This is a genomic window from Streptomyces sp. MNU89 (assembly GCF_020982505.1).
Classification (GTDB): domain Bacteria; phylum Actinomycetota; class Actinomycetes; order Streptomycetales; family Streptomycetaceae; genus Streptomyces; species Streptomyces xinghaiensis.
This window is the reverse complement of record NZ_JAJKLL010000001.1, coordinates 1,082,763-1,198,105: the sequence shown is the minus strand read 5'-3', so window position 1 is coordinate 1,198,105 and position 115,343 is coordinate 1,082,763. Positions and strand designations below refer to the sequence as shown.

Below are 115,343 nucleotides of genomic sequence, written 5' to 3'. Positions count from 1 at the left end.
AGCTCAGTGCCTCATAGGGCGTAGAACATTGTTGTGCATCGAGTAGTTATCCTCGGGTATGCCTACAACCAATGGGTCCGACGACGCTGGCATCCGGCTATAGCCGGATGTCGCGGGTCCAGGCTTTAGAGCTGCCCGGCGAACTGGTCTTGCATGCGGTGGCGTAGCACCGCCAGACCCAGGCGTTCTTCCAGCGTCGGATTTCGATCTCTGTTCCCTTACACCGCCCGCACTTCGGGGGCCGGGCGAAAGTCTCCGCGTGTTCGTGTGCGAGTAGTTTGCGGGCGAAGTAGCCGCCGTGCATCGTCAGCATGACTTCGCGTGTGTTGCTTTGTGAGAGTGCGTTGAGGCTGCCGAGCATGACGGTGTGTTCGTCGATCACTGCGATTTTCTGGTGCATGACGTGGATGGGGACAACGGTCTGAGCGACGGTGCGCAAGTCTGCGATGAGTTCCTGACTGGTCTCTCTTCTTTGGAGTTGGTCGGTGTCGTCCCGGATGAACACGGTGATGCGTACACCGCGGTCAGCCGCTGCTTTGAGTTCAGGGAGCAAAGAGCGGATCCGGTTGGCCACCCATGGTGCCCAGAGCCACAGGGATTGTTTTGCCTGCCGGATCTCGGTGGTGAAGGTGAGGTAGAAGTCGCGTTCGTCGTCGATGTCGGTCACTTCGACGTGTCGGCTGAGGACTTCGGCGAGGGCAATTCCGAACTCCCCGCGATGGGCCGGTGGGGTGTGCGGCGGGGTGATGAGGTGTTTGGCAGGCAGTACCCGGACACCGTGGGTGCCGACCAGGGCGTCGAGTTCCGCCAGGGCTGTTCCCGGCCGGGCCCCGCTGACACGTTGCCCGCTGGCGATGACGTAGAGGCGGGTTCTGACGCGGGTAACAGCGACGTTGAAAAGGCGCACGCCGTTGCGTCTCCACTCGTCTGCGCCGGGCTGGCGGTGGGCGAGAGCCATCCACAGTTCGCGGCTGTCTGCGTTGCCTTCCACGGTGTCGAAGATGACGACGTCGAACTCCCGGCCCTGGAACCTGTGTGCCGTTCCGACTTCGGCCAGCGGACGGCCACTAGAACCTTCGACATCTCGTAGTGCTTCCAAGGTGGCTTCGGCTTGGGCCCCGTAAGGGGTGACGATCCCTGCCTCCTCGCCCTGTTCGCGGTGCAGTTCCACCAGAGCCCGCGCGAGGAGAGAGCCGGCGGGCCACCAGCCTTTCCGGCTGCCGGTCAAGTGGGCTCGGGCCAGCTCGTGCAGGCCGTCGGTGTCGATCAGCACGATCTCGGGATCGCTGTCGGGCCGCTCCGCAAGCGTCTGGGAGCCGCCGCGCAGCATTCCCCCGTAGGCGAGACCGTTGGCCAGTTTCATCACGGCAGGGCCGAAGCGATGCTGTTCGGTCAAGGTGACGCAGGCCGGGTGTGCCTGGGCATCCGCGGGTTCGAAGATGCCGCAGTGCTGAAAGACGTCGGGGAGCAGCCAGCGTTTGATGTCGTCGCGTTCCTGCTCCTTGAGCTCGCTCGGGATGACCGGGCCAAGCTGCATGAAATCGCCGAGCAGGACGGCAGCCCTACTGGCTTTGCCGGTGGCCAGGAGCACCTCGGGCAGAGCGGCTGCGCCGGCCTCATCGACCAGGACCACGTCGTAAGGGCCTTCGAAGACGGCCCGATTGGAACGGAACCGGGCCAGTGTGGTGGCGACCAGCTTGGCGCTCTTGATGATCTCGCCCTGGGCGTTGCGGGCCAGCCGCTCGTATTCCTCCTGGGTGTTCTGGTACTGCTGCTCCAGCTGCGGCTTACGGGCGCTGTCGGCGGCCACAAGTGGACGGAGGCGTTCGGCCCGGTCGTGCAGGGTCGGCCAGTTCTTCTTCGCGGCCTGTTCGGTCAGCGTCTGGGCCTGCTGCGCTGCGACAGCCGCCGCAGTGGCCTGGTTCTTTTCCCGCTCGGCCGAGGTACACAGTCTGTGTGCCCGCTTTGTTGCCGCCCGTGTGGCGTCGGCCTCTCTGTCGAGGTGCCGGATCTGTTCCCGGCTGAGCGGGACGGAGTCGGACAGCGCCGTGATTTTGGCATTGAGTGCAGAGATCCGGGCGGCGGCGGTATGGTGCGCGTCCACGGACTGCTGACGCGCTGCCTCCGCCTGCTCTTCGGCGTCAGCCAGTTGCTCCTGGAGTGCGACCAGCTTCTCGCGCGCACGCCAGCGGGCCACCGACCCCTTCGCCTCCCACTGCTTCACCTGGTTCCGCAGGGGCCGGCACTCCTCAGCGGCCAGTAGCGCATCAGCTGCTCGGTGTTCTGCAGCCTGCCGGACCCTGGCCGACTCGTCGCAGAGCCGGTCCACCTCGCGCCATACCTCGCGCGAGGGCTCTGCTGCGGCAGCCCGGTCCGACGCCACCTTCGCCGCCCTCGCAGTTTCGGCCATGCCACGAGCGGCCTGCGCGTACCGGTCGTCGGCCGCGTCGCTGCGGGCCAGTGCGGAGGCCAGGTCCTGACCGGGCGTACGCAACAGTTGCAGTGCAGCGAAGTATGCGGCCGCGTCGAACCCGGCGAGTGCAGCGTCCATGGCGGCAAGTTGACCGGCGCGGTCGCGGATTTCGACCAGCTCAGCCTCCACGGCGCTACGGCGCTGAGCCGTCTGCGCTAATCGGCTTCGGACCATGAGCGGCAGCGACACCGAAGGGTCTTCCGCCACCTCTTTAAGATGCGGCGGGCCCACACGGACGATCTCACCCGGACTGTGGCGCTTCTCCCGCACCACCCCGAGCAGGGCGTTATCCACAGCGACATTGGTTGCAGAGACCAGCAGCACCCGCTCGCCCCGCGCGATCAGGTCACCGATGGCGCGTTTGAGGACCGTGGTCTTACCGGTCCCCGGCGGCCCCCACACCAGATGAACCCCCTCACCTAGGCACGCCCGGTAGGCGTCTGCCTGGGCCGGGTGGAAACCAGGAGGGTCCGGCTCCGCTCCCGGAGTCCCGCCGATACTGCGGGCTGCCAGGGCCGCGGCCAGCGGGTGTTCGCCCAGTTGGGCGATGCCGTCGCGCAGGGCCTCGATGAGGAAGGTGGGCGGCTGCTTCAGCATCCACAGGTGGGCGTCGGTGATGTGGGCGAACTCGGCCACACGCAAGGTGAGCAGGGACCCGTTCTGCACCGTCTCGGAGACGCTGAAGCCGTCCTTCTCGATGGCCCTGTCATCAGGCCCGGCCAGCCGCAGGCTGTCCAACTGGTCCGGCCCGATGTCAGTGCCGCGCAAGTCCACCGCGTACTGGCCGGGTTCACCGGTCCGGGCCGCCCGCCCGATCCGCTGCCAGCGCGCTGTTCTCCCTGCGCCTCCCTCCAAGGCGATCCATTCGCCGAGTGCCGCCGTGATCTCCTCACGCCACCCCACGTACCGTCCCCCAGCCCTGCCCCGCTTCGGACTGGCAGACCTACCCAGTCACACGGTGCAACATGCCCGGCTCGGTTGGTGGCCAACGGGTGGCTCGGTGCTTGTCAGTACTCGGGCCGAGCATCAGGCGACCTATGTGACGTAAAGCCAGGAAGCGCAGACCTTAATTGTCCGCGAGTTCACAATCGCCCGCGTGTACTCCACGACGAGCGGGCTTGCCACTACGCACCGGGAAGTGGTGTAGGTGCGAGGGATGAGCCCAGTGACTCGCGCATACCCGGTCATCACAGCGGAGGTGTCGATGCTGTCGTCCGCGTCATCCAGTGCGTGCAGCAGCTCATGCACGGCTTGGCCATGCAGGCGCGCTGCTGTCGGGCGTGAGATCTGATCGGTCGGCGCTGTGTCACGGTGTCTGATGAGTGCGTCGACGACCTGCCCGGCCTTTGCTATGAAAGCGCTGCCCAAGCTGGAGGCCGAGTTCATCGAGTCCGGTGCGACACCTTCGACCGGCATCGCATTCCAGCCGCGCAGATGTTGGACCGACCCATGCATCAGCAGGCGGCAGCGCTCGTCGGTGCTCCCTTCAGTTGCCGGCTCCACGAACAGGACGAGGTCCTGGTGTGTGTCGCTGAACGTCACGCAGCGCAGCGGCGCTTCGAACTGCACCCACTGGCCAGGTCGTAGCCGGGGCTCCGTGTACCAGCGCAAGAAGCGCGACGTGTTTGTGCACCTCACGTAGGTGCCGTAGTTGACTTTGCTCGGTATCCACAGCTGGCGTGTCCATGTCGACGCCGCCTAAGGGCTGTCCCGTATGGGACTCGGCTGGCAAGGTGCCCGGGTGGTGAGTGCACAGGACTGGGAGTCGACACGTCGCCGACTGCATTTCGGGCAACGCTTCCTTGGAACGGTGGTCCGCGTGCCGAGTCCCGGCGCGATCGGCATCTTCGTGGACATCGGGCTGCCCGTAAACGGCTTCGTTGACGTGCTGGTGCTACCAAGCGAAGCCGAGCGCTGGCCGACGGAGGGCACCGAGTCGGAGTTCGAGGTGTGGTGGGCTGATGAGCGACCCCAGATTCGGCTGAAGCCGGCGGACCCTCGGTTCGTGCGAGAGGACTTCACCGAGTGGCTCACCAGGTGGCGGCCGGGATGGCCGCAGGAGCACGGCCTGCCGGTCACGGTCGCCGACGTTCCACCTTCGGCATCCGAGGCCGCCAGTGGAGATGCTCACAGATAGCCCAAGGCAAGGTTGTGCAGGCGGGCGATGCCGCGCATGGCGTGGTGCACGCCGTCCCCCCTCAGTCGGCAGTCGCGCAGGATCTTCCAGGTCTTCATGCGGGCGAAGCAGTGCTCAACGCGGGCTCGGACCTGCTTGTGGGTCTTGTTGTGGGCCTTCTTCCAGTCGGGTAGTTCCTCGCCGGGGCTGCGGCGGTGCGGCATCACCAGCCCTGTGCCCGGGTAGCCGCCATCGGCGATCACCACCGTCTTGCCGATAGCGGCCTTCGCGCCGGACTCGGCCCAGGCCCGGCAGTCGTTGCGGTTGCCCGGCAGCGGCTTGCCGATCACCACGACACGGCGGGTGTCGGCGTCGATAACCACCTGGTGGTTGGTGGAGTAGCGATAGTTCTTCGACTGCTCGGCGACCTTGTGGTCGCGAGTGGGCACCAGGGTGCCGTCCACGATCAGCACAGCGTCCCTAGCGAACCGCTGGCGGAGCTGCAGGGCGAGCTTCGGCCCGAGGTGGTTGATGACCCGGTCGGCCGTGGACTTCGACACCCCAAACAGCGGGGCCAGTTGCCGTCAGGTTGGTCCGCCAGTACACGGCAATCAGCAGCAGCCGGTCCTCCAGGGGCAGTTTCCACGGCCGGCCCCAACCCGGTACGTTCACGCCCTCACGGCGCAGTTGCGTTACCAACTTGCCGAAGGCACGCGGGCTCAGACCGGTGAACGGGGCTATCCAGGACGGCTCCGAGGCCGTGATCACGCCAGGCACGACCAAGATCATCCATCAGCAAGATCAGTTACGGGACAGCCCTTAGCAGGTGATCCACGAAGGCCATGGAGTCGCGACGCCGTAGCGATGCAGGTATGCGATGGCCTGCGAACGGCAGGATGTGATTGCGAAGGTGACTCTCGTAAGTATTGATCGTATTCGCTCTCGTTTTCTTCTTCCATTTGCGGTCGATCATCTGCGCGCTGAAAAAGGCTACTCGCGCACTGTCTGCTAGTTGGTTCCCTCTCGTCGTGGACGCATCCTCAGCGGTCAGCTCGCTGAGCCGGTCGAGGGCTTCCTGCCATGTATCGAAAGACTCTCTGTGCTCCTTTCCGAGGTGATCGACGTGGCGAGCCTGCCAGCGGAGTCCCCGTCCGTGATCCGCTGATGGGTAAAGGGGACGGTTTCTGGTCCCGCACTTGCATGGGGTATCGCCCCGGTCGGGTTTCGGATATGACTTGTGCCATCGGTCGAATGGCAGGATTGGCCTGGCCATATGTTCTCGCTCGTTGCTTGTGGGCTAGCGACCTGGCTGCCGCGCAGCGGTCTATCCGTTCGTGACGGGCAGGTCGTACGAGTGATTGGGTTTCGTAGCTGCCGGCCTGTTGTGTGTGCTCACGTGCAGGATGTCCAGCTCGCAGCCCGATTATGCACAGCTGTTCATGGTCTACGGGAAGTCGTACCGGTCGAGTCGCTGTGTGCCAGCACGCGAACCACCACCAGACCCCCGACTTCTGTCCCTCGGTATGCAGATCCGGCGACTCCGGGAAGAGCGGGGCTACAGCTTGGAAGAGCTCGCAGAGCGTAGTGGACTGAGCTTTCGCGGCCTCCTCTACATTGAGCACGGGCAGCGCAGCCCCAGTGTGCTCACGCTCCTGGATATTGCTGCTGGACTCGGTGTGGAGCCGGGGGAACTCGTCAACCACATCACCGGGAAAGAATCGGGAAAATCCGAGCTTCGGTAATGCGGGACGGTAATCAAGCGATCGTGCTTTCACCAGGTTGCTCTGGTGGCTCCGTGGGATCTGCTGATCGTCGCGATTGCTCCGGAGGCCCCGCGCAGGCGGTGCGCACGAACCCGTCGAGGCGCCCACTCCGCGCGGCATTGCCCTGCCGTGTGCGTAGGCGGCGCCCTGCTGTCATGCCGATCAGCCGTGAGGGTCCATCTCTTCCTTCCGGCTGCGTCGCCGTGCCGGTCCCGCACTGCTGGTGGAGTGGCGACCTGACGTGTCCATTTCCAGCTCCGGGGGCGGATTCTCCCAACGAAGCACGAGTGTTGCGATGAATTGTATGATGCGTCAGAACCGCGTACGGGTGGGGTACTTGAGGCGGTTGCATTCGCCTGGGCCAGCCAGGGCGCGGGCCTCATCGCTCGGGGGACGTCGGTGTACCTTGCCTGCCTGTATGCGGAGGACTTCAGGATCTTCGGCGCGGCGCCGCAGAAGGACGGCGACCAGGACGCCAGCCTGACCCTGGACTTCGGTCCGGCCACGAACGTGCTCGTCGGCGAGAACGACAGCGGCAAGACGGCCATCATCGATGCGATCCGCCTGTGCCTGCTGACGACCGCGGCTGACTTCTACCGCATCACGCGCGACGACTTCCACGTCGGACCGGACGGCCGCGCGGGCACTTTCAAGATCACCTGCGGGTTCAAGGGCCTCACGACGGAAGAACAGGCCGTCTTCCTTGAGTTGCTGACCACGGACGATGAGGGCAACGTAGCCCTCTACGTCACCGTCAAGGCGGAGTTGATGGACCCGCTGCGTCCCCACCGCGTCGCGATGACCACGCGCACCGGCCGTGATGGGCAGGGGCCGGCCCTGGACGGTGCCGCACGTGAACTGCTGAAGGCCACCTACCTGCGGCCCCTGCGGGACGCCGAGGCGGAGTTGCGCTCCGGCCGCGGATCACGGCTGTCGCAAATCCTGGCCGGCTACCCCGCCATGCGCGCACAAGGTGAGGACGACTTCGACGAGGAGAGCGGCAGCGCCTCCACCCTGGTCGGCATCCTGCGCCGTGCGGAGCGGCACATCAGCGACAACGAGGCCATCAAGACGGCCCGGGACGACATCAACACCCGTTACCTGCAGAAGTTCTCCATCGGTTCCGACGTCCTGCGCGGTGAGATCGGCGTTGCGGGTGATGCCACGCTCGCCCGCGCGCTGGAGCGGCTGGAGCTCACGCTGTTCGCGGGTACGGGGGAGTGGACCAGACACGGTCTGGGTTACAACAACGCCCTGTTCATGGCGGCCGAACTGCTCCTGCTCGGCAACAGCGTCATCGCGCCCCTTCTGCTGATCGAGGAACCCGAAGCCCACCTCCATCCGCAGCTTCAGACCCGCATCATGGACCTCCTGCGGGATCGCGCCGAGACCGCGAACACGGTGGAGACGCCGCCGGTCCAGGTCATCCTCACTACCCACAGCCCGAACCTGGCCTCGGCCATCCCGGTCGAACACCTCACCCTCGTCGCCCGCGGATCCACCTTCCGCCTGGCCCCGGGCCTGACCAAGCTGGATGAGGGCGACTACGCCTTCCTCACCCGCTTCCTCGACGTGACCAAGGCCAACCTGTTCTTCGCCCGCAGCGTCGCCATCGTCGAGGGCGACGCCGAAGCCATCGTCCTGCCCGCCCTCGCACAGGCGGTCGGCCGGTCGTTCAGCGAATGCGGCGTCAGCGTCGTCAATGTCGGCGGCGTCGGCCTCTTCCGCTACAGCCGGATCTTCCAACGCGAGGGCGAGCAGATACCGGTCGCGGTGGCCTGCATCCGGGACCGGGACCTGGTTCCCGCAGGTACCTCCGCGGAGATGCGCAAGAAGCTGAAGTGCTCGGCGGAGATGACCAAGCAAGAGATCGAAAAACACGTCGCAGGGTTGGAAGAGGAGGACAGCGGCCACGTACGCACCTTCGTCTCCAACCACTGGACGCTGGAGTACGACCTGGCCGCCGGCTCCTGGACCATGGCGACCCTGATGCACCAGGCCGTTCGTGCCGCTGTCGCCTCCAAGACCACCTGGCCCACCGCGGACAGACTCGCCGACCTGGACCGACTGGCGCAGGAGGAGGTCAAGAAGTGGCGAGAGAGCAACGTTCCCCTGGAAAAGGCGGCCTTGGACATTTATGAGCCGCTGCGCATGGGCCGGGGCAGTAAGCCGATCGCCGCCCATCACGCGGCCCGGCTGCTGCAGAGCACGCCCGTGACCGATGAAGACCTGCCGCCCTACCTCGTGGCCGCCTTCACGTACCTGTGCAGCGAGGTCTGAGCGATGACATCCCCCTACGCCCCCGACGCCTTCATCAAGGACAAGGTCGAATCCCTCGCCCAGCAACTCGGCCTCGACCTGCCCCACCAGGAACAGTGGAACTTCATCCAGAGCCTGGAATCCATGGACCTCCAGGCAGCTCCCGGCTCGGGAAAGACCAGCCTGATCGGTCTGAAGCTCGCCCTCCTGGGCCAGGCATGGGCTTCGCCCACACGCGGCATCTGCGTCCTGTCCCACACCAACACGGCCAAGGACGAGATCACCCACCGCCTCACCGCCACACCGGCGGGACGCCGCCTGCTTCAGTACCCGCACTTCATCGGCACGATCCAGGCCTTCACCAACACCTTCCTCGCCCTGCCGGCTCTACGGTCCCGGGGCATTGAAGTCCAGACCGTCGACGACCACGCCTACGCGGACGAGGCCCTCCGGCTGCTCGAACGCCACCCCCGGTTTCGGAAACTCAACACCGCACTCGGACACCGCACGAACGGCCCCGCACTCGTCGCTGAGGCCCGCTACGTCTGCGACGGCGGAGACCTGATCGCGACAGGACCTGACGGCACTCCTCCCTTCAAAGCATCCAGTGACAGTGGCCAACAATTCGCCGCGCTCAAGGAAACGCTCACCGAGCGAGGCGTCTTCCGCTACCACGACATGTTCGCCCTCGCCGAGCACCACCTCTTTCATCACCCCCAGCTCGCGCTGGCCGCCGCCCACCGCTTCCCCTTCGTCCTCCTGGACGAAATGCAGGACACCAGCGACCTCCAGCAACGCCTGCTCGACAAGGTCTTCGGCCCGCCGGGCACGGTCGTCCAGCGCGTGGGTGACATCAACCAGCGCATTTTCGCCGACGCACCGGATGCCGCACAGCCCTCGTCGTTCCCCCTGCCGCACGCCGCCCAACTCCCCGTCAGCCGCAGGTTCGGCAGCAAGATCGCAGCACTCGCCAGCGACCTCACGGTCCACCGCCGCCAACGCATCGACGGCGCCGGCCACGACGGGACCGTCGCCCTCCTGCTCTTCGACGACGACACCGTCGCGGAAGTGGTACCGGCCTTCGAACGGATGGCAGCGGCCACGGTCCCCCGCCAGCTGCTGTTGGACAACCCGCCCCGCGTCCTGGGCGCCCGCCTCACGCGGGGACGCGCCAAGGCCACTCCGCAATCCCTCTCCTGCTACGTACCCGGCTTCACCAGCACGCCGGTCCAGACAACCGGCAGTCTCATCACGACAGCACGCGCCGCCCAGGCCCAGCGGCAATCCGGCGACAACCACGCAGCGATCACACTCCTGTGGAACGCGATCCGTGACGTAGCCCGACTCGCCAGTGTCGGCGGTCTGCCCCCGCTGAGGCGACTGGACCGAGACCCTGCCACCGCCGGAGGCAGGGCACGCCTGGTTCTGCACGATCTGCTGACGAGCCCTCTCAACAGCCACGTCGAATGGGCAGTCCTCACCGCCCGGCTTCTGCGGCTGCTGCCGGACCTGACTCAGAGCCCCTTGAAAGGTGTCGCCCGTCTCGCAGATCCTCTTGCCCACATCCCGTACATCGCCCAGCCAGCGCCCGTGCTCGATGCGTCGGCTGATGCGGACCACGTTATAGTGGCGTCGGTTGCAGGATCGATCCAGAGCGCCAAGGGCGAAACCCACGCGGCCACACTCATCCTCGAATGCCTGGAACGCAGCGGCAAGAAGCACGACGTACACGAGGTCCTCGGACTCCTGAGCCGACAACAGGACGCCTCCAAAGCCCTGGTCACGATCCAGCGCGCGGCACAACTCGTCTTCGTGGGCGCCACCCGCCCCACTCACCTGCTCGCCTTCGCCGCGCACCGCACAAGAGCCGAACCGTACGTCGAGGCGATGACGGCCCGCGGCTGGTCTGTCCACGACAGCGGTCTGCGCTAGAGCGGATCTTCGTATCAGTGCGTGGGCCTTGAACGACTTGGGCGAGCATTCCGTATGATCGATCAAGAGTGGGAAGCGTTTGGATTGCATGGCAAGACGACCGTTGTGGAGCGCCGAGGGCTCGCACTAGGGTCATCGCTGTCGCTCCGGCGACGGGGCAGGTGTGACAGCACTAGCCTGACCTGAAGACAGGGGCTCGTGCCCGTGACCCGGGCAGCAGTGCCTCAGTTGTGCCTGGTAGGCGGCGTGGTCGTCGTGGGTAGCGGCAGCCGCAGCCTGCAGTGCTGGCGCCTTCAGACCATTCCGTGAAAGGTTTCCTACCGGTAGGTAAGTAGGCGGTCGTCTGTGAAGGGCGAGCCCCCTTGAGGCGAGGGCAGAGGTAGCAACATGGCTGTGGCGGCGCGAGGTCCGGCGGAAGCGATCTCCGGAGCGGCGGCGCCTGGCACCCTGTTCCCTCAGGGCGCAGACATTGGCGTGTTGAACATGTTCGGTATCGATGCCGTAGTTGCATACAGCGAAAACAAGGACGAGATCGAGCGACGTGTTCGCGTCGGCACGCAGGAGCTCACCAATCCTCGGGCGCTGGACCTGCTGATGAACCTTCCACTGGGCGAGCCTGTACCGGTCACTTCGCTGAGCGACACGGAGCGGCGCGTGCTGAGGCGGATGCCCGCGGGAACGGTTACCCGGCATGACAACGTCGTCGTGCGCGAAGCAACCCACCCCATCCGAGTCGATCTGGCCGTGGTCCCGGGCAAGGGCTGGGCCTCCGCTAAGGAAAAAGCCGAATGGTTCACACCTTTCTGTGCGCGGGCTGTCTTGATCGACCGACCTTTGCGGCGTCGAGATGACGCGGTGATGGAGGCAGAGTTCTACGGCATTGGGCTACTCGTCGCGACCAGCAATGACGTTGAGGTCGTTGTCCCGCCTCGCCCCTTCGTTCGGCGTCGGCACACTGTGGCCGGCTGGAGGTTCGTGGAAGAGGCGTATATGCAGCTCTTGGCTCGGTGAGCCGCCTCAGGGCTTGATTGGCAGCGTTGCCCAGGCCTCCAGCGGGTCGGGGACTACAAAGCCCGCCTTCGAATTTGCCGACAGCCCCAGACGCTGGTTTTCCAGGGCGTAGTGTGCGACGGCTGCGGCACACTTGTCGCGCCACCACGCTTTGCGCTCTAGCCCGGGCTTCCTGCTGGTGATCTCGAGGACCCAGGCGCTCCAGGTGCTGATGTTGTGGTCTTCCGACTCGCGCCGCGCTTCGCCGCCCGGATCGTTGAATCGGTCCAGGCCGCGACCGTCACAGACGTCGCAGCTGCACGTTGCTGGCGGGTGATTGGCGTACAGGCGGGCCAGCGACTGAGTGCCCTTGAAGCACATCAGGTTCGGCATCAGCACTGACGGATATTGGGGTCCACCACCGTTGGGGTTGAACAACGCCCGCTCGCCAGGGGGAATGCTGTGCCGACTGGCGCTGTCGGCACCGATATCGGCAAACAGCCCGCCGTGGGCGAGTACGTCCAGTGCGGCCAGATCAGTCCGCAGGAGGGCGACATCAGGTAGCTCGGCTACGACGCGGCGCAGGTTGGCGGGAACACTCTTGGCCTGCTCCATCGGATCGAACTGCCGGAACAGCGTCAAGGCCTTCGGTTGCGGGATGCGCTTGCAGACTGCGATCAGCTGGCTGAGGAATTCATCGGTGAGCCAGGCGATGTCGATCGGGAGGTTGACAATTGTGTCTGCCCGCTCGATGCGTTCGGCCTGGCGCATGACCGCCTTGAGCGCCCTGGAGGCTCCCGGGGGAATGTACCCAGTCGGTGTGAGAGCGGCGCTGGCACCGCGGGCCTTCTGCAGCTCAAGCGAGGTGTCGACCGTGTCGAACAGTTTGTTGCCATCCAGCAGAAAGGGTTCATCGGCTGTCGCGGTGTGCGTCTTGTAGGCCGCAGTGTCGATCAGCAGGGCGCCTGTGTAGCCGGAGGTCCGGAGCTGGTAGGCGCGTTCACCCGCCTTCTCCCCGCTCATGACGACGCCGCCGAGGTCATCGTCGAGCGGAGTCCGCATCTGCGGTACGAAGCGGGCGTTCTCATGCAGCAGTACACGCCCCTGGAGTAGCGGCGTGGCCGGTACCGACGCATCGAGGACCCGCAGGGCGGGGGTGCGGCCGGGGAACGGCGAGTTTGCCATTGTCACCTACTTGTTGGTGAATCCGGTGGCCGTGTGGTCACCGGGGCGGAGGAAGGACACGAGTAGATCTCGGTGAACTCCTCGAGTTCCAGACCGGCTAGGTGGGCTGCCTGGGACAGGTCGAGGTTGTGCTGCTGCCTCAGTCGGGTCACGACCTCGGCAAGGCGACGCGGGGTCTCGAGCTCGAAGGTAGCGGGTTCGGTGGTTCGGTAGCCCAGGGCGGACATCTCCACCATGAGCGAGCGGTACTGCCACTCGGTGAGGACGCCGAGTGATTTGGCTCGGCGGGCGAGCGCTGCCATCGAGACCCTCCACCGACGCTTCAGTTCCATCAACCGCGCCAAGTCCACGTGCGGCCGAAGTTCGGCCACGATGCTCTCGTGCGGCATGAGGAATTCGGCTGCGAATTCATCGGCTTGCTGTTCCTGCAAGCGTCCGTCCCCAGGCTCAGTGTGCATCACGATGTGCCCGAGTTCGTGCGCCAGGCTGAAACGATAACGGTCCGCAGGGGCAGTCGAGTTGAGCAGGACGAGCGGGCGTTCACCGTGCGGCCACTGGCTTGCGGCATCCAGCTCACGAGTTTGGAGATCGCGGATCACGAGCAGAGCGCCGGCGGCTTCGAGCACCGCTACCACATTGGAGACAGGGCCATGCGGGAGCCCCCACTCCAACCGCAGCGACTCCGCGGCATCAGCCGGCGTATCAAAGTCGTCCACCGCGATGTGCCTGAACGCATGCTTGTCGTCTTCGTGACCCGCGGCGGTCAGGGCATCCACCTGGAGACGGGTAACTGCCAAGGTCGCGTGCACACGCCGCAGTGCCAGCGCGCCCATGGACGCTCGCTTCCGGTGGTGAACGAGACCAACGCCCGTCCCGCCACTGTCAGTGGCGCGGCATAGCATCTGTGGTGTGTACCTGAGAGCTGCGGCGAACAGGGCGAGACGCTCGCCCCTCACTGCCAGGCGACCGGCTTCGGCTCGGCTGACATACCCCTGCGACACCGTGTCATCGGCCGCCCGGCATGTCATCTCCCGTGCCACGTCAGCCTGCGTCCAACCACGCGACTCACGAGCCAGCGTCAACATGGCGGGCTGCGCCACCAAGTCGACAAGGTCATCCACGACCACACCCACCTCCCGCGCTCAGGCTCGCCAGCGTGCCACCATACAACTCAACTCAGTATACGCAGAAACATACCCCAGAATATTCCGCGCGCGATGTGCCCACTTTGCGCCCGGTGCAAAGATCGCCTGACGACCGGGCTCCGCCCCTGTGCACTTCAGGCCAGACATGTGGTCAGGGCTCAGTGGTGAAGGTCCCGGCTCAGTGGCGAAGCCGAGGGTCTGCACCCGGCGCCGGGCCTACCATGGCTCCTCACCTGCTCCGCCAGTCCCGTGACTTGGCATCGCTCCGACGGGCGTGGGGGCGATCTACAAGCCGGAAGGGAACACGAGGGGTGGAGACGGATTGAGCTTCAGGACGCTACGTGCCTGGAACGGCGAGCAGAGTCGGGCATTCGAAGAGCTGTCGTATCAACTGCTCAAGAACCGCGCGCCAACAGGTACTCAGGCCATCCGAACCGGCAACCCCGACGGCGGCGTGGAGTGGTACGCAACGCTGCAGGACGGCACGGAGTGGGGCTGGCAGGCCAAACATGTCGAGGGCATCGATCCGCTGCTGACCGCCATGACGGATTCAGTGAAGCGCGTCGCCAAGGAGCGACCGGAACTCCGCAAGCTGACGTTCGCGATCTCCTGGAACCTTGCCACCGGAACGCGCGGCGGAGAGCGCAAGTCTCAGCGACAGAAGTACGAGGCAAAGGTCGCAACCTGGAAGGAAACGATCTCCGGTGCCGACAGGATTCAGTTCGAACTGGTACAGGAGAGCGACCTGCTGGACGAACTGTCCAAGCCGGAGCACCGCGGTCGGCGCTGGTTCTGGTGGCATCACGTCGTACTCGGGCGCGACTGGCTAGAGCAGCGCTACAAGGAGCAGGCCGACGCTGCCGGCGAGAAGTACCGGCCCGATCTGCAGGTCGACGTTCCCATCCAGGAAGACCTCATCGCCCTCGGCTTCGACCAGGCGGTCCTCACTCATTTCAATCGTCTGCGCCGCGACGTCGTCACCGCCGTAAACGATCTACACGTCCTAGTCAAGGATGAGGATGATCCTGGCGCCTTCGCCTATCAAGCCATCCATGACGCGGCAGCAGCTCTGAAGTCGACCGCGAGCGCCATCGCAGCACAAGCTGGGGATCCTCCAACTACCCTCCTGAATTTCGTAGATCAGCTGTCGGCCACTGCTGAAGCCATTGAATCTGCCAGGGACTACGAGCGCCGGGCGAAGGCCGAGTGGCGAGAGCTGCCGAGTGATGACCCCAAGCGGAACCAGAACCCTTCGGAACGCGCCGAGGGCTATGGCCTGGGTGTGCTGGACAAAGCGATCAACGAACTGCACTCGTGGCTTGAGTCTTCGGCCGGCCGCGCCTTCCGGCAGCGCACCTACTTTCTGATAGGGAAAGCAGGGTCCGGCAAGACACACCTGCTCCTCGACGCCACCCACCGTGCTCTACTTGCTGATCGCCCCGCAGTGTTCTTGGCCGGTGCGCAGTTCGGCAGGGGCGACCTCTGGGTGAGCGTCGCGGACCAACTCGGCCTGGAGCCGGTCGGCAGCGATGTGCTCCTGAGCGCCATGGATGCCGCCGGCGAAGCTGCCACGACGTCTGGTAGCCGTTTCCTGATTTTCATCGATGCGCTCAACGAGACGACACCAGCGGACTTCTGGCGAACGCACCTCCCTAGGCTGCGTGCTGCCGTCGCCCGATATCCGCACGTCGCCCTCGTCGTCTCCTGCCGTGACACCTACCGTGATCTCGTACTGGAGGGCACCGAGGACAAACATTACGTCCACCGCACACATCCGGGGTTCGCCGAACGGGAAGTCGAGGCGACACAGCGCTACTTCGATCACTATGGTCTCGAAGCCCCCAAAATTCCGCTCCTGGCGCCCGAGTTCACGCTGCCGCTCTTCCTCCGCCTGTACTGCGAAAGCCTCTCGGAGGCCGACACTCACTCGCTTCCAACCGGCCACCAGGGCCGTGTCGCCATCTTCGAGCGCTACCTGGGCGCAAAGATCCGCACCGTAGCTCGCCGCCTTCGCCCCGACGCAACCTCAAGTTACGAGCTAGAGGCGGCGCAGACTCATGTCCGCCATGCGCTGAACGCTCTCCTTGACGAGTTGTCCCGGCTTGGCCGCGAGAGCATGAGCGCTGCCAGCGCTCATGAAACCGTCAGCTCGTTGCTCGAGGATCCCCGATTTGACGCCGTGCGGCTTCTGGGCCTTCTGCAGGAGGAGGGAGTGCTCACACGTGAGCGTCTCCACCTGGGAAGCGGAAGGTCTGGGGAAGGCGTTCGGATCGTCTTCCAGGCCTTCGCTGACTTCCTGCTCCTGAGGCGTGGCCTCGCGTTGTCAGACGACCCGCTGAACGACGAAGCGGTCAGGCAGTGGCTGACGGAGAAGAGCAGTTGGGGGATCCACGAGGCAGCGACCATCCTGTTTCCCGAGGTCTACGGTGTGGAGCTGCTGGACTTCTTGAGTATCAAGATGACCGAGGCGCCGGACGGACGCGAAGACCGGGACGCCTGGAACCGGTACCGGCGCGCCCGCCGACTCTATGAGGTACTTGTGGAGACCCTGCCATACCGTGCCTCGGAAGCAATTACTCAGCGGACGATCGATCTGCTGAACGAGGCCCAGCGCTATCTGCGTCGTCCGGAATTCTACGAGGTGCTTTTCGCCCTCGCACCGCAGCCAGACAACCGACTCAACGGCGAGGGACTGCACCGGTATCTCCTGCGGTGGAAGATGCCCGAGCGTGACAGCGACTTCGGTATCGCGATGTACCACGCGCTGTCGGACGCCTCGGGAACGGCGGCCCGCCTCGCCCGCTGGGCAGCAGCGGGACCCTATCCCGCCTACGACTCCAAGGTAGTCGAGCTTGCCTGCATCCCCCTGTGCTGGCTCCTGTCTTCTCCGAACCGATTCATGCGGGACTGGACCACCAAAGCCCTGGTGCAGCTGCTGCGTGGGCATCTGGACGTCATGCGCGCACTCGTCGAACGTTTCTGGGCGGTCGACGATCCTTACGTGGTCCAACGTGTAGTCGCGATCGCCTACGGTGCACTCCTGCGCAGCTCTCCTCAACACGCTGATCAGGCAAAATCTCTCGCGGAGCTGGTTCACAACCTGGTCTTCACCCCATCCGTCCGACCGGACGAGCTGCTCCTCGACGCTGCGCGAGGTGTCGTCCGATGGGCCGTACCGCAGCAGCTGCTGCCTGCCTCGGCGCTTGATACGTCCCGGCGCCCATACGGGCTGGCGGTGCCTGGCCCGCCACCGACGGAGGCGACGATCAAGGCCAGGTACGGTGGGCGCGAGGGGCAGTCGGCTGACGACAGCTATTTGTCGATCTATCTCTCGCTGATGGGCATGGGTGATTTCGCCCGCTACGTCGTCCAGCCTGGCGTTCATCACTTCTCGCGCTACCGCCTCGGGCAGACGTATCCACAACGGCAGCCCCGGGAGCCGCGGTTCATCAAGAGCCGCTGGGAGAAGTTCGTCGCGTCGCTGAGTCAAGAACAGAAAGTGACGCTGGCCGACAAGCTGCGCAGCCCTGAAGAGCAGGCACTGAGCCGGCTCGAGTCCCTTCTGCGCCGAGCCGAGGATCCGCTGAGCGAAGAGCAGCGAAAGCTCTGGGACGCCTCGTTCGTGTATCCCAAGCCGGTGGACCACGACTACCCGGCAGACATCGCGTGCCGCTGGATCTTCCGCCGCACACTCAGTCTCGGCTGGACACCCAAGCTGTTCGGAGACGAAGACCGACGCATCGGCCGTGGGCGCGGTGGAAGAGAAGGGCACAAGGCCGAACGCTGGGGCAAGAAGTACCAGTGGATGGCCTACCACGAGCTGCTGGCCAGGGTTGCGGACAACTACCAGGCATCGCGGCACTTCGGAGATAGCGAGCCCTATGAGGGCTTGCACCAGATCATCGGCGACCGCGAGATCGATCCCAGTCTGCCCCCGATCGCCTACCACGCTTTCAACGAAGAGAGCGGCAACGGCGTAACGGCATGGAGCCCGCCGCTGATCAGTCTCGAAGCGTGGCCACCAGGTCCCCTCGACTTCAGCCGATACCGCGGAGACATCAGACGGTTCCTGGCCGATACCGCCTCCGAACCGACTGTTGCCGACGCCCTGTTCCTGAGTGACCAGGAAGGCCACGACTGGGTGGCACTCGAGAGCTTCGTGAACAAGGTCGATCCGATGGCCGATAAGGGATGGCGTGGCCTGCAGGAGAAGAGCACCATCCACACACTGCTCGTCAAGGCGGATGATGCCAATACCCTCCTGCAGGCCCTGCGAGACGAATCACGTCACGACACCCGTGATCTCCTCGACTCACACGGCCACACCGACTGCTGCTATGTCGGCGAAGTGGGCCGCATCGGACCGAACTGCCCCCACCGGCACGACGCCCTTCGCCGAGTATTGATCGGCGGAAAAGAGGTAGAGGTCGTACCCACCATCGAGCAGTACACCTGGGAAGGCAGCATCCTCGACTGCTCCATCGGCGAAACCGCAAGCGTTGACCTGCCCGCGACCTTCATCCAGCAGGCAGCGGGATTGACCTTCGATATGCGAGGCCCAAGCTGGCTCGACTCTGCCGGCGCGCCCATGTTCACCCACTACGAACAACTTGGGAATGACAGCCGGGCCATTCTGGTGAGGAAGTCCTTCCTCCGGAGCTTCCTGATGGAGCACAACCTTGAGCTGATCGTGTGGCACTGGTACGAACGAATGCAGCTGCGAGACGACTTCCACCAGGGCCAACACCCCTACGTCGAATCGAGTGTCATCGCCCGGCTGGGGGCGGACATGAAGATTCGCCAGGGCACCCCGCAGCGGACTGAACGGGACCTGGAGTGATGGGCAGAGTCCACCCTCACTGTGAAGTACGTTGCCCAGTGTCTTCCGCTATGAGACGGCTGGTTAAAGGTCTTCTGTACCTGGTGGTTTGAGGTCCGGTGGGTAGCCCTTTGCACGGAGCCAGGCGTCAAGGGCGAGAGCGACGATGTCACCGTGAGGGATGTCGGTGTCGGCGTTGCACCGGCGGATCCGGCGCTGGAACTGAAGAACTTCAGGGACGGCATGGTTGAGCTGCCCTCGTTTGGTGTGCCGGTCTTTGATGACGTTCAGGGTGTCGGGGTGCGGCGTAAGAGCGTCGTCGGTGGGCTGGAACTCGGCGTCGAGGGCGTCGGCGATTTCACGAAGTCGGCGGGCGTAGGGGGAGTGATCAGGCACGAGAGCTGCTCCGGTCGGTCCGGTTAGGCACTGTCCGGCGGATCATGTGACTTTCCGACCGGGTGCTCGTTGGTTGGGTCATGGGGCGGAAGGATCTGACGCATCGCGAGTGGTCGCCGCTGGAGCCGCATCTGCCGCCGTCGGGTGGGCGGGGAGGCCGGTGGAGCGATCACCGTACGGGGATCAACGGGATCCTGTTCTGGGTCCGGACCGGTGTCCCGTGGCGTGACCTGCCGGAACGCTACGGGTCCTGGAAGACGGTCTACGAGCGGCATCGCCGCTGGTCGGCGGATGGCACCTGAGACCGGATCCTGCAGGCGGTGCAGGCCGAAGCCGATCTTGCGGGGCGGATCGACGGGGGCATGGTCGGCGTCGACTCCACGTCCTGCCGGGCTCATCAGCACGCGGCTGGCGCCCGCAAGGCCAAGCCGCGGGTCCCGAAAAAGGACGACGCCCCGGCACCACCGCCCCGACGAGGGACTCGGACGGTCCCGGGGCGGCCTGACCTGCAAGATCCACCTCGCCGGTGAGGGCGGCTGCCGCCCCATGGCCCTCCTGCTCACACCGGGCCAGTGGGGCGACGCCCCGCAGATGACCGAGGTCCTGGACCGGATCCGGGTGCCCCGCCCGCTGGGCGGACGGCCCCGGACCCGGCCCGACCACGTCAGCGGCGACAAGGCCTACAGCTCCCGCCGCAACCGTCGCTACCTGCGACGGCGCGACATCAAGCACACCATTCCCGAACCCAGGGGCCAACGGGCCAACCGCCGGCGCAAAGGCAGCGCAGGGGGCAGACCCACCGGCTTCGACCGCGAGCGCTACCGGCGACGCAACGAGGTCGAGCGGCCATCAACCGGCTCAAGAACTCCCGCGCCGTTGCCACCCGTTACGACAAACACGCCTACGTCTTCCACGGCACCATCACCGCAGCAGCCATCCGCTTATGGCTCCGCCCATGATCCGCCGGACAGTCCCTAGGGCTCGCCATAGCAAAACAGCCCATCTCAGACGCAGCAGAGACGTTCGGCGTGGAGTGCGCACCCGCCGGAACGAGCTCGGCAAGAGCCAAGAGCGCCTTGCCGACGACAGCGGCATGCACTGGACGTTCATCGGGCAGGTAGAGCGCGGCCAGCGCAACGTGTCGCTGCACAACATCCTGAAGCTCGCCGAGGCGCTAGGCATGGATGCAGGGGAGCTAGTGAGAGGGCTGAAAGTGCCGCCTGCAGGCTCAGGGAAGACCGAGTGATCCCACAGCTCCCGAGCGATGGATGACGTCCATCACGACGGTTGACGGCTCCTCATTCGGCGTACTGCATGAAACCAGGTGGAACCTGTCATACCTGAGCACTACCGTTGATCCATGACGGACGATCAGCTCTCTCTTGCCAGCAGACACGTGCCGCTTGACCCCTACAGGGCAAGGGCGCCGCACCTGGTCGCCGTCGTGGACACCAACGTCATGCTCAACAGCATTGACAACGACTGCCGCAACGAAGCCGAGGGGTGGCGGTCGCGCTTGCTTCTCATGAGCGACCGCGGCGACGTCGTGCTCTACGCTGCGGACCACGTCCTTGACGAGGTGTACGAGCACCTATCGAAGATCGCGGCTTCAAGTCCGGTGTCTCTTGCGACTCTTCGCGCCCGCTTTGAAGACGAGTATCTTCCCGCACTCAGGTTCGTCAGCGTGTCCAACCTGGACGAGCCTGACCCGCAGGTGCTCGCGATTACCGACCCGGACGACGTACCGACAGGCCGGCTTGCCAAGCTCATTGGGCCGTGCGTCGTCTTCTCGGAGGACAAGCACCTCAAGCGGCCAGGCTTCGCGCCGAAGCGGTGGCTCGATGTAGCGCGGTCGGCAGTCGAGATGTCCGACGGCCACCAGGGCCAGGTTCTCATCTTCAACGCTGCTGCCCTCCCGCTGCGAGGTGCGGTTGGATTGCTGACGTACTCCGGGCGCAAAGCCAGCATCTCACCGTGGATGCTTGGTGGTGCCGTCCTCGGCGCCGGAGCGTTCTTCTTGAGAAAGCCGGAACGGCGGAAGGAAGTGGCCCAGTTCGCGGGCGATGTCGTCAATGTCGTCGGCACTCAGCTTGCCGGAGCGGTGGCGAAGGAACGGCGCGGCATCGAGAAGCTACGCAAGGTCGTTCTCCCCGCCCCGACACGGCCAACGATCCGGCAGAGGGTTGCTATCTCCTTGGCTCGGCAGACGGAGCCCTTGCTTGCCGCCGAGCTGCACGGCTTGATCTCCCGGTATTTCCCTGGCGAGCCAGCTGTCAGCGTCCAAGAGGTGCGGGCTGTGCTGGAAGAAGGCACGGAGTTCGTGCGGGTACAACGCTACCGGTGGCAGTTCGGGCGCGACGTCGCTCCGCGGGCCTGCTGAATGCGCTGGTCGTATGCGGACAGGGCGACAGTGAAGTCATCCGACTAGCAGTGCCGCCGTGCTGCATGGTGTCGGGCAGGACAGAAGTACGGTCGGCTCCGGGCAGGCCGGGGGCGCTCAGCGAGAGCGGTTGGGGGACGAATGAGAGTCTGCTTTCTGATCGACGAAGGTTGGAGCTCGCCGGAGGTTGGAACACGGGGATGGCTCACCATGAGGGAGTCCCTGGCGCGAGCGTTCATGAAATCCGTTCCACGGCATAGGCGCCATGCCCGTTTTTCTACGGGAACTCTCCCACTGTGGCGGCTTGCCCAAGAAGTCGGCGGCACCGAAGCCGCCGCAAACAGCGTTCTCGGCGAGCACTGGGCAGTCTGGAGCACCTTCCTTGGGCCGGACCTTGCTAAGCACATCACGTCATTTGATATCGCAGGTATGGTCGTGGAATCTCTGACTCCGTCGGACGCTCGTGCCATGCACATCCGGCTAAAAGACACCGAATGGTACTTGGGGGTAGTGCAAGTTCGTCCGGAGATTCCGGAGCACTGGGCGGTGTTCCTGAAGAGCATCCCGAGCCGGTTTCGGATCTTCGAGGACTCTCTCTACTTGTTTCATAGGGGGTATGAGTTGGAAGTCGAAGATACCCGAGATTATGTGGAATATCGCGAGTGGGAAGCTTCAGGCCTCTTCCCCTCCATTTATTGGGAGGACTCCGGGGCGCGGGAGACCATCTTTGATCCGTTCGACAACATGCAGCACTTTCGCAGGCTCGGTGAGGCAGATGAACTGCTTCATGGCCAGTTCTCATCCGCGCTGGGTGAAACCCTGATGCGCTGCTCAGACCTGGACCCGAATCTCACTCAACGGCTGCACGCTGCCCTCAAGGCGTTCGATGGGCACGAGACAGCGGAAGAGTTGGCGCATGTGTCGCTGTCCTGCCGACGATTCACGGAAAAGCTTGCTGACTGCCTCTATCTTCCGCGTGAAGAGAAGGTCAACGGTCGAAAGGTCGGTCAGGCTGAGTACCGGAATCGTCTGTGGGCGTACATCGCGGAAAATGTCACCTCTGACACCACGCGAGAACTACTCATCGCGAACGTCGAGGACTTGGGGAAGCGTATCGACAGGCTGGACAGTCTGAGCAACAAGGGCCTTCACTCCGATGTTTCGTCCTCAGACGTGAACCGACTGTTGCTTTCACTTCTCGTCGTGGCACATGATTTGATCTCGTTGCGCCCGCCCAGCGGTGCTTTCTCGTACAAGCCGTACGAGACCGCGATTCGTGTCTTTATGGAGAAGGTACTGCACCAAGAAGAACGTCTGTCTCAGGATGCCGAGGAATAGCACTGAGCGCTCACTGGGCGGGAAGACATGTCTCATGACTGGAAATAGGTGCAGCAACCAGCAACCCTGGGTCCTTTACCGCTGAATCTGCGCTCCTCATATCCTCGGCTAATTCTGGTGGGTGAGCTCTACCTCCGGAGCTTGGAAGCGCGGTGTCATGGATTTGTGAGTCCATGAAAAACTTACCGAGAGCGGTATTCCGCTCTCGGCTGATCCACGGTGTGGTGGTCGCGTCGTAGTCGCGATCATCGAAAGGTCCTACCGTGGTCAATAGCGTTTTTACGGCCTCGCTCTTCCTGGCCGTTATCGGCCCCCTTGTGCTCCTTGGCGCGCGTGCATGTATGGAGCCTGGGCCCGGGCAGCATCGCGCTGTCGGGCGCCGCCGTCCCATGTGGGGAGGGTGGCGATGACACAGGGCCGTGTTGTGCTTCCGCTTCCGTTTGTGGTGTGGCGCTGGACAGACCAGACCCACAATGCTGCAGTTCAGGCCCGTACTGCTCTGGGATGCACGCTCGATCAGCTCGGCTGTGTTGGCGAGGCCGCCAGTGATGTCGTGTGGGCTGTATCCGAACTGGTCGCCAATGCGGTCGAGCACGCTGTCGGGCCGTACGAGATGCGTCTTCGTCCCTGCGAGGAGCGGGGAATCGTCTGTGAAGTGGAGGATCGTGATCCTCGCATTCCTCCACTGCCGAAATCCCCGAAAGGGAATCCCCTTTCGCCGTTGGGGGAGGGGCGCGGTGGTGGTTCCCCTGCTTTGTGGGCAGTATTGTCCGAACGTGGGCGGGGGCTACGCATCGTGCATTACCTCACCAGCGGTCACTGGGGGTTCCTAGGATGGGAAAGTGGAAAGGTTGCCTGGGTGAAGCTCCCGGATCTCGATCAGCGCTGACCACGGTCTGGGGGAGCCCTTGCCCTCTCCCGGGTCGCAGATCCGCGTGACCATCGCGGAGACGTTCCTGCGCAGCAGAGGGCTCTTCGATCAAACGATTGAAGAGCCCTCTGTGCGCGGGTGATCTACGCAGTGCATCCGATCTTCATGCAAGTAAGCGACCCTGAGATTACCCCTCTTGAGGGTGATTGACCGGCGTACCGCGCGAATATTCGTGACCTTCTCCCCTATTTTGGGGCAGCGCCTGTGCTGCACTGGTGATGGGAGACGGGGATGCGGATGGCACGCCATCGGACCGGAGCGATCCTGGCGTTGGTGGGTGTGGCGTTCTCCGGGGCGCTGCTGGCAGGTTGCTCGAAAGCCTCATCGAATGCGGAGTCTCAGTCGGGGAGGGCTGGCGAGACGCCGGACGCCCCCGATGCACGCGCTGTCGAGCACCGGGAAGCCCTTGCGGCCTACCGGGCGATGTGGGGGGACGCCGTCGCCGCTGCGGCTACGTCCGACGCGAAGCACCCGAAGCTGCATGCCCACGCCTCTGCCGGAGCGTTGGAGCTGCTCCGCTACATGATGAGGGAGAACCGCAAGAAGGGGCTCGTCGCGAAAGGGCGGCTTCATCTCGATCCCGTGGTGGAGAGGAGCCAGGCGACGAAGGTGGTAATCCGGGACTGTGCCGATGCCACCGGCTGGCTGCGCTACACCGAGGGCGGAGAGCTCGAGAACGATGTGCCCGGCGGGCATCATCGCGTCGATGCGACCGTGCGGCAGCGAAGTGGGATGTGGCGAGTGGAGGATCTGTACCTCCACGAGGCGGGGACATGCTGAGGTCTCGTCCCGTCCTCCCGGTGGCGGCAGCGGCGGTGTGCAGTGCGGCACTGCTTGTTCCCCACGACGCGGTGGCCGATGACGGGCTCAGTACAGGGGCTGGCGTGATGTGTGTCCCCGGGGCATGCACCGCCGAAGCGAGGAGTACTCGGAGGAAGCCCGCTGGCGTGGCGGGGAAGAGCGGCACGGTGCCTCACCGGAAGTCGGCCAAGACCGGTGGCGGTGGAGTGCCGAAGGGACCGCCGAAGATTGTCGCGGATGGCTGGGAGTTCGATCTGGGCGGCGGCATGGGGATCATGCCTCGCTTTGACGGCGCGGAGCGGAAGAAGCCGGCGCGGGGCGCGCAGCGGCAGGTGCCGGTGGAAGTGGTCGTCCAGCGTGCGGTGGAGCGGCTGGAGTTGCCGCAGCCGGTGATCCGTACGAGTCCGGACGAGAACTTGGTGCAGGTGGTCCACGTGCCGACGTGGATGTGGGTGGACCGCTCCGCCTGGGGACCGGTGTCGGTGTCGGCCGCGGTGGACGGCGTCGAGGTGACGGCCACAGCCAAGCCGTGGAAGACCGTGTGGTCCATGGGGGATGGCCGGACGGTGATCTGCCTGGGGCCGGGGACGCCCTACTCGGCGGCACACAGTCCCAAGGCGTCTTCGCCTGACTGTGGTTATACCTACCGGCGGGCTTCGCTGTCCGCCCCGGGCGGGGCATACACCGTCTCCGTGCAGGTGACGTGGGATGTCGAGTGGCACGGGGCTGGTCAGAGCGGGGTCGTGCCCGGGCTGGTGATATCCGCCGAACGTCCGCTGGTGGTGGACGAGGTGCAGGCCGTCGTCACGGGCTGACGACCTCCCGTACCAGCGCGGCCACGGACCAGCGGGCGGACTCGGTCGACGTCGGAATTCTTCTGTCAGCGAGGTGAGTGGTGGGTACCCCCATGTCTTCTTCGACCCTGAAGGGCGGCGGGTTCAGGGTGCCGGGGACACGCGAGCCCGGCCCGGAGCAGCAGCCAACCGTGACCGGCAGCCGGCGTCGCAAACTCGGCTGGGTGTGGGCCGGGTTGGGAGCGGTGGTTGTCTCGGCGGTTGGATTCGCGCTCGTCGCGCAGGCGGTGGGGGAGCGGGACCAGGTACTGGTGCTGGCCCGGGACGTGCCGGTCGGCCACGTTCTGAAGCCGCGTGACGTGCGTGCGGTGCAGGTGGCCGCGGATGCGGGAGTGGTACCGGCCGCGGAGCGGGGTGCGGTGCTGGGGCGGCGGGCCCGGGTACCGCTCGTGGCCGGCTCGCTGTTGGCACCTGGGCAGCTGGGGCCGAAGGCAGCTTTTCCGCCGAAGGGCTTCTCGCAGGTGGCGCTGGCCGTGGAGCCGGGAGGCGCACCGCCGAGTCTGGCTGCCGGGGAACGTGTTGCGGTCCTCCCCGGACCTGCCGGCACTGGCGCCCTACCGGAGAACGAGGAGAAGAAGGCCGCCGTGGTGGCGGGGACGGTGACCGGGGTGCGGGAGGCCGAGTCGGCGGGCGGGCCGCGGGTGGTGACGGTGCTGGTCGAGACTGCGGCCGCACGGCGGGCGGCACAGCTGGAGCATCCGCGCGTCGTGGTGCTGCCGGCCCAGGGGCGGGAAGCGCCGTGAGGCGGCTGGTCGTGCTCGGGTCGGTTTCCGGTGCGCCAGGAGTGACGACCACCGCCCTGGCGCTGACCGCCGCATGGCCGGTCGAGGCGGACGGCGGGGTGCGGCCGGTCATGGTGGAGGCGGACGGTTCCGGCGGTGACCTGATGATCCGCTTCGGCCTCCCGACGGCGCCCTCGCTGCTGGACGTGGCGGCCACGGCCGGGCAGCTGTATCCGGGCTCCCTGCTGGGAGCGGCGAGCGAGTTGCCCTGCGGCGTGCGGACGGTGGTCGCGGTGCCAGGCCGAGGGCCGTGCGGCCAGGCGGTACGGCTGCTGGCCGGCGAGGCCGGGTTACGGGTGCTGCGCGGCGAGGCCGATGAACGCGGCACGGTTCTGCTCGACCTGGGGCGTCTCGGCGAGGACATCCAGCCGTTCATGGACGCTGCGGACCAGGTGGTCCTGGTGACACGGGGCGGGGCGGAACCTCTGACCCACGTGTCCGCCTACGGGTTGGACGCGGACCGCCATGCCGGGCGGCTGACGCTGGCCGTGGTCGGGCCGAGCCCTTACCCGGCGGAGGAAATCGCCACTTCCCTCGGTATCCGGCACGTGGCCTTCCTGCCCTGGGATGCCAGGACCGTGGCGGCCCTGAACAGCCTGAAGCCGGGCGCGCTGCGCGGTGCCGGGTTCCGCAGACCGCCGCTGATCGCTGCCGTGCGAGCGCTGGCCTGTCGGCTGGCGGAACCGCAGGGCACCGATGCCCAAATGGGAGCCGTCGAGGCGGGGCACCTGGCCGGAAGCCCCGGGGCCCAGTTGGCCGGGCAGCGTCACAGCGGGCTGGTCCAGGCCCCCGGATACGGAGGAGGTGGATCGTGAGCGAGCAACTCATGGCTCCTGGAGCGGCACCTGCGGGCGGTGAGCGGGAGCTGGCCGGGCTGGTGCGGCAGAGAGTGGCTGCCCGGCTGGCCGCATACGCCGGTGAGCGCGAGCTTGCCGGGTTGCCTGCGGAGGACGAGGCGGCCCGACGGACCACCGTGGGGCGGCTGCTGGCCGAGGAACTGGGAGCGCAGCGGCGGCTGTTCCTGGCCCAGGGCGGACAGATCCTCGACCCGGCGGTCGAGCAGCGGATCGCCCAGGCGGTTCAGGACGCTCTCTTCGGCACGGGAAGCCTGGAGCGGCTGCTGGCCGACAGCTCGATCGAGAACATCTGCGTCAACGGCTGCGACGTGGTGTGGGTCAAGGACGCGCAGGGCGCCTGGCGCCGCGAGAGCCCGGTGGCCGGCTCGGACGCGGAATTGGTGGAGACGATCCGTGGCCTGGCGGCGCAGGCGGAGGGGGAGGAGCGGCGCTTCGACCGGGCCGTGCCCCGGCTGAATCTGCAGCTCCCGGACGGCTCGCGGCTGTTCGCCGTCATGGCGGTGACCGGCCGGGTCTCGCTGACGATCCGTCGGCACCGCTTCCCGGCCGCCTCGATGGCCGAGCTGGTGCGGCTGGGTGTGTGCGATGAGCAGCTGGCGATGTTTCTCAGGGCGCTGGTGCGGGCGCGTAAGAACGTCGTCATCGGCGGGGGCACCAACGTTGGCAAGACCACCGTGCTGCGCGCCTTCGCCCACGAGATTCCGCCGCACGAGCGGCTCGTCACCATCGAGGACACCTTCGAACTCGGACTGGACGCCGATCCCGTGGCCCATCCGAACATGGTGGCCATGCAGGCCCGCGAGCCGAACATCGAGGGCGAGGGCGGCATCGACCAGGCCGAACTGGTGCGCTGGGGACTGCGCATGTCCCCGGACCGGGTCATCGTCGGCGAGATCCGCGGAGCCGAGGTCATCCCCATGTGCAATGCCATGAGCCAGGGCAACGACGGCTCGCTGTCCACCATCCACGCCTCCACCTCACGCGGGGTCTTCACCAAGCTCGCCTCCTACGCCGCGCAGTCTCCGGAACGGCTCTCGCTGGAGGCCACGAACCTGATGGTGGCCTCCGCCGTCCACTTCGTCGTCCACTTGGGCTGGGACGCCGCAGGCCGCAGGGTCATCGACTCGGTGCGCGAGGTCGTCGACGCGGACGGGGCCCAGATCGTCTCCAACGAGGTCTACCGGCCCGGCGCCGACGGACGGGCCGTACCCGCGACGCCCGTGCGTGCGGAGACCCTCAACGACTTGGTCGCAGCGGGGCTCGATGTCCGGGCCACGGTCCATCAGGGCTGGGGGCAGCCATGACGAGCACTGCGTTCGGCCCCGGAAGCCTGACTGGAGCCGCGGTGGCGTGCGGGGCGGCGTTCGGCCTCGGGCTGGTTGCCATCGGCTACGGCGCCGTACGGCGCGAGGGGTGGGAGAGCCGCACCGCCCTGTGGCGCACTGTGCTGGCGCGGCTGCCGGGGGAGTGGACCACGCGCCGCGTGCTCATCGCGGTCGTGGTCGGGGTGGTCGTCGGGGCGCTGACGGCGTGGCCGGTGGCGGCGGTGCTGACCACGGTCGCCGTACTCACCCTCCCCGGACTGCTCGGCCCGGACCGGGCCGCCGCCCGGCGCACGGAGCGGATGGAAGCACTGGCCACCTGGACGGAGATGCTGCGCGACACCCTGTCCGCGGCCGCCGGCCTGGAACAGGCGGTGCTGGCGACCGCCGACATCGCCCCCGCCGCACTGGAGCCCGAGATGCGGAAGCTGACGGCCGCCATCCGCTCCGGCCGGCCGCTGCCCGCCGCTCTGGAAGCCTTCGCCGAGGACACGGACGACCCCCTGGCCGATCTCGTCGTCGCCGCCCTCACGACGGCGGCCCGTCAACAGGCCGGCCAACTCGGACCTCTGCTGGGGGAACTCGCGGAATCGGTACGCGAGCAGGTGGCCATGCGGCAGCGCACCGACGCCGGGCGCGCGAGCGTACGCACCGGGGTACGCGTCACCGTGATCACCACCCTCGGTATGGCGACCGGCCTGGTGATCTTCAACCGCCCCTACCTCGACCCCTTCAACTCACTGACCGGACAGGCGGTGCTCGCGGCCGTGGGAGCTCTCTTCGCCGCGAGCTTCGCCTACCTCACCGCGGCCGGACGGATCGAGGAACCCGCCCGGCTCATCGGCCCAGCGGGCTCAGGGGCGGCGGCGGGCATCGAAGCGGGAGGTGCCCGGTGATCGTCATGCTGCTGGGTGCCCTCTTCGGAGCCGGAGCGACGGCCCTCGCCTACGGGCTGCGTCCAGCCCGTCCCGCTCTCGCCGACGTCCTCACCGCCCTCAACGCACCCGTACCGACGACTGCTGCACCACAGGAGACAGAGGAACCGGAATGGGCCACGCGGCTGGGCCGGCGCGCCGTCCCGCTGGTGCGCGCTCTCGGCTTCCCCACCCCCTCCCTCCGCGCGGACCTGGCCGTCTGCGGACGAGACGAGGAACAGCACCTGGCGGGCAAAGCGGTCTGCGCCGCGGCTGGGCTGCTGGCCCCCTGGGCCTCCGCGCTGCTGCTGCGCCTGGGAGCGGGCCTGGCCCCGGGATGGTGGATGCCACTGGCCGGCTCACTCGCCCTGGCCGCCGTGCTGTTCTTCGCCCCGGACCTCAACGTCCGCCACGAGGCCACGCGACGGCGGAGGGAAATGCGCCACACCCTCAGCCTCGTCCTGGACCTGACCGTGATCGCACTCGCGGGCGGCGCCGGAGTCCAGCAGGCCCTCGCCCAAGCCGTCGCCGCACCTCAGGGGTGGGCCGCCGCACGCCTGCGGCACGCCCTGCACGTCGCGCAGGTCACCCGGAGCAGCCCTTGGCCCCACCTGGGCGATCTCGGGCGCCGACTGGACGTCCCCGAACTCACCGAACTCGCCTCCACCCTGACCCTGGCCGGAAGCGAAGGCGCCAAGATCCGCAGCTCACTCGCCGCCAAGGCACGAGCGATGCGACGGCGCAGGATCTCCGAAGCCGACGGCGCCGCCCAAGCGGCGACCGAGCGGATGTCGCTGCCCGTGGTGGGACTGTTCGCCGCCTTCCTGCTGCTCATCGGCTATCCGGCCCTCGGCCACGTCATGTCCGTGAGCTGATCCTCACCGCACCACACCAGACCAAGGAAGAGAGCGATCCCCATGTTCCCACTGGACACGCTGACCCTCCGGGTGCGCGCACACCTCGCGGACCTCCGCCGGCACCTCCGCGAAGACGACGGCTACACCACCGAGACCGTCGTGGTCACCGCACTGCTGGCGATCCTGGCCCTGACCGTGGTGGGCATCATCATCGCCAAGGTCACCGCCAAGGCCAACGGCATCGACCTGGGATAGACCGTGACCGCTCTCCGGCCCAGCCCCGGCGGTGACCGCGGAGCGGCGAGCACGCAGCTGGTGCTCGTCGTCCCGGCACTGCTGCTGCTCGCCCTGCTGGCGGTGCAATTCGCCCTGGCCTGGCACGCGCGGCACATCGCCCAGTACGCGGCCCAACGAGCCCTGGCCGCCGCCCGCGTCGAGGACGGCAGCGCGGCGGACGGCCGGACGCAGGCACGGCGCAGCCTGACCGCACTGGGCAGCCGCGTGCTGACCGCTCCGTCCGTGACCGTCGACCGCACGACCGCCCGCACCACCGTACGGGTGGACGGGGCGGTCCTGGCCGTGGTCCCCGGCCTGAACCTGCGGGCGTCCGGCACAGCCTCCGGACCCACCGAGAGAATCACCACCCCGAGCGGAGACCAATCGTGACCCGGCAAGCCGTCCAACGGCGCGGGAACGGCGAGCAGGGCTCGGCGGCGGTGGAACTGGTCCTCGTCACACCCCTGTTGGTGCTGCTCCTACTCGTCGTGGTCGGGCTGGGACGGCTCACCGACGCCCGCCTGATCGTGGCGGACGCCGCCCACCAAGCCGCCCGTGCCGCCTCGCTGGCCCGCACCGAGAACGACGCCCGCGCCCAGGCCCAGCAGGCGGCGAGCGCGGAACTGCGCGAGGCGGGAGCCTCCTGCACCCGCCCCAGCGTCCGCCTCACCACCGGCGGACTCGCCCCGGGCGCCACCGTGATGGCCACCGTTTCCTGCACGGCCGACCTCAGCGATCTCACCGGATCACGGATGCCCGGCCACGTCTCCCTGACCGGCACTGCCTCCTCCGTCGTCGACTCCTTCCGGAGCGCGTCATGAAGCGCCGCATCCCCGCGTATCCGCCGTGCGCCTGGAGGCCATTGCCGGCCGGAGAGGACCGGGGACAGGTGGCGGTCTTCGTCGTCGGAGTGTTCGCCACGCTGTGGCTGTTCGCCGGAATCGTCGTCGACGGCGGGCTGGCCCTGGCCGGCAAGGCCCGCGCCCTGGACGTGGCCCAAGAGGCCGCCCGCACCGGCGCTCAGCAACTCGACCTCGGCCACCTACGGCGCGCCGGAGACATCCGCCTCGTCCGCGACCGCGCCGCCGCGGCAGCCCGCGCCCACGTCGCCGCCACCGGAGACAGCGGGCGGGCACAGGTGAAAGGCAACGCCGTCACGGTGCACGTCACCCACCGCCAGCCCACCCAGATCCTGCAGCTCATCGGTGTGCGCACCCTGACGGTGACCGCGACCGGCACCGCACACGCCCAACGCACCACCCCGTGACGGGGCCGCCCCGACCCACCACCTCCCGGCCGAGAAAGCGAAGGCAGCGATGAACCACCCAGTTGCGCTGCGCCAGCGCCTCAGCGCAGCCGCCACGGCAGGCGGCACCCTGGCCATCACGCTCGCCCTGCTGGTCGGCATGCCCTGGGTGCTGTGGCGGGCCACCGGCGTCCCGTGGCCCGAGCGGGTCTACTCCTGGCAGGAGTTCACGGACCGGATGGCGCAGCCGGTCAGCGACCCTTTGGCAGTCGACTTGCTCGCGGTGGTGGGCTGGATCTGCTGGGCCGTCTTCGCCTGGACAGCGCTCCGCGAGATCTGCTGGTACGCCGCTCACCTGCCGCAGTTGCTCCGGGACCACCGGGTGCACGACGAGCACATCGCCGAGCTCTCCTTCAGAAACTCACTGGCAGCCCTGTGCATCGGCACGCTGATCGTCGCCCTGCTCAGTCTGTGGCGTCCGCCCCCGGCTGGAGCACAACAGACCATCTCCGGCGGAGAAACACGAGCGCAGTTCACCGCGACGGCCCCTCTCATCCCTGCCCTCGACCGGTGGACTGCTTCTCCACGCTCCACGCCCGGGGCCGCTGGCATGCAGACCGCCACAACAGATCAGGAGAAGGAGCGCGGCACACCCCGTGGAAAGACGGGCGCCGTGCGGCACGTCGAGTACATGGTGGCCGAAGGCGACACCTTGTGGGACATCGCGCACTCGCACCTGGGAGACGCCTGCAAATGGCCCCGGATCTACGCCCTGAACAAGGACCGGCTCCAGGGCGACGGAACCCGGCTCAGTGACCCCGACCGCATCCTGCCCGGCTGGCGGCTGACTATCCCCGTCACCCAGACCGCCACCCCACCGACGCCGCCGCGCTCGAATCCTGATGCCGAAGCAAGCGCTCCTGCAGCATCGCAAGCAGAAGAGCCGACTCTGAACGACACTGACACTGCCCCTGGCGGGGACAGAGGGCCCGGCCAGGAGAGGCGGGAACCGAGTACGTCGGTGGCCCCTGCCCAGCAAGATGACGCCGAAGCGCGGGAAGCGGACACCCAACAGGGGCCCGCGGCCATCAGCCTCGGCGAGGCGAGCCTGCTCGGCATCACCGCGGCGGCCGGCCTCCTGGCCGCACGCCGCTACTGGTACTGGCACCGAAGCCGCCTCCGTAAGGCCGGCACGGAGCCGGATCCGCTACCGGAGACACCCACCCTCAGCCCGCTCGTGGAGAAGGCGGCTCAAGCTGCACACGCCGCCACGCTGCACCGCAAACCGCAAGACCCCGACGCCCTGATCGCCCGTCGTACCCCGCCGCAGGAACCTCGTGACACCGACACCGTCACCATCGGCGTCCAGGACAACACCGAGGTGACCCTCGACGAACTGGCTCGCCCCGGAGGATGCACCTGGTCCGGCCCCGGCGCCGAGAACGCCGCCCGAGCCCTGCTCATCGGCATCCTCACTGCCGCGGAACGTCGTCGTCCCCAACCTCCGCGGGTGCAAGCCGTCGTCCCGGAAGATGTGGCCGAGCAACTGCTTCCCGGACTGCCGCCGCAGTTCACCGCCCTTACCCAGACCGCTTATACCGCACAGGCCATCCAGGCCGCCGAACGGCACTTGATCACCCACGCCCGCGCCCAGGACGAGTGTGAGGCCTTCGCCGAAGCCACCGGGGCGACGGCAACCGACCCCGGAGCCGCTCAGGAGACCGAGCCGGGCACTCTTCTCTTGCTCACCGCTCCCGACGCGGTCCACCTCGGCGAACTGCAGACACTGGCCGCCCGCAGCAACCCCGACACCCTGGTCGTCCTCACCCTCGCCGCCGCACTGCCTGGCGCCGAGCCCTGGCACATCACCGACGACGGAACCACCAACCGACCCGGTACTGAAGAGGGACGGGAGCTCGCAGAGCAACTGCGGCTGTACCACCTCACTCCCGAAGCCGGGCGGGACGTCACTGAGGTCCTCCTCACCGCCCACGGCGAACGCCCCCGACTCCGGGTCCTCCCCGCTCCGAGCACACGACCCCGCGAGAAACACTCAGAAGCCACGACCGACCCCGCACCGGAGGACGCCCCGCCACACCACCCCGCCCGCCGTCGTGCCACGGCCGGCCCAGGCCAAGCCGGTCAGCCTCCACGTCCTCGGGCCGATCACCCTCTACGCCCGCGGCCATCGCGACCCCATCGGCAGCAACCTCCGGCCCGAGGTCCACGAATTCCTGGCCCTCCTCGCCGCCCACCCCGCGGGCCTCCTCGCCACCGACATCGCCGACAAACTCCAGCTCGAACCGGACAGCATCCAGAACGCACTGAAGAACCTGCGCCGCGCGGTCCGCCGCGCCCTGCGTGCCGCGACGGGTGTCACCGGCCAGGAATTCATCCTGCTGCAAGGAGAACTGCACAAGCTGCACCCGGAACTCGTGGAAACGGATATCGCGCAGTTCAGCAGAAAGATGAAGCATGCTTTGTCAGTACAGGTGAAGGACGCGGAAAGCGAAGCCGTTTCCGCTGTTGGTGAGGCCCTGGCTCATTACCGTGGACCATTCGCCCAGGGACGCGACTACCTCTGGGCTGATGCGATCCGCGAGCACTTCGCCACCCAGGCCACCGATGCCGTTCTCCGCCTGGTTCGCAAAGCCGAACAGCCCGGCGCCGCCCCCGGTGTCCAGGAGTCGGTCCTGACGATGCTGGAGCAGTTGAGCACCATCCACCCGGACCACGAGCGGCTTGCTCAGCACGCCATCCGCCTCTACCAGGCAGCAGGACGACACGACGCCGCCCGGCACACCTACACCCGCCTCAAGCGGCACCTCGACGACCTCGGAGTCGAACCAGAGCCGGCGACCCGGGCCCTCATCGCGCCCAGGAGTCACGCCCGCCAGACCCGGTAGCCACACACGCCCGAGACCCTGCGCGCCATGCCGATCTGAGGCCAGGGACGCAGTGGCATTCCACCCGTCGTATTGGGCGTCGTATCCGGCGTCGCCTGCGTGTACGCGCTTGGACACGACACCCCGACCGCGGGCATAAACCCAGGTCGGAGCCCCTGCGAGCCATCGGCGGGCGAGGCCGACTGTATATCGGTGCAGCAACGCATCCCGATCTACGGATGGTCCGGCCGGCACCGCGGACTCCAACCCGGAACTGCCTGCCCTCGAACACCGGCCCGCGTCCGTGCCCCCGCTTCCCCGGCTCACATTTCCTTCCTCTGACAAACCCTCATGCCAACCCACGCTGGCATGGCACGACCCCATGCATCTGAGGTGCGGCTGCGGCGGCACCCAGGCGTAGCCGAAGGTGCCGCCGCGCCGGGGACCGCGCCGGGGACCGCGCCGGGGACCGCGCCGGGGACCGCGCCGGGGACCGCGCCGGGGACCGCGCCGGGGACCGCGCCGGGGACCGCGCCGGGGACCGCGCCGGGGACCGCGCCGGGGACCGCGCCGGGGACCGCGCCGGGGACCGCGCCGGGGACCGCGCCGGGGACCGCGCCGGGGACCGCGCCGGGGACCGCGCCGGGGACCGCGCCGGGGACCGCGCCACACCGGTCACGCGCGGGGCGCGACACGGCACGCGACACGGCGTCGGCGCGCACCGGTGACCTGGACATCGGTCGTGCACGCCGCCGACCACGACACAAGACGTCGTGCCACCGCGAATTCCCCTGAATTCCCGTCGTGAATTCACGAGAATTCCAGCATTTCCGAGCCGGAATCCGACTTCGAGAGGGGTGCGGGGCGAGCTATATTTCAATTGTTCCCGGAAAGGCCGGGAACGAGAAATCCCGCTAAAGGTGTCCGGTCCTAAACGGATGACGGGTGGAGTGCGCCCAAAAAAGGGGATGCGCTTTCAATCCGCATCGCGGATTCCTTTGGCGGCCGGAGAAAAGGAAACGCTCGATGACTGCTGCCGCTGCCCCTCCTCCGCACCCACCCCGACCACCGCGCAGGCGCCCACCCCGACTCCGGCCACCCCGGTCCCCGGGACCGCCGCCCCGACCTCACCGCCGAGCCTCGGAGGAAAGGCGCCCGGGCGAACTGCGCGCGAGGATCGCGCAGGTTCTGGTGGCGAACACGACCGCACAGTTCACCGTGACCGCGCTGGCCCGAATGCTGGGGCATTCCGGCGGGGCCGTCGGTAACGCCTGCGAAACCCTGGTGAACCGGGGCGAGGCGGAACGGGTCGGCTCACAACCGCGCATGTACCGGGCGACCTCGGCCACGGCCGCCGCCGCGCGCCGCGCGACACGGACGACGCCCAACTCCCACGGCGCGCCAACCCCCAACGCCCAGGCGGCCCCTCCGGCACCCGTCACCCCGCCACCGGGCGGACGGCCCGAACCCGTCATCCGCCCCAACGGGCAGCCCTACCACCCCCGCGCGCTGGCGGAACTGCCGGACGTAGAGGCCCTGCGCAAGCTACGGACCGGGCAGGTGCCCGTGTTGCTGTACGGGCCGCCGGGCACGGGCAAGACCTCCCTGATCGAGGCCGCCTTCCCCGACCTCATCACGGTCGCAGGCGACGGCGACACCACGGTCGGCGACCTGATCGGCGAATACACCCAAACGGCGAGCGGCGGTTACGAGTTCATCTACGGGCCCCTGGTCACCGCCATGCAGGAAGGCCGGGCCCTCCTCCTGGACGACGCCACCCTGATCTCCCCGAAGGTGCTGGCAGCCCTGTACCCGGCCATGGACGGACGCAGGCAGATCCAGGTCAAGGCCCACAAAGGCGAGACGATCACCGCCGCCGACGGGTTCTACGTGATCGCCGGTCACAACCCGGGCGTCCACGGCGCGGTCCTCACCGAGGCCCTGGCCAGCCGGTTCTCGGTGCAGATCCAGGTGGGCTCCGACTACGACCTGGCCGCCTCCTTGAAGATCAACCGGACAGCGGTGCGCATCGCCCGGCACCTGGCCGCCAGCCAGCAGGCAGGCGAGACCGGCTGGGCGCCCCAACTGCGCGAACTGATCGCCTTCCAGAAGATCGCCGACGTCCTGGGCACCGAGGCAGCCTTCGCCAACCTAGTCGGCATCGCCCCCCTGGAAGACCGCGACACGGTCGCCGAGGTCGTCACCAAGGCCACCGGCCGCCCCATCACCGCCCTGGCCCTGGGCCGCCAGCTCTGACAACGGCCCCGCCCCCTCACCCCACCCCACCGCCTTCCAGGAAGGACCGCCCCGCCATGCCCGCCCACACCCAGGCCCACATCCAGCCCGCCCCGCCCGCCGTGACCGAGACCGAACTCGACCTGGCCCGCTGGGAGGATGACGGAGGCCCGCCTTCGAACCGCCCTGCCACCCGCACGCGGGGGAGTGGCTGCGCATCGCCGCCGCCCTGAGCGAGCGCCTGCCGGAGCTCGCCGGACGCGAGGACGTCCTCGTCACCTGCGAGATCGGCACCCGCTCCGGCGCCCCGGCCGCCTTCTACCCCACCGCAGCCCAACTGGAGATCGACGCCGCCCTCTTCGCCCCGCTGAGCCCGCCCACCATCAACCCCCTGCGGCCCGGGGACGAGGACCGCTACCCGGCCGCCTGGGGCGCCTTCACCCACGAGGCCGCGCACGCCGCGCACAGCCGGTGGATCACCCCGCCCGCGCTGCGCGGCACGGCCCTGGACGCGGCCGGGGCCGTCCTGGAGGAATCCCGCGCCGAACGCGCCCACCTCGGCCGCCGCCCCGGAGACCGCCGCTACCTGCGAGCCGCCGTCACCACCCTGGTCCTGAAGGACTTCACCAGCCAGCCCCTCGCCGACCGGTGGCAGGCCGCCATGGCAGCCGGGCTCCTCCTCGCCCGCCGGGACGCCGGAATCCTCGACCCGGACGAGACCGCATCCCTGGAGAACACGGTCACCGGCATCCTCGGCGCCGACCTGCTGGAAACCCTCGCAGCCATCTGGACCGCCTCCCACACCACCGGGGACGAGGACGGACAGACGATGCTGGAGCACGCCCGAGCCTGGTGCCAGGCACTCGGCACCGACCCGGCAGGACCGGAACCAGCCCCCGACCCCGACGGCGAAGCATCCACGGAACTGGCCGAGGCGATCGGCAAGACCGTCTCCACGGTGGCCGCGAACGAGGCTATGCAGGCCGCAGCCCAGGCGCGTATCGACGCGGCCCGCGCCGCCCGGAAGCAGGCGAAGGCCGCCCAGGCCGCCCAAGCGCGGCAGGCGGCACAGACAGCCGAGAAGGTCTTCGGCTCCGGCGGACGCCCCACACCCCGGCAAACCCCGCCGACACCAGCGCGGCCCCTCCCCGGTGATCGACACCCGCCCGCCCACCGGCGCCGAGAAGGCCGCCGCCGGACAACTGGCCAGAGCCCTGCGGGCCGCCGCCTACCGCGAACGCACCACCACCCACGCCGCCTCGGCGGTCCCGCCCGGACGCCTCAACATGCGCCAAGCCCTCGCCCGGGACGCGCAACGGGCCGCAGGCGCCGTCCCCACCGCGACCCCGTGGACGCGCACCGTCCACCGGTCCGGTCCGACCCCGCCGCTACGGGTGGGCATCGCGGTGGACGTCTCCGGATCCATGGACATCGCCGCAGCACCGATCGCCTCGGCCGCCTGGATCGTCGCCAAGGCCGTCTCCCTCACCGACCCCGACTCGTGCAGCGCGACCGTCGCCTACGACCGGTCGGTCACCGCGATCACCGCACCGGGCCGCACACCCCGAGCCGTCACCCGGTTCGCAGCCGAGGGAATGGGCCACAGCCTCGCCGAGGCCACCGACGCCCTGACAGCCGGAGTCGACCTCACCCAGCCCGGCGCGGGCCGCCTCCTCGTCATCGCCTCGGACGGCTACTACACCCCCGGCGAAGCCGCCCGAGCCGCCGATCGCCTCACCGCCCTCCGCGCGGCCGGATGCGCCGTCCTCTGGCTGGCCTTCGACCCCGACCCCGCCCGCTGCCCGGCGCCACCGTGCTCGAACTCACCCACCCCGCCCAGGCAGCCACCGCGATCGGCAAGGCCGCCACCGCCGCCCTCGCCGCCGCCCAGCCCTGATGACCCGTGCCGCCCGGGGCCCGGGCGGCACCCACCCCGCAACAACCCACCCCCACCGAAGGGAGCCCACATGACCTCGATCGCCGAACGCGCGCACGCCGCAGCCGTGTTCCTCCGCTACTCCACCGAACTCAGCCTCTACGGCCGCCACCGGGGCGAGCAGCACGCCCGGACCACCGTACGGCTGGCCGCCACCCTCGCACTCCACCCCGACCAAATCACCGTCACCCCGGACTGGCTCCGCCGCCGCACCACCCCCGGCGAGCCCGTCCTGGCAACCGCCATCTGCCCCGACACCGGCGAGCAGTACGTCTTCCTCGCCCGCTCCCCGCTCTACAACGACGAAGCCTTCGAACTCCTCGGCCCCTGCCCCGAATGCTCCGCCCCCGTACCGGTCGCCGAAATCCGGCACCTGGCCGACCTCGGCACCCACCTGGCCCGCCCGCTGCTCCCGCGCGGAGACGCCCTGTGCCTGGCCACGCTGCCGGACACCTTCCCACGCGACGAAGGCCACGCCACCGCCTGCCCCTACGGCGAAACCTCCTGACCCTCACACCCGACACAACCTGGAAGGAAACCCACAGCCATGACCGACCCCATCCGCATCCCCGCCCGGCCACCCCGGGCGACGACAAGGTCGACGCCCACACGGAAATCCCAGCCGTCCCGCCCCACCAGGGCCCGGCCGACCGCCCCGCACCGGGCACCTACGCCCTGCGCGTAGCCCTCGGCGAACACGGCTACCAAGCCCTGAGCCGCCACCGCCAGGCCTACGGCACCGCGCTGGGCGAACTGGCCGACCTGCTCTGGCGCACCGCCCGCGAAGCCGACCGCCTCCACCGCAAACTGCTCCGCCACGCCGCCCACGTGCGCGACCGCCTCGACCACGCCCTCGCCCCCAGCCAGGAGCCGCTCTTCGCACCGGCCACCGGCCTGCTCCAGAACGCGGGCCACACCACCGACCTGCACGCCGCCCGCCTCGCCCAACAGGTGCGCCAGGTCATCGTGGTCCTGGAGAGCTACCAGGCAGTCGTCCGGCGCACCAAGCCCTGACCGACGCAGTTGACCCAGCGGGGCCCGGCCACCCGGGCCCCGGCCCCTCCGAACAGGAGCCCCACCCATGCCTGGCACCAACGCACCGCAGCAACGCGCCGAGCACCGGACCCACACCACCGCCCGCGCCGTCCTCGACCCGGGCCGCACCGAGGGCTTCCCCCGCCCTGCCGAACCGCTGGCCCACGCAGCGGACCAAGTCCGGTCCTCCGACCGCACCACTCAGCAACCACCGGACCTCACCCGAGCCGTGGCGCAGGCTGCCGGCCACTGGGCAGCCTGCGCGCACACCCCGCACATTCCTGGTGACCCGCACCCGGAGCACCAGCAGCACACACTCGACCGGCTGCCCCACGCTGCCCGCATCGCACTGCTCACGGCATCCGCCCGAGGCGCAGCCCTGGCTCCCACCGGTCATGCCGCGGAAAAGCGCAGAAGGCCACCTGCACGCCGAGGCGGTACGACGGGGCCCTGCCCGTGCGAATGCAACAGCGGAGACTTCTGCGGCGGCTGCGGCCACGCAGGCTGCGGGGGACGCCGATGATCCCGAACACCCGGCCTCACCAAGGCGGTACCCCGGAACCGGACCTGACGGAAGACGGTGTCGAACCAGAGAGGGACGGGCTGTACGCCGACGTGGCCGACCCGGCCACCGGGGCCATCCGCCTGTGCGCCCGGATGTGTAATACCTGCATCTTCCGCCCCGGCAACCCGATGCATCTCGAACCGGGCCGGGTCACTCGCATGGTTACCGAAGCCCGAGCGCGCGAGGGACACATCCCTTGCCACGCCACCCTCGGAACAACCGAGCCCGCGATTTGCCGCGGCTACGCCGACGGCCCCGACCAGGGCCGCAGCCTCGCCCTCCGCCTGGGCCGGACCTTGGGCACTCTGGAAGAGATCAACCCACCCTGACTGCGTCGCAGCGGGTGAGCACGGACGCCGTTCTGAGGACAGCTTCGCCACACGCCACGGTTCGGGGTCGCTCGCGATATTGGGAGGAATCCACGCTAGTGCACGCAAGCAATGCTCATCTACGTCCTACTCCGGAGGTGGAGTCACCAGCTTCGTAGTGCTGGGATCGACGTCCGCAGCAGAAGCCAAGGTCGGTAGGTCGTGGTCGAGCAGGCCGTTCAACTCGATGGCCGACAGGCTGAGGAGGTGGGCGGCCTGGACGGACTGGCCGTCGGCGACGGCGGCGTAGAACCGGGCGGCGTAGGTGATGGCGTCGGTGTCGCCGATGGTGTCGGACATGCCGATGGCGAACGGCACGATGTCGACTAGCTTCCCGGTCTGGGCCGCCGAGTAGCAGGAGTTGAGCAGGACCAGCAGCGGCTTGTCGTCCACGGCGGCGATGGCCCGGGCGAAGGCGCCGGCGCCGACGATGGCACCTTCGTGGAAGCCGTCCTCGTCCTTCTCGAAGGCGATCAGGTCCTGTGTGCTATGGCCGGAGAAGTGCACGATGTGGGGACGGAACCGGGTCAGCGCATCCAGGAAGACATTCGCCGTCGCGGCCGGGTGGACATCCAGTTCGACAAGATCGCGATGGGTGGCGCTCTGCACGGCCGTACGAATCCTCTGCTGCTCCCGGCCGACTCGCAAATCACCGTCGGAAGCGGCCGCCAGTAGCAACACCCGCAGTTTCTCCGGCTTCGGCGCCCGCAGTTCTCTCAGCACCGTGCGCACTTCGCCCTCCGTCGTCGACAGGCGGCTCTTGATCTTCTGCTGCTCAGCTGTGGCACGCCGCGCGGCCTTTTGCTGTTCACGCTGGCGAGCTTTCTCCGCGGCCGCCCGCTCAGCCTGTTCTGCCTTCGCCAGCTTGGCCGACAAGTCAGCTGTCTCCTTGGAGAGCTTGCCTGCCTTGGCGCTCCACGTGCTGGCGTCCTTGCTTGCCTTGTTGGCCTCATTCTCGTGCCGCTCGGCAGCACGCAGCTTGCTGTTGATGGTGGCCTGGCTGCTCGCCTTGGCAGCGGCTGCTCGCTCCTTCGTGGCCTTCGCGCTCATGTCGGCCTCCTTCTTACGGAACTCTCCGATCTTCTTCTCCGCGTCAGCGCGAGCCTTGTTCTTCCTGTCCAGCTGGCTCCGGTAGTAACTGGCGTTCATGGGCGTGCCTTTCTGCGGTTCCCGTCTCGACAGGCTAGGGCCACCCACTGACACTGACGTCGATACTCGGGTTCCGGTGGTCGTGGCGGCAGTCTGGTGCCATGGCAGAGATCAGCTCGCTCGCAGACCACAGCACCACAAGGAGCAAACATGGATCGAGAAGGAGATGCCTTAACGCTCTCTCGGGAGGCCGATAAGGGGGTGTGGTCTCTGGTCCCCAAGGTCGGTCAGGAGCACAGGGCCTCGTTGAGGTAGTCCTGCACCGGTTCGAAGAGCCCGTACGGCACGTACTGCGGGATTTCGCCATGGGCGACCCAGGAGAGTTCGGCGAGCTCCTCGGTGTCCGCGACGTGAGCGGTACCGCCCACCACCTGGCAAGCGGTGTACGACATCAGCCGTCCCGTCTTCGGGTGGACGCGCTCGCCGAGCAGCTTCACAGCCGCCACGGTCAGCCCTGTCTCCTCCTGAGTCTCCCGCACGGCGGCGTCCTCCCGGGCCTCGCCGGGCTCGATCTCTCCAGCCGGGAACTGCCAGGAGAGCTGTGCCTCGCTGACCCGGCGGCGCACCATCAGCACACGTCCCTCGTTTACGACGATGGCAGCGGCGATGCCCGGCCGTTCGTCCATGTTCTTATGCGTCACGTCTGCTCCTCCAGGACGGATGGGACGACCGTAGCGACGGCGATGAAGCGGGTCACCGCGTTTCTGGGAGTCCACATGACGTGCACGGTCTCGGCTGCGTCGCTGTTCGTGGTCTCGTCGGCGAGGCATTCGCACAAGAAGTCCTCGCACAACACGTCGTCTCGTCCTCCGGAACCAGGACCGCGGCAGCCTCGGTGCTGCTCTACATTGCCTGACATGCCTGCAACTGCTCGTCTGTCCTGGGGCCCATGGCGTGGAATCTGTCCTATGAGGGGCTTCGGACATGTCCACTTCGTCAAGCACGAAGACGGACGAGAAGGCGTGCTGAAGTCGCCGCGGCCGAGCGGGGGCGGCAAAGTCAACAACACCACGCGGCAGCGCTTCAACGAGGAGGTGCGGCGAATGCAGCAGTTGACCCGGGACGGGGTCACGGGCATTGTGCCGGTGCTCGATGCCGACCCGGACGATCCACCGCAGTGGTTCGTCATGCCGAAGGCAGTCAAACTGCGCGCTGTTCTCAGCCCGGATGGCCGGTCGGCTGAGCTGCAGAAGGTGGTGGAGGCGATCTGGCAGGTCGCCGACACTCTGGCCGTGCTGGCCGAGCGGGACATCTCGCACCGGGACATTAAGCCCGACAACCTCCTCTACTACCAGGGTCGGCCGGCGGTCGCGGACTTCGGCATCGCCGCGTGGCCGAAGCGACCGGAGCTGACGGCTGCCACCCAGAAGATGGGGCCGCTGTACTTCTTTGCGCCCGAGATGCGGTTCCCCGAGCCGGGCGCGCCCGGCTATCCGGCGGATGTGTGGTCGCTAGCCAAGACGCTGTTCGTTCTGGCGAAGGGCCTGAAGTACCCCCCGGAGGGCACCCACTACACGCAGGGCAACGAATACTCGCTGTGGACACAGGGCGGAGAAGCGGCCATGGATCTGGCCCCGGTGATGCAGGCGGCAACCGCCTATGAGCCGCGCGACAGGCTGACCATGGCTGCCTTCCGCGACGAGCTTGCAGCGTGGCTGGAGCTGCATCCCGGCCCGGTCGCACCCGCCCAGCCTGCCTTCCGGCACGGCTTTCGCGCTCTGGAAGCAGCCACCGCCGACCTGCGGCGCCATGAGGAGGAGTTGCGGCGGATCCTGCCAGAGCAGATGCGACGCCTGGCCAAGGCGCAGCACGGGGAGAGCGACCGCTGGCTACCGTCTGCCTTGGCTGAACGGCGCCCGGAGGGCGTGCGGCTGATCGACCTGCACGGCTATCCCGATGATCCCGAGTACGACATCGGCGTCGACGGTCTGGCGCTGTCGAGCACGGTGCCGGACGCGGCAGGACGTCAAATCGTGCTCGGCGGGTTCCTCATGGGGACCAACACGACCTTGGCGGCGGAAATCCAGCAGGATGGCAAGGTGCTGGCCAGCTGGGATGAGGAAGTGAATGTTCTTCTGCCCAGTGCGCTGGTTGCCTTGCGGGGTATCACCGGTGAGGTGGTTGCCGCATACGCCAAGCTTTTGGGACAGGGGGCCGAGCGCGTGTGCCGGCCTCGGCGCAGAGATGGACACGCGTGATCTAGGGCCTGTCTGACAAATGATTACCCCGTGGACTCGCGGAGCCAGAGGATCAAGGAAGCCAGGACAACTCCGGCACGGTAGCGGTCGCCGAGCTTGTCGAACCGGGTCGCGATCGCGCGGAACTGCTTGAGGCGGGCGAAGCATCGTTCGACGACGTTGCGGTCGCGGTAGGTGACCTTGTCGAAGGCCGGCGGCCGGCCGCCGAGGGCTCCGCGTCGGTGGCGGTTCGCCGCCTGGTCGCGGCGCTCGGGGATCGTGGCAGCGATGCCCCGGCGCCTCAGCAGATGGCGGATGGCCCTGCTGGAATACGCCTTGTCACCCAGCACACGGTCCGGTGTCGTGCGCGGGCGGCCCGTGCCGAGGCGCGGGGTGCGGATGCCGTCGAGGACCTGGCCGAACGCCGTCGCGTCGTTGACGTTGCCGGGCGTGAGCACAATCGACAGGGGCAGGCCCCGGCCATCGACGGCGAGATGGACTTTGGTGGTCAGTCCGCCTCGGGAGCGGCCGAGGGCCTGGCGCGCCTGCGAGCGGCCCGGATCTTCCAGTTCGTCCCCGTTCACATCCCCTTTTTGCGGGCGCCGACTGCGTGCTGGTGGGCTCGGTTGATGGTGGAGTCGACGGAGACGGTCCATTCCACCCGGCCCACCGCGTCATCGCGGACCTGAACGTGCTCCAGCAACCGTGCCCAGGTGCCGTCCGCCTCCCAGCGGGCGAACCGCTCGTAGACGGTCCGCCACGGCCCGAACCGGTCGGGAAGATCCCGCCACGGAGCCCCGGTCCGCAGCCGCCACAGCACCCCGTTGACCACCTGCCGGTGATCACGCCACGGACGGCCCCGTCCGTCCACCTGAGGCAAAAGGGGCTCTATCCGCCTCCATGCCGCATCCGTCAACTCACCTCGACCTGCCACAAGATCAATTATCAGACCGGCTATAGAGTCCTGCCCGTGGCGAATCATCAGGACGAGACCAGGACGGCCTACGACGGTGTCGTCGAGCTGTACGCATCGCTGTTCGCAAACCGGCTGGAAACACAGCCTTTCTCCCGGGCCATGATCGGCACCTTCGCCGAACTGGTGCGCGCGACGGGCAACCTGCGGACAGCGGACGTCGGGTGCGGGCCCGGACATCTGACAGCCATGCTGCACGAACTCGGCCTGGACGCCTTCGGACTAGACCTTGCCCCCGGCATGGTCGACCACGCCCGGCAGGCCCATCCGGCGCTGCGCTTCCAAGAGGCGCGGATGGAATCCCTGCCGATCGAGGACGCCGCGCTCGGCGGCGTACTGGCCCACTACTCAATGATTCACACCCCTCCGGGGGAACTACCGGAGCTGCTCGCCGAACAGGTACGCGTCCTGGCACCGGACGGTCTGCTCCTGGTCTCCTTCTTCGGGACCGACGGACAAGAACCGGTCCGGTTCGACCACAAGGTGGCGCCCGCCTACAGCTGGCCGGTGGATCGCCTCGCCGAACTGCTGGGCGATGCTGGGCTCGATCCCTTCGCCCGGCTGCTCCACGATCCATCCTCTGATCGGGGCTTCCTCGACGCCCATCTACTGGCCCGCCGTTCGTAGCCACTGCCCAGTCCCCCCAGCCGATCGGCGCACCTCCGGATTGCCAGCTCAGCCGAATCTCGCTGATCAGACCGGAATTGTCAGACACCCCCTAGCCCCTCTGCGGGGAAGGGGGCCCTCCCCTCTCGGCTGGTCCATCGCGACCACATGCGCACCAGCCTGGTCACCGACGCGCTGCAGGTGGCGGCCTCGATCCGCGGCGGCCTGGACGGCTCGACATTCCACTCCGGTCACGGGGCGCAATACGGTTCCAGGGCTTTCGCCGACCTCCGCGACCAGCTCCGGGTCACCCGGTCGATGGGCGCCGGTCGGAACCAGTGCGTGCGGATAACGCGGCCTGCGAGAGCCTCCACGCGTCCCTGAAACGCGAGACCCTCCAGGACACACACGACTACGGTGACGCCGCCACCTCAGGAAGGTGCAGGCTATCGCCACGCATCTGTGGCTTGCGCTCCACTTGTGAGGGCGGCGCTGGCATGCTGGGCGGATGGTTCGACTTGTGAGGCCCGGCGCGCTGGGCGCGTACCGATATTGGTCGCAGCGCAGGGTCGAGGAGTTCGCTGGCGGGCACGGGGTGGTCCTTAGCTGGCATAAGCTCTCCTACATCAGCCCGCAGATCCCCTTCGTGGGTCAGTTGCAGCTCACCAAGGAGCGCACGGAACGCAGCCGGTACGAAATCGCCCAGCGGATCAGCGGAGCCGTGGGGCACATCGCGGACAAGGCGCTCACCGAGCCGCCGCGGGCGTGGGTTGCCTCCGGTACGGGAGAGGTGGAGTTCGCCCTCTACTCAGGCGCGGCACCCCGCCCTGAAGTGCTCCTTCATACCCGCGGCCGCGATGCCGCCGGGCAGCGCGTCGACGTCATCCTGTTCGGGAGCCTCGAAAACACCGGCTACCACCCACGCGACGCGGAAGGCCCAGGACACACCCCGTCGTCTTTCTGGGCCGTGCGGGCCCTCCTGGCTTCCCGCGGGCGCGAGCATGGGTGGGGCGACGACGAAGAGATGGCCATGGAGGCCCTGACAATCGCGCTCGACCCTGGGCAAGCTGGCCCCCGCGAAGAAGGGGAGCCAAGGGAATCCACCCTCGCCAGGATCGCCGACTGCCACTGGTACGCAGAGGTCTACCTGGACATCGAGCTGAACCACGGCCGGTGGCACCCAATCGGTGAACCTGGCATGGAGGACGTGCACCGCATCGTTGTGGGCGCGCCGTTGTGGGCCCGCGTCGGTGGTGAGGTGCCCTTCCGGCGACCGCCCCGATGGTGGCCACGCCGCCGGAGGCCCTCGAGCGGGAGCGCGTCGAGTCCTGGGAGAGCCCGGCCGTCCATACGGCCGTGACGTTTCCTCGCGGGCCGAGCCTGGATCGGACCTGCCGCATCAGCGAAAACGCCCTGAGCAACCAGTTGTTCGGCGATCAGGTCGGCCAGTCTCGTCTTGCCGGCGCCCGGCTGCCCGAGTAGGAAAACGGCGGATGCCGGATCCTGCGGGGCAGGGCCGGTCAGATGCTCCGGCACCATGCCGGATACGTGACGCTGCGCCGTACGGACGACTCGCGGCCGGGCGGCCGGGGCATGCGGGGCATGCGGGGCATGCGGGTAAGATCTACGGGCACCGGTGGTTCGTACGCCCCCACCGCACCAACCAGTTCTACCCCCCACCGGAGAACAGGTCACGTTGTGCTCCCGTTGGCGGGCGCCAGCCCGGTGAGGAGGGCGCGGAGGGCTGCCGCGTCGGTGCGGAGGCCCGCGCCCTGGCTGTGGGCCGGTACGACCCAGGTGGGTGGGCGTCGGTGGGGTCCGCAGTCGGTGGTGTTCTCCGTCATGGCCACGACCGCGGGCAGACTGCGCAGGGCGTCCGCCGTCGCATTGGGGGCGACGAGGATCTGTACGAGGCCGTGGTCGTGGCAGATCAGCACCGGGCCGATGTGATGGTTGCGGTCCCGTACGGCGTTGACCGTTGCTGCTCCTTCCCGCATCGGCAGGTGGAGGGAGCTGTAGGGACCGGTCGGAGTGAACTCGTGCTGGCCGAGCAGGACGACCTCGGCCGGCCGTAGAAGGCCGCCGACCACTGTGCAATCCGCAGCCCGGAGCGCGTCGGTCAGTCCTTCGTGGACGGGGATGATCTTGGTGAGATTGGTGATGCGCAGGAGCTTGCTGACGCGGCAGCTCGGCACGATGCGCAGCGTCCGGCCCGGCTGTGGTCGCAGCTTCTTCACCGCGCTGACGAGCGCTCCGAGACAAGTGGAATCGAGGAAGCCGACATTCCGCATGTCCAGGACCAGGTCACCAGTCGTCTGCTCGGCCAGGGCCCACAGCGTCGTGCGCAAGGCCGGGGCCGCATAGACGTCCAGGGAGCCGTCGATGGTCACGGTGGTGTGCGGGCCGTCTGGGCGCCAGGTCGTCTCGGCGTGGTCGCCGAGCTCAGCGCGGTTGCCGGTGTCTGTGGGCTGGGCGGGCTCAGGAATGGGCATCGAGATTCCTTCTGCTACTACAGCGGTCGCAGGTGAGGTCAGCGGTATGCGGGGTGGCCAGGCGGCACCACGTCACCGGGCGGGTGAGGTGGACGGGGAGCGCGGAGAGACCGTGAGCGATGAACGAGGGCAGAGGAGTGAGTTCTGCGCGGGGGACCGCTAGCTGGGCGGTGGGGAACCGGTCGAACAGGGCTGGCAAGGCGACGGCGGCTTCCATGCGGCCGAGGGCCGCGCCGAGGCAGTAGTGGGGGCCGTGACCGAAGGCCATGTGCTCTTTGGTTGTGCGGGTGATGTCGAAGGTGTCCGGGTTGTGGTGGAGGTCGGGGTCGCGGCCGACCGCGCCGAATCCGGGCAGGATCGGCTCGCCCGCGCGGATCGTCACGTCCGGCTCGCCGTCTTTCTGGCGTGGCAGGTGGATGTCGGTGGTGGCGAACCGCAGGGGCATGTGCATGATCGGTGGGTGGAGTCGGAGGACCTCCTCCACCACCGTGTCCCAGGGCACTTCACCGGAGGCAGCCAGGTGGAGTTGGTCGGGGTGGGCCAGGAGTTCGGCGATGCCGTAGGCGATGAGATTGACGGCGGTCTCGGCTCCGGCGCCGATCATCAGGGCGAGGGTGTCGAGCATCTCCCGTCGGGTCAGCGGCCGGCCGCCGTCGTCGCGGGCGGTGAGGAGGTCGGTGGCCATGTCATCGCCCGGTTCGGCTTCCTTTTCCCGCAGGAGGGCCTCCATCACCGCGTCCAGGTTCTGGATGGTGTCGGCGGCTTGCTGCGGGGTGGCGGCGGTGGCCAGCACGCCGTCCACGGCCCGGGGGGCGTCCGGACGTAACCTGCGCGGCACGCCGAACAGGTCGCAGATCAGCCGGGTCGGCAGGGGGCGGGCGAGGTGTTCGTACAGGTCGATGGGCTGGTCCGGCCGTGCATCGGCGGCGGCCTCGAGGGCGTCCAGGAGGTCGGTGGTGATGGCCGTGACCCGGGTGCGGAGGGCCTCGATGCGGCGGGGAGCGAACGCCGGGGCGCTGATGGCGCGCAGGCGGCGGTGGTTCTCGCCGTCCTGGGTGAGCATGCTGGTGACGCGGACCAGGGCGGCCAGCGGCCAGCCGTCGGGTACGTGTCCGTCGCGCCAGGCGGGCCAGTGCCGGGGGTTCTTCGATACGCGGGTGTCGTCGGTCAGCAGGGTCCGTATGACTTCGGGGCGGGTGATGGACCAGGCCGGGAAGCCGCCGGGGAGCACGATGCGGGCGGCTGGGCCCCGGTCCCGCAGGAGGCGGGCTTCGGCGTGCGGGTCGGCCCCGGTGGGGTCCAGGACGATGGGCTCGGTCCGGGTCTGGGTCATCCGTGGTCTCCAAACCGTGCGGAGGGCTGGACGGGGTCGAACCTCACGGGCAGCGAGGCGGGGGTGCGGTGGAACGGGCCGGGCCGGTAGGGGACGTCCTCGTCGCGGACGGTCAGCCGCATCCCCGGCACGCGGTCCAAGACGGTTTCGATCGCGGTCTTGGCGATGGCCGTGGCGGGGTCCTGTGCGGGGCAGGCGTGCGGGCCTGCGGACCAGGCGAGGTGGGCCCGGCTGTGCGCGATGGCCTCACCGTGCAGGTGGTGGGTCTGGAGGTTCGCGGAGGCGTGGCTGATCACCAGCGGCACACCGGCCGGGACCGGGGTTCCGGCGACCGTGGTGGGTTCGACGGCGTAGTGGATGGAGAAGTTCGCCATCGGGGCGTTGCGCCACAGCACCTCGTCCAGTGCCACCTGTACGGGAACGGTGCCGCGCTTGAGGCTGCCGGCGAACCGGGGGTCGCCGAGCAGCAGCTTCAGCCCGGAGGCGATCCAGCTGGCGGTCGGGACGGTTCCGGCGCCGACGAGGAGGACGAGCTGGTCGACCATCTCCTGATCGCTCAGACCGGCGGGGTGCTGGAGCATCCAGGATGTGAGGTCGTCGCCGGGCCGGTGGCGTTTGAGGGCGACCAGGTCCGACAGGCAGGCTGACAAGTCCTGGGAGGCGGCCTGGGCTTCGGCGCCGGTGGCGTCGATCAACCCGCCGACGCCGCGCACCATGCGGGCGCCGACGTCGTCGGGGCAGCCGAACAGACGGGCCAGGACCCGGCCGGGCACCTGGAGGGCGAAGTCGGTGACGAGGTCTGCACGGCCCCGGGGTCCGAACTCCTCGACCGGGGGTTCGCAGCAGGCGATGACGGTGTCGTGCAGCTCGTGGGGGTCGAGCTGGTTCAGGCTGTCGGTGATGGCGGTGTAGAGGCGGGCGTGCTCGGGACCGTCCGTGAACAGGGCGCTGGGCCGCCACGCCATCAGTGCCAGGGCCGGGCTGTCGTGTGGCACGTGGCCCTGGTTCAGCGCCTGCCAGCGGCGGGAGTCCTTGGAGAACCGGCCGGTGTCGCGCAGGACTTCCAGACAGGCGGAGTAGTCGACCACCAGCAGGGCCGGGGTGGCGGGGGCCAGCTCCACCCACGCGACGGGGCCGAGGGCCCGCAGGGCCTGATAGGTGGCCTCCGGACGGGCGGCGAAGTCGGGTCCGTACAGGCGCGCGGCCACGGACTGGCCGGTCCGGGGCGGCGGCGGGGTGTGGGCGGGGCATCCGGATGGTGGCGGGGAGATCACGCGGGCTCCAGAGACAGCAGGTACTCGGTGAGGGTGATGAGGGCCCGGGTGGACGAGGCACGGTTGCGGGCGTCGCACAAGGTCAACGGGGTTCGCTCGTCCAGGTCCATGGCGGCGCGCAGCGCGTCTGCCTCGTGGCGGGGAGCGTGGTCGAACTCGTTGACGGCGACGGCGTAGGGGATGCCGTAGCGCTCCAGCAGGTCCATGAAGGAGTAGGACTCCTCCAGGCGCCGGGTGTCGGCCAGGACGAGGGCGCCGAGTGCGCCGGTCAGCAGGTCTTTCCACACCTGTTCGAAGCGTCCCTGTCCGGGGGCGCCGAACAGGTACAGCACGGTCTGCTCGTCCAGGGTCAGCCGGCCGAAGTCCAGCGCGACGGTAGTGGTGGTCTTGCCCGGGGCGGCAGCCAGGTCGTCGACGCCGACACTGGCGCGGGTCATGACTTCCTCGGTGCGCAGCGGGGGTATCTCGGACAGGGTGCCGACGAAGGTGGTCTTGCCGACCGCAAACGGGCCCAGGACCGCGATCTTCAACGCCGTGAACACCCCGCGGGCCAGGTGCGTGCCGGGGTTTCTAAAGCGAGTTGTGGAGTCCACGCAGGAGCCTCTCCAGCAGTGCCCGGTCGGTGTGGGCGGCTTTCGGGATCGGGGCACGGGCGGTGACGTGCCCGCTGTCGGTCAGATCGGCGACGATCACCTTGACCAGGGCCGTCGCGAAACCCAGGTGAGCGGCGACCTCGGCCAGGGCCAGCGCGCCGGGCCGGCACAGCTCCACCACCCGCTGCTCCTCGGGGGTGAGGCCGGTGGTGTCCCGGTCGCCGGGGCCGGGCATGACCAGCGTCACCAGGTCGAGCGTGTTGCGCGACGGCTTGGTCCGGCCTCCGGTGAGGACGTAGCCGCGCACCAGCCCCGGCGGCTGGTCGGGTCCGGTCATGGCCGCCGACCGGCGTCCGGGCGCCGGTCGCTGGACATCGCCGTCCCGAGCTGGCCGGCGGTGTGGTGCATCCGTGCGGTGACCACGTGCATCTCCACGCTCTTGCCGGTGGCCACGGCGAGGAAGCCGTTGGCGCCGGCGGCGATCAGGAAGACGAAGCCGCCGCCGAACTCGGTGACGCCCTGCTGCCAGGAGCCCTGGGGTTCGTCGCAGAACTCGGCCATGGTGCGGGCGGCGGCCTGGTAGCTGGAGATGGCCGCGGCCATCCGGTCGGCCGTATCGCGGTGCAGGCTGTCGGAGTGGGTACGGACCAGGCCATCGGAGGTGAGCACCAGGGCGTGGCGGACGCCGGGCAGCTTCAGCAGATCGTCCAGGGTCCAGCGGATGTCCTCGGCGGCGTGGTCAGACGGCGGGTTCACGGGTGGTGTCCTTCCTCGGGGGCGGGTGTGCGGCCTTCGCTGGTGCCGCTCCACCACTGGGAGATCCGGCTCGCGGCCGTCTGCGGATCCAGCGGGGGCGAGGCGATGTGGGGGATCTCGTTCAAGCTGGTGATCTGCCGGAGCCGACGCCGCTGCGGCAGGCCGCCTGCGTCTGCCGCGCCCGGCGGCGGAGCGGCCTCCGGGACGTGGGCGGAGGGGACGCCGGTGCGGGAGCCTCCCGGCCGGGCGACGGTGGGGCGGGCTCCGGGCCGGGCCGGGTGGGCTGTGCGGGAGGCGCCAGGTGGTTGGTCGGGATGCCGAGGACCGCGCGGACGCCTTGGTAGGGGCTGCGGTCCAGGGTTGCCTGGAAGCCGTAGCGGGCGCAGATCACACCGACCAGGGGGAGACCGAAGCGGGGCGGGTTGCCCATGGTGGACAGGTCCACCGGTGTCCGGCCGGAGAGGATCGCGTTGTACTCCCCGCGGAGATGCGGGTTGAGGCCGATCCCCGCGTCGTCGATGGTGATGACGATGCCGTTGTGGACGTTCTCGAAGTTGACCCGCACCTGCGTGCCCGGGTGGGACAGAGCCACGGCGTTGGCCAGGAGCTCGGCCAGCGCGGCCACGAGCGGTTCGACGTACTGGCCTCGCAGCACGCGCCGGCCCTGGTCGAACTGGACCTGGACCCGCTCGTGGCCCTCGATCCGCGACATCGCACCGCGCACGACGTCGTAGAGCGGGGTGTCCTCGTTGAGCTGCCCGGGCCAGGTGCCGCCGAGCATGGCCAGGCTCTGACAGCGGCGCAGCAGCTGGGCGTTGGCGTGCTGGACCCGCAGGACCTGCTCCAGGACGTCGGTGTCGTCACCGAAGCGTTGGGCGAGTGCGTGGGTCTGCTCGTACTGCTGGTTGGCCAAACCCTGCATCAGGCTCGCGGCGGCACTGACGGTGGCCTTGGCCGAGGCGGACACCCGGGCGTGGGTGAGACGGACGGCCTCTCCGAGCAGGCCCACGACCGCCTCGTGGTGGGCGGCGACCCCGGTTCCTTCCAACTCCGGATGGAGAAGGCCGTGCTGCCGGCTCATCGTCCGGTTCCGGGCCAGAAGGTCCACCGCCGCCGGCAGCCTGACCTCGGCCAGATGCCGGGTCTCCTCCTCCAGCCGACGAGCGTGAGCCGCTGCGTTCTCCGCCCATCGCGTGGCTCGTACGGCATCCCGCCGGGCTGCGGCCAGGCCGCGGCGCGCAGCCTGCCGCGAGCGGTATAGGAAGAGCATCACGCCGAGCAACAGCAGGAGGCTGGCACCCAGGATGAGGGCGGCTAAGTACTGCCGTACGTCGAGCATCGGACCTCGTAACAAAGGAACGGTCAGAGGGAGGGGGGAAGGAGGCCGCCGGGTCGGTGCACCGCTTCCGCAGCCCACGGGGGAAGGCATACGGGCCCCTTGTGGCACGCTCGACCCGACGGCCGGCCTGGCGCCGCCCCGGGTGCGGCTGGTGTTCTCCGCAGCCAGAGGCGGCCGTCTTCAGGAGCAGGCAGCGGTCAGGGCTTGACCGCGATACCGGACCAGGCGGCGGACACCTCCGGCGGATGGGTGAAGGCGAGGGCGCCGCGGAGCTGTTCGCTGATCGCGGTGACGCCGGGATCCAGCACTTCCAGCCCGTTGAAGAAGCCGATGACCTCCTGCCGGGACCGCGGCCGCAGCGGCAGGCCGGCCTCCGCGTACAGCGCGGCGACGTGGCAGACGTCCTCGGGACGGACATCGCCGGTGAGGTGGGAGATCGACAGGCAACTGCCCGCAGGCAGCCAGGCGACCAACGCGTCGAGCATGGCGCGCACCGCGTCGTCGTCGGGGCACAGGTCCAGCACGCCGTGCAGGCTCACCGCCACCGGCCGACCGAGGTCGAACACCTTGGCGGCACACGAGAGAACGCGGTCGATGTCCAGCACATTGGCCGGGAGGTGCGCGGCCACCACCGGATCGCCCGGGTTCATCAACGCCCTGGCATGCGCGATCACGTGCAGGTCGTGATCGACGTACAGAACACGCACCCTCTCCCGGCAGGTCAGGGCCACCTCGTGCAGGTCAAGACCGAAGGGCCGGGGCAGACCGCACCCAAGATCGAGGAACTGGCCCACGCCCCGGTCAGCGGCGACGGCCGTCGCGTAACCGGCGAACCGGCAGTTGAGATCCTCGGCCCGCTCCAGCCACGGCGCGACCTGCAACAGCCTGGCGGCGAGTTGCCGATCGCTTTCGTAGTGGTCCTTCCCGCCCAGGAGGTAGTTGGACAGGCGGGCGGAGCTGGGCCGGCAGGACGGCTGCACCAGCCTGTACGCGCGGGCAACGGTGGAGGCGGAGACGGATGTGCTCATGCCGTTTTCCGGCCGGGGATCTCGGAGACCACGTGGATGGCCTGCTGGGGCCGGTGCGGGTGGATGACCTGACCGCTGGCGAGCAGGAGGCCGGTGTCCTCGAACAACACGGCGCCGTCGCTTCGCAGCGCCCAGCCCTGTTCGGGGTGGTGCGCCACAAGGCGGGCGTCCTCCTGGCTGGTGTCCTCAGGCGGGCAGGGAGGCTGGTGCTGACACACGGAACTGACCTTTCAGAACTGCGCGGGAAGGCCTACAAGCAGGTGGGGAAGGGACGCGGTCGCCGGACGGCGGGATCAAAAGGAGAGGAGCAGCCGCACCGGGCGGGCTTGCCAAGTGATCTCGGCTCCGTCCCGGTAGACCGTCAGCGAGCAGGGGCGTTGCCGGCACAGGCGGGCGAAGTCCTCCAGGGAGCCACGGCCGTGCACCCAGCGGTCGAACACATGTCGCCGCTGGAGTCGGCCGAGGGTCGGCGTCACCGTTTGCACCGACCTCCTCATCCACCGGATTGCCGCACGCGGTGACGGGGCCACGTACGCGGCCCACCGCCGCTCTCCACGCCGTCCTGCGCTGGTGTTGTCCTCAATGGCGACGAGCGCCTCGCACCACACCGCTGCACGCACAAGCGGGTAAGGCTCACGGCTTGCCACCTTCCGCGGTGTGCCTGACGTCGCTTCAGGGCAGCCGATGAGGACGGCACCGTCTACCGCACCACAGATGACGCCTTGCCGAGCGCGCTGTTCGGTGGGTGGAGCGTTACGGAGGTCAGCGGCGGCCAGTGCGAGGCGGGGCGCTGTCGGGCTCACCGGATACCTCCTTCCTGTGGTTGGGCGTGGCCGGAAGTGGATACGTTGAGCTAACCGCGCATCACGCGGTGTGGGTATGCAGTCAAGGGCGGTGGTGCTGCTAAACCTGCTAAAGATCGTTTCGCGAATGGGGGTGCACCATGGCGCGTGAACGGAACACCAAGCTCGCGGCGCTGATTGCAGAGACTGGCTGGTCGCAAGCCCAAGTCGCCGCTCGATTTGTCCGCGTGGCTCTGGAGGCCGACGTCCGGGAGTGGGCGGGCGCGACGCGATCGCACGTCTCCCAGTGGGTTCTGGGCACGCAGCCGAGCGGCCGGGCGCCCGCTATCTTGTGCGAGACGTTGTCCCGGGGCTTGAAGCGCCCCGTGACGCTGACCGACGTCGGACTCACCGGTCCGGACCCGGCCGCTGCCACGGCACCCGACTGGCGGGTCGATACGCTGGCCGCGCTGAACGACCTGGGCAGACAGGAGCTGGACATGGAGCGCCGGCGAGTTCTGGGAACCGCCGCCTACTCGGTGGCCGGTCTTGCTCTCCCTTCCCAACAGTGGTGGCAGCAAGCGACGCAACGCGCCACCGCTCGGGATACCACCACCGGCCGCGCGGTCGGCAGCAGCGATGTCGACGCCATCCAGGAGATGGGGAACTTCTTCTCCCGACGCGATCAGCGCCACGGCGGAGGCCACGGCCGCGCGGCCGTCGTCGCATACCTGACGTCAGACGTCGCCGAGTGCTTGAACGGCTCCTGCACCAGCGAGCAGACTCGGCGCCGCCTGTACTCCGCCGCCGGTGAGCTGGCGTACCTCAGCGGATGGATGGCCTTCGACGACTCCCAGCACGCCATCGCGCAGCGGTACTTCACCCTCGCGGTCAAGCTGGCCGCGGAAGCCGAGGACCCGGCGCTGGCCGCCCACATCCTGCGGGCCATGGCTCACCAGGCCGTCGACCTCGGTCACCCTCAGCAGGCACTGGACCTGGCCGCCGCGTCCGTGGACGGCAGCCGCTACCGCTTCGCTGTCCCCCGGGAGAAGGCCCTGCTCGGTGTCGTCCACGCTCGCGCCCTTGCTGCGGCCGGACGGAAACGCGAAGCATCTGCCGCACTGCTTCGTGCTGAAGACGACCTCGCCGCGGCTCACGACGGTATCCAGGACCCCGGCCGTGTCTTCTTCTTCGGCGAGGCGAGCCTCGCCCACGAGACCGCCTGTACCTTGCGCGATCTCGGCGATCTCGCCGGAGCTGAGAAGGAGTTCCGCCGGAGCGTGCGCACTCGCAAGGCGGCGGCCTTCAGCCGGACCCATGCCGTCACCCTGGGCTACCTCGGCGCCATCGAAGCCAGCCGGGGCAACGTCGAAGCTGCCTGCTCCACGTGGTCGCGAGCACTCGATGCGATGAGCGGAGTCCAGTCCGGACGAGCCCGTCAGACGGTGTTGACCATGCGCCGGGTTGTTTCGCCCTTCCGTAACCGCGGCATCGGCGCAGTTGCCGAACTCGACACCCGAACTGCATCGCTGCTCCGTACGAGCCCTTGAATCAGCAGAACCCGACCATGACTGGGGCATGACGCTCCCGCTCACCTCCACAGCAGGAAGGCCAACCGCATGGCGGCGGATACGTTCGAAGTCCGGAGCATCGCGACCGTCGTGGGCGGACGCAAAGAGCCCACCGACGACTTCTGGGGCGAGACGCGGTCCATTATCCGGCTCCACCCCGAGTACCCCGTCGAGAGCCTCCAGGGCATCGAGGAATTCAGTCACCTCACGGTGGTCTTCCACTTCCACCTGGTCAGCCGAGCCGAGGAACACATCGGCGTCCGCAGCCCTCGGAACAACCCGGAATGGCCGGAAACAGGCACCTTCGTGCACCGCAACATGCGCCGTCCGAACCGGCTGGGTCTCGCCTTCCCCCGCCTCCTCAAGGTCGACGGGCGTGACCTGCACGTCACCGACTTGGACGCCGTTGACGGCACCCCGGTCGTCGACCTCGCACCTTGGTTTCAGGAGTTCGCGCCCCAAGGAGAGGTACGGCAGCCGAGCTGGCCTACCGAAATGCTCCGCGACTACTGGAAGACCTCCCGAAACCCTTAAGAGATCGTCTTGATTGGTGATCAATCGACGCTCCGTCACGCTGGAACAGGCTGTCGGGGGACAATCCGCGTGCACCGGTTGAGCAGGGTGGGGAACACTGTGCTGATGATCTCTGCAGCCTTCCAGACAGGGCGGGAACGGGCCCTTCGGCACGTCGCAGAACTGGCGTCGGGGCCTCCAATGGACCCGGCATTGCGGGTGACCCTCAACTTTCACCCAGACCGTCTGCTGCACGGCAAGCCGATCCTGGACGCTATGGCCGAGGCCGGCGTCTATCACTCGCAGTTCGTCACTGGGACCAGTAACGGCGGCCTGACCGCGTATCCAGGTGGCGACCGGTGGCGTTGGGAGAGCCGGATCTTCGATGGGGCGTACGACGAAGCGACCGCTCATGAGCGGCCCGTGTACGGGGCGTTGAACTTCCGTCGCAAGCCGGTCGGCGGGGCGTCGCGGTTCGGCTCGGCCCACTTCCGGCTGACGGCCCAGACGCTGTCGCGGAGTACCTTTTGTTACCCGGACAGTTTCCTTGAGCCGTCGGATTTCGGTGTCGCGGCCCGCATGGGGCTCATCGAGCTCGCCCTCGCCGATCAACAGGACGAGCTGGACGATTACATCGAGGCGCAGGTGCACGGGCCGGTCCAGCTGCAGTGCCATGTGGAGGCGCTGGTCCTGGACCCCTGATACCGAGGCACAGCGGTTGAGGACGCGGCTCTGCGTCTTGGCTGCCCGGTGGAGTGGCACCCGGGCTTCCGACTCGAGGTTGAAGAACTCCGACGTCACCCTGGCTACCGCGGTCAGGAATACGTCGACCTGGGCACGCAGATCGCGGTCAATGGCACGCTCGATCCTGGGATCATCGGAGACGCTGCACGTGCCGGCCTCTATGACCCCCAGGCGGTCAAGAAAGTGTGGCACTACCTGGCGCGATTCGGGTCCCCCTCGGAGGTCACGGACAGATCGGTGACTCCGGCACCGATGGAGGCGGCTGTGCTCGATGACCTTCGCTGAAGGCTGGTGCCGGAGGGGCTGTGGGATTTGTTCAGGGTTGTGGGACCGCAGATTCCCATGAGGCCGCAAGGCGGCAGCCGTCGACGGGGCGACGATCGCACGGTGCTCGCCGCGATCATCTTCGTCGCCACGTCAGGGCGCACCTGGCGGCAGCTGCCGCCGGTCTTCGGTGCCTCCTGGCAGACCGTCGACCGGCGGTTTTCCGAGCGGACCGCGGCCCGGATGTGGGCGAAGCATCACCGTCTGGTGCCGGACGAGCTCGGAACTGGCCGAGCACGCCCGGGCGATGCCCGCCGACATCCTCGCGGATTCCGACTATCTGCCCAGCGTCGCAGCGAGAGCCTGGCGATGGGCCCCGGAAATGCACGAGATCGCAGAGACACTGCGCCAGGCTGGCCTCCCGAACCAGATCCCAGAGGCGACGGCGTCGGTGATGCTCCGCTGGGAGGGAGACAAGGACCGCTTCGACATGCCGCTGCCGGAGGTCTTCGCCCACCTCCGCACGGAAGACGAAGCGAATTCGGGGGGCGAGGCATCTGGTGACCACGGCACGCGCTGGGGCCTTGACCAGGTGCCGTCTGCCCGGGGCAGGCGTTGATCGGCGTCGTCCGTGACGCATCGTCTGCGCGAACTGGTGACCACGTTGGGGCGTTCCCGGATGGCGATCAGCGTGCCGGCAGTCGCAGTCCGCGGATGGAGGGGCCGAGCGACTTGGTTCTGGGGCGGGAAGGAGGCACGGCCGACGGTGGATACGACGCTGGTGTCCCGCTCCCGTACCAGCTTGAACCACTCGCGTTTCGACTGGAGCAGCACCGGCTGCATCTCGACACATGGTTCAAGAACGCGCAAAGTGGGATGGTCCGGCTGTAAGGCGCTCTGAGGGACTCTCTCCGTGCAAGTTGCTGACCAGCAGAAATGTGGAATAGCCGGAGCACTACACTGGCCGCCGGATTGACACACAACCCAAGGAGACACGGGACCGTGAGGGCCATCGTCGACGAGTTCAGGTGGCGCGGGCTGATCGCCCAGTCCACCGACGAGGACGCATTGAGCAAGGCTCTCGCGCACGGCCCCGTCACGTTCTATTGCGGGTTCGACCCGACCGCGGCCAGCCTGCACGTCGGGCACCTGGTGCAGGTCCTCACCCTCCGCCGGCTCCAGCAGGCCGGACACCGGCCGCTGGCGCTTGTGGGCGGGGCCACCGGCCACATCGGCGACCCCCGGCCAACTGCCGAGCGCACCCTGAACGACCCGGAGACCATCGCCCAGTGGGTGACCCGGCTGCGCGCGCAGATCGAGCCGTACCTCTCCTTCGAGGGCGACAACGCGGCCACCATGGTCAACAACATGGACTGGACCGCGGGTCTGTCCGTGATCGAGTTTCTGCGGGACATCGGCAAGCACTTCCGGGTGAACAAGATGCTCACCAAGGACTCGGTCGCCCAGCGGCTGGCGTCCGACCAGGGCATCAGCTACACCGAGTTCAGCTACCAGCTGCTCCAGGCCATGGACTTCCGTGAGCTGTACCGGCGGTACGGCTGCACCCTCCAGACGGGCGGCAGCGACCAGTGGGGCAACCTTACGGCCGGCCTGGATCTGATCCACGGCCTGGAGCCGGAGGCCGAGGTGCACGCGCTGGCCACGCCGCTGATGACGAAGGCGGACGGCACCAAGTTCGGCAAGTCGGAGACCGGCACTCTCTGGCTCGACCCCGAGATGACCACGCCGTACGCGTTCTACCAGTTCTGGCTGAACACCGACGACCGGGACATCTCGCGGTACATGCGCATCCTCTCCTTCAAGTCCCGCGAGGAACTGGAGGAGCTGGAGAAGACGACCGAGGAGCGCCCGCAGGCCCGTACCGCCCAGCGGGCGCTTGCCGAGGAGCTCACCACGCTGGTGCACGGTGCCGATCAGTGTGCCGCCGTGATCGCTGCCTCGAAAGCACTGTTCGGGCAGGGTGAACTCGCCGGCCTCGACGAGGCGACGCTGGCCGCCGCGGTCTCCGAGCTCCCCCACGCCAAGGTGAGCGAACTCGGCCTGGTCACCGATCTGTTCGCGGAGGTCGGCCTGGTGGCCAGCAAGTCGGCCGCCCGCCGCACTGTGAAGGAGGGCGGGGCCTACGTGAACAACACGAAGGTCACCGCCGAGGACGCGGTGGCCACCGCCGACCAACTGCTGCACGGACGCTGGCTGGTGCTGCGCCGCGGCAAGAGGAACCTGGCGGCGGTGGAAGTCACCGGAGCCTGACGCAGGTCCGCAAGACGGAAGCCCGGTGTGGCCGGGCGGACGCAATCCCGGCTCATGGAACCGGCCTTCGCCAACCTCGCGGCACCAAGATCGTCGGTTTCGGCGCTCGGACTGGTCGTGCATGGCGGCAACGGCCGGTCCGAGCGTCATCCGGTCTTCCACAGGAGACCAACCGGGGTGCATGACGCATACGGCTCGCAGCCGATGGCGCCGCCGAGTTGGAGCCGCTGCCCTGCACGGCGGACACGGCTTCCGGGAGGTAGCAGGCCAAGCGCCGCGGGCGTCTGCCGGAGTGATTCTCCTGCCAGTTGGCGTCGAGACGAGTCCTGTATGTGGCCAGGCTTGTGCGGGCCATGCACCGGGCAGAGAGCTCGCATGGGTGATCTCATCGAGGAATGGGCGACGCAGGTCGCGGAGGCAAAGCTCAGCGGCACGCTTCCACAGAGGTGGGCGCATACGCAGGGAGTGGCTAAACGCGCGGTCGAAGTAAGTCAGACTGTCGGCCAGGACGCCAGCCTTCTCGTCGCTGCCGCCACGCTGCACGACGTCGGCTACGCGCCGCAGCTGGTCGTGACGGGGTTCCATCCACTGGACGGAGCGCGGTTCCTTCGGGACGAGCATGGGGCCGACGAGCGGTTGGTACGGCTGGTGGCAAACCACTCGTTCGCGCATCTGGAAGCCGAGGAGCGGGGGCTGCGGGAGGAGTTGGCTAGCGAGTTCCCCTTACTGGAGGAGCCGCTGCTGGTGGACGCGCTCGTGTACTGCGACATGACGACCACGCCCGACGGCGGCCGGACCACCGCCAAGGGGCGTGTCGCAGAGATCCTTGGTCGTTACGGGAACGACAGCACGGTTGGGCGGTTCATCCGCCGGGCGGCTCCGGAGATCTTCGGCGCCGTGGGGCGGGTGGAGGCCGCCCTGGCAGCTCAGCCGAGGTAGGGGTAGGTGCCGGCGAGGTAGTCCCCGATCTGCTGGCGCATGCTGGGGTGGATGTCGTACTGGTCCAGGTCAGTCGGCTGGACGAAGCGGACGCCGTCGGCTTCGTCGTTGATCGTGGGTGCTCCGCCGACGGGGCGGCCGATGTAGGTGTTTTCGTACTGCTGGCGGATCTCGCCGTCGGTGTAGGCGACGATGTGGTTCGGGTTGGTGTAGACGCCGAGGAATCCGGTGATCTCCGCGATGATGCCGGTCTCCTCCAGGCACTCGCGCACCGCGCACTCGGCCGCGGTCTCGCCGATGTCCTGGGCTCCGCCGGGGAGCGCCCACTGGCCGGTGTCGCGACGGCGCTGGAGGAGTATGGCGCCGGTCTCGTCGACGACGAGCAGGTTGCTCGCCGGGATGAGGGTGTTCGCCTTCGGGGCGGTGGGGTCGTTGTAGTACTCAGTCCTGCCCATGGCCGGCGGTCCTCTCCTGGTCGGGTGTCCACGGCCGCGCGGCGGCCCAGATGGCGTCGAAGCTCTGAGCGTAGTTGTCGAACCACCCTGTGCCGTCTGCCCTCTTGAGGTGGAGAAGGGGGTTGGCGCTGGCCGGTTGTCCCCAGATGTGGGGGTTGACGAGCAGGTTGTCGTCGTAGCGGAACATGGACGTGTAGAGGGTGGTGTCGTGGAGCCGCACGGCACACCCTGCCTCGCCCAGCAGCGAGCGGTAGTACGTCAGTGAGGCGCGGATCTTGGCGGCGAGGGTGTCGCCGATTCCCTCCTCACGGCCCCGGATGGCGACTGCCCGCCCGTCCGGGTCGCCGAAGCACAGACGCACCCGCACACCCTCGGCGGCACGCGCGGAGAGCATCTTGGCGACGTGGGGGTTGGACTGGGCGAAGAAGGTGCCGGAGAAGACGAGGACGCCGATCTCGTGCCGAGCCTCTCGCAGCAGCGCGAGCCAGACGTCCCGGGGCACACTGGCCCTGTTCTGGTAGGTGCCAACCAGTTCGGTGCCTAACCCGTCCCGCGGCCTGCCGGGGCGTGTGGACGGCTCAGGCCACAGGAAGGTCTCGTCCACGCGCAGGTGTCGCGCGACGCGGAAGCGGTGCCGGGCATGGGGAATCCGCCCGCCCAACCACCGGCTCACCGTCTTGGGATCTACCTCGCAGATCTCGGCAAGGGAGTCGGGCGAGACGCCGCGTTGGCCGAGCACAGTGCGCAGTCGGTCGTTCACAGGAGCTATCGAATCGGTGCACCGCGTGATCGTGCAAGGGCGTTCTGGGACGCGGTCGCTGAAGCGAAACTCCCCAGACTGCCTAATCTGGCGGCATGGAGCTCTTCGTCCTGTGGGACATTGACCACACCCTCATCGAGAACGCGGGGGTGAGCAAGGAGATCTACGCCGCTGCCTTCGCTGCCCTCTCGGGACGCGAGCCCACGGAGCCAGCGCGTACCGAGGGGCGTACGGATCGACTGATCATGCGCGACATGTTCGTCCGCGAAGGGCTGCCCGTACCTGACTGGCACTTCATCGAGACCGCGCTCACCCAGGCGGGGGAAGCGCGCCTGGATGAGCTGCGCAGGCGCGGGACTGCCCTGCCCGGTGTCCATGAGGCGCTGAAGGCCACTTCCACGCAGACCGGCTGGGTCTCCTCCGTCCTCACCGGCAACATCGCCGCCAACGCCCGTGTGAAGCTTGCCGCATTCGGCCTCGGCTCCCTGCTGGATCTGCCGGTGGGCGCCTATGGAGCGGACGCCGAACTCCGTCCCCATCTGGTCGCGGTCGCCCGCGAGCGCGTGCGGCGGCTTCATGGTGTTTCTGCTGACGTTCCCACCGTCCTCGTCGGGGACACCCCTCGTGACGTGGAAGCGGCTCTCACCACGGGCTCTCGGATCCTCGCCGTCGCCTCCGGCATCCACACTCCGGAGGAACTGACTGCCGCCGGCGCTGCCGACGTCCTGCCCGACCTGTCGGACACGAAGCGCGTCCTCAGCATCCTGGAGTCCTTCGCAGGTCACTGAAAACGTCCCGGGACGTCCTCGGACCGTCCCTGAACGCGGTGACGAGGTCCCCGGGCAGAAGGCCACTATCGGGCTCCCAACAGGCAGCCAGCCGAAGGAGCCGATGTGATCGGGGAAGTCACCGGGATCAGGAAGATCCGAATGCTGTACCTGCAGCTGCTCTACCGCTGCAACTTCGCGTGCCTGCACTGCTTCCACGGCAAGCGGCTCCAGTACGCCGATGCCTTCACTGCCGAGGAAGCCGCGAGCCTCCTCACTCTGATGCGGGAGGAGTACGGTACGGAGGCCGTGACCCTGCTCGGCGGAGAGCCGTTCGTCCACCGGGACCTCGCGCAGGTCGTCCGCCACGCCAAGGAGGAGCTGGGCCAGCGCGTCGAAATCTGCACCAACGGGTACCGGATCGAGCGCCGCCTGACCGAGGTCGCTCCGCACTTGGACCTGCTCAGGGTCTCGCTGGAGGGTGTCGGATCGACCAACGACGGCATCCGCAGGCAGGGCAGTTACCAGAGCGCCCTGAACTCGCTCAGTCTGGCGCGTGACCTCGGCGTTCCGACGGGCGCGACCATGACTGTCACCTCGCGGAGCATCGACGAGGTCCTTCCCCTCGCCAGCATCCTGGCGCAGTACGGGGTCCGGCAGCTCAAGCTCCACCACCTGCGGGCGGTCGGCAACGCCGCCGACCACCCCGAGCTGCTGGTCACCGCCCCCTCCGCGTACGGCCGACTCCGTGAAGAACTCGCGTCGGCTGATCTGCCCTTGGAGGTGATCGTCGACGAGGACCTCTCCGAGCACGGCGCCCCGCAGGTGTGCGCGCCGTCCGACGGCCCTCGCGAGATCGACCGCATCGAGGCCGACCCGCGCGGTGCGTTGACCATGTCCTGCAAGGCCGTGGGTAAGGACTCGCACGCCTTCTGGTACGAGAAGGCGGCCGGACTCATCCTCCACAAGCCCACGGATGCCGACGAGCTCACCCTTGCGGTGCCGGACGTGGTGTACGCCCGTGCCTGATCACCCGCGCTTCGAGAGCCTGGAGGGATTACGCGGCACCGGTAAGTCCACCCTGGCGCCGATGCTCGCCACCGCTCGGCAAGCCGTCCTCGTCGCCACCGTCCCGCCCCTCTACCAGCCGCTCAGACACGCGTTGGAAGAGCGGACGAATGTCGAGGCGCGGATGTGCCTCTACCTTTCGGCGCTGTTCACCGCGGCCGAGGAAATCCAGCACCATCTCGACGCCGGCATCCCGGTCGTCGTCGAAAGCTACTTCGCCCGGTGCCTTGCCAATCACCGGGCCCTGGGCGCCCGGCTCGGCATTACCCTGCCGAACCGACTGCCGACCCCCGTCACGTACCACCTGGTCTGCGACGACGACGAAAGGCAGCGCCGCCTCGCTGGACGGAACAAGCCGGCGTCGCGGTGGGACGCAATGATCGAGACCGTTACGGACCGGGTGACGGACGCCTACGCCTCGTTCCCGATGTATCGCGTCAACACCACGGGGCGCAGCCCCGACGAGGTCCTACGCGTGATCATGGATACCAATACGCAAGGAGCGCACTCCCATGCAGACACAGAGCCTGTGGGAGCACACCCTCACCTTCTTCCCGCAGTTCCTCGCCACGTTGCGGGAACGTGTCGCCCCTGACGCCACCGTCGTGGTAGTCGGCGCGAGCGACGGCAAGTTCGTCCTGCCCCTCGCGGGCGCCGGGTACCACGTCGTCGCCGTCGAACGCGACGCGGTCGCCCTCCACGGGGGTGACATCCACCTCCCGGGTGACAGCCAGGTACACGCGTTGGGCCTGATCGACCGGTTGAAGCTCGAAGAACTCCACGAACGCGTACAGGTCGTTGAGGACGACTTCCTCGACGGCGAACCCCTGGGCCTGCAGTGCGAGGCGGTCTGGACGAGCTGCTCGTGGCACTACAGTGCCAACCACCACCGCCCGCTCGCCGAGTTCGTCGACCGCATGCAGCGCCTGGTCCGCCCGGGCGGTGTGTTCGGCGCGGAATTCATGATGCCCGTCGAAAGACGCCACCACATGATCGAGCACTACACCTCTCCCGAGCGCCTTCGCCACCACTTCCTCGGCGACTGGGAGGTCCTGCTCACCCTGCGCACGACCGAGTTCACCGAGCGGCCCCACGTCGGCCAGCTGCACGACCACACCCACCGCATGGGCCTGCTCATTGCGGCCCGGACGCCCACCCTCACCGACCACTTCTGAGAGAAGGACCCATGAAGCACGAGTACGAGGCGAAGTTCCTGGCCGTCGACGCCGCCGACCTCCAGGCCAAACTGACCGCCCTCGGTGCCGTCCAGGCTTTCCCCCGCACGCTCCTCACCCGCAAGATCTTCGAGAACGACTCCCTCGACGGCGGGGCCTGGATTCGGTTGCGTGACGAGGGCACCCGCTCGACGCTCACGCTCAAGCAGGTCACCGACGCCACGACGATCGACGGCACCAAGGAGATCGAGACCGAGGTCACCGACCTGCACGCCATGGCCGACATCCTGCGTCGGGTGGGCCTCACCGAGGTTCGGTACCAGGAGAACTATCGCGAGGAGTGGCGCCTGGGCGAGGTCGCCTTCGACTTCGACACCTGGCCGGACCTTCCCACCTTTCTGGAGATCGAAGGGCCCGACGAGGCGTCGGTGCGCCAGGCCGCCGCGCTGCTGGACCTCGACTACTCCGAGGCCCGGTTCGGCAGTGTCGACGAGATCTACAAGAGCGAGGCCGGCCGCGACATCCTCGCCGAACCCACCCTCCTGTTCTCCGACGCCGAGAAGCAGGAGGACGCTTCTTCTACGGCCCAGGACCATTGATCACGGACGCGGACGAGTGATGCTGACGGAAGTCGCCTTACAGCACAGGGTGATCCCCGGGATCACCGAGTTCGCCCGCGGAGGACTGCCCGCACCGGCGGCCACCGACGACGGCAACGAATGGGTCGACGGATTCTGCTGGCTCTACTGCGGGCAGCGGTGGACGCGCGTCCTGTGGATCGGCCCCGCCAGAGTTGCAGGCGCCCAGGCGCCGATGTACGCGTGCGGCGCATGTATCGGCGAGTTGCAGGAACGGGTCTGGCAGTCCTTCTCCAATGAGAACCGCCCGGCCGGTTCCACCCGGCCGAGCGAAGCCGCCACGGTGGGAGTCGGCCTCGGCAGGAGTACCGGCAAGCACCGGGGCCAGAGCAGGTTCTTCCGCCGAGGTTAAGCCCCCGCCCTGGTCACGCAGGTGCCCGCTGTACCCCGCAGCGCGAGCCCTGTGGCCAGGGCAGGGCCTGTCAAACGAGCGGCTCTGTCTCACTTCCGGTGGTGATGGAGCGTACGAGTTGAGTTGCGCTGCTTACAGAGAGTGCGACCGGCTCTCTGACCTCGATAGTTCGAACGGATGGCAGCGCACCGAGGTCGCTGAGCTTGTCGCGCCAGATTCTTGCGGACAGACGCCGAGCCGATCAGCCGGTACCGGAGAACGACCACCACGGTGCGTGGACCCGCGGGTTCTGGTCGACGGCCTGCTCATCATTGCTGTTACTGTCCGTCACCACCGGAAGTGAGACAGAGCCGAACGTTTTACGGTCCCCTCCTACCGGGCCGGTGCGTGGCGGGTCGTGATCCCGGTCGTTGGTTGGCTGCACCGTTCGCTGGGCTCTGCACGGGAAGGGGGCACGGAGGGATGAGATCACCGGTTGGCAATGAGAGGTCCAAGAGCGCCTCCTGCAGGCCGAGAGGGCCGCAGGACGTCGGACGCGCTGAAGATATGTCCCTCGAAGTGGTCGTGCAGCGCGACGATTCTCTGGGTGTGCCGGTCTCCGACGGGTGCGCAGGTTCCGGGCTTTATTCCACGGGATTCGTCCTCTGCAGGAGTTGAGATTGGGCGGGCTCTCCTGAAGAGCCCGCCCAATGGTCCGTGGCTACTTGCCGTCCGAAGTCGCCAGGCGGTAGGTGCGCGGCTTCTCGCTGACCTGTTCCGCTACGCCCTGTGCGGCCAGCGTGGCGAGGGCGTTGGCGATGGCGCCCGAGGACTTCTCAATCTGGCGGCTGATCTTGGTGGCGGTGAACGCCTCGCCAGGGTGTGCTGTCAGGTGGTCGATGACCATCTGACGCAGTCCGCCCGGGGCGAGGCGCTTCTTTCCACTTGCCGCGTACGGTGCCGCCATTCCCGGCGGTGTCGGCCGCTGCCCGACGGCCCCGTGTAGGGGCTGCGATCCCTCCTGATTGGGACCGTCGCCGTCGTCGTTGCGCGGATTCTCGACGTGGTTGTCATCGCCGTCACCGGCCTCGGAGTTGGGCTGTGGTGCGCCCTGCTGAGAGTTGATCGGGAACACGATGGGAGCGTCCGGGGCGCTGCCTTCCGGCGCGGAGGAAGTGTTTGCAGCGGTTTCCGCGTCGGGGCCGTTGCCCTCTTCGGGCAGCGTGCCCGGCTGTGGGGCGGTGTCGGTGCCTTCGCCGGGGGCGGCTTCACGTGCTGGCGCGGGGTGCCAGCGGTCGGGGATGCGGCGGGCGCCCTCGTGGCCGCCGGGGGTGCGTACGGCCAAGCCGTGCTTCTCCAGGACGGTGAGTGCCTTTCCGGTGGTGGAGCGGCCCACATCTGCGGAGAGGGCGAGTTCCGTGACCGTGGCACCTTCGGGGTGGTCGACCAGTGCGGTGTAGACGGCTGCGGGCGCGCCCGTGAGCCCTGCGAGGGAAGCGGGCTTCGGGGAGGGGCTGCGTCTGCTTGGTGTCGTCGGGGGTGGTGTCAGACATGGGGAACCTCGTTTCGTGCAGTGTGATGGGTGAGGTCCCCGGCCGGGGGTGGCCCTCGGTGTGTGGGCCGCAGGGCCGCCGGGCGCGTGCGCATCGCGTTTCTCCCGGGCGACATGGCGATGGGGTGCGAGCGGCTTCGTGGGTCTTCGCCGATCCGCTCGGTCCGTTGGCCGCGACCATGGACGCTCGCCTCCGGCAGGAAGTCAAGCAAGTGGGTCGGTCAGCGGATCCGCGCTGGTGAGAGGGCGTTACTGCTGTCGGCCAGTGGACCGATCGGTGAGCGGTGGTCCAGGGCCGGGGGCGTGTGGGTCCCGATCGGGTTCCGATGCGCGAAGGGGTCCGGCTCCGGCCGGTCGGTCGGTCGCGGCTGGTGGGTGGTGGGCGAGCAGTTGTTCGCGGATCTGTCGGGCGCGTTGTGGTCCGATGCGCAGATCGGTGCGAAGTCGCCAGATGCTTACGGGTTTTCCGGTGGTGGCGCGGGCTGCGTTGTCCAGTGCTACCGCGAGTGGCCACACGTCGGCTTCTGCGGCCCTGTCATCGGCGGGCTGGGCCTCGGATGTTAGGCACGGACTGTCGGCGGCGTGGTCGCCCGTGTGGGGCGGGAGGGTCTTTGTGCCGCTGGCGACCGGGTGGTCGGCTTGGGGCGCGGAGCAGTCGGATCTGCCCTCTCTGTGATCCGTACCCGCCCGATCTGGGTCGGTGGTGTCCGGATCGGTGGGGGCATGGGTCGATCGGTCTGCGCTGGCTGAGGGTGAGGTGGGCGGAGGGAGCGGCCGGATCGGGAGAGCCGATCCGGCTGAGAAGGTCGGTGACGGTCCGTCGGTAGGCGGCGATCGTCTCGGTCAGGGCGATCAGGAGCAGGGCCGGGGTCAGATGGAGCAGCACGGCTGCCGGGTCGGCTTGTCGGGGCCAGCCGATCTGGCCGTCCGGCCACAGGCTCTCCCAGGAGTTCATGAGGGCGGCGGTGCATCCGGCGCCCCAGCGCAGTGCGGTCGACCAGGCGGGCGGGCGGATGCCCCAAGAGGCGAGGCGTGCGTCCACGTAGAGGACGCCGGCCAGGGCGGTGCCGATCATGGGGTCGAGGAGGATGGCGATGGGCAGGGGGACGCCGCGGCTGGTGGCGAAGCGGGTGACGTTGACGGTGGTGAAGACCAGGGCGAGGATCGCCACCGCGGACAGCACCCAGGTCATGGACCGCAGCAGGCCGATGGCTTCGCGGGTGGCGAGTTGCTTCACCGGGCATCACCGCCTGTTGCTGCGGGCCTGGTCGCTCCTTGGAAGGTCGGACTGCTGGTGCGTGCGGGGCCTTCGCGGATGACCGTGCCGGGGCGCGGGGCGTCGATGGCCCGGCCGCCTCCGATGTAGATGGAGACGTGGGTGATGTTGCTCGGGCTGGGGCCGAAGAACAGCAGGTCGCCCGGTGCCGGCCGAGCGCCCTTGGGCAGGCGGGGGCCATGGTCGTACTGGGCTTGGGCGACGCGGGGGATGGTGATGCCGGCGGCGCGGTAGGCGGCCTGGGTCAGCCCGGAGCAGTCGAAGCCGCCCTCGGCCGGTCCGTCGCCGCCCCATACGTAGGGGGTGCCGAGTTGGGCGCGGGCGAAGGCGATCACCTTGGCGGCGGCGCGGCCTGGGGCGGCGGGTTCGGCCGCCGAGTACCCGTCCGCGATCTTGAGGACTTGCCGTACGTAGGCGTCGCTGTGGTTGTAGTGCCAGATCGCCCGGGGGAGGTTCTTGCCGTCGCGGGCGCCATGGGCGCACAGCAGCCTGGCCGCCGCGTACACGGCGTCGACCGGGTCCCAGGGCGTGGGCGGCTTCTTCCCGCCGGGCGGGACCGGGTGCGCGTACGCGACGAAGGTGGACGGCAGGAACTGCATCGGGCCGACGGCGCCCGCGGAGGACACCATGGTGGGGTGCCGTCCGTGGTCGGTCTCGACCTTCCCGATCGCGGCCAGGACGGTCCAGGACAGGCCCGGGCACTCGGGCTCCGCACGCCGGTAGAGGGCGAGCATGGCCGAGGGGATATCGGCAAGGGCGCGCTGGCTTGGAGGCGGACCGCCGAGCACTGCGGCGACGGCCACGACGACGAGCAGCGGCAGGGCCACAACCGCGCAGCCGATGCCGCCTGCCGTCTTGGCGAACGCTGAGCTCACGGCCCGATCTCTGGGGTGGACGGCAGCGGGGGCACGGGGAGCGTCAGGGGTGTGTCGGCGTCGCTGGGCTCCAGGCCGCCGGCCGGGGTGAGGCCGGGCCAGTGGGCGGCGAGGCCGGTGAGCGTGGTGCGTTGGCCGCCGGGCTGAAGCGGGGTCCACCAGGGGCCCCAGGGGCTGCTGGTGGTGAAGTCCGCGGACGAGGTGGCCACGTGCAGGCCCAGTTCGGCGGCGGGGCGGGCCAGGCGGTGGCGCAGGGCTTGGTCGCGGGAGGCCGTGCGGGTGTGGATGAGCAGGGCGGGGCGGCCGCCGGTCGCGGTGGTGAAGGCGGCATAGCCGGTGAGCTTGGCCTCGACGCGGGGCAGGGTCTGGCTGCCGGTGTCGTATTCGAGGAAGAACGGCAGCAGCAGACCGTCGTCCTGCCAGTGGGCGTAGGCGTCCGGGCGGATGATGTCGCTCCAGCGGCGGGCGCAGGAGCTTTCCGCCAGCCACAGGGGCAGGTCGGCTCCGGGGGTGGTGCGGGCCCGGGCGGCGAGGTGGGAGAGGAGTTCGTTGACGCCCAGGTCGTGGCCGAGGGAGGGCGAGTAGGCGATGCGGCCGGTGTGGGAGGGGCGCCATCCCAGGGCGGTGGTGTCGACTCCGGCATGGGCGGCGAGAAGGGCGGCTCCGGTGGGTCCGAGGGTGTAGTGCTCGGGGGCCGAGCCGTGCTGGGAGGGGCGGAAGGAGTCGACGGGTGCTGGTGCAGGGTGCGCAGGAAGGAGTGGTGGTGAGGCGGGCGACCCGGTGCTCGTGGAGCATCCGGGCGAGCCACAGGTCGCGGTCGGTGAGGCGGCGGGCGGGTGCGGCGACGTCCTCCGGGCAGGGCGTCGGCGGGTGGTGGCGGCGCGGGCGGTGTAGCGGGAGCCGGGGCCGTGGGCGGGGCGGGGAGTGGCATGGCGGATCACCACCGGGGTGTGAGGGGCAGGTGGCCGGAACGGGCTTGCGGTGAGGGAGTTCAGGGGCCGGTGGCCGGGCGGGGGCCGGTGCGGGCAGCGGCGGTGGCGCAGGTCCTTGGCGCGGCCGGGGACGCCGGGCGGCGGGCGGGTGGTGTGAAGGCGGCGGATTCCGCGCCGCTGGTCAGGGGTGGGCTGCGGCCTGGAAGGGGCCGAGGTGGGCGAGGTCGTGCGCGGCGAGCGTGGGGAGCGTGTGCCGTTCCAGGGCGTTGGCGTCCTCGGGTGAGGCGTTGAAGAAGATCTTGTTGCGGGCGTTGGCGGAGATGCCTTCGCGCAGGTCGCGGGGGAGTTGGGCGAGGTGCTGGTGGGCCAGGAGCATGGACAGGCGGTAGCCGCGGGCCTCGGCGAGCATGTCCTCCAGGGGGTAGGGGAGGGTGAGGAAGTTGTGGGCCTCGTCGATGCTCAAGGTGGCGTCGATCCGGGAGTGTTCGGGGGTGCGGGCGCGGGCGGAGGCGGCCTGCCAGGTCCCGGCGACGATGAAGGAGCCCAGCAGCCGGGCGGTCTCCTCGCCGAGGGCGCCCTTGGGCAGGCGGGCGAGCAGGATGCCGCCGTCGAGGACGTGGGCGAGGTCGAAGGTGGAGGGGCCGGCGGCGATGGCGCGGCGGGCGAAGTCGCGCAGCAGGAAGGCGCGGAGCTTGTTCATCACCGGGCCGACCACGGCCGCGCGGGAGGGTTCGGAGAGGGTCTCGTACCAGGCCCAGAAGCCGCGCAGCACCGGGTCCTTCAGCGCGGGGACGATGCGGAGCCGGTAGGCGCTCTCGCCCAGCAGGCGGGGGACGTCGGCGAGGGTGACCAGCTGGTGGGTGCGGTCGCGGTGCTTGAGGAGGGTCAGGCAGGCGGCGCGCATGACGTCGTCGGTTCGTGGTCCCCAGAAGGCGGTGAAGATGCGGCGGAAGATGCCGGTGATGTTGTCGACGACGACGTCGATGTCCGTTCCGTCCAGCACGTTCAGGCAGGGCGGGACGTGGGGGTCGTCGGGGTCGATGAGGACGAGCCGGTCGGCGCAGGTGTCGGGCAGCCGGTCCAGCAGGTCGGTGACCAGGTCGCCTTTGGGGTCGATGACGATGACGCCGCGGTGGTTGCGTACGTCGTCCAGGGCGAGGTTGGCGATGAGGGTGGACTTGCCGGAGCCGGTGGCGCCCATGACGTGGAGGTGGTGGCGGGCATCGGGCACCGCCAGGCCCACGCCGCGGCGGGCCCCCGCGTCGGAGCGGCCCAGGGGTTTGACGCCGTTGCCCGGGGCGGGTTCGGGGATCGGTGGGGGTGGCAGGACGGAGCGGGGCCGCCCGCCGCAGGCCGGGGGCGTCGGCGTCGAGGGGAGATGGGCCAGGGCTGCGAGTTCCGGTACCGACAGCAGCGCGGCGCGCGAGAGGGGGAAGCGCCGGCCGTTCAGGGTCCGCCCGGGGTGGCGGAGGCGGGTGCGGGCGAGGTAGGTGCGGTCGGCGTACAGGCCGAAGGCGGAGGCGATGGCGTGGGCCCGGCCACGCGCCACGTCTTGCGCACGCTCGGTCTTCGGTGCGCAGGTGGCGGCGTAGGCGAGCGCGCACTGCCACTGCGGGCCGGACAGCTTGACCGCCACCTGCCGTACGGCGGCACTGTGTTCGGGATCCTGCTTGCCCGTCGCGGCAGGCTGGGCCCGATGCAGGAGGAACGCGGCCAGCGCGGGCAGCCGGGAGGGGGAGCGGCCGCTCTTCAGCCGCCGGGCCTGGCGGCGGGCGCGGCGGAGCGCGGCGCCGGTGGCCGGGCGGGCCAGGATCTGTACGCACGCGGACTCGTCCTCGGCCATGCCGGTCGCGGCCTGCAGCAGGGCGCGCAGCGGGTCGCAGACGTGGTCGCTGCGCAGCGGCAGCACGGTACGGCGGGCCGGGCGCAGCCGCCCGGCGGTGACGATGTGCCCGCCGGGGAGCAGGGGCCCGGGTTCGGTGACGCGGGTGTGGGCGCCGGGCCAGGCGGCTTCGACGGCGCGGCGCACCAGACCCAGCGGCACCACGCCGGGCGTCCACAGGCGGATCCGAAGTCCCGTGTGGGACCAGGCGTATTCGAAGGCGAGGTGCGGCTGACCCGTGGTGGCCCGGCGCCACCACGGGCGGAGGATCCCGGAGAGCTGGGCCCACAGCACTTCGCCGCCCCGGGCCGCGACAGCGGGCGGGGCGAGGATCTCCACACAGCGCGCGCCCTCGGCGAGACGCTGCTCGCGCAGCGCGTGCAGCCGGTACCGCAGCGCGTAGCCACCGGCCACGGCGACGGCGGCGCCGGAGACAAGCAGAGGCCCCTGCGCCCCGAGTCGGCCGAGGCCTTCGCCGATGACGGCCGTCCAGAAACCGCCGGGATCAGTGAGGAAGTCCACCAGCGGCCCACCCGGTGGCGAGGCGGCGATCTGCGCGAGGGCGGTCATGAATCGACCTCTCCCTCACCGGCGTTGCACGGTGGCTCGTACCAGAGGCCGTCGGCATCGGGATCCACTTCGCCTGGCTCGCCCGGCTGCTGGGCAGCGAGCTCACTCGGGTCCGTGGTGATCACCTCGTGCTCGCCTGGTGCCGCGATGCTCATCAGCGCGACCTTGTGACGGCGGTCCCCGGTCAGCAGCAGCGCCTCGCCCCGGGCCGCGGTCAGCAGGAACTCCCGCTCGCCGCGGCACAGGTGGAAGTTCTCGCTGATCGTGTCGATGGCCTGCGGGGCCTGGCGGAGCAGGACCTGAGTGGCCGCGTTGGAGACGATGGCCCGCCCGAGCGGAGAAGCCAGCACGTCGTCCGCGTCCTGGGTGACGACGGCCAGGCCGGTCCAGTACTTGCGCGCGGCCTTGGCCATACGGAACAGGAAGCCGGCCCCGGCCCCGTCGCGCATCAGCAGCCACGCCTCATCGACCACGACCAGATGCCGGCCGGTGCGCGGGCGATGGGTGACCTGCCGCCAGATCGCATCGAGGGCCAGTAGCATCGCCGGGGCTTTGACTTCTTCCGCCAGGCGGCGGAGTGCGAAGACCACCAGATGCCCGGATGCGCAGGCGGTGCTCTGCCCGTTGAACAAGTCGGCGTGCGAGCCGGTGGTGTAGGGGGCGAGCTGGTCGGCCAGGGCCGCTGCCGCCTCGCTCTCCTCCTCGGCCAGCACGGCGGCGAGATCGGAGAGCGTGGGCGGGGTGCGCTGCCAGGTGCGGGCGTCCGCGGTGATGCCCGCACGCTCGTAGGCGGCGAGCATGGCCCGGTCCAGTGCGGCCTTCTGGGCGGCGGTCAGCTCCGTGCCCAGCAGGACGGCGAGGAAGGTGTGCAGGAACAGCACCCGCCGGGTCAGAACATCCTCCCCGTCGTCGGCTACAGGGAGATCGAAGGGATTGAGGCGTACGCCGTCGGCGCCGAGCTCGAGCACCTGCCCGCCGACGGTTTCGGCCAGGCGGACGTACTCGTCCTCCGGGTCGATCACCGAGGCCGTCACCCCGGTGAACAGCAGGCGCAGCAGCTCCAGTTTGGCCAGATAGGACTTGCCGGCACCGGAGCGGGCCAGGGCGATGGAGTTGTAGTTGTCCTGCGCGAACCGGTCCCAGAGCACGGGCGCGCCGGAGACCGTGTTCAGCCCGCACAGCACGCCCTGCGGCGCCCCGTCAGGGGTGGTGGCGATCGGCAGGTCGGGGCTGGTGAAGGGGAAGCAGGCGGCGAGCGCGGCGGTATCGAAGGTACGGCGCATCTGGAGCGTGTCGATGCCGAGAGGGAGCGTGGCGAGCCAGCCCGGCAGGGCACGGTAGGTGGTCGGGGCAACCGTCATCAGCAACGACTCAGCCACGGCGCGCACCGCGGCCGCCTGCTCCGCGAGGGTCTCCTCATCCGGTGCGTGCACGGTGAGATAGAGGGCGACGTGGAAGAGCTTTCCCTCGCCACGGGCGATGCGGTAGGCGAGCTCGGCGGCATCGGCGGCTGCGGCCTCCACCTCCGGGTCGTCCAGCTGCCCTTTGCCGAAACCGGCGCGGCGCCCGGACTCCAGACGGGCGCGCTGCTTCCTCAATCCGGCCGCAGCCACAGGGGTGGGGATGGGATCGATGTGCAGGGCGATGTCGAGATGACCGGGGAAGCTCAGCAGCGGGGCGAGCCAGCCGGGAGTGACCTCGGCCGGGTAGCCGGTGACCACCAGCGTGGTCGCCAGCTGCGCCCCGACGGCCAGAGCGCGGGCATGGACCTCGACAGCCTCGGGGCCCACCGCCTCCAGCAACCGGCCGGCATCACACACCTGCGGTTGCGCCGGGGTGCGGCGACGGTTGAGGAAGAACCGGGTCATGCGGGGCCGCCTTCTGATCCGAGGCCGGGCAGCGTGGGGGAGTCGGAGTTGCAGGCCGCGCTGACCAGGTCGGCGGCCTGCTCGGCGCCCAGAGGGGTGACGGTGATCTCGGCGGTCGCGAGCGAGCGGGTGGCCTCGTCGAGGCGCTGGAGCACCCGTTCCTCGTGCATCCCGTGCCGCAGACCGTGCGCCGGGCTCTCCTCCCGGGCGACCAGGACGACCTGCCGCCCCAGCAGATTGCCGCCCGCGGCAAGGTCGGCTAGGAAGTCCGCGTGCTCCCGTGCGGCCCGCTCCAGAGCTGGATGCGGCAACGCGGCGGCCTCCTGCTGGAGGGCGTCGGCGAGCGGGGCGAGATCGATCCGGTGGCAGCGCACCAGCACCTGGGTGGGGCCGGTCAGGGAGTTGAGCCACCGGGCGAACGCGGCCGTCAGGCCCTGCTGCTCGGCTCCCGAGCGCAGCTCGAAGTTGACGGTCGAGCAGGTCGCCAGCCCGGCCACACCCTCACCGCGCAGGTCGAGCACCCCGGCCGCGGTGATGCCGTCGTACGGCATGCGCAGGGCGGCCGGAGGCGGGCCTGCGGCTTCGGCCCAGTGGTCGGGGACGACGGCGGGCAGCGGCGGCACCCCTTCCGGCGCGTGCACCCGGCGCTTGGGCGCACGGGCATGGGCGAGGGCGGCGAGGAGGAAGCGGTCCAGGCCGATACCCTCCCGCCGGCCGAGAGCGAGCGCGGCCACCGCCCCGGCCACAGGGACGACGAGGGCGACGTAGGTGACCGGTGCCATGAACGGCCGCGCGGCCCAGTACCCGGCATAGAGCACCACCGCTGCGGCGGCGATGACCGCGGTCTGCTGCGCGGTGAAGGGACCGAGAATGCGGTCGGGGCGGGAGATATCGGCGGGGACACGCGTGGCCTGCACCGTGTCCGCCGGGTCGTCGGCTTGGTTCATGCCAGATCACCTCCGGGGTTCGAGAGGCAGCCGCAGCTGCATGGGCCGCGGCGGACGCACCCGCACGCGGGGCGCGGAAATGGGAAGGACGAGCTGACGGCCACGCGGTGCCGAGGCAGCGGAGGGCCGAGGCGGGGGAGTGGGCTGGCCACGCTCGGAACGGGAGCGCGCGGGAAGGCGTTCGGCACGGATGGGCAGCCACATCTGCGTGGGCCGGGGCGGCCGGGACGGGACACGCTGAGCCGCCACCGGAAGCGCCAGTTGCCGCACACGACGGGCTCGGGCGGGATGCATCACGGCGCGGGGACCTCTCGGTGTACGAGTAGGAGAAGCAAGGGAAGTAGAGACCGGGCCACGAGCCCGGGGTGACCGGGCGGTCAGCGGCCGGGTAGCGGCACGAGGAGCACTGGACGCGGTCGGCTCCGACCTCGTACTGCTGCCGGGCACTGCCCGGCTCGGGCTCGGACCCGACGGCGTTCCGGTGGCCGGCCGTCCCATGGAGCGCAGGCGGGCAGCGGGGCCTGCTGCGGGGACGCGACTACGGGACAACCACGCACGACCCGCACTGCGCGCCCGCCCCAAAGACCCGGCGCCGCGCCCAGGCGGGCCCGGTGTGAAGGGCCGTCCACCGCCACCTCGACCACCACCTCCACCCCGGCCCGGGCCACCTCCCTCACCGCCGAGCCCACTGCGGCCTGGCCCCAAGCCGCCGGCACCTCGCCCACCTCCGGGACGTCGCCGCAGCAGTTGCATCCCGGGCAGGTAGTGATCCATGAGCCGGTACATCGCCAGGTGCTTGAGCATCCGCACACCCGTGGGCGCATGCGGACTGTGCGCTGGTGTCCCGCGCAGTACGACCTGCAGGGTCCAGCCCGGGATCTTGAACAACACCCAGAACAGGGCGGCTCCGGCGAGCATGGTGCCGAGCTGGTCGGACTTCGGAATGCCCAGAGCCGTGGCGCCGGGTGCGAAGAACAGCTTCAGAGCCAGGATGAACGTCATCGACTGCGCGACCTGAATGACCAGACAGCCGGCCAACGCCCGCCACCACAGCCGCGCCACCGGATCGGTCAGCGGGTGAGCGTGGCAAGCGAGGGCCAAGGGCGCGGCTACGGCCAGCAGTGCCATGACGGCGACGCGCACGAGGAAGCCGACCAGCACCGCGAGCACCAGGGCGATCATCATCGTCGCCAGGAGCAGCAGGTACAGCTTCAGCCCGGCGGCTCCGAAGAGGGCGAAGGGCAGGACCTGTTCCACCATGCCCTGCCCGGCGTCTGACATGTCGCTGGCCATCACCGCGTGGGCCAGTGCGTTGGACAGGCCGATCGCCTTGCCCATCACGGTCAGCGAGGTGGCTGCGGCGACCATCCCGAAGAGGAGCCGGGGGAGGATCTGCTGGAGGGCGTAGCGGGTCTGGACGGTCTCGTACCCCATGACCGTGACACCGCCCGCGGTCACGAACAGCACGTAGATCCCGGCCGTGATCCCCAGCATGGTGGCCCACAGCTTCTTGATGTCGGCGTGCTGGGTGACATCGGGGGTGGCCAGCAAAGTGTCAGCGAGCAGTTCGCGGACCGGCTTCATGATCTGCTCGATCAGCATGCCGAGGAACGAGGTGATCGCGTTCACGACCATGCCGGAAACGTCGAAGAGGTCCCCGAGGCCGCCCTCCTGCGGCGCGCAGGAGAAGTCGTCCACCTCGCACGCCGGCGGGGTCGGCCCCGGCGACGGTTCCCGCGGCGGGGATGGTTCGGATTCGGCGGCGGGAGGATCCGGCGCGGGGTCGGGCCAGGCCCGGGGCGGGCCTCGGGTCCGGACCCGGTTCCGGGCGGGAGCGGCAGGACCGGGGCCGGCTGCGGCTCCGGGGCCGCCGGTGCCAGAGGTACACGGCCCGCCGCCTGCGCGGAGCCGGACGGAGCGGCCAGGACGACCAGGACCAAGAGCCCCATCGCAGGCAGCAGCAGAAGAAGCGCCCGGCCGGAGCACGGGGCGCGGGTCACTGCCCGCCCCCGCCATCGGCACCGACGATGCCCTGCAGCACGGTCACGATCACCGGCGCGAGGATGGCCAGCCCGTAGCCGATGGCCGCCGCCCTCAGGGCCCGCTTGGCGGCCTCGACTTCTCCCGGGTCCACGCCGGCCATCAGGTACCGCAGCCCGCCGAAGGTCAAGAACAAGGTGGCGAGCCCGGCGAGGATGCCGACGATCCAGTTCCGCAGGTTCGTGATCACGGTGGGGATGTCCGCGACCGCCCACACGAGCGAGGTATCCGCCACCAGCACGACGCCGGCCACAACCGTCGTGAAGCCCACCCGGGCTGCTCGGCGGCCTGCCCGGAGAACAGACAACCGACCCGTCGGACAGAGCCCTCCGAGCATGACGAGCCACCTCCAAGAGGCACATCAGGGATGACAGGCGAGAGGAACAGACCAGCGGGAGCCGCAACGAGCTGCGAACAGCGGCCGTGCGGGGGAAGGCGCAAAGGTGAGGGTGAGCGCGGAGTTCCCCTGCCGGGGCCGGCCTCCTCACGGACGACGGCGAAGCAGGGAGCTCGGGTGTCAGCACGAGACGGCCGCGCTCACCTCACCCGACGACAGGCCCGCGGTGGCACAAACCCGGGCCCTCACCGCGCGGCTGCCGTCGGGTGCATGGCACGCATCCAACGGCAGCCGCTCACCGGTAATAGAGATCCCCAAGCCGCTCGCTGACATCAGCGGCGCGAATCTCCCCGGCCTGGAGCCGCCTTACTGCTCGCGCAGCTGCTCCCGGAGGTGCGTGCTGAGGTGCTGCTCGGCAGCGGTGCGGTGACGGTAGAGCTGACGCACACTCACGCCCCGCTCATCCGCCAGCTGCTGCATCGGCTCACGCTCCAGCCGGGTCCGCGCGATCAGTCGCGCTTCGGCGATGCCCACGATCCCGGCTCGGACGGCACGGGCCAGCACCGTGTACTCGTCCTCCTGCCGGCCGGCGCCGGCGACCCCGGCTGCATCAGCAGCGTCCTGGCATCCCGGCCGACTTTCGAAGCGGGCCAGCCGCCCCAGACGCACTGCCGCCGGCCCGGTCTCACGGGCAGCCTGACGGCGAGCGGCATACGCCAGACGGTGCACAGCCCGGTCAGCCGCCGCGAACAGCTCCCGACCCACGTCGGCAGCGTCCACGTCCACCGAGCGCACAGCAACGGCAACCGCAGCCAGCGCCTCCTGCTCGACCTCGGCACGCTCCAAATGAGCCGGCCGCGCCAGCCGGGCCAGCACCCGACGGAGAACCGGAACGGCCATCGCAACGGCGACGGTCTCCCAGGGCTCACCGAGCTGCTGAGCCCGGCGAACCACTTCACGCCAGCTCCGCTCACGCTGGGCCGACGACGTGGCGGGGTGGGCGAGACGCGCCCGGAACTGGTCCACGGGCAGCGCCGGCTGCTCCGGCTCGTCGCAGACCAGATGAGCGGGCAACGTGAGCGGCGAGGCTGCTGTCGCCAGCGCGAGGAAAGCCTCCTCCAAGGCCCCCAGGGGCGAGCGGCCCGAGGACCGGACACAGGCAACGCGACGGTGGGCGGTACGTGCGGTGTGGTGCATGGCACTGCTCCTTGCAGGAGTGGCGGACAACGTCTGCCGCCACTCCTGGCACCACCCAGCGCCACGGGCGGACCGACCGCGAGCCGTCACCGTGCCGCAGGCGATCCAGTGGCACGGTGTGTGCGACTGCTCGCCACTGGCTCACCCGCCACAGCCAGCACTTTTACACGTGCTGGGGGTCGGGGGATCGAACAGGAAATTGCCCGGCGGTTTTTGAGACATGGCTGCTGGGAGACGCTGATGTCTCCAGTCCACGGTGGCCGGGTGAGCGGCCACCACTCGACCAGGTCTGCTCCTCCAGCCGACACCTCGTCGGTCAGCACCTCCGAGACCGTCCCCTTCTCTTCTGGCACCTACGGGTCAGGCACTCACAACGAGCCAGTCGTTAGATCGTCTCGGCTGAATACCTCTTTGACACGCTGAGTGATGCTCTGGCTAGCCTGTGTGACCAGTGGGGGTGCTGTTTCTGCGCTTCCGCTCTCAACCATGCATTGGGGGAACATGCAAGCCAGAAGTGCTTTAGGGGCAGTTGGGGCCGTTCTCTGCCTGCTCACCGCTTCGATTGTCGGCGCGGGCCATGCCTCGGCGGATGTCGTGCCGACGGCGGCGGACTCTTTGACTGTCCGCACCCATGCCCTGCCGCCTGGTGCGCAGCCGCCGACGCTGGCGGAACTGCGCGCGGATGCTGACGCTGGTGAGCAGAAACGTTTCGCCGTAAGGGAGGCGCAGGCTCGAATACCGCGCGAGTTCGTGGGTCCGGCGACGGTCGGCGAACCGGTGGCACAGACACCGTCGTCCCTGTCGGCCGAGGCCCGGGGTGAGCTCTCTCCCTTGGCGGCTACCTATCCGCAGCCGTCGCGGACCATGACGCAGGGAGAGTGCAAACAAGGCCTGCAGGGTGGAAAGGTCTTCTACCTCAAGTCGCGTTTCGCGATGTGCGCCGGTACGCAGTTCGTGCAGACCTGGGCGAAGAACGGCAGGCCGGTGGGCCAGAGCTCCTTCACCCTCTGGGTCATCTCAACGGTGCCGAGCCGTACCGATCGCACCGTTCACTACCGGTATCTCTTCACCGACTTCTTCAAGGCCGGGACGACGCAGACGAGCGGCTTGAAGATCAACACTGATGCCGACCTGAAGACCTGGCCGTCACGGACGACCAAGAAGCAAGGTGGCGAGGTGCCGCCGACCAAGAGCTTCGACGCGCTCAAGGCCAACCCGGAGTACTTGCACACCATGCTCCACGAGCCCGGCGAGGGCAGGGGCAAGGATGACGTAGTCACCATGGCATACCAGCCGTTCGTGACTGTCACGTTCCCTGCCCCCTACCTGCCGCCCCAGACGGGCAGGACCCGTGTGGGCTTCCTGATCGCCCAGTGGGATAAGGCGTCCTACCTGTTCAACAAGAACGGCGGAGGCAACCCCAAGAAGGCCGGCGGCGCCGCGTTTCCGGTACTGGTCTACCTTCCCTACAGCGCCAAAGCCGGCGCGTCGGAGCAGGCCGTTGCCCAGCACTTGGATGACGCGCACCGAAGGCCCGCCACCACCAAGCCGGAGAACCCGGACAAGATCGTCCCCGGGTTCGGCACCAAGCAGCCCTTGCATCGCCTGCACCACAATGAGCAGCGGCGGAATGCCAACCGCAGTACTGCGGTCGCGACGTGCACCAAGTACTGGGGAAGCGACTACGCCACAAGCGACCCCGCCGGACCTCGCGAGTGCGATGAGTTCCCCTTCGCCAGCACATACGAAGGTGCTGCTCATTCGAGGTACAACACCTCTATGGCGAAAGACAACTATTCCGCCAGGCCGCTGCGGAAATCGGACAACGGGGCCGCAGGAAACATATTGGCGTCGTTCCTTAACAGGAACCGGATCGTCGATGGGTACATAGACGAAAAGGAAGACATCGACCATGAAGTGGACGCTTACTCCGTCCATATCTCATAGTCGGAAGGCGCGGCAGGGGGAACGCCGCTCTCTGGGCCTCCCTGGGCAACGACGACGATCCAGGCATCGGGGCCAAGTGCCCCCAGCGCCTGCGTGGGAAACCCGTCTGTGAATAGGGGCGTCCTTGCCCCGTGGAGCTTGGGCATCGTGAGCCGTAACGGAGCAACGCTGCTTGTGTTGGCGAACTCGGTGCAGTCCCATCACGGGTGATACCGGATGGTGAGGGGGCGAGAGGCTGCTCCGCCCCCTCACCATCCGCGGGTCGAACTTCAGGGGCGAACGGGCCAGAATCCGGCGGTGTAGCGCTCGACACCGTGCGGCACTCCCACCTGGGCGAGCCGTGCCACTTCCGCACGGCCGGTGGAGCACAGGCGGACCCTCCACAGAGTGTCGGGGGCTCCCAATTCCACTGTGTCCTTGGCGCACCCCGCGATGACCTCAACGGACAGTTGTCCGGTGACGGAGAAGATCTCCGCCTCGTCCCGAGCCTCCCATCGCGCACCCTTGTCTGCTGGGGGCTCTCCGTCCCAGACCTCGACGATGAGGACCGCAGTATGGGTGTGGCCCGCGCTGTAGACGTCCAAGCGCATCTCATAGGGGGTTAGGAACGGCGGATTCTCGAGCTCTGCTCGCTCTTCGGGAAACGGAACAGGTACCTCCATGTCGTCGTACTCCTGTAACGCGAACCCGTGGAAATCTACTGGAATTTCCAGTTCCTGCCGCCGTATCAACACCGCCATGGTTCACTCCTTCATTCGCGCCGCTCAGGAATCGTGCCATGGGCCCTAGCCGAGAGAAACCTCCACCCTACGATGGAGCGTAGGCCGCATGCGCATACACCTCCCCTGAGTTTTTGTCGCGGTAACTGCGGATGGAGGACATGCGCCCTGACGGTGATCTGCCGGGACTGGGGCCCTCGTCCCAGTCCCCGCGGTTCAAGAGCCAGCCCGAGCAAGCTCGCATGCACGGGAACCACGAACCCTTGGCCAACAGCATCCGTGCACTCGGGAAATGCGCCGCTGCCGAACCTGCAAGCAGAGCTGGCGCACCCTGCGGCACGTCACCTTGGACCCCGGCCGGGTCGGCGACATGGCCGATGTTGTTCTTGCTCAACGGAGTCTCGAAATGATCACTGCTGAGAGAATGTCCGGTCACACTGATCCGTGATTCCGCGGCTGCCCATCTTGACTACCGAGTCTCCGTCGAGATCGGGTCGAGGAAGAAGAGGCACTGGCCCGCGTTGAAGTGGCCCACCTCGGCGACGAAGCGGAACTCGTCGCCTGCGCCGACGGTGGCGGGGATGTTCTTGCCGGTCAGTTCCAGGTCGAAGATGTTGACGTCCTCGTACTTGAAGGCCGGACCGGCCGTCGTTTTCGGTCCCTTGTCGCCTGGGCCCAGGAGGAGGTCGTAGCGGGTGTCGTAGCCACCGTGCGGCGCCATGTGCACGATCGAGCCGTTGAACGCGACGGTCTGGCCCTCGTGCCTGGTCGCGAAGTCCAGGTTCGCGTCGTCGCACCTGTCCGCCTTCAGTAGCGCTGCGAACTCCGGGTTGTTCTGAGGCGTGATTACCTGGGCAGCCGGCTTGGCCGCGGTCGGAGTCGGCGTAGTGGAAGGCCTCTCGCTCGCGGCGGCCGCCGGCTTCTCTGATACGTCCTTCTTCTCGCCTCCGTCGCCGAGTACAGAGGCGGTGCCGATGACGATAGCCAGGATCACGAGGACGGCCGCCCCCGTGCCGATCAGGGGCCACGGCAGCGGCTTCTTCGGTCGACGGAAGTTGAGGGTGGAGCGAAGCGTGCCCGTGGCTTGCTCCACGAGCTCCCAGCCGTCCTTCCGCATCTGTGAGAGCACCAAGCCATCGGTGCCGCGAACCGTCTGCACGGTCTTGTACTCGTACTTGACCTCGTCAGCCATGCGGCAATGCGCCCCCCGGTTTGGACTGTTCATATCAATTGCCTCGCGAGCATAAGGGACTCCGATAAGACGGCGAGCCGACTTGGCTCCCCCGAGTGCTCCTTGATCCGAATCGTGGGGCAAGCGGTGACCGGATGCGTTCATCATCAGTCAACGACATACCTGAACGGCATCCGATGACCCGAAGGAAGCAGCAGGGTGCCGGGTGGCTCGCCGGTGGTTCGCGGGTGGCTCGTCACCCGTCTGAGCTGGGAGAACGTAGATCCCACAGAATCTCCGACAGCCCGCTGGACGAGTGAACCGGCACCATGGCAGTGCGGAACGACGCGAGCAGCGACGGCAAGAACTTCATGCTCCGTCCCTATTACTGGGCGTCAGCACCAGACGGACCGCGTTCTCCAGTCCGGGCGCCGCCCGCTAATGTTCCACTCCGCACGCCGTGGCCCACGCGGCTCCCAGAAGCGGGACTCTGCCGCTCTGCCAACCACCATCTGGCTCCCACGTCCCGAACAGTCACGCGTCGCTCCCGCACCCGGCGCCGTGCTGCCGGACTGGGCGATCGAGATGATCCGCACTGAGTTCGTCGAACGCCCAGACGGCCGGCCCGCAACGCTTCTCAAGGTCTCCATCCAGCAGGACCTCGTGCCAGGGGCGGACGCCTGCATGCCCTGTACCAGCTACACCGACGAAGACGGGACCGCCCCCGGCAGCGCGTCGGTGCTGCTTGCCGAGCTGCACCCGGACGCCCTGCCGGCGTCGAGCGAGGCACTGGGGGTTTCGGAGAGAGGTATGCCGGGGGCCATGGAGAACGGCTGGCCCGGTTTCTTCCACCGCGCCCACCGCCTGCTGCCCGCGGACGGGCTGCTCCTGCTCGCCACCCGCCAGCGCCGGGACGCCGGAGTGCTCACCGACCCGCTCGGCTCGCTCGTCGCCGCGGCGCGCACGGCGGGTTTCCGCTACCTGCAGCACATCGTCATCCTCTACGCCCGTGCTGTGGACGACGCTCTCGCACCCGCCCGCCCGGCGATGCCGCCCCCGGCGTCGTCCATGGCGACCTGCTCGTCCTCTCCGCGATCCACCACGCCTGACGGCCACAGGAGTTGACTGTGCCCGCTCCCTTCTCGGTGTGGAACACCGCCCCACCTCGGCGCCCGCTCAGCGCAAGGGCCGCTACGTCCCGGCTCCGCCGCCCACCCCGCCAAGATGCTCCCCGCCATCGCCGCGCACGCCATCCGCACCTACACCAAGCCCGGCGACCTGGTCCTGGACCCCATGTGCGGCATCGGCACCACTCTCGTCGAGGCCCTCCACCTCGGCCGCCGCGCTGTCGGTGTCGAGTACGAACCGCAGTGGGCCGACCTCGCCAGCCGCAACACCGCATCCGCCGCGCAGGAAGGTGGCGCTGCCACGGGCACCGTGTACTGCGGCGACGCACGCCGGCTCACCCAGTTCCTGCCCGCCACGCTCCGCGGCACGGTGGATCTCGTGGTGACCTCACCGCCGTATGGGCCCAGCGTCCACGGGCAGGTCCGCTCCACCCGGGACACCGGCGAGCGCGGCGTAGCGAAGAAGAACTACCGCTACAGCCACGACCCGGCCAACCTCGCCCACGTCTCCACCGACCAGCTCCTCAACGCCTTCACCGAAATCCTCGCCCAGTGCCGCCTGATGCTCCGCCCCGGCGGCACCGTCGTCGTCACCACCCGCCCCTGGCGCACCCGCGGTGAACTGGTCGACCTGCCTTCCGCTGCTCTGGCCGCCGGACGCGCGGCCGGCCTCGTCCCCGTCGAGCGCTGCGTGGCTCTCCTGGCCGGCATCCGCGACGGCCGGCTCATCGCCCGCCCCTCCTTCTTCCAGATGAAGAATGTACGCGCCGCCCGCCGCCACGGCATCCCGCTGTGCCTCGTCCAGCACGAGGACGCCCTGATCTTCACCACGCCGAAGATCCTGGAGACGCCCAGGCCACCCCGCTCGACTGAGTCTGAGTCCGCATGACGGAGCAACGCACCACCTCTGGGCGAACGCGCGCACCTTTGAACTGGACAGCCGACCAGCCGACCGGGAAACCGCCGGACCATTCCCGGCGCCCCCACCCCCAGGAGGATGCCTCCTCCCAGCGCGGCAACGCCCGGGCAGAACCTGCTACCTCGCAAGGCAGAGCGAGTGGCCAGGCAACGGCTGTGCCGGGGCCAGGCTCGGGCACGGGGAGCCCGGCTCGACTCCTGCACACCCCCGAACAGGCGGCTGAGCTGTTGCAGATCCCTGCCTCGTGGCTGCGGAAGAAGGCCGCCGCCGGCCTCATCCCCTGCACCCGGGTCGGGCGGCACCTCCGGTTCTCCACGGCGGATGTGGAGACCGTCATCCGCGACGGTGCCCGGCCGGCCCGGCGGCCCGGGGCCCGCCCTTGACGACCATCACCCGGTCGTGGCTTCCGCTCTGGGACATATCGAGCGTCCATGGTCGCCCCCGATCCGACCCGCATCCCGGCACCGGGGGCAACACGACCTGGAAGGAGTGCACCCATGGCTTGGGTTGAACAACGCGGCAAACGCTGGCGCGTGCGCTACTGGGCGGCCAACGGAAAAGCCGCCAGCGTCCCGGGAAGCTTCCCCGCCCGGCAGGCCGCACAGGCCCACGCCGACCAGCTCCACAGCACACCCACCACCCCACCCGACACCGTGCCCGCACCGACGCCCACCAGCGCCATCATCACGGCAGCTGCTGCCCCGGGCACCGTCACGCAGCCGCCAACCACGATCGCCGACTGGGCGCAAGTGTGGTGGCAGACCGTCGACGTCGGCGACAACACCGAAGCCTTCTACCGCAGCCTCCTCACCCGCCACATCCTGCCCCGCTGGGGCGCCACACCCGTCCACCAGATCACGCCCGCCGACATCAAGATCTGGCTCAACACCCTCACCCCCGCCTACGCCCCGGCCACCGTCACCAGCATCCGCAAGCTCTTCGCAATGCTCATGACCGACGCTGTCGACAACGGACTCATCACCACCAACCCCGTACGCCCCCAGCGCAGGGGCCGCGGCCGACTACAGCCACGCCGCGAGCGCCCCTGGGCCGACGAGCACCAAGTCCTCACCATCGCCCACCGGATCTTCCACCTCGCCTCACGCAACCAGGCACTCCTGGTCATCACCGCCGCCTACACCGGCATGCGCTGGGGCGAACTCGCCGGACTCCACCGCGACAACCTCGACCTGCCCAACAACCGCCTCCACATCACCGCCTCCGGCGCCCTCCACGAAGTCAACGGCCACCTCAGCCTCGGCCACCCCAAAACCCTCGCCAGCGTCCGCACCGTCTCCCTGCCCCCCTTCCTCACCCAACTCCTCCACGCAGACCTGACCGCCTCCACCCGCCCCTTCGTCTTCACCACCCTGCGCGGAAAACCCCTACGCCGCTCCGGCTTCCAACGCCGCCTGTGGGCCCCGGCCGTCAACGGCAGCCGCCACACCTCCCCACCCTGGCCCCCGTCACCCCGGGCCTGACCTTCCACGGACTACGGCACTCCCATAAGACCTGGCTCATCGAAGACGGCATCCCCGAAGTCGCCCAGGCACGTCGCCTCGGCCACGCCATGCAAAACAAGATCGACGACGTCTACTCCCACGTCGCTACCAGCGTCGAAGAACGCCTCCTCCGGCACCTCGAAGCCCGATGGCAACGCTCCATCGAGCACTACAACCGAGAGGGGGATATCCCCGAGCCGCTCCGGCTCACCGCTTGAGTGGCACCGGGTTTCATGCCTGGGCTGGCCGCTTCAGCCACAGGTCGTGCCGCGCACCGAGGTTGAGCAGGCACCGACGAGCCTTTCCGCGGCCGTCCGCCTTTCAGGCGCGGTACCTCCTCGGCCAGGGACGCCACGGGTGCCGCGCTACTCGAGCCAGTGCCCCGGCGGCCTGTACGGCCTCCATTTCTTCTGTGAAACCCAGGAGTCGGGTTCACGCCGGGAGCCTTACCTGCTCTACGGCTGCATCACCCAGGACCACGTCGAGGGTTAGATGCCGGCCGTCATGCCTCAGAGCTTCGCCCGCACCCTGCCCGGCCGCCCCGTCTGCGCGACAAGGACACCGCACTACTGTGGGAACACGCCGAGGCTTGTCCTGATATGGCTGAACTTGCCTGCCTCGTCAGTGAGTTCGCTCTACTGCTGACTCCAGCGGAGGTAACGACGCCAAGCTCACCGACTGGGGCACCTTGGTCAGCGCCGAAGGTGCTGGTATGCCACTTGGACGGCTCCTCACGTCGTGCTGGAGCGCACGGTGCGGTGAAGGTGCCAGCGTCCGCCGTGGGTGAGCCGTACCCCGGGTGTGCCGGCGAAGATTTCATGTCCCTTGTCGTGCTGACCGGCGTCGGCTGCCTGACGGTGGGCTTCGATGCTGGTCCACTCCGTGTACAGCAGGACCCGGCTGCCGTCGGTGCTGTGCAGGAAGTGGGCCGAGATCGCCCCGGGGTGGCCGCCGCCCTCGGGCTGGGCCGCGACCACGGCTTCGGTGAACGTCCGCTGGCGTTCGGGCCCGTCGACATCGAAGGCGGCGGTAATCAGGCAGCCGGGGGCGCGGGATTCGTGTTCCTCGGCCAGGCTGCGGTACAGCCGGTAGGCCGGCGGTCCGGCGAGTGGCGGCGTAGGGCCGCTGCCGTGCAGGTACGTGGCGTGGGCCGCGTCGCTGTCCCACTGCGCGCAGGTCAGTACCGTCTCGCCGTCCGTGCTCAGGAACCAGCTCACGGCGGTGAGCCCCTCCGGCTGCGGCACGCGGTCCAGTTCGCTGGCCTCGGTACCGGCTGTCCGCCGCTGGCGGTCCGGACTTCCGGCGTACCGGGTGCCGATCACGGCCGTGCCGGTGCGGGCCATGTCGGGGAAGGGCTCGGTGGCCAAGGCGGTCTCCTCGGGAGCCGTGGGGTGTGGGACTGCGATGGTGCCCGGGCGGATACGGGGGGCGGCAAACGGTTTTCTCGCGGAACAGGGGACCCGCCTTGCGCACCACGGGCCGTCCTACAAGGACTTGTTGTCCGCTCCGGTGATCCCACCCAGCAGCCGAGCGGTCTTCAGGGCCCTTTCCGGACTACTGGACACCCGCTCCTGCCGATGCCCGCGCGCCTCAAACACCTGTGTGCCATTCCTTGTGCACGTGCGGGCGATTACATTGCCCGCCACGCAGACGGTGCGGGCCGCGGTGCGCCCCGCAGCGGCCGCGCACCGCGATACCCAGCTCGGCACCGGACAGCCGTGCCCGGCCCGTGGTCTGTAGGCAGCGACCCTCCGGCGAAGAAGAGGCTGGACATCATGAACTCCTCCCCGGGCTCCACCTCTTACACCTTGTCGTCCGATCGAGACGACCCGCGAGCGCCGCAGGCTGATGTCCTCAGCGGGTCGCCCACCGGTCAATCTCCTCCAAGCGTGCGTTCATCGGCGCGCCCCACCCCTGTCCCGGTCATCGGTCCGCGGCTCCGGGCCCGCTCCGCCCGATACGGCTCAGGCGTCGATGACGACGGGGATGACGAGGGGCTTGCGGCGGTAGGTGCGGAAGGCCCAGGAGGCCACGGCGCGGGCGATGAGCTGTTCGAGCTGGTGGGCCTCTCCGACGCCTTCCTCCGCCGCCTTCGCCAGCGTCTTCTCGATGACGGGGACGACCGGCTCGAACGTGGTGTCGTCGTGGACGAAACCGCGGGCGAGGAAATCGGGGGTCTCCGCCAGGGCGCCGGTGTCGGCGTCGACGATGGCCACGACGGTGACGACGCCCTCCTCGGCGAGGGTGACCCGGTCCTTGAGGGAGGCCTCGGTGGCTCCGCCGACCTCCATGCCGTCCACGTAGATGTTCCCGGCCGGCACCTTGCCGGTGATGGCGGCCCGCCCGTCGACCAGGTCGACGACCACGCCGTCCTCGGCGATGACCACACGGTCGGGGTCGACCCCGGTGCGGACGGCCAGCTCGGCGTTGGCCCGCAGATGGCGCCACTCCCCGTGCACGGGCATGACGTTGCGGGGCTTGACGATGTTGTAGCAGTACACGAGTTCACCGGCGCTGGCGTGCCCCGAGACGTGCACCTTCGCGTTGCCCTTGTGGACGACGTTGGCGCCCCACCGGGTCAGCCCGTTGATCACCCGGTAGATGGCGTTCTCGTTGCCCGGGATGAGGGAGCTGGCCAGCAGGACGGTGTCGCCCTCGCCGATACGGATCATGTGGTCGCGGTTGGCCATTCGCGACAGCGCGGCCATCGGCTCGCCCTGCGAGCCGGTGCACACCAGCGCGATCTTGCTCGGCGGCAGCTTCTCCAGTTCCTTCACCGGCACCACCAGCCCCTGCGGGACCTTCAGATAGCCCAGGTCGCGGGCGATGCCCATGTTGCGGACCATCGAGCGGCCCACGAACGCGACCTTGCGGCCGTGCTGGTGCGCCGCGTCGAGCACCTGCTGGATGCGGTGCACATGGCTGGCGAAGCTGGAGACGATGACCCGCTTCGGGGAAGTCCGCAGCACCCGCTCGATCGCCGGGTTCAGCTCCTTCTCGGAGGTGGTGAAGCCGGGCACCTCGGCATTGGTGGAGTCGACCAGGAACAGATCGACGCCCTCCTCACCCAGCCGTGCGAAGGCCCGCAGGTCGGTGATGCGCTCGTCCAGCGGGAACTGGTCCATCTTGAAGTCGCCGGTGTGCAGCACCAGTCCCGCGCCGGTGCGGATCGCCACGGCCAGGCCGTCCGGGATGGAGTGGTTGACCGCGACGAACTCGCAGTCGAACGGGCCGAAGCCCCGGCGGTCGCCCTCGCGGACCCGCACCGTGCGGGGCCGGATGCCGTGCTCCTTGAGCTTGGCCTCCAGGAACGCCAGCGTCAGCTTGGAGCCCACCACGGGGATGTCCGCCCGTTCGCGGAGCAGGTACGGCACACCGCCGATGTGGTCCTCGTGGCCGTGGGTCAGCACGATCGCCACGATGTCGTCCAGCCGGTCCCGGATCGAGGTGAAGTCGGGGAGGATCACGTCCACCCCGGGCTGGTGCTCCTCGGGGAAGAGCACACCGCAGTCGACGACGAGCAGCTTGCCGGCGTGCTCGAAGACCGTCATGTTGCGGCCGATCTCGCCCAGGCCGCCCAGAGCGACCACCCTCAGCCCGCCGTCGGGCAGCGGAGGAGCGGCTTTCAATTCGGGATGGGGATGACTCATACTCTGACGTTACCGGAGAGTCCTTCGTGTGATCCGCCGAGTGACGGTGGCCGTGCGACTGCGTGTGACAGGTCCCCCGCGGGTGCGGCGAAGCGATAGGTGCGTCCCATCGGGCTCAGAGGACGGTCTCGGCTTCGGCGTACCGCTCCTCGGGAACGGTCTTGAGCGTCCGGACCGCTTCCGCGAGCGAAACCATCACGATCTCGGTACCGCGCAGCGCCGTCATCTTTCCGAACTCCCGGCGGTGCGCGGCCTCTACGGCGTGCCAGCCGAAGCGGGTGGCCAGGACGCGGTCGTACGCGGTGGGGGTGCCGCCGCGCTGGACGTGGCCGAGGATCACGGGCCGGGCCTCCTTGCCCAGCCGGTGCTCCAGCTCGACGGAGAGCTGGCGGGCGATGCCGGCGAACCGCTCGTGACCGTAGACGTCTCTTCCGCCTTCATCGAACTCCATCGTGCCCTCACGGGGCTTGGCCCCTTCGGCGGCCACGATGATGGCGAACTTCTTGCCCGCCAAGAAGCGCTTCCCGACCTGTGCGGCGAGCTCGGCGATGTCGAAGGGACGTTCCGGGACGATGATGGCGTGAGCGCCGGCGGCCATACCGGAGTGCAGGGCGATCCAGCCGGTGTGCCGCCCCATGACTTCCACGACCATGACGCGCTGGTGTGATTCGGCGGTCGTCTTGAGCCGGTCCAGCGCCTCCGTGGCAACTCCGACAGCGGTGTCGAATCCGAAGGTCACGTCCGTCGAGGCGATGTCGTTGTCGATGGTCTTCGGTACACCGACGATGGGCAGCCCGGCCTGGGAGAGAAGATGGGCGGCCTTGAGGGTGCCCTCTCCGCCGATCGGGATGACGGCATCGAGTCCGAGCTCGGTGACATGTCCTCTGGCGCGTTCCACACCGTCCCGCAGGTGTGCGGGCTGCACCCGGGAGGAGCCGAGAATCGTGCCGCCGCGGGCCAGGATGCCACTGACCGCGTCCAGGTCGAGCTTCTGGAAATCGCGTTCGAGCAGGCCCTTCCAGCCGTCGCGGAAGCCGATGACGTCATCGCCGTGGTCGGCGACGGCGCGGTGGACGACGGAGCGGATGACGGCGTTCAGGCCGGGACAGTCGCCGCCGGAGGTGAGCACACCAAGACGCATTGCAGCAGATACTCCTGAAAGCGGGATCGAACCGGTCACCGTTGCCCGGGTGAGGTCTGAGCGGCGCCGCCCCACGGGGGGAGGGGCGGCGGCGCCCGACGACGACGGCGGCCTGTGGGACCGCCCTCGTTTCAGCGATTGCCAACCTACCCTAACGTCAGGGTAGATTTGTAGTCGGCAAGCATGCCGGGCGGGCGATGTGAGGTGGTGGGCCGTGGGAGATCGGCTGATGCGGATCGGCGAGGTGTCCGAGCGCACGGGTCTGTCCCTGCGCACCATCCGCCACTACGAGGAGGTCGGGGTGGTGGCCCCCAGCGAGCGCAGCCTGGGGGGTTTCCGTCTGTACACCGAGGCGGAGGTGCGGCGGCTGGCGCTGGTGCGGCGGATGCGTCCGCTGGGCTTCTGCCTGGAGGATGTGCGGGCGCTGCTGAACGTGCTGGAGCGGTTGCCGGATACCGGCGGGCCGCTGCCCGCGACCGAGGAACAGGCACACGAGGAGCTGGTGGCGACGTTGCGGAAGTACTGGGAGAGGGCCGATGCGCGGTGTGAGGACTTGCGCGGTGAGCTGAGGGCGGCCGAGGACTTCGCCGGTTCCCTGCACGGGCATCTCTCGCGGCTGCTGGAGGCCTCGGCGGGGTCCTGGAAGGCGGTCCGGTGAACGCGACCGCGCAGTGGGCGGCGGGTGAGGCGGCCCGGCGGCGGACCTTCGCCGTGATCAGCCATCCGGACGCGGGCAAGTCGACGCTGACCGAGGCGCTGGCCCTGCACGCGCACGCGATCACCGAGGCGGGTGCGGTGCACGGCAAGGCGGGGCGGCGCGGGGTGGCCTCGGACTGGATGGAGATGGAGAAGGCCCGCGGGATCTCCGTCACGTCCGCGGTGCTGCAGTTCGCCCACCGCGGGTGTGTGCTGAATCTGCTGGACACCCCCGGGCACGCGGACTTCTCCGAGGACACCTACCGGGTGCTGGCCGCGGTGGACTGTGCGGTGATGCTCATCGACGCGGCCAAGGGCCTGGAGGAGCAGACCCGCAAGCTGTTCGACGTCTGCCGGCACCGTCGCATTCCTGTCATCACCTTCGTCAACAAGTGGGACCGGCCCGGCCGGGAGGCTCTGGAGCTGCTGGACGAGATCGAGCGGGAGTTCGGGCTCCGCCCCACTCCGGTGACCTGGCCCGTGGGCATCGCCGGTTATCTGCGCGGGCTGGTGGACGTCCGTGAGCCGGAGCGCATGCTGCGCTACACGCGCACCCCGGGCGGGTCCAAGGAGGCCCTGGAGGAGCCGGTCTCCGCCGCCGAGGCCGCCTTCGCCGAGGGGGAGGACTGGGAACAGGCGGCGGAGGAGCTGGAGTTGCTGCAGGCGGAGGGGGCGGGCTTCGACCGCGAGTCCTTCCTGGCGGGTAAGTCCACCCCGGTCTTCTTCGGCGCCGCGATCTCCAACATCGGCGTACGGCTGCTGCTCGACGCCCTCGTCGACTTCGCACCGCCGCCCGGACCCCGCGAGCTGGAGGGCGGCGGCACCCGCCCCGTCGACGCCCCGTTCTCGGGACTGGTCTTCAAGGTGCAGGCCAACATGGACCCCGCGCACCGGGACCGGATCGCGTTCCTGCGGGTCTGCTCCGGGGTGTTCGAACGCGGGGCGACCGTCACCCGCGCCGCCTCCGGCAAGCCGTTCGCGACCAAGTACGCGCACAGCGTCTTCGGCCAGGACCGTTCCATGGTCGACACCGCCTACCCGGGCGATGTCGTCGGCCTGGTCAACGCCGCGGCGCTGCGCGTCGGCGACACCCTCTACGCCGGCCCGCCCGCGGTGTTCCCGGCCATGCCCACCTTCGCGCCCGAGCACTTCGCGGTCGCCCGCCCCGCCGACATCAGCCGCTCCAAGCAGTTCCGGCGCGGTATCGCACAGCTGGACGAGGAGGGCGTGGTGCAGGTCCTGGTGTCCGAGCTGCGCGGCGACCAGGCACCCGTCCTGGCGGCCGTGGGGCCCATGCAGTTCGACGTGGTCTCCGCCCGCATGGCGGGTGAGTTCTCCGCCCCGGTACGGCTGGAGCCGCTCCCGTACCACGTGGCCAGGGCCACCGACGCCGAAGGGGCCGAAGCGCTCAACGGCTCCCAACTGGCCCGCGGCGAAGCCCTGACCAGGATCCGCGACACGGCGCACCTGGCCCTCTTCCAGGACCGCTGGCAGGCCAACTCCTTCCGCCGCGCGTTCCCCGACGCCCGGCTGGAACCCCTGCTGGCCGCCCACCAGTAGACCCCCGCCGGCAGCGGCGGAACGGAAACCGGGCCCCCTCGGCCCGGCCTTGCGCAAGGCCGGGACCGAAGGCGGCCGACAGCAGCACAGCACAGATGAGGAGCGAACCGATGGCAGGCGTGGCGGAGTGTCCCTCCTGCGGCGAGACGGAGGAACTGCGCGGCGAACCCCATGAGGGCGACATCCGCGTCACCTGCCTGTCCTGCGGCGCCGCATGGATGCGCGGGGCGCCCCGCTGCGCCGGCTGCGGGGGAATGGACATCGTGGAACGGCCGCAGGCCATGACGCGGCACTCGCGCGGCACCCAGCTGTCCATCATCGGCTGGCGCCAACTGCCGCTGTGCCGGGTGTGCGACGCCGACGCCCTGCACACCTCGATCGAGGAGAACATCCCGGTCCCCGGCGACTACGTTCCCGCCTGTCTCCACGGGCACGGAGAACGCGCGGCCGCGCCGCCCTCACCTCCTGCACCGGCCCCGAAGGCCCCGGAATCACGGGAGAACACCCCGGAACCCCGGCAGGCCGCACGGACCGCCGCTCCGTCCCCCGCGAGCGCCGAAAAGCCCGCCCCGGCCGCCGGCCCTCCGGAGCACCCGCGGCGGAAGCCGGCCACATCACCCGCGCGGCCACGAACAGGCCCGGCCCCCTCGGCGGTGCCCACCGTGCGGCAGGCGATCGGGGCCTTCCTCGCCGAGGCCTCCGGCGGGGTCGACCACACCGCCATGCTCCTGCTCGGCACCCACCTGGGCTCCTACAACCGCCTCGAAGTCCTGGACCGGCCCGACGCCGCCGACACCCTGGCCGCCTGGTGCGACGGCCACTGGGAAAGCCGCGGCGACCCGGCCGCCCAGCGCGCCCTGGACACCATCCGCCGCGCCGTCGACTTCTGGGGCGCCCGAGGCTGGCTCACCTCCGACCCCGCCGCGCACCTTCGCTAACCCGCCCCCGGCGCGCCACGCGCCGGCGGGTGACCGGCCCCGACGCCAAAGCCCCATCAGCCGTCCTGACCGCCCGACCACGACGGAGACCCCGGCATGCCTCCCCTGTCACGCCCCTTCTTCCCCCGCAGGTCACACGGGAAGCGATGCCGAACAGCGCCTGTTGTCCGCCGCCGTACGCCTCGCGCGCGACCTGCCCGCAGCCCGGGTCGTTGTGGGCCTTCTGCGCGGCTGGAGCGGGGCCGATCGCGAACAGGCACGGGCCATGCGCCTGCGCCTGGCCCAGCAGGACATCCACGCGGTGGAGCTGGCGCCCGCACCCCAGGCTGGCGAGCGCCATGACGCACTCCGCAACCGTGGATACGCGCGCGTCCACCTCCTGATGGCCACCGGCGGCCTCCCGTATGAGGACGCCGTGCGAACCGCCGCCCTGTGGAACCTCCCGCTGCTCGTCGAACGCCGTCCCCATGAAGAGCACAGCGCCCCGCTGGTCGGCTTCGGTGGTCACCGGCGCCCGGTCATCGGGGTCCGCCTCCCCGGCGGAGTCCTGGACATCGCCGTCCGCCGGGTGACCGTCACCTGCCTGCAGCCCCGCCCCGGCAGTGCCTGCCTCATCCTCGACAACGAGAAGATCACCGCTCCCGCCGACCGGCCCCTGCGGATCACCCTGGCAGCGGACGGAGCGCTCCACGTCCGCGGCGGCACCTTCCCCGCGCGCCATGTCCGGCGGCTGCGGTACGAACGCCCCTGGGGCCTCTACCGGCTGGACATCGATGACGCGTCCGCGCACCGCGTGCGCGCGCCCCTGCGCCTGGAGTCCATGTCCGGCCGCCTGCATCTCCTGCACCCCTGAGTGCGCCGTAGCGGCCGGGATCGTTCAGGCGGACCCGGACCGGCCGAGAGCCGGTCCGGGTCCCCCGCGTCGGCTCACCAGTCCACTCAAGTCCGCCGACGAACACCACTCTACCTTTACGCAACGTGAGAGTAAGCAGACGGCGTCCGAACGGGGGAATACTGTCCAGCCACAGGCCGGTTCGGTGCAGCACTCGGTCGGCGAGGGGAGGGCGGCTTGCCTCGCCACTCTACCCTTGCGTTAGAGTAGTGTCGCTCGCCGACATTGTCGGCCTGCTTCCAAGCTGTTCCCGGGCACGGCAGACTCCGTCGCCTTGCCGCGCCCGGGAACGGCGGAGGAGCCGCCCACTCGGGCTGCCCCATCAAGACCGCGCCGATGACGATCCGGCCACGGCGCACACTCCGGGGAGAGCCATGACCGACCACGTCACCCGCATCGAAATCGCCGACCACGTGTCCGCCCTCTTCGCGAACGGCGCGGTGAGCAAGCACGACCTGCTCATCGGGGCGGCCTCGGCCCGGCCCGAGGTTCTCGACGTGCTGAAAGAACTGCCCGACCGGCGGTACACGGAGCTGCGGCAGGTCTGGGAGGACCTTCCCGCGCTTCCGGTCGGACTCTGAGAAGGACAGGAAGAAACGTGGCCGTCTTCATGCTGCAACTGCTCCACGGCGAGGACACCGTGATCGAGGCCGATGTCGCCGCCCGCACGCCGGCCGGTGAGATCGTGCTGGAGCGCTTCGACCAGTCCGGGGGATGTGAACGCGTGCGGAGCTACCGGGCGGACGCGGTCTCGGCCGTCTTCCGGCGCGGTCTCACCGACGGCGGCGGCAACTACACCTGGGTTCCGCAACCGGCCGACGGCACTTGGTGGTGCTACTGAGGCGAGCGCCCTGGGGGCACCCCGCGCCCGGTGCGGACCGAGGGGCGGACGGGCCGGGGCGGCTCAACGCCGCAGCAACAGAGGGGGAAACATCCGTGGGTACCTTCCTGGCGAAGATGACCGACGGCTCCGAGATGATCCTCACCGCCGGACGGGCCACCCGCTCCGAGGGCGGGGACGTGGCCTTCGAAAGCGTGGACGCCCGCGGCAACTGGTCCCGCACCTGCACCCTCAGGGCCGCCCGTCTCGACAGCGTCCATGTACGGAGGATCGGCGAGAACGGCGTCGCTCAGTGGGTGCGTCAGAGTGCCTCGGGCCGCTGGTGGTGCTACTGAGGCGCTCTGAAGCCGGCTGTGCGAGAGGCCCCGGGCGCGTCCGAGCGCCGGTCGCCGCCTGCGCGCCGTACCGTCAGCTGCGGGTTTCGAGACGGCGGCGGAGGGTGGCGGCGAAGTCCTCGGCGGCCAGCAGCTGGGCCCGCAGGGTCTCGCAGCGGGCGTCGGCCACTTTGCGGTACGCCTCCAGCCGCTCGCGCAGCCGCTCCCGCTCTCCGTCCGCGGGCGGGTCACCGGCACCCGAGAGGCGGTCGGTGATCTCCAGCAGATCGCGCGTCTCCTCCAGGGAGAAGTCCAGCGGCTTCATCCGGCGGATGACCATGAGGCGTTCGACGTCGGCGTCGGTGTAGAGGCGGAAGCCGCCCTTGCTGCGGGCGGAGGGGCTGACCAGACCGACGTCCTCGTAGTGGCGGATCGTGCGGAGTGACAACCCGGTCCGCTCGGCCACCTCGCCGATCTGCATCTGCCGCTCCGTCATCGCCGCGCCTGCTCCCTCTGCCGTTCCACCGCTTCGAACGTTCGCATCGATCCAGCCCACGTGTCTGGAATCACATGATCCGAGCGCTTGTTTACCTGCATTTCACAGTTCTGATTCGCACCCTGCCCTCACGTCAGGGTAGGGTTTTGACGTGGACGCCCGCGCTGTACAGCTGCGGCCCGGGCCCCGCCGCCGGACCGCGGCCCCGACCGGGCCCCGCCGGCATCCGCAGACTTCCGGGCAATGATGCCCGACCGGCGGTCACGACGGCCGCCACCCCCTACCGGCAGGGCCCCCGTCGAGGCCGGGCCGCCGGGATTCCGCACCGGATGCGGAGCAGAGCACGCGTGGGCATCCAGCCGTTGGACGCCTGCGCCCGAACAGAAACGGTTGCATGTCCTTCTCGCTGTCCGCAGTGCCCAAGTTCCGCCTGTCCCGGCCCGACTGGCTCGCCTCCCCCAAGGTGTTCCGCACCGAGGTGCTGGCCGGCCTCGTGGTCGCCCTGGCCCTGATCCCGGAGGCCATCTCCTTCTCGATCATCGCCGGAGTCGACCCCGCCATCGGCCTGTTCGCCTCCTTCACCATGGCCGTGGTGATCTCCGTCGTGGGCGGCCGGAAGGCCATGATCTCGGCGGCGACCGGCGCGATGGCGCTGGTCATCGCACCGCTCAACCACGAATACGGACTCGGCCACCTGATCGCCGCCGTCATCCTCGGCGGCCTCATGCAGATCGCCCTCGGCGCGGTGGGCGTGGCCAAGCTGATGCGCTTCGTGCCCCGCTCGGTAATGGTCGGCTTCGTCAACGCCCTCGCCATCCTGATCTTCATGGCCCAGGTCCCCGAGATGCGCGACGTGCCGTGGGCCGTCTACCCGCTGATCATCGGCGGCCTGGCGCTCATGGTGTTCTTCCCGAAGATCACCACGGTCATCCCGGCACCCCTGGTCTCCATCGTCATCCTGACCGTGATCACCGTGGCCGCGGGCATCGCGGTGCCCAACGTCGGCGACAAGGGCGACCTGCCGTCCTCGCTGCCGGTCCCGGGTCTGCCCGAGGTGCCGCTGACGCTGGAGACGCTCACCGTCATCGCCCCGTACGCCTTCGCCTTCGCGCTGGTCGGCCTGATGGAGTCGCTGATGACCGCCAAGCTGGTCGACGACATCACCGACACCCACTCCAACAAGACCCGGGAGTCCATCGGCCAGGGCATCGCCAACGTCATCACCGGTTTCTTCGGCGGCATGGGCGGCTGCGCCATGATCGGCCAGACGATGATCAACGTGAAGACCTCCGGGGCCCGCACCCGGCTCTCCACCTTCCTGTCGGGAGTATTCCTCCTCGTGCTGGTCGTGGTCTTCGGCCCGGTCGTGTCCACCATCCCGATGGCAGCCCTGGTCGCCGTGATGATCCTGGTCGCCTTCGCCACCTTCGACTGGCACTCCGTCCAGCCCGGGACGCTGCGGCGGATGCCGCTGGGCGAGACGGTCGTGATGGCCGCCACCGTCGCCGTGGTCGTCATCACCCACAACCTCGCCATCGGCGTCGTCGTCGGCTGTGTGACGGCCATGGTGATCTTCGCCAAGCGCGTTGCCCACCTCGCCGAGGTCTCCGGCGTGGTCGACCCCGACGGCAACCAGGTGGTCTACGCGGTCACCGGCGAGCTGTTCTTCGCCTCCTCCAACGACCTCGTCTACCAGTTCGACTACAAGGACGACCCGGACGACGTCGTCATCGACCTCACCGACGCCCACATCTGGGACGCTTCCTCCGTCGCCGCCCTGGACGCCATCGAGACCAAGTACGCCCAGCGCGGCAAGAAGGTCACCATCATCGGCCTCAACAAAGCCAGCGCCGAAATGCACGACAAACTCGCCGGCCAACTCACCGCCAGCCACTGAGACCGGCCGCCCCGGCCCGCCGCACCCCGGCGGGCCCGGGCGGCCATCCCCGCGTGCGCGCATGTCAAGGACCGAAGGCAACCGCCCGCACGGTGCCGTCCCGGCCCCGGCCCCCACCGGTACGGGACCATGGGCCGCGTACGCTCCCGGCCGCCGGGAGGCACGGCTCTCGTGAGGAGGACCCCTGAACCGGCCCGCGGAACAAGCCCGTCCGGACGCCCCGGCGCACGCCCCCGTCACGACCGGCAAGCCGTTCCACGGCTGGCGGATCGTCGCCTACTCGGCGCTCGCCATGGCGATGACGGCCCCCGGCCAGACCGCCGGCATCTCCGTCTTCATCGACCCGCTCATCACCGGTCTCGGCATCAGCCGCACCGAGGTGTCCACGGCCTACCTCACCGGCACGCTCATCGGCGCCTGCGCGATGCCGCTGGTGGGCCGCGCGATCGACCGGTACGGCCCCCGGCGGGTGATCGCCGCCGTCGGCGCCGTCTTCGGTGCGGTCCTCCTCGGCCTGTCCTTCGTCACCGGTCTCACCGGGCTGACCGCCGGGTTCGTCGGCGTCCGCATGACCGGCCAGGGCGCACTCTCCCTCGTGGCCACGACCACCGTCGCCTACTGGTTCGACAAGCGCCGCGGCGTGGCCCTGGGCATCACCAGCGCCGTCGGCGCGGCCGGCATCTCCCTCGCCCCGGTCCTGGTGGAACGCCTGATCCACGGATACGGCTGGCGCCAGGCCTGGGCGATCGAGGGCATCGCCGTCTGGCTCGTCGTCCTTCCCCTCGCCCTGTTCGGCATCCGCAACCGGCCCGCCGACCTCGGCCAGCACGTCGACGGCATCCCCCCGGCCCCCGGAACGGACACCGGGGGCCCGCCCGCCGGTGTGCCCCTGCGCCGGGCCCTGCGCACCGGGATGTTCTGGGCCGTGGCGGCCGGTCTGTCCGCCAGCAGCATGCTCACCACCGGCCTGAACTTCCACCAGATCGCCCTCCTCGGCGAACGCGGGCTCACCCCCGTCGAAGCCGCCGCCAACTTCCTGCCGCAGACGGCCGCGGCCCTGCTGGCCACGCTCGCCGCCGGAGCCCTCGTGGACCGCCTGCCGCCCAGAACCGTCCTCGCCGGCGCCATGGCGGTCCTCGCCGGCGCCGTGCTCTCCGCACGGTACGTGGAGCCCGGGTGGACGGCGATCGGCTACGGGCTGCTCCTGGGGGCCTCGGGCGGTCTCCTGCGGGTGATCGAGTCCGCCGCCTATCCGCGCTACTTCGGCACCGCCCATCTCGGTGCCATCCGCGGCAGCGCCCACACCCTCACCATCGCCGCCAGCGCCTTCGGACCGCTCGCCATCTCCCTGGGCCACGATCTGACCGGCGGATACGGCACCGTGCTCGTCGTGCTCACCGTCATCCCGGCCGCCGCGGCGCTCACCGCGGTCCTCGCCCGGGAACCAGTGGCGGTGAGCCGCGCGGCCCGCCCCCTGCGGCCGGCCGACAGTGATGCCGGATGACCAGGATGACGCACGGGACCCCAGAGATCACCGGCGGAGTCGACCTCCACAGGCCTGACACATCATGCGGCCGTGATCGACGCGGTCGGCCACACGGCCGACCGGGAGTTCCCGGCCACCATCTGCGGCTACCGCCAACTGCTGGTCCGGCTGCGCTCGCACGGCATGCTGACGGCGGTGGGTGTGGAGGGTGCACCGGAGCCTGCCGAGCCGAACTCGCCCGGGTCTACGCCCGCAGTTGCCGGGTCGTGGCCGCTTCGACCGTGGCGTGGGCACGCTCCGGACCGAGCCTGAGCCAGTACGTGTTACCGGCCATCGCCAGCCGTACAAGACCCTTTGGGGCGAACCACGGTCTCGTTACCCGGACGCGGTGCAGTGCATCGCTGTCGATCTGCGCGCCGTAACTGTTCATCAGTGTCAGTCGGGCGCCCTGAATGCGGACACGGCCGGCCCTTGTGACCTGGCGCCACCAGCCCCTGCGGATGGCGACCCCGCCTTCCTCGAAGTCCGGCTCGTGCACAGTGGGCGTCCTCCCACCCGTCGGCGAGTACGCAGAGGGGCCACCGGGTTTCTGCCCCGCACCCCCGGCCGGCCGGGGGTGCGGGGCGTTGCTTCGCATGCCGACGTGCCCCCGGGCAGGGGATCCCGGCTTCTCCCGCGCCGGAGGGGGGACACCGCTGTGGTCCTGGTGGCCCGGGGATGAGCACACCGACCTGCGGAGGCCCCTGAAGCGGGCTCTCCACCACGCCAGTCTACTCTTACGAGAGGGGAGAGCTTGGTCGTGTCCAGCCGGGGCGTCCGGACCGCCCGGCCGGCGATCATCCGCCGATGGCGACGCGGACCGTGCGCCGAGAGCACTGAGTGGCATGGCCGGATCGGAGGCTCCGAGGGCCGACGGACGCTGCGTTCGCGCTTGCCTGCGTGGCCGGGGCGACGCCCTCGCCGCGGTGTCGCCCCGGTGCCGGGAGGACCCTGTCCGGCCGCCGGAGTTCGCCCGTACCGCCCGACTACCTTACTCTTACGTGACGGTAGATTCGATGCGGACATCTGAACCGGAGACGGCCTTGACGGACCTGCTGGCGCGGGACGAAGAAGAAGAGCGGCGGTACCTCGCCGAGACGGTGCGCCTGCTGAGGCGGGAGCTGGAGCGGCTCGGCCACTCCATCGACCGGACCGCGAAGACGATCCAGGAGCAGAAGGAGTTCATGTGGGAGAACTGGCGCGACATGGACTTCGCGGAGAAGGCCGCCATGCGCACCGAGGTCAACACCTCCGTGGGTGTGGGCGACGGTGTCGTGACGGTGCGCCGGCATGTTGAGCGCCTGCTGGAAAGGCCCTATTTCGGACGTGTCGACTTCCGCAGGGCGGACGACGGGGAGGAGAAGGGCCATTACATCGGCGTCCACGACTTCTCGGACCCGGATACCCAGGAGATTCTGATCCACGACTGGCGGGCTCCGGTCTCCAGCCTCTACTACGACTTCGAGTCGGGTGCCGCGCACTTCGAGGCCCCCGCCGGGACCGTCCACGGCACGATCACCGGCAAGCGCCAGTACAAGATCGTGAACGACCGTCTTGAGTACATGTTCGACAGCGCGTTGACCATCGGCGACGAGGTGCTGCAGCGGGAGCTGAGCCAGTCCGCCGACGACAAGATGAAGAACATCGTCGCGACGATCCAGCGCGAGCAGAACGAGGTGATCCGCAACGAGACCGCGAAGGTGCTGATCCTGCAGGGCGTGGCGGGCTCCGGGAAGACGTCGATCGCCCTGCACCGGGTGGCGTTCCTGCTCTACCGCTTCAAGGACTCCCTGTCGTCCGACAACGTCATGATCCTTTCTCCCAACAAGGTCTTCGGCGACTACATCGCCAACGTCCTTCCCGAGCTGGGTGAGGAACAGATCGCCGAGATCGACTTCGGCGCGATCGCCGGCCGGTTCCTCGCCGGGGTGACGGAGTACGAGACCTTCAGCGAGCAGGTGATCAAGCTGCTCGACCGGGTGGACGACGCGGCGGCCGAGCGGATGCGCTTCAAGGCGACGCCGGAGTTCGTTACCCTGCTCGATGAGTGGCTCGCCACGCGCGCGGACGCGGAGTTCACCCCGCGGCGGATCGAGCAGAGGAACAAGCGGCTGTCGGAGGAGTGGGTCGCGGACGCCTTCGCGGCCTCGCGGGGGCTGCCCGTCCTCACCCGGCTGGACCTCCTCGCCGAGAGCGCCGCGAGCCGGCTGCGGCAGGAGGTGCTGGACAAGGGCGGCAAGTGGTCGGCGGCGGACAGCAACGGCATCCGCAGGCAGGTGCGCGCCATGTTCCCGCACAAGGACGCGTTCGCCCTGTACAAGGCGTTCTACCAGGATTCCGGGCGCAAACACCTGTTCAAGCCGCTCGGCCGGAAGAAGATCGAGTACGCGGACGTCTTCCCCCTGGTGTACACCATGATCAAGGCGTCCCGGCAGGAGGGCTACGGCCACATCCGGCACCTGTTGGTGGACGAGATGCAGGACTACACGCCCGTCCAGTACGCGGTGCTGCGCGAGCTGTTCTCCTGCAAGATGACGATCCTCGGGGACGCCAACCAGTCGGTGAACCCGTTCAGTTCCTCCTCGCTGCCGGTGATCCGTGACATCTTCCCGGAGGGGGACTGCCTGGAGCTGTGCAAGAGCTACCGCTCCACGACGGAGATCACGGATTTCGCCCAGCGCATCTCGCGCAACGACAAGCTCGTCCCCATCGAGCGGCACGGTCTGCCGCCGCAGGTCGTCGCCGCCCCGGACCGGGCGGCGCAGGAAGCGGAGATCCTCGCGCTGGTCGAGCGGCACCGGCGGAGCGAGTACCGCTCCCTCGGCATCGTGTGCAAGACCGTCGCCCAGGCGGAGGAGCTGTACCGGGTGCTGTCGGCGGCGGGCGTCGAGCTGGCCTTTCTCGACTACGAGAGCACCGAGTTCAGCGCCGGCGCCGTCATCACCTCGGCGCACATCGCCAAAGGGCTGGAGTTCGACACCGTGATCGTCCCGGACGTGGACGACGCGAACTACGCCAACGAGATGGACAAGGGCATGCTCTACATCGCCTGCACCAGGGCCATGCACGAACTCCACCTGACCCACGCCCAACCCCTCTCGCGCTTCCTCGCGTTCACCGGGGAACCCGGAGACGGACCGGGCGCCGCCGTCCCGGAGGCTGCGCGGATTCCGGATGAGGCGACCGCTGTAGGCGTGGGCTGAACGGGGCGGGGAGGGGCACGGCAGGCACCAACCGCCTGAACGCCTCAGTCCAGGTCGAGGGCGAGGCTCGCCGGGATGGCGTCGAAGGCTTCCTCGACGCGGCGTGCCAGGGCCTTGGTGCCGCCGCGACCACGACGCAGGCCGGCGCCGTCGGGGGTGCGGCCGGCCACCCAGTTGCGGGCGCCGCAGCGCCAGGCGCTGAGAGCGAACTCGCCGAGCAGGCGGAGGCGTACGTCGTCCCGGCCGTCGACGCCCAGGCGTTCTTCGAGGATCCCCACCAGGTGTTGCTGGGTCTTCATCGAGGACAGAACGCTGTGGTCGCGCAAGACGGGGGTGCCGGCAGCGAGGCGGCGGGTGCGCAGGAAGCGGTGGTCCCAGCCGTCCGGCATGGACAGGATCGCCGCGCTCAGCGAGGCGCGCAGCGCGTCGAGCGCCGGACCGGAGCCGGCGTACCGGGAGAAGTGCGCGATGTAGGCGTCCCACAGTTCGCCCTCGGCCGCCATGGCGACGTCTTCCTTGCTGCCGTAGTAGCGGAAGAAGGTGCTGCGGCCGATCTCCACACGGGCGGTGAGCTCCTCAAGGGTGACACGGTCGTAGCCGCGTTCACTGAACAGCTCCAGTGCGGTGTCGGCGAGGGCGCGGCGGGTGCGCTGCTTCTTGCGCTCGCGCAGCGACAGGGGTTCGCCGCCGGAAGCGGGGAGATCGGTGGTCACGAGTCCAGGGTACCGAGCCGGGGACTCGGAACCGAATGACACTGGCGCCTTTTTGGCACTCATGACAATATTGGACTCGGTTCAATATTTGGGGTGGGTGGTCCGCTGCCATCGCACCGCTCGCGGCTGGAGACGAGGAGGCGGTCGTGGGATATGTGGTGACGCCGGTGCTCTATGCGGACGATCCGCGGCGCCGCCGGCACTCGCGCACCATGTCGGCCACCACCGGACTCGGCGATGTCAGCTGACGCCCCGGTGCCCGGGAGTCCGTCCGTGTCGGCGTTGGGCCGGGGTTCGCTCACGGTGCTGTTGCTGGCCTCCACGCTGGGAGTGATGGGCGGCGCGACCATCGCTCCGGTGATCGAGGTGATCCGCCAGGCCCTCGATGTGGGCGGCATGGCCGCCGGGCTGGTGCTGACCTCCCACAGTCTGGCCATCGCCGTGGCCAGCCCGCTGGTGGGCCGGCTCACCGACCGGTTCGGCCCGCGGCTGCCCCTCGCCGCCGGGCTGATGGTGTACGGGCTGGGCGGGGGCGCGGGCCTGGTGACCAACTCCTATCCGGCGCTGTTGGTCTCCCGGCTCGTCCTCGGCGTGGGAGCGGCGGGGGTCTTCGTCTGCTCCACTGCGGCGCTGCTCGGCCTGTACCGGGGCGGGATGCGGGACAAGGTGATGGGCTGGCGCACGACCGCCACCACCGCGGGCGGGTTCGCCTACCCACTCGCGGCCGGCGCCCTGGGCAACGCCTCCTGGCACGCGCCGTTCGCCATCTACCTCATTGGTCTGCCGCTCGGCGTCGCCGCTCTCCTTGCCCTGCCCAAGACGACTCCCGCGAGTCCGGGCAACCCGTCCGTGAAGGGCAAGCAGCGTGGTGCTGTGCGGCTGCTGCGCGAGCACCCGACGGTCCTGGCCCTGTGCGGCCTGTGGGTGGCGACCACCGGGCTGATGATGGTCCTGGCTCTGTCACTGCCCCGCCGCCTGGACGAACTCGGCATTCACGACACCCTGGTGGTCGCCCTGTACGGCATCGTGCTCACCTCCGGCGCCGCCGGCCTGATCGGCCTCATCTACTCCAGGCTCACATCCCGCCTCGGCCATGCCGCATTGATGCGGATCGCGGCCGGATCGTGGACAGCAGCACTGCTGGTCTTCGCCGTCGCCGGACACTGGGCCGTGCTGCTGCTCGTACCCGTGCTCACCGGTATCGGCAGCGGCATCACCATGCCGACGCTGACCGTCCTGGTGGACCGTGCCGCGCCCGCCGAACAGCGTGGGACGGCCACCTCGCTGCAGGCGACCGCGCTCTTCGGCGGTCAGTTCGCCTCGCCCCTGGTCTTCGGGCCGCTCATCGACTCCACCTCGATCGCGACCGGAGCACTGGTCGCCGCCACCGGCACCGCGGGCATCCTCGCCGCGCTGTTCCGGCTGAGGGAGCCGGGGCAGTCGGCCGACGTCGCAGAACCGGAACGAGAAGACCCGCGCCGGGCTCCGGTCGGTGAATGATCACAGCATGACACCTGACGAGGGCAGCCCAGCACCTCCCTACCGAGGGCCGGCACGGGAGCTCACCGCCGCTTCGCGACGGGCTTGACCCGGCCGCCCTCTTGTGGCGCGGGCAGCGCCAAGGCCATCACCGCGACGCCCGCACACACAGCCGCCGTCGCCACGAACACCGCCCTGTACGACAGGTCCGGGCCGCCGTCGGCCGTCGCGAGGGTGACGAGGGCGGCGAGCCCGACGACACCGCCCAGCTGGCGAGTGGTGTTCATCAGCCCGGAGGCCGCCCCCGCATCCCGCTCGCGAATGCCGGAGGTGACGGTGGTGGTGATCGGGGTGATGAGCAGGCCCATACCGGCGGACATGACGATCGCGGGCCCGAGCAGTCCGTCCACGTAGCCACTGTCCCTGCTGATGCTGCTCTGCCAGAGGAAGCCGACGGCGCTGAGAAGTGCGCTGAGGGCGATGAGGCCGCGGGCGCCGGTGCGCTCCATGACGGCGGGGGAGAGGCGCGCGGCCGCGATACCGACCAGTGTGTGGGGCAGGAAGCCGACGCCCGTGGCCAAGGCCCCGTAGCGGAGGACGTCCTGCATGTACAGCGACAGGAAGTACCACATGGGGATGAAGCAGCCGCCGGCCAGCAGCATGGTGACGTTACCGGCCCAGATCGGTCGCAGCCGCACCAGGCGGGGTGGCATGAGGGGGGCCGCCGCAAACCGGGCCTCCGTCACCGCGAACGCGGTCAGCGCCACGGCACCGACCGCCAGGCCCGTCAGGGTGGTCGCCCCTGTCCAGCCCTGTGTTCCGGCCTGGTTGACGCCGTAGACGAGCGCGGTGACGCCCAGGGTGGCCAGCACCGCCCCGGGGACGTCCAGCCTGCCGGACGCAGCTCGGGAGCGGTCGGACGGCAGCAGGCGCAGGGCCGCCACGACGGCCACGGCACCGATCGGCACGTTGATCAGCAGGATCCACCGCCACGACAGTGCGTCGGTCAGGACGCCGCCGATCAGGTTGCCCGCCGCGCCCCCGGCGGAGCTGACCGCGGTCCAGATCGCCAACGCCTTGGTGCGGCCCAGCCCTTCGGGAAAGGTGGTGGTCAGGACGGTCAGCGTGGCCGGGGCCAGCACCGCGGCGCCCAGGCCCTGCACCGCTCGCATGGCGATCAGCAGACCGGGGCCGGTGGCGAGTCCGCCCACCAGGCTGGAGACGGAGAACAGCGCCAGCCCCCACACGAACACCCGTCGACGGCCGTAGAGGTCCGCGAGCCGGCCGCCCAGGAGCAGGAAGCCCGCGAAGACCAGCGCGTAACTGCCCACGACCCACTGCAGCCCCGCCGCGTCGAAGCCCAGCGCGGACCGGATCGACGGCAGTGCGACGTTCACCACCGACACGTCGAGCACCACCATGAACTGTGCCGTGCAGGCCAGCCATAACAGCGCCGCCTGACGGCGCGCCAGTACGCCTGTCTCCTCTTCGGTGTCGGCTGATCCGTCGGCGGCACGGGCTACGTGATGTCCCATGTCTCTTCCCCATCGTCGCGGCCAGCTTTTATAGTACAGCGGTACTATGAAAACGGGTCGGACGGGAAGGGGGCACGGTGCCGAAACGTGTTGACCATGCTCAGCGCCGGGCGCACATCGCTGACGCCCTGGTGCAGGTGGCCGCGCGGGACGGACTGCACGCGGTGACCATGCGCGCCGTCGCGGCCGAAGCGGGCATGTCCGTGAACCTGGTGCAGTACTACTTCGACACCAAGGCCCAGTTGATGCACGCCGCACTGCAGCACCTGGAGCAGCAGAGCCACGAGCGGTGGTCGGCGCGGCTCGAGAGCCTGGAGGATCCGGGTTCGGCCCGGGCCTGTCTCGAAGCGTTCGTCGATGAAGCCCTGCCGGTCGACGCGGACAGCCGCACCTTCCGGCTGGTGTGGACGTCCTACGCCGTACTGGCCATGACTGACCCCGAGCTGGCGGAGCAGCCCTTCGTCGAGGGGCCGAACCGGCTTGAGCGACAGCTCACCCACATCCTGGCCACGGCTCAGCAGGCGGGAGAGATTGCGTCTCATCTGGATGTCTCCGCCGAGGCCGCGCGTCTGCTGAGCCTCAGTCACGGTGTCGGGACCAGCGTGCTGGTCGGGCAGCGGTCGGCGGCACACGCCCGGTTCGTGATGCGCTACCACCTCTCCCGCTTGTTCAACGACCCCACTCCGCCCGAGGCCCCTGGCCAGCACGTAACGGCAGCTTCCTGACTGGTGCCGGCGGCTCGGAAACGGGACGCCCTGCCGTGTGATGTGCGGCAGGGCTCGCGAGTGGACTGCCCCGCTTGACGGACAGGAGAAGCTCAGTGACCACCCATACCCAGCAGTTGCGGGACTTTCCCTTCGCGCCCCCCGCCGAGCTGCACATGGAACCGGCCTTCGCGCAATTACGCGAAGAGGAGCCCATCAGCCGCGTCCGCCTCCCGTACGGGGGTGAGGCATGGCTGGTCACGCGTTATCAGGACATCAAGACCGTGCTGGGCGACCCGCGGTTCAGCCGTGCCGCCACGCAGCACGCCCGGGCGCCGCGGATCCAGCCCGACCCGGCGGGTGAAGGCGTGCTGATGTCGCTGGACCCCCCGGACCACACGCGGCTGCGTAAAACGGTCGCCGGTGTCTTCACCAAGCGCAGGGTGGAAGAGCTGCGGCCCGCCACGCAGATGATCGCCGAGGAGTTGCTGGAGGCGATGGAAGCCTCGGGCGCACCGGCCGATCTGGTCGCGTCGTACGCGCTGCCGCTGCCCGTCACGGTGATCTGCGACCTGCTGGCTGTACCCAGGGAGGACGGTGATCAGTTGCGGGGCTGGTCCGATGCGCTGCTGTCCACCACGGCCTGCACTCCCGCTGAATCGGCGGCGGCCGCGCAGGCCATGGCCGACTACTTCGCCGCCCTGGTGAGCCAACGGCGCCGCCGGCCGACCGATGACCTGCTCGGGGCTCTGGTGCAGACGTGGGACCGGGAGGAGGGGCTGCTTCGCGACGAGGAGCTGGTCCTTCTCACCCGTGATCTGCTCATCGCCGGCCATGAGACCACCGCGAGCCAGATCGCCAACTGCACCTACCTGCTGCTCCAGCGCCCGCATGACATGGACCGCTTGCGCACGGACCCCTCGGCGATGGCGTCCGCAGTGGAGGAGCTGCTGCGGTTCATCCCGCTGGGCTCGGGCAGTTTCCGGGCCAGGGTCGCCACCGAGCCGGTGGAACTGTGCGGGGTGAGGATCCAGCCCGGCGAGACCGTGTTCGCCCCCACTGTGGCGGCCAACTGGGATCCGGACGTCTTTGCCGATCCGGGCCGCCTCGATATCGACAGGTCCCCCAACCCGCACGTCGCCTTCGGGCACGGTGTGCACCACTGTCTGGGTGCGCAGTTGGCCAGGCTGGAGCTCCAGGTGGCGCTGGGCGTCCTGCTGCGCCGTCTGCCGCGGCTCCAACTGGCTGTCGACGAAGCGGAGATCGTGTGGAAGACGGGCATGCAGGTCCGTGGGCCGAAGACCCTGCCGGTGCAGTGGTGACCGGGGAGTCTGCGGCTGCAGGCCGTTGGCGGCTGGCAGTGGACGCGACGTTGTGCATCGGATCGGGCGCGTGTGCTGGTTCCTCTGCCCATTTCCGGATGACGCAGGACGGCCACGCCGAGCCGCGCGAGGACGTCATCGTCGCTGATGACACGGCACGGGACGCCGCGGAGTGTTGCCCGGTGGAGGCCATCACGGTGTCCGACAGCAGTACCGGCGACTTGATCGCACCAGCGTGATCCGCAGGGGCATGTCGCCACCCCAGCATCACCTCCCCTGAGGCCATGGAGGAACCACCTGTCGACTACGGGCCGCTTCCCAGGGGGCCGAGGGGCTCAGGGGTGACCTTGGGCGGGCCATGAGGCTGCCTTGCTTGGGCGTGGAGTGACGGGCGCTTCAGTGAAATTCGGTGCGGCACTCAGCCGGCCTGCCCGGTCGCGATCCGGGTGGACGCCGGCGTGCCGCGCCTGTCCGCTGGCATGGGCAGGCGGTTTGTGCAGCCCGTCGAGTCCACCGATTCTCCGGCCGCAAAGGGAACTTCATGACCTTCGTCATAGAGCTCGACATGAACGTCACGCCCGATCAACTTGTGGACGTGGCGCGGCAGCGCACGCCCGTGGAACTGTCCGCACCCGTCCGCTCCCGCGTCCGCGCCTCGCGCGACGTGTTGGCGAAGTTCGTGCAGGACGAACGTGTCATCTACGGGGTCAACACCAGCATGGGGGGCTTCGTCGACCACCTCGTCCCGGTGTCCCAGGCCCGGCAGCTCCAGGAGAACCTGATCAACGCGGTCGCCACCAACGTGGGGGCGTATCTGGACGACACGACGACCCGGACCATCATGCTGTCCCGCATCGTGTCGCTGGCGCGCGGGAACTCCGCGATCACCCCGGCGAATCTGGACAAGCTGGTGGCCGTACTCAACGCCGGGATCGTGCCGTGCATCCCGGAGAAGGGCTCTCTGGGCACCAGCGGTGACCTCGGCCCGCTGGCCGCGATCGCCCTGGTGTGCGCGGGGCAGTGGAAAGCCCGCTACAACGGTCGGATCATGCCTGGGCGGCAGGCCCTGTCCGAGGCCGGCGTCGAGCTGATGGAGCTGAGCTACAAGGACGGCCTGGCCCTGATCAACGGCACGTCGGGCATGGTCGGCCTGGGCACCATGGTCCTCCAGGCCGCGCGCCGGCTCGTGGACCGCTACCTGCAGGTGTCCGCGTTGTCGGTCGAGGGCCTGGCGGGCATGACGAAACCGTTCGACCCTCGCGTGCACGGCGTCAAGCCGCACCGCGGGCAGCGTCAGGTGGCCCTGAGGTTGTGGGAGGGGCTTGCCGACTCGCACTTGGCGGTCAACGAACTGGACACCGAGCAGACCCTGGCCGGAGAGATGGGCACGGTCGCCAAGGCCGGGTCGCTGGCGATCGAGGACGCCTACTCCATCCGGTGCACGCCGCAGATCCTCGGTCCCGTGGTCGACGTGCTGGACCGGATCGGAGCGACCCTTCAGGACGAGCTGAACTCCTCCAACGACAACCCGATCGTCCTGCCCGAAGAGGCGGAGGTGTTCCACAACGGGCACTTCCACGGCCAGTACGTGGCCATGGCCATGGACCACCTGAACATGGCCCTGGCCACCGTGACCAATCTCGCCAACCGGCGCGTGGACCGTTTCTTGGACAAGAGCAACAGCAACGGGCTGCCCGCCTTCCTGTGCCGGGAAGATCCGGGATTGCGCCTGGGCCTGATGGGCGGCCAGTTCATGACCGCGTCGATCACCGCGGAGACCCGAACCCTGACCGTTCCGATGTCGGTGCAGTCCCTCACGAGTACGGCGGACTTCCAGGACATCGTGTCCTTCGGATTCGTCGCCGCCCGTCGCGCCCGGGAGGTGCTCACCAACGCCGCCTACGTGGTGGCCTTCGAGCTGCTGTGCGCCTGCCAGGCCGTCGACATCCGCGGTGCGGACAAACTGTCCTCCTTCACCCGCCCGCTCTATGAGCGCACCCGCGAGATCGTGCCGTTCTTCGACCGGGACGAGACCCTCACCGACTACGTCGAGAAGCTGGCGGCCGACCTGATCGCGGGCGAGCCCGTCGACGCTGCCGTGGCGGCGCACTGAAGCCGCACCCGGAAGGGAGACACACCGTGACGATCACGCTGGCCGAGCAGGCGGTTACGGACTTCGTCCGGGAATGGAGCACGGCCGAAGAGCGGGGAGACCACAGGGCGCTGGACGACCTGCTCGCGAAGGACTTCGTCGGCGTCGGGCCCCGGGGCTTCGTGCGCAGCCGCGAGGAGTGGCTGGCCCGCTACAGCACGGGCACCGTGCGCAACACCTCGTTCGAGGTGGGCGACCTGCGCATCCGCTCCTACGGGGAGACGGCGGTCGTGGTGGCGGCCCAGACCCAGCAGAGCGTGAACGGTGATGCCGACGCCAGCGGTGCGTTCCGCTTCACGCTCGTCGTCGTCCGCCAGGACGGGCGGCTGCGCCTCGCCGGCCTGCACCTGAGCCCGAACGCCGTCCCGGCAGGTGGCTGAGCCCCTGCCGGGACGGCGTCGGCTCCGGCCGCCCGCGCTGGTCACACGGCGTGGGCGGCCGGAGCGTCCGCCTTTACCGTCTCCTGTGCGCGCAGGGCAAACCGCTGGATCTTGCCCGTAGGCGTCTTGGGCAGTTCCGCGACGAACTCGACCAGGTGCGGAAAGTGATGGCTGGGCAGACGGTCTTTGCACCACTGCCGCAGTAGCCGGGCCAGTGCGTCGCTGCTCTGGCAGCCGTCGCGCAGCACGATGAACGCCTTGATCCGGGTGAGGCGGTCGGTGTCCACGCCGACGACCGCTGCCTCGGCCACATCCGGGTGCTGCTGAAGGGCGGTCTCGATCGCGGCGGGCGCGACCCACAGCCCGGAGACCTTCATCATGTCGTCGGCACGTCCCTCGTACCAGTAGAAGCCGTCCTCGTCGCGGCGGTAGCGGTCGCCGGTGCGGTACCAGCTCCCCTGCAGCACCGCGCGGGTCTGGTCGGCACGGTGCCAGTACTGGGCCAGCATGCTGCCGCCCTGCACGAACATCTCTCCGCTGCCCGCGCCGTCCACGTCGCCACCGTCGGGGTCGACGAGCTTGATCTGGTAGCCGGGCACGGCCCTCCCGGAGGAGCCGGGGCGCAGCGCCCTCTCGGTGTTGCTGCAGTAGATGTGCAGCATTTCGGTGGACCCCACACCGTCCAGGATCGTCAGCCCGTAGAGGTCGCGCCATCGTTCCCAGACGTGGGCGGGCAGACTCTCGGCGGCCGAGACGCACAGCCGGATGGACGACAGGTCCCGAAGGCCGGCGCCGGGTGAGCGGGGCATGGCGTTGTACAGGGCAGGGACGGAGAACAGCAGTGTGGGACGTACTTGCTCGATGGTCTCCAGCACGAGGTGTGGTGCCGGAAACCCGGACAGCAGGACCGAGGTCCCGCCGAACCACAGCGGAAACAGCAGGCTGTTGCCCAGGCCGTAGGCGTGGAAGAGCTTGGTGGTGGACAGGTGAATGTCGTCCTGAGTGACACCCAGGACATCGCCCGCGTAGTGCCGGCAGGCGGGTGCGATGTCCCGTTGCAGGTGAACCACCCCTTTCGGCCGTCCGGTGGACCCGGAGCTGTACAGCCACAGCGCGGGATCCTCGGCGTGTGTGGAGGCGGCGCCCAGCTCGCCCTCGTGGCCGCGGATCAGGTCGCGCATGTGGAGCCTGCCGTCGTCCGGCCCTGCGGGCTCGGTGCTGATCACCATCACGCCGGCCTCCTGTAGAGCGGGCGCGAGCTCCTCATACCGGTCCGCCTCGATCACAGCCGCCCGGGCGCAACTGTCCTGGGCGTAGAAACAAACCTGCTCAGGGCCGGATTGGTAGTTGATCGGGACGGGGACGGCGCCGATGCGGCCGACGCCGAGGAAGGCGGTGATGAACGCCGGGGTGTCGTCCAGAACGAGCAGGACGCGCTGTTCGCGCTGGATGCCAAGTGCGCTCAGAGCCCGGCCCATCGCACACATGCTCCGGTACACCTCGCCGTAGCTGACGGGGCCGTGGGGGCTGTAGAGGGCGGCCTTGTCGCTCAGACCGCTGTCGAGGTGGTGATCGACCAGCGTTGAGAGGTTGAAGCGGTCGGTGGTCATGTCGGCTCCTGTTCGAGAGGCATGGAGCTGATCGCCCCCGGGTGTGGCCCTGCCCCGGTCGCGGCATTGGCCGGGAGCCGGGGCAGGGCTGGGTGGGGTGTGGTGGAGTCAAGGGCTGCTCGGGGGGATGTTCTGGTTGAGGCGGAACAGGTTCGTCGGGTCGTACTTGGCCTTGATGGCCTGCAACCGTTCGAACTTGGCGGCTCCGTAAGCCGCCCGCGTGCGGTCCGCCTCGCCCGGGTTCATGAAGTTGACGTAGCCGCCGGACAAGTGGCCGGCCAGGGCCCGGTAGCCCTCGCGGGCCCAGGCGGTGTGGCCGGTGTCCTCGGTGGGGTCCATCCAGGCGGCGGCCAGGTTGGTGACGAACGGCGATTGGCGGTTGGGGTAGGCGGTGGCGTCCTCGGGGACGCGCGCCACGGCCCCGCCCAGGTAGAGCAGTTCGAGCTGGGTGAACGGGGAGGCGATGTCGGCGGCGTGTTCCAGGACCGTGTCGATGGCGTCGTCGCTCAGTTCGTTCAGGTAGCCGCTCTTGGTGTAGATCCGGTCTGGGACGACGGCGCCGGGGAAGGAATACGCCTGCAGGGCCCGGTAGGGCAAGGTCGCCTTGGTCAGGCCGTGGGGTTTGCCGACGTGAAGGATGGACTCAAGCTGCCGCTCTCCCTCGTGGGGGTCCCCGATCCAGCAGCTCATGGCGCAGATCACCGGCTTGCCGTGCATGTCGGCGGGCAGTTCGGGCAGGGGCGGTGCCAGGCGCAGATACAACGCCCAGGTCAGTT

The 115,343-nt window shown here is 69.0% G+C and carries 105 protein-coding genes and 7 pseudogenes (1 of these 112 only partly in view); 66 read left to right on the top strand and 46 right to left on the bottom strand.

Going from position 1 to position 115,343, the window contains the following annotated elements; genetic code table 11:
* Window positions 1–97: 97 nt before the first annotated feature.
* Both E4N63_RS05265 and E4N63_RS05260 read right to left on the bottom strand, forming a co-directional pair.
* Window positions 98–3,376 (bottom strand): AAA domain-containing protein, encoded by a 3,279-nt coding sequence (locus E4N63_RS05265; protein ID WP_230240071.1) that lies wholly within the window; start codon window positions 3,374–3,376, stop codon window positions 98–100.
* Window positions 3,377–3,508: 132 nt separating this feature from the next.
* Window positions 3,509–4,111, bottom strand: coding sequence for an SAVMC3_10250 family protein (locus E4N63_RS05260; protein ID WP_308188650.1), 603 nt, complete (start codon window positions 4,109–4,111; stop codon window positions 3,509–3,511).
* Window positions 4,112–4,217: 106 nt separating this feature from the next.
* Here E4N63_RS05260 and E4N63_RS05255 point away from each other — a divergent pair, with 106 nt between their 5' ends.
* Window positions 4,218–4,610: a hypothetical protein gene (locus E4N63_RS05255; protein WP_230240069.1), complete on the top strand. Its 393-nt coding sequence runs from the start codon at window positions 4,218–4,220 to the stop codon at window positions 4,608–4,610.
* Here the strand turns inward: E4N63_RS05255 and E4N63_RS05250 are convergent.
* A pseudogene (locus E4N63_RS05250) lies at window positions 4,601–5,378 on the bottom strand (transposase). The gene E4N63_RS05255 and the pseudogene E4N63_RS05250 sit on opposite strands and share 10 nt — an antisense overlap.
* 614 nt (window positions 5,379–5,992) lie before the next feature.
* Here E4N63_RS05250 and E4N63_RS30975 point away from each other — a divergent pair.
* The 4 genes from E4N63_RS30975 (at window position 5,993) to E4N63_RS05230 (ending at window position 11,554) form a co-directional block, all read left to right on the top strand.
* A complete protein-coding gene (locus E4N63_RS30975; protein WP_308188649.1) occupies window positions 5,993–6,331 on the top strand; it encodes a helix-turn-helix transcriptional regulator in 339 nt (112 codons plus the stop codon).
* Window positions 6,332–6,751: 420 nt separating this feature from the next.
* Window positions 6,752–8,632 carry an ATP-dependent endonuclease gene (locus E4N63_RS05240; protein WP_230240067.1) on the top strand — a complete coding sequence of 627 codons (1,881 nt, stop codon included), beginning with the start codon at window positions 6,752–6,754 and terminating at the stop codon, window positions 8,630–8,632.
* A gap of 3 nt (window positions 8,633–8,635) precedes the next feature.
* Window positions 8,636–10,543: a UvrD-helicase domain-containing protein gene (locus tag E4N63_RS05235; protein ID WP_230240066.1), complete on the top strand. Its 1,908-nt coding sequence runs from the start codon at window positions 8,636–8,638 to the stop codon at window positions 10,541–10,543.
* A gap of 387 nt (window positions 10,544–10,930) precedes the next feature.
* Window positions 10,931–11,554 (top strand): hypothetical protein, encoded by a 624-nt coding sequence (locus E4N63_RS05230; protein ID WP_230240065.1) that lies wholly within the window; start codon window positions 10,931–10,933, stop codon window positions 11,552–11,554.
* Window positions 11,555–11,560: 6 nt separating this feature from the next.
* Here the strand turns inward: E4N63_RS05230 and E4N63_RS05225 are convergent, their stop codons facing one another.
* Together E4N63_RS05225 and E4N63_RS05220 are read right to left on the bottom strand one after the other, a co-directional pair.
* Window positions 11,561–12,718, bottom strand: coding sequence for a hypothetical protein (locus E4N63_RS05225; protein WP_230242355.1), 1,158 nt, complete (start codon window positions 12,716–12,718; stop codon window positions 11,561–11,563).
* Window positions 12,719–12,720: 2 nt separating this feature from the next.
* On the bottom strand, window positions 12,721–13,839 hold the full coding sequence (locus tag E4N63_RS05220) for an ImmA/IrrE family metallo-endopeptidase (protein WP_230240064.1): 1,119 nt from the start codon (window positions 13,837–13,839) through the stop codon (window positions 12,721–12,723).
* A 346-nt stretch (window positions 13,840–14,185) separates the two neighbouring features.
* Here E4N63_RS05220 and E4N63_RS05215 point away from each other — a divergent pair, with 346 nt between their 5' ends.
* Window positions 14,186–18,703, top strand: coding sequence for a hypothetical protein (locus E4N63_RS05215; protein WP_230240063.1), 4,518 nt, complete (start codon window positions 14,186–14,188; stop codon window positions 18,701–18,703).
* A 63-nt stretch (window positions 18,704–18,766) separates the two neighbouring features.
* Here the strand turns inward: E4N63_RS05215 and E4N63_RS05210 are convergent, their stop codons facing one another.
* Complete coding sequence (locus E4N63_RS05210) at window positions 18,767–19,078, bottom strand: hypothetical protein (protein WP_230240062.1); 312 nt, start codon at window positions 19,076–19,078, stop codon at window positions 18,767–18,769.
* 80 nt (window positions 19,079–19,158) lie between these two features.
* Between E4N63_RS05210 and E4N63_RS05205 the strand changes: the two are divergent.
* From E4N63_RS05205 to E4N63_RS30970, 17 genes and pseudogenes are all read left to right on the top strand, one after another.
* Window positions 19,159–20,037: pseudogene (locus E4N63_RS05205) on the top strand (IS5 family transposase).
* 74 nt (window positions 20,038–20,111) lie between these two features.
* Window positions 20,112–20,324: a helix-turn-helix domain-containing protein gene (locus tag E4N63_RS05200; RefSeq protein ID WP_230240061.1), complete on the top strand. Its 213-nt coding sequence runs from the start codon at window positions 20,112–20,114 to the stop codon at window positions 20,322–20,324.
* Between the two features lie 114 nt (window positions 20,325–20,438).
* Window positions 20,439–21,458, top strand: coding sequence for a hypothetical protein (locus E4N63_RS05195; RefSeq protein WP_230240060.1), 1,020 nt, complete (start codon window positions 20,439–20,441; stop codon window positions 21,456–21,458).
* Between the two features lie 210 nt (window positions 21,459–21,668).
* A complete protein-coding gene (locus E4N63_RS05190) occupies window positions 21,669–22,796 on the top strand; it encodes a hypothetical protein (protein ID WP_230240059.1) in 1,128 nt (375 codons plus the stop codon).
* A 406-nt stretch (window positions 22,797–23,202) separates the two neighbouring features.
* Window positions 23,203–23,685 carry an ATP-binding protein gene (locus tag E4N63_RS05185; protein WP_230240058.1) on the top strand — a complete coding sequence of 161 codons (483 nt, stop codon included), beginning with the start codon at window positions 23,203–23,205 and terminating at the stop codon, window positions 23,683–23,685.
* Between the two features lie 273 nt (window positions 23,686–23,958).
* The gene (locus E4N63_RS05180) at window positions 23,959–24,507 is read left to right on the top strand and encodes a hypothetical protein (protein ID WP_230240057.1); all 549 of its coding nucleotides are present in this window, start codon (window positions 23,959–23,961) and stop codon (window positions 24,505–24,507) included.
* A gap of 167 nt (window positions 24,508–24,674) precedes the next feature.
* A complete protein-coding gene (locus E4N63_RS05175) occupies window positions 24,675–25,343 on the top strand; it encodes a hypothetical protein (protein ID WP_230240056.1) in 669 nt (222 codons plus the stop codon).
* 170 nt (window positions 25,344–25,513) lie between these two features.
* Window positions 25,514–26,125, top strand: coding sequence for an SAF domain-containing protein (locus E4N63_RS05170; protein ID WP_230240055.1), 612 nt, complete (start codon window positions 25,514–25,516; stop codon window positions 26,123–26,125).
* A gap of 41 nt (window positions 26,126–26,166) precedes the next feature.
* Window positions 26,167–26,979: a hypothetical protein gene (locus E4N63_RS05165; RefSeq protein WP_230240054.1), complete on the top strand. Its 813-nt coding sequence runs from the start codon at window positions 26,167–26,169 to the stop codon at window positions 26,977–26,979.
* Window positions 26,976–28,325 carry a CpaF family protein gene (locus E4N63_RS05160; RefSeq protein WP_230240053.1) on the top strand — a complete coding sequence of 450 codons (1,350 nt, stop codon included), beginning with the start codon at window positions 26,976–26,978 and terminating at the stop codon, window positions 28,323–28,325. Before E4N63_RS05165 ends, E4N63_RS05160 begins: the two co-directional genes overlap by 4 nt.
* Window positions 28,322–29,239 (top strand): type II secretion system F family protein, encoded by a 918-nt coding sequence (locus E4N63_RS05155; protein ID WP_230240052.1) that lies wholly within the window; start codon window positions 28,322–28,324, stop codon window positions 29,237–29,239. Before E4N63_RS05160 ends, E4N63_RS05155 begins: the two co-directional genes overlap by 4 nt.
* A complete protein-coding gene (locus tag E4N63_RS05150; RefSeq protein ID WP_230240051.1) occupies window positions 29,236–30,132 on the top strand; it encodes a type II secretion system F family protein in 897 nt (298 codons plus the stop codon). The genes E4N63_RS05155 and E4N63_RS05150 overlap by 4 nt, the downstream gene beginning before the upstream one ends.
* A gap of 42 nt (window positions 30,133–30,174) precedes the next feature.
* Window positions 30,175–30,369 carry a hypothetical protein gene (locus E4N63_RS05145; RefSeq protein ID WP_125623052.1) on the top strand — a complete coding sequence of 65 codons (195 nt, stop codon included), beginning with the start codon at window positions 30,175–30,177 and terminating at the stop codon, window positions 30,367–30,369.
* Window positions 30,370–30,372: 3 nt separating this feature from the next.
* Window positions 30,373–30,780 (top strand): TadE/TadG family type IV pilus assembly protein, encoded by a 408-nt coding sequence (locus tag E4N63_RS05140; protein WP_230240050.1) that lies wholly within the window; start codon window positions 30,373–30,375, stop codon window positions 30,778–30,780.
* A gap of 50 nt (window positions 30,781–30,830) precedes the next feature.
* Window positions 30,831–31,211, top strand: coding sequence for a TadE/TadG family type IV pilus assembly protein (locus tag E4N63_RS05135; protein ID WP_230242354.1), 381 nt, complete (start codon window positions 30,831–30,833; stop codon window positions 31,209–31,211).
* Window positions 31,208–31,657 (top strand): pilus assembly protein TadG-related protein, encoded by a 450-nt coding sequence (locus E4N63_RS05130; RefSeq protein ID WP_230240049.1) that lies wholly within the window; start codon window positions 31,208–31,210, stop codon window positions 31,655–31,657. The genes E4N63_RS05135 and E4N63_RS05130 overlap by 4 nt, the downstream gene beginning before the upstream one ends.
* A 49-nt stretch (window positions 31,658–31,706) precedes the next feature.
* Window positions 31,707–32,432: pseudogene (locus E4N63_RS30970) on the top strand (LysM peptidoglycan-binding domain-containing protein); the annotation flags it as partial.
* A 411-nt stretch (window positions 32,433–32,843) separates the two neighbouring features.
* Here E4N63_RS30970 and E4N63_RS30965 read toward each other — a convergent pair.
* Window positions 32,844–33,629 (bottom strand): hypothetical protein, encoded by a 786-nt coding sequence (locus E4N63_RS30965; RefSeq protein ID WP_230240048.1) that lies wholly within the window; start codon window positions 33,627–33,629, stop codon window positions 32,844–32,846.
* Between the two features lie 121 nt (window positions 33,630–33,750).
* Here E4N63_RS30965 and E4N63_RS30960 point away from each other — a divergent pair, with 121 nt between their 5' ends.
* Both E4N63_RS30960 and E4N63_RS05110 read left to right on the top strand, forming a co-directional pair.
* A complete protein-coding gene (locus tag E4N63_RS30960) occupies window positions 33,751–34,542 on the top strand; it encodes a bacterial transcriptional activator domain-containing protein (protein WP_230240047.1) in 792 nt (263 codons plus the stop codon).
* Window positions 34,543–35,757: 1,215 nt separating this feature from the next.
* Window positions 35,758–36,777: an AAA family ATPase gene (locus tag E4N63_RS05110; RefSeq protein ID WP_230242353.1), complete on the top strand. Its 1,020-nt coding sequence runs from the start codon at window positions 35,758–35,760 to the stop codon at window positions 36,775–36,777.
* Between the two features lie 16 nt (window positions 36,778–36,793).
* On the opposite strand, the gene E4N63_RS05105 is transcribed toward E4N63_RS05110, so the two are convergent.
* Window positions 36,794–37,597: a hypothetical protein gene (locus E4N63_RS05105; RefSeq protein ID WP_230240046.1), complete on the bottom strand. Its 804-nt coding sequence runs from the start codon at window positions 37,595–37,597 to the stop codon at window positions 36,794–36,796.
* A gap of 310 nt (window positions 37,598–37,907) precedes the next feature.
* Between E4N63_RS05105 and E4N63_RS05100 the strand changes: the two genes are divergently transcribed.
* The 3 genes from E4N63_RS05100 to E4N63_RS05090 all read left to right on the top strand — a co-directional run bounded on the left by E4N63_RS05100 (window position 37,908) and on the right by E4N63_RS05090 (window position 40,621).
* Entirely contained in the window at window positions 37,908–39,200 is a 1,293-nt protein-coding gene (locus E4N63_RS05100) for a VWA domain-containing protein (protein WP_230240045.1), read from the top strand.
* The gene (locus E4N63_RS05095) at window positions 39,122–39,706 is read left to right on the top strand and encodes a hypothetical protein (RefSeq protein WP_230240044.1); all 585 of its coding nucleotides are present in this window, start codon (window positions 39,122–39,124) and stop codon (window positions 39,704–39,706) included. The genes E4N63_RS05100 and E4N63_RS05095 overlap by 79 nt, the downstream gene beginning before the upstream one ends.
* A 540-nt stretch (window positions 39,707–40,246) precedes the next feature.
* A complete protein-coding gene (locus E4N63_RS05090; protein ID WP_230240043.1) occupies window positions 40,247–40,621 on the top strand; it encodes a hypothetical protein in 375 nt (124 codons plus the stop codon).
* A 126-nt stretch (window positions 40,622–40,747) separates the two neighbouring features.
* Here the strand turns inward: E4N63_RS05090 and E4N63_RS05085 are convergent, their stop codons facing one another.
* The 3 genes from E4N63_RS05085 to E4N63_RS05075 all read right to left on the bottom strand — a co-directional run bounded on the left by E4N63_RS05085 (window position 40,748) and on the right by E4N63_RS05075 (window position 42,605).
* Window positions 40,748–41,809, bottom strand: coding sequence for a hypothetical protein (locus E4N63_RS05085; protein WP_230240042.1), 1,062 nt, complete (start codon window positions 41,807–41,809; stop codon window positions 40,748–40,750).
* Between the two features lie 227 nt (window positions 41,810–42,036).
* Window positions 42,037–42,450 (bottom strand): NUDIX hydrolase, encoded by a 414-nt coding sequence (locus E4N63_RS05080; RefSeq protein ID WP_230240041.1) that lies wholly within the window; start codon window positions 42,448–42,450, stop codon window positions 42,037–42,039.
* Window positions 42,447–42,605, bottom strand: coding sequence for a hypothetical protein (locus E4N63_RS05075; protein WP_308188648.1), 159 nt, complete (start codon window positions 42,603–42,605; stop codon window positions 42,447–42,449). The genes E4N63_RS05080 and E4N63_RS05075 overlap by 4 nt, the downstream gene beginning before the upstream one ends.
* A 112-nt stretch (window positions 42,606–42,717) precedes the next feature.
* Between E4N63_RS05075 and E4N63_RS05070 the strand changes: the two genes are divergently transcribed.
* Window positions 42,718–44,007 carry a protein kinase gene (locus E4N63_RS05070; RefSeq protein WP_230240040.1) on the top strand — a complete coding sequence of 430 codons (1,290 nt, stop codon included), beginning with the start codon at window positions 42,718–42,720 and terminating at the stop codon, window positions 44,005–44,007.
* Between the two features lies 1 nt (window position 44,008).
* On the opposite strand, the pseudogene E4N63_RS05065 reads toward E4N63_RS05070, so the two are convergent.
* Window positions 44,009–44,920, bottom strand: a pseudogene (locus tag E4N63_RS05065) (IS5 family transposase).
* Window positions 44,921–44,956: 36 nt separating this feature from the next.
* On the opposite strand from E4N63_RS05065, the gene E4N63_RS05060 reads away from it, so the two are divergent.
* The 3 genes and pseudogenes from E4N63_RS05060 to E4N63_RS05050 all read left to right on the top strand — a co-directional run bounded on the left by E4N63_RS05060 (window position 44,957) and on the right by E4N63_RS05050 (window position 46,925).
* Complete coding sequence (locus tag E4N63_RS05060; protein ID WP_053125938.1) at window positions 44,957–45,586, top strand: class I SAM-dependent methyltransferase; 630 nt, start codon at window positions 44,957–44,959, stop codon at window positions 45,584–45,586.
* Between the two features lie 127 nt (window positions 45,587–45,713).
* Window positions 45,714–45,990, top strand: a pseudogene (locus E4N63_RS05055) (DDE-type integrase/transposase/recombinase); the annotation flags it as partial.
* An 83-nt stretch (window positions 45,991–46,073) separates the two neighbouring features.
* Window positions 46,074–46,925, top strand: a complete 852-nt coding sequence (locus tag E4N63_RS05050; protein ID WP_230240039.1) for a hypothetical protein — start codon at window positions 46,074–46,076, stop codon at window positions 46,923–46,925.
* 331 nt (window positions 46,926–47,256) lie between these two features.
* Here E4N63_RS05050 and E4N63_RS05045 read toward each other — a convergent pair whose 3' ends face one another.
* From E4N63_RS05045 to E4N63_RS05000, 11 genes are all read right to left on the bottom strand, one after another.
* A complete protein-coding gene (locus tag E4N63_RS05045) occupies window positions 47,257–48,057 on the bottom strand; it encodes an STAS domain-containing protein (RefSeq protein ID WP_230240038.1) in 801 nt (266 codons plus the stop codon).
* Window positions 48,044–49,390 carry a cytochrome P450 gene (locus E4N63_RS05040; RefSeq protein WP_230240037.1) on the bottom strand — a complete coding sequence of 449 codons (1,347 nt, stop codon included), beginning with the start codon at window positions 49,388–49,390 and terminating at the stop codon, window positions 48,044–48,046. Before E4N63_RS05040 ends, E4N63_RS05045 begins: the two co-directional genes overlap by 14 nt.
* Window positions 49,387–50,598: a cytochrome P450 gene (locus E4N63_RS05035; RefSeq protein WP_230240036.1), complete on the bottom strand. Its 1,212-nt coding sequence runs from the start codon at window positions 50,596–50,598 to the stop codon at window positions 49,387–49,389. The genes E4N63_RS05040 and E4N63_RS05035 overlap by 4 nt, the downstream gene beginning before the upstream one ends.
* Window positions 50,599–50,660: 62 nt before the next feature.
* On the bottom strand, window positions 50,661–51,257 hold the full coding sequence (locus E4N63_RS05030; RefSeq protein ID WP_230240035.1) for an ATP/GTP-binding protein: 597 nt from the start codon (window positions 51,255–51,257) through the stop codon (window positions 50,661–50,663).
* Entirely contained in the window at window positions 51,235–51,594 is a 360-nt protein-coding gene (locus E4N63_RS05025) for a DUF742 domain-containing protein (RefSeq protein WP_230240034.1), read from the bottom strand. The genes E4N63_RS05030 and E4N63_RS05025 overlap by 23 nt, the downstream gene beginning before the upstream one ends.
* Complete coding sequence (locus E4N63_RS05020) at window positions 51,591–52,013, bottom strand: roadblock/LC7 domain-containing protein (RefSeq protein ID WP_230240033.1); 423 nt, start codon at window positions 52,011–52,013, stop codon at window positions 51,591–51,593. Before E4N63_RS05020 ends, E4N63_RS05025 begins: the two co-directional genes overlap by 4 nt.
* Window positions 52,010–52,138 (bottom strand): hypothetical protein, encoded by a 129-nt coding sequence (locus E4N63_RS30460; protein WP_268270964.1) that lies wholly within the window; start codon window positions 52,136–52,138, stop codon window positions 52,010–52,012. The genes E4N63_RS05020 and E4N63_RS30460 overlap by 4 nt, the downstream gene beginning before the upstream one ends.
* On the bottom strand, window positions 52,135–53,352 hold the full coding sequence (locus tag E4N63_RS05015) for an ATP-binding protein (protein WP_230240032.1): 1,218 nt from the start codon (window positions 53,350–53,352) through the stop codon (window positions 52,135–52,137). Before E4N63_RS05015 ends, E4N63_RS30460 begins: the two co-directional genes overlap by 4 nt.
* 197 nt (window positions 53,353–53,549) lie before the next feature.
* Window positions 53,550–54,380, bottom strand: coding sequence for an SAM-dependent methyltransferase (locus E4N63_RS05010; RefSeq protein WP_230240031.1), 831 nt, complete (start codon window positions 54,378–54,380; stop codon window positions 53,550–53,552).
* Window positions 54,377–54,598, bottom strand: a complete 222-nt coding sequence (locus E4N63_RS05005; RefSeq protein WP_230240030.1) for a DUF5999 family protein — start codon at window positions 54,596–54,598, stop codon at window positions 54,377–54,379. Before E4N63_RS05005 ends, E4N63_RS05010 begins: the two co-directional genes overlap by 4 nt.
* Window positions 54,599–54,673: 75 nt before the next feature.
* The gene (locus E4N63_RS05000) at window positions 54,674–54,865 is read right to left on the bottom strand and encodes a hypothetical protein (protein ID WP_230240029.1); all 192 of its coding nucleotides are present in this window, start codon (window positions 54,863–54,865) and stop codon (window positions 54,674–54,676) included.
* A gap of 458 nt (window positions 54,866–55,323) precedes the next feature.
* Between E4N63_RS05000 and E4N63_RS04995 the strand changes: the two genes are divergently transcribed.
* The 7 genes and pseudogenes from E4N63_RS04995 to E4N63_RS04965 all read left to right on the top strand — a co-directional run bounded on the left by E4N63_RS04995 (window position 55,324) and on the right by E4N63_RS04965 (window position 61,464).
* Window positions 55,324–56,712, top strand: coding sequence for a Tat pathway signal protein (locus E4N63_RS04995; protein WP_230240028.1), 1,389 nt, complete (start codon window positions 55,324–55,326; stop codon window positions 56,710–56,712).
* A gap of 69 nt (window positions 56,713–56,781) precedes the next feature.
* Window positions 56,782–57,267, top strand: coding sequence for an SAM-dependent methyltransferase (locus E4N63_RS04990; protein ID WP_230240027.1), 486 nt, complete (start codon window positions 56,782–56,784; stop codon window positions 57,265–57,267).
* A 180-nt stretch (window positions 57,268–57,447) separates the two neighbouring features.
* Window positions 57,448–58,275, top strand: a pseudogene (locus tag E4N63_RS04985) (DUF3626 domain-containing protein).
* A 3-nt stretch (window positions 58,276–58,278) separates the two neighbouring features.
* A pseudogene (locus E4N63_RS04980) lies at window positions 58,279–58,539 on the top strand (transposase); the annotation flags it as partial.
* Entirely contained in the window at window positions 58,445–58,873 is a 429-nt protein-coding gene (locus tag E4N63_RS04975; protein ID WP_308188647.1) for a DUF1932 domain-containing protein, read from the top strand. The pseudogene E4N63_RS04980 and the gene E4N63_RS04975, both read left to right, overlap by 95 nt.
* A 383-nt stretch (window positions 58,874–59,256) precedes the next feature.
* A complete protein-coding gene (tyrS, locus tag E4N63_RS04970) occupies window positions 59,257–60,525 on the top strand; it encodes a tyrosine--tRNA ligase (RefSeq protein ID WP_230240025.1) in 1,269 nt (422 codons plus the stop codon).
* Window positions 60,526–60,900: 375 nt separating this feature from the next.
* On the top strand, window positions 60,901–61,464 hold the full coding sequence (locus tag E4N63_RS04965; protein WP_230240024.1) for an HD domain-containing protein: 564 nt from the start codon (window positions 60,901–60,903) through the stop codon (window positions 61,462–61,464).
* Here E4N63_RS04965 and E4N63_RS04960 read toward each other — a convergent pair.
* Together E4N63_RS04960 and E4N63_RS04955 are read right to left on the bottom strand one after the other, a co-directional pair.
* On the bottom strand, window positions 61,452–61,919 hold the full coding sequence (locus tag E4N63_RS04960; protein WP_230240023.1) for an NUDIX hydrolase: 468 nt from the start codon (window positions 61,917–61,919) through the stop codon (window positions 61,452–61,454). The genes E4N63_RS04965 and E4N63_RS04960 overlap by 13 nt on opposite strands.
* Window positions 61,906–62,679, bottom strand: a complete 774-nt coding sequence (locus E4N63_RS04955; RefSeq protein ID WP_230240022.1) for an XRE family transcriptional regulator — start codon at window positions 62,677–62,679, stop codon at window positions 61,906–61,908. Before E4N63_RS04955 ends, E4N63_RS04960 begins: the two co-directional genes overlap by 14 nt.
* 95 nt (window positions 62,680–62,774) lie before the next feature.
* Here E4N63_RS04955 and E4N63_RS04950 point away from each other — a divergent pair, with 95 nt between their 5' ends.
* From E4N63_RS04950 to E4N63_RS04925, 6 genes are all read left to right on the top strand, one after another.
* Window positions 62,775–63,467, top strand: coding sequence for an HAD family hydrolase (locus E4N63_RS04950; protein WP_230240021.1), 693 nt, complete (start codon window positions 62,775–62,777; stop codon window positions 63,465–63,467).
* A 105-nt stretch (window positions 63,468–63,572) separates the two neighbouring features.
* Window positions 63,573–64,475 carry a radical SAM protein gene (locus E4N63_RS04945; RefSeq protein WP_308188646.1) on the top strand — a complete coding sequence of 301 codons (903 nt, stop codon included), beginning with the start codon at window positions 63,573–63,575 and terminating at the stop codon, window positions 64,473–64,475.
* Window positions 64,468–65,109: a hypothetical protein gene (locus E4N63_RS04940; protein WP_230240019.1), complete on the top strand. Its 642-nt coding sequence runs from the start codon at window positions 64,468–64,470 to the stop codon at window positions 65,107–65,109. Before E4N63_RS04945 ends, E4N63_RS04940 begins: the two co-directional genes overlap by 8 nt.
* Entirely contained in the window at window positions 65,027–65,689 is a 663-nt protein-coding gene (locus E4N63_RS04935) for a bifunctional 2-polyprenyl-6-hydroxyphenol methylase/3-demethylubiquinol 3-O-methyltransferase UbiG (RefSeq protein WP_230240018.1), read from the top strand. The genes E4N63_RS04940 and E4N63_RS04935 overlap by 83 nt, the downstream gene beginning before the upstream one ends.
* An 11-nt stretch (window positions 65,690–65,700) precedes the next feature.
* Window positions 65,701–66,288: a class IV adenylate cyclase gene (locus tag E4N63_RS04930; protein ID WP_230240017.1), complete on the top strand. Its 588-nt coding sequence runs from the start codon at window positions 65,701–65,703 to the stop codon at window positions 66,286–66,288.
* A 19-nt stretch (window positions 66,289–66,307) separates the two neighbouring features.
* Window positions 66,308–66,679 carry a hypothetical protein gene (locus E4N63_RS04925; RefSeq protein ID WP_230242352.1) on the top strand — a complete coding sequence of 124 codons (372 nt, stop codon included), beginning with the start codon at window positions 66,308–66,310 and terminating at the stop codon, window positions 66,677–66,679.
* Window positions 66,680–67,379: 700 nt separating this feature from the next.
* Here E4N63_RS04925 and E4N63_RS04920 read toward each other — a convergent pair.
* The 10 genes from E4N63_RS04920 to E4N63_RS04865 all read right to left on the bottom strand — a co-directional run bounded on the left by E4N63_RS04920 (window position 67,380) and on the right by E4N63_RS04865 (window position 80,134).
* Window positions 67,380–68,003, bottom strand: a complete 624-nt coding sequence (locus tag E4N63_RS04920) for a hypothetical protein (RefSeq protein ID WP_230240016.1) — start codon at window positions 68,001–68,003, stop codon at window positions 67,380–67,382.
* A 742-nt stretch (window positions 68,004–68,745) separates the two neighbouring features.
* Entirely contained in the window at window positions 68,746–69,447 is a 702-nt protein-coding gene (locus E4N63_RS04915; protein ID WP_230240015.1) for an extensin, read from the bottom strand.
* Complete coding sequence (locus tag E4N63_RS04910; RefSeq protein WP_230240014.1) at window positions 69,444–70,361, bottom strand: bifunctional lytic transglycosylase/C40 family peptidase; 918 nt, start codon at window positions 70,359–70,361, stop codon at window positions 69,444–69,446. The genes E4N63_RS04915 and E4N63_RS04910 overlap by 4 nt, the downstream gene beginning before the upstream one ends.
* Window positions 70,358–71,302, bottom strand: a complete 945-nt coding sequence (locus tag E4N63_RS30455) for a replication-relaxation family protein (protein ID WP_308188645.1) — start codon at window positions 71,300–71,302, stop codon at window positions 70,358–70,360. Before E4N63_RS30455 ends, E4N63_RS04910 begins: the two co-directional genes overlap by 4 nt.
* A 172-nt stretch (window positions 71,303–71,474) precedes the next feature.
* Window positions 71,475–73,745, bottom strand: a complete 2,271-nt coding sequence (locus E4N63_RS30450; protein ID WP_268270963.1) for a helicase HerA domain-containing protein — start codon at window positions 73,743–73,745, stop codon at window positions 71,475–71,477.
* Window positions 73,742–75,613 (bottom strand): VirB4 family type IV secretion system protein, encoded by a 1,872-nt coding sequence (locus tag E4N63_RS04885; protein WP_230240013.1) that lies wholly within the window; start codon window positions 75,611–75,613, stop codon window positions 73,742–73,744. Before E4N63_RS04885 ends, E4N63_RS30450 begins: the two co-directional genes overlap by 4 nt.
* Window positions 75,610–76,560, bottom strand: coding sequence for a PrgI family mobile element protein (locus E4N63_RS04880; RefSeq protein WP_230240012.1), 951 nt, complete (start codon window positions 76,558–76,560; stop codon window positions 75,610–75,612). The genes E4N63_RS04885 and E4N63_RS04880 overlap by 4 nt, the downstream gene beginning before the upstream one ends.
* Window positions 76,561–76,566: 6 nt before the next feature.
* Window positions 76,567–78,258: a hypothetical protein gene (locus E4N63_RS04875; RefSeq protein WP_230240011.1), complete on the bottom strand. Its 1,692-nt coding sequence runs from the start codon at window positions 78,256–78,258 to the stop codon at window positions 76,567–76,569.
* Window positions 78,259–78,556: 298 nt separating this feature from the next.
* The gene (locus E4N63_RS04870; RefSeq protein ID WP_230240010.1) at window positions 78,557–78,937 is read right to left on the bottom strand and encodes a pilin; all 381 of its coding nucleotides are present in this window, start codon (window positions 78,935–78,937) and stop codon (window positions 78,557–78,559) included.
* Between the two features lie 366 nt (window positions 78,938–79,303).
* Window positions 79,304–80,134: a hypothetical protein gene (locus E4N63_RS04865; RefSeq protein ID WP_230240009.1), complete on the bottom strand. Its 831-nt coding sequence runs from the start codon at window positions 80,132–80,134 to the stop codon at window positions 79,304–79,306.
* 486 nt (window positions 80,135–80,620) lie between these two features.
* Here E4N63_RS04865 and E4N63_RS04860 point away from each other — a divergent pair, with 486 nt between their 5' ends.
* Entirely contained in the window at window positions 80,621–82,081 is a 1,461-nt protein-coding gene (locus E4N63_RS04860) for a hypothetical protein (RefSeq protein WP_230240008.1), read from the top strand.
* Window positions 82,082–82,350: 269 nt separating this feature from the next.
* On the opposite strand, the gene E4N63_RS04855 is transcribed toward E4N63_RS04860, so the two are convergent.
* Both E4N63_RS04855 and E4N63_RS04850 read right to left on the bottom strand, forming a co-directional pair.
* A complete protein-coding gene (locus tag E4N63_RS04855) occupies window positions 82,351–82,821 on the bottom strand; it encodes a hypothetical protein (protein WP_230240007.1) in 471 nt (156 codons plus the stop codon).
* A 448-nt stretch (window positions 82,822–83,269) separates the two neighbouring features.
* Entirely contained in the window at window positions 83,270–83,992 is a 723-nt protein-coding gene (locus E4N63_RS04850) for a DUF4839 domain-containing protein (protein ID WP_230240006.1), read from the bottom strand.
* Between the two features lie 540 nt (window positions 83,993–84,532).
* Here E4N63_RS04850 and E4N63_RS04845 point away from each other — a divergent pair.
* The 4 genes from E4N63_RS04845 to E4N63_RS04835 all read left to right on the top strand — a co-directional run bounded on the left by E4N63_RS04845 (window position 84,533) and on the right by E4N63_RS04835 (window position 87,498).
* Entirely contained in the window at window positions 84,533–85,096 is a 564-nt protein-coding gene (locus tag E4N63_RS04845; protein ID WP_230240005.1) for a hypothetical protein, read from the top strand.
* Between the two features lie 99 nt (window positions 85,097–85,195).
* Window positions 85,196–85,987 (top strand): TRM11 family methyltransferase, encoded by a 792-nt coding sequence (locus tag E4N63_RS04840; protein WP_230240004.1) that lies wholly within the window; start codon window positions 85,196–85,198, stop codon window positions 85,985–85,987.
* Window positions 85,984–86,400 (top strand): helix-turn-helix domain-containing protein, encoded by a 417-nt coding sequence (locus E4N63_RS31415; RefSeq protein WP_374112684.1) that lies wholly within the window; start codon window positions 85,984–85,986, stop codon window positions 86,398–86,400. Before E4N63_RS04840 ends, E4N63_RS31415 begins: the two co-directional genes overlap by 4 nt.
* A 114-nt stretch (window positions 86,401–86,514) precedes the next feature.
* Complete coding sequence (locus E4N63_RS04835; protein WP_230240003.1) at window positions 86,515–87,498, top strand: site-specific integrase; 984 nt, start codon at window positions 86,515–86,517, stop codon at window positions 87,496–87,498.
* Window positions 87,499–88,250: 752 nt separating this feature from the next.
* On the opposite strand, the gene E4N63_RS04830 is transcribed toward E4N63_RS04835, so the two are convergent.
* From E4N63_RS04830 to E4N63_RS04820, 3 genes are all read right to left on the bottom strand, one after another.
* A complete protein-coding gene (locus tag E4N63_RS04830; protein WP_230240002.1) occupies window positions 88,251–88,886 on the bottom strand; it encodes an antibiotic biosynthesis monooxygenase in 636 nt (211 codons plus the stop codon).
* 597 nt (window positions 88,887–89,483) lie between these two features.
* On the bottom strand, window positions 89,484–91,169 hold the full coding sequence (locus E4N63_RS04825) for a ribonuclease J (RefSeq protein WP_230240001.1): 1,686 nt from the start codon (window positions 91,167–91,169) through the stop codon (window positions 89,484–89,486).
* Between the two features lie 115 nt (window positions 91,170–91,284).
* The gene (locus E4N63_RS04820; RefSeq protein WP_230240000.1) at window positions 91,285–92,310 is read right to left on the bottom strand and encodes a 6-phosphofructokinase; all 1,026 of its coding nucleotides are present in this window, start codon (window positions 92,308–92,310) and stop codon (window positions 91,285–91,287) included.
* A gap of 214 nt (window positions 92,311–92,524) precedes the next feature.
* Between E4N63_RS04820 and E4N63_RS04815 the strand changes: the two genes are divergently transcribed.
* The 7 genes from E4N63_RS04815 (at window position 92,525) to E4N63_RS04785 (ending at window position 97,572) form a co-directional block, all read left to right on the top strand.
* The gene (locus E4N63_RS04815) at window positions 92,525–92,968 is read left to right on the top strand and encodes a MerR family transcriptional regulator (RefSeq protein WP_230239999.1); all 444 of its coding nucleotides are present in this window, start codon (window positions 92,525–92,527) and stop codon (window positions 92,966–92,968) included.
* A complete protein-coding gene (locus tag E4N63_RS04810; RefSeq protein WP_230239998.1) occupies window positions 92,965–94,566 on the top strand; it encodes a peptide chain release factor 3 in 1,602 nt (533 codons plus the stop codon). Before E4N63_RS04815 ends, E4N63_RS04810 begins: the two co-directional genes overlap by 4 nt.
* 110 nt (window positions 94,567–94,676) lie before the next feature.
* Window positions 94,677–95,504, top strand: coding sequence for a hypothetical protein (locus tag E4N63_RS04805; RefSeq protein WP_230239997.1), 828 nt, complete (start codon window positions 94,677–94,679; stop codon window positions 95,502–95,504).
* 265 nt (window positions 95,505–95,769) lie between these two features.
* Window positions 95,770–96,357 (top strand): hypothetical protein, encoded by a 588-nt coding sequence (locus tag E4N63_RS04800; protein WP_230239996.1) that lies wholly within the window; start codon window positions 95,770–95,772, stop codon window positions 96,355–96,357.
* A gap of 413 nt (window positions 96,358–96,770) precedes the next feature.
* The gene (locus E4N63_RS04795; protein ID WP_230239995.1) at window positions 96,771–96,977 is read left to right on the top strand and encodes a DUF2795 domain-containing protein; all 207 of its coding nucleotides are present in this window, start codon (window positions 96,771–96,773) and stop codon (window positions 96,975–96,977) included.
* Between the two features lie 17 nt (window positions 96,978–96,994).
* Window positions 96,995–97,237 carry a hypothetical protein gene (locus E4N63_RS04790; RefSeq protein ID WP_230239994.1) on the top strand — a complete coding sequence of 81 codons (243 nt, stop codon included), beginning with the start codon at window positions 96,995–96,997 and terminating at the stop codon, window positions 97,235–97,237.
* Window positions 97,238–97,332: 95 nt separating this feature from the next.
* Entirely contained in the window at window positions 97,333–97,572 is a 240-nt protein-coding gene (locus tag E4N63_RS04785) for a hypothetical protein (protein WP_230239993.1), read from the top strand.
* Window positions 97,573–97,645: 73 nt separating this feature from the next.
* Here E4N63_RS04785 and E4N63_RS04780 read toward each other — a convergent pair whose 3' ends face one another.
* Complete coding sequence (locus E4N63_RS04780; protein WP_230239992.1) at window positions 97,646–98,047, bottom strand: MerR family transcriptional regulator; 402 nt, start codon at window positions 98,045–98,047, stop codon at window positions 97,646–97,648.
* A 394-nt stretch (window positions 98,048–98,441) separates the two neighbouring features.
* Between E4N63_RS04780 and E4N63_RS04775 the strand changes: the two genes are divergently transcribed.
* Entirely contained in the window at window positions 98,442–99,944 is a 1,503-nt protein-coding gene (locus E4N63_RS04775; RefSeq protein WP_230239991.1) for a SulP family inorganic anion transporter, read from the top strand.
* A gap of 292 nt (window positions 99,945–100,236) precedes the next feature.
* Complete coding sequence (locus E4N63_RS04770; RefSeq protein WP_230239990.1) at window positions 100,237–101,448, top strand: MFS transporter; 1,212 nt, start codon at window positions 100,237–100,239, stop codon at window positions 101,446–101,448.
* 226 nt (window positions 101,449–101,674) lie between these two features.
* On the opposite strand, the gene E4N63_RS04765 is transcribed toward E4N63_RS04770, so the two are convergent.
* A complete protein-coding gene (locus E4N63_RS04765; protein WP_230239989.1) occupies window positions 101,675–101,968 on the bottom strand; it encodes a hypothetical protein in 294 nt (97 codons plus the stop codon).
* A gap of 517 nt (window positions 101,969–102,485) precedes the next feature.
* Between E4N63_RS04765 and E4N63_RS04760 the strand changes: the two genes are divergently transcribed.
* A complete protein-coding gene (locus E4N63_RS04760) occupies window positions 102,486–104,672 on the top strand; it encodes a UvrD-helicase domain-containing protein (protein ID WP_230239988.1) in 2,187 nt (728 codons plus the stop codon).
* A gap of 44 nt (window positions 104,673–104,716) precedes the next feature.
* On the opposite strand, the gene E4N63_RS04755 is transcribed toward E4N63_RS04760, so the two are convergent.
* Entirely contained in the window at window positions 104,717–105,385 is a 669-nt protein-coding gene (locus E4N63_RS04755; protein ID WP_230239987.1) for a TetR/AcrR family transcriptional regulator, read from the bottom strand.
* Between the two features lie 273 nt (window positions 105,386–105,658).
* Here E4N63_RS04755 and E4N63_RS04750 point away from each other — a divergent pair, with 273 nt between their 5' ends.
* Complete coding sequence (locus E4N63_RS04750) at window positions 105,659–106,885, top strand: MFS transporter (protein ID WP_230239986.1); 1,227 nt, start codon at window positions 105,659–105,661, stop codon at window positions 106,883–106,885.
* A gap of 62 nt (window positions 106,886–106,947) precedes the next feature.
* Here the strand turns inward: E4N63_RS04750 and E4N63_RS04745 are convergent, their stop codons facing one another.
* Entirely contained in the window at window positions 106,948–108,399 is a 1,452-nt protein-coding gene (locus tag E4N63_RS04745) for an MFS transporter (RefSeq protein WP_230239985.1), read from the bottom strand.
* Window positions 108,400–108,476: 77 nt separating this feature from the next.
* Here E4N63_RS04745 and E4N63_RS04740 point away from each other — a divergent pair, with 77 nt between their 5' ends.
* From E4N63_RS04740 to E4N63_RS04720, 5 genes are all read left to right on the top strand, one after another.
* On the top strand, window positions 108,477–109,124 hold the full coding sequence (locus E4N63_RS04740; RefSeq protein WP_230239984.1) for a TetR/AcrR family transcriptional regulator: 648 nt from the start codon (window positions 108,477–108,479) through the stop codon (window positions 109,122–109,124).
* 95 nt (window positions 109,125–109,219) lie between these two features.
* A complete protein-coding gene (locus E4N63_RS04735) occupies window positions 109,220–110,425 on the top strand; it encodes a cytochrome P450 (RefSeq protein WP_230239983.1) in 1,206 nt (401 codons plus the stop codon).
* Window positions 110,371–110,664 (top strand): ferredoxin, encoded by a 294-nt coding sequence (locus tag E4N63_RS30955; protein ID WP_308188643.1) that lies wholly within the window; start codon window positions 110,371–110,373, stop codon window positions 110,662–110,664. The genes E4N63_RS04735 and E4N63_RS30955 overlap by 55 nt, the downstream gene beginning before the upstream one ends.
* Before the next feature lie 302 nt (window positions 110,665–110,966).
* The gene (locus tag E4N63_RS04725; protein ID WP_230239981.1) at window positions 110,967–112,538 is read left to right on the top strand and encodes a phenylalanine aminomutase (D-beta-phenylalanine forming); all 1,572 of its coding nucleotides are present in this window, start codon (window positions 110,967–110,969) and stop codon (window positions 112,536–112,538) included.
* A 26-nt stretch (window positions 112,539–112,564) separates the two neighbouring features.
* Window positions 112,565–112,957 (top strand): nuclear transport factor 2 family protein, encoded by a 393-nt coding sequence (locus E4N63_RS04720; protein ID WP_230239980.1) that lies wholly within the window; start codon window positions 112,565–112,567, stop codon window positions 112,955–112,957.
* A 41-nt stretch (window positions 112,958–112,998) separates the two neighbouring features.
* On the opposite strand, the gene E4N63_RS04715 is transcribed toward E4N63_RS04720, so the two are convergent.
* Together E4N63_RS04715 and E4N63_RS04710 are read right to left on the bottom strand one after the other, a co-directional pair.
* Window positions 112,999–114,567, bottom strand: coding sequence for a benzoate-CoA ligase family protein (locus tag E4N63_RS04715; protein ID WP_230239979.1), 1,569 nt, complete (start codon window positions 114,565–114,567; stop codon window positions 112,999–113,001).
* Window positions 114,568–114,675: 108 nt separating this feature from the next.
* Window positions 114,676–115,343, bottom strand: the final stretch of a protein-coding gene (locus E4N63_RS04710) for an FAD-binding oxidoreductase (protein ID WP_230239978.1). The gene runs 727 nt beyond the window's last position; 668 of the gene's 1,395 nt are visible here — the last part of the coding sequence; its start codon lies beyond the right edge, outside the window; it ends in the stop codon at window positions 114,676–114,678.

Excerpts from the sequence above, each read along its gene's own strand:
- E4N63_RS30450 (WP_268270963.1), bottom strand. The coding sequence starts at position 73,745 with ATGACCGCCCTCGCGCAGATCGCCGCCTCGCCACCGGGTGGGCCGCTG.
- E4N63_RS05195 (WP_230240060.1), top strand. The coding sequence starts at position 20,439 with ATGACGGACGATCAGCTCTCTCTTGCCAGCAGACACGTGCCGCTTGAC.
- E4N63_RS04825 (WP_230240001.1), bottom strand. The coding sequence starts at position 91,169 with ATGAGTCATCCCCATCCCGAATTGAAAGCCGCTCCTCCGCTGCCCGAC.
- E4N63_RS05010 (WP_230240031.1), bottom strand. The coding sequence starts at position 54,380 with ATGAGCACATCCGTCTCCGCCTCCACCGTTGCCCGCGCGTACAGGCTG.
- E4N63_RS05155 (WP_230240052.1), top strand. The coding sequence starts at position 28,322 with ATGACGAGCACTGCGTTCGGCCCCGGAAGCCTGACTGGAGCCGCGGTG.
- E4N63_RS04995 (WP_230240028.1), top strand. The coding sequence starts at position 55,324 with ATGGCGCGTGAACGGAACACCAAGCTCGCGGCGCTGATTGCAGAGACT.
- E4N63_RS04950 (WP_230240021.1), top strand. The coding sequence starts at position 62,775 with ATGGAGCTCTTCGTCCTGTGGGACATTGACCACACCCTCATCGAGAAC.
- E4N63_RS04965 (WP_230240024.1), top strand. The coding sequence starts at position 60,901 with ATGGGTGATCTCATCGAGGAATGGGCGACGCAGGTCGCGGAGGCAAAG.
- E4N63_RS05235 (WP_230240066.1), top strand. The coding sequence starts at position 8,636 with ATGACATCCCCCTACGCCCCCGACGCCTTCATCAAGGACAAGGTCGAA.
- E4N63_RS04870 (WP_230240010.1), bottom strand. The coding sequence starts at position 78,937 with ATGCTCGGAGGGCTCTGTCCGACGGGTCGGTTGTCTGTTCTCCGGGCA.
- E4N63_RS05015 (WP_230240032.1), bottom strand. The coding sequence starts at position 53,352 with ATGCTCGACGTACGGCAGTACTTAGCCGCCCTCATCCTGGGTGCCAGC.
- E4N63_RS31415 (WP_374112684.1), top strand. The coding sequence starts at position 85,984 with ATGACGGAGCAACGCACCACCTCTGGGCGAACGCGCGCACCTTTGAAC.
- E4N63_RS04800 (WP_230239996.1), top strand. The coding sequence starts at position 95,770 with ATGCGCCTGCGCCTGGCCCAGCAGGACATCCACGCGGTGGAGCTGGCG.
- E4N63_RS05085 (WP_230240042.1), bottom strand. The coding sequence starts at position 41,809 with ATGAACGCCAGTTACTACCGGAGCCAGCTGGACAGGAAGAACAAGGCT.
- E4N63_RS04860 (WP_230240008.1), top strand. The coding sequence starts at position 80,621 with ATGCATTGGGGGAACATGCAAGCCAGAAGTGCTTTAGGGGCAGTTGGG.
- E4N63_RS04805 (WP_230239997.1), top strand. The coding sequence starts at position 94,677 with ATGGCAGGCGTGGCGGAGTGTCCCTCCTGCGGCGAGACGGAGGAACTG.
- E4N63_RS04925 (WP_230242352.1), top strand. The coding sequence starts at position 66,308 with ATGCTGACGGAAGTCGCCTTACAGCACAGGGTGATCCCCGGGATCACC.
- E4N63_RS04935 (WP_230240018.1), top strand. The coding sequence starts at position 65,027 with ATGCAGACACAGAGCCTGTGGGAGCACACCCTCACCTTCTTCCCGCAG.
- E4N63_RS04840 (WP_230240004.1), top strand. The coding sequence starts at position 85,196 with ATGCTCCCCGCCATCGCCGCGCACGCCATCCGCACCTACACCAAGCCC.
- E4N63_RS04760 (WP_230239988.1), top strand. The coding sequence starts at position 102,486 with ATGCGGACATCTGAACCGGAGACGGCCTTGACGGACCTGCTGGCGCGG.
- E4N63_RS04775 (WP_230239991.1), top strand. The coding sequence starts at position 98,442 with ATGTCCTTCTCGCTGTCCGCAGTGCCCAAGTTCCGCCTGTCCCGGCCC.
- E4N63_RS05025 (WP_230240034.1), bottom strand. The coding sequence starts at position 51,594 with ATGACCGGACCCGACCAGCCGCCGGGGCTGGTGCGCGGCTACGTCCTC.
- E4N63_RS04835 (WP_230240003.1), top strand. The coding sequence starts at position 86,515 with ATGGCTTGGGTTGAACAACGCGGCAAACGCTGGCGCGTGCGCTACTGG.
- E4N63_RS05050 (WP_230240039.1), top strand. The coding sequence starts at position 46,074 with ATGGTTCGACTTGTGAGGCCCGGCGCGCTGGGCGCGTACCGATATTGG.
- E4N63_RS05230 (WP_230240065.1), top strand. The coding sequence starts at position 10,931 with ATGGCTGTGGCGGCGCGAGGTCCGGCGGAAGCGATCTCCGGAGCGGCG.
- E4N63_RS04745 (WP_230239985.1), bottom strand. The coding sequence starts at position 108,399 with ATGGGACATCACGTAGCCCGTGCCGCCGACGGATCAGCCGACACCGAA.
- E4N63_RS04820 (WP_230240000.1), bottom strand. The coding sequence starts at position 92,310 with ATGCGTCTTGGTGTGCTCACCTCCGGCGGCGACTGTCCCGGCCTGAAC.
- E4N63_RS05185 (WP_230240058.1), top strand. The coding sequence starts at position 23,203 with ATGACACAGGGCCGTGTTGTGCTTCCGCTTCCGTTTGTGGTGTGGCGC.
- E4N63_RS04880 (WP_230240012.1), bottom strand. The coding sequence starts at position 76,560 with ATGAACCAAGCCGACGACCCGGCGGACACGGTGCAGGCCACGCGTGTC.
- E4N63_RS04795 (WP_230239995.1), top strand. The coding sequence starts at position 96,771 with ATGACCGACCACGTCACCCGCATCGAAATCGCCGACCACGTGTCCGCC.
- E4N63_RS05130 (WP_230240049.1), top strand. The coding sequence starts at position 31,208 with ATGAAGCGCCGCATCCCCGCGTATCCGCCGTGCGCCTGGAGGCCATTG.
- E4N63_RS30975 (WP_308188649.1), top strand. The coding sequence starts at position 5,993 with ATGTCCAGCTCGCAGCCCGATTATGCACAGCTGTTCATGGTCTACGGG.
- E4N63_RS05045 (WP_230240038.1), bottom strand. The coding sequence starts at position 48,057 with ATGCCCATTCCTGAGCCCGCCCAGCCCACAGACACCGGCAACCGCGCT.
- E4N63_RS05040 (WP_230240037.1), bottom strand. The coding sequence starts at position 49,390 with ATGACCCAGACCCGGACCGAGCCCATCGTCCTGGACCCCACCGGGGCC.
- E4N63_RS05070 (WP_230240040.1), top strand. The coding sequence starts at position 42,718 with ATGAGGGGCTTCGGACATGTCCACTTCGTCAAGCACGAAGACGGACGA.
- E4N63_RS05225 (WP_230242355.1), bottom strand. The coding sequence starts at position 12,718 with ATGGCAAACTCGCCGTTCCCCGGCCGCACCCCCGCCCTGCGGGTCCTC.
- E4N63_RS04930 (WP_230240017.1), top strand. The coding sequence starts at position 65,701 with ATGAAGCACGAGTACGAGGCGAAGTTCCTGGCCGTCGACGCCGCCGAC.
- E4N63_RS04855 (WP_230240007.1), bottom strand. The coding sequence starts at position 82,821 with ATGGCGGTGTTGATACGGCGGCAGGAACTGGAAATTCCAGTAGATTTC.
- E4N63_RS04990 (WP_230240027.1), top strand. The coding sequence starts at position 56,782 with ATGGCGGCGGATACGTTCGAAGTCCGGAGCATCGCGACCGTCGTGGGC.
- E4N63_RS04715 (WP_230239979.1), bottom strand. The coding sequence starts at position 114,567 with ATGACCACCGACCGCTTCAACCTCTCAACGCTGGTCGATCACCACCTC.
- E4N63_RS05145 (WP_125623052.1), top strand. The coding sequence starts at position 30,175 with ATGTTCCCACTGGACACGCTGACCCTCCGGGTGCGCGCACACCTCGCG.
- E4N63_RS04885 (WP_230240013.1), bottom strand. The coding sequence starts at position 75,613 with ATGACCCGGTTCTTCCTCAACCGTCGCCGCACCCCGGCGCAACCGCAG.
- E4N63_RS04780 (WP_230239992.1), bottom strand. The coding sequence starts at position 98,047 with ATGACGGAGCGGCAGATGCAGATCGGCGAGGTGGCCGAGCGGACCGGG.
- E4N63_RS04865 (WP_230240009.1), bottom strand. The coding sequence starts at position 80,134 with ATGCACCACACCGCACGTACCGCCCACCGTCGCGTTGCCTGTGTCCGG.
- E4N63_RS04770 (WP_230239990.1), top strand. The coding sequence starts at position 100,237 with ATGGCGATGACGGCCCCCGGCCAGACCGCCGGCATCTCCGTCTTCATC.
- E4N63_RS05190 (WP_230240059.1), top strand. The coding sequence starts at position 21,669 with ATGAGGGAGTCCCTGGCGCGAGCGTTCATGAAATCCGTTCCACGGCAT.
- E4N63_RS05110 (WP_230242353.1), top strand. The coding sequence starts at position 35,758 with ATGCTGGGGCATTCCGGCGGGGCCGTCGGTAACGCCTGCGAAACCCTG.
- E4N63_RS05180 (WP_230240057.1), top strand. The coding sequence starts at position 23,959 with ATGCGGATGGCACGCCATCGGACCGGAGCGATCCTGGCGTTGGTGGGT.
- E4N63_RS04725 (WP_230239981.1), top strand. The coding sequence starts at position 110,967 with ATGACCTTCGTCATAGAGCTCGACATGAACGTCACGCCCGATCAACTT.
- E4N63_RS04850 (WP_230240006.1), bottom strand. The coding sequence starts at position 83,992 with ATGGCTGACGAGGTCAAGTACGAGTACAAGACCGTGCAGACGGTTCGC.
- E4N63_RS04960 (WP_230240023.1), bottom strand. The coding sequence starts at position 61,919 with ATGGGCAGGACTGAGTACTACAACGACCCCACCGCCCCGAAGGCGAAC.
- E4N63_RS05090 (WP_230240043.1), top strand. The coding sequence starts at position 40,247 with ATGATCCCGAACACCCGGCCTCACCAAGGCGGTACCCCGGAACCGGAC.